The sequence below is a fragment of the Pseudomonas sp. USHLN015 genome, assembly GCF_037153275.1.
GTDB lineage: Bacteria > Pseudomonadota > Gammaproteobacteria > Pseudomonadales > Pseudomonadaceae > Metapseudomonas > Metapseudomonas tohonis.
On the sequence record NZ_JBBCKP010000011.1, the window covers coordinates 1 to 104,965 of the forward strand.

Genomic DNA, 104,965 nt, shown 5'->3' on the forward strand with positions numbered 1-104,965 from the left:
CTACCTGGATTCGTCGCTCATCTGCGTCAGCGGCGAGCCTTGCCCGCGTGCGGGTTACTGGGCAGCGATGGATGTGGACTTCTTCTGGATCACCGTGAAAGGCAAAGCCCGCCAGCGCTTCAAGGAGGGGGAAATCTTGCCCACGCTGACCCTGGAGCAACGCACGCCACGCATATGGCCGCTGCCGGAGAAGGTCACCGTAGGGCCGGAGCGGGTCAGGTGGAGGATGCTCGGTGAAGCCTAGGGCTCGGCTCCGTCTGGTGGATGAAAAGAGCGCCATCCGCCCTACACGGCGGTCATGTTCATCTGCTGGCCCGGCCGCTTTTTGTAGGGGCGACTTCAGTCGCCAAGCGGTGCGCAGCACCGCCGCTTTTGTACGAGCGAATGAATTCGCCCCTACAGGTCTGCGCCATCCGGGCTGAGAAGCCTGACCAGGCGCTCTTCCAGCTCACGGCCGGCGCTGCCCTGGCCTTGGCGGCTGTAGAGGGCCAGGCGCACGCCCTGGATGTCGGGCAGGCCGCTGTCGGCGTCGAGCACGCGGTGTTGGTCGGTGGCGACGCGCAGGGGCAGGAGGCTAATGCCGAGGCCGGCGGCGACGGCGGAGCAGACGCTGGCGAGGCTGGCGCTGGAGTAGGCGATGCGCCAGCGGCGGCCCTGCACGTCGAGGCCGTGGAGCATCTCGTTGCGGTACAGGCCGCCGGCAGGGAAGGCCACCAGGGGCAGGGGCTCGCGGCCCAGCGCCGGGTTGTGGTGGCTGTCGAACCAGGCCATGGGCTCCGGCCAGGAGGCGAGGCAGTCGTCGCTCTCGCCCATCTGCTTGACCAGCAGCAGGTCGAATTCGCCGTCCTGCCAGGCACGCCGCAGGTCCGGGCCCAGGCCGCAGGTGACTTCCAGGCGCGTGCCGGGGTGGTTGGCGGCGAAGGCGGCGAGCAACGGCATCAGGCGTTCGGCGGCGAAGTCCTCGGGCACGCCCAGGCGCAGCACGCCGGCGCTTTCCAGGTCGCCCATGGCGTCGCGCGCCTCTTCCTGCAGGGCGAGGATGCGTCGCGCGTAGCCCAGCAGGCGCTCGCCCTCGACCGTGGCCACCACGCGACGCTGGCTGCGGTCGAGCAGGCGGCAACCGGCGTCTTCCTCCAGGCGTCGCACCTGCTGGCTGACGGTGGACTGGGTGAGGTGAAGGCGTTCGGCGGCGCGGGTGAAGTTGCCGCAGTCGGCCACCGCCACGAAGCTGCGCAGGAGTTGCGGGTCGAACATGAGGCATGCCTCCTGCCACTGGTTTGCATGGTGATATTTAATTTCAGAATACCTGGCCGGCTGGACATAATCCGCAGGTTTTCCTGACTTTCGGAGATTCCCCATGGCGGATGACCAGGCGTTCCTGCAACGGGCCGTCGACCTGGCGCGTGGCAACGTCGAGCGCGGCGGGCGGCCCTTCGGTGCACTGCTGGTGAAGGACGGCGAGGTGCTGGCCGAGGCGGTGAACGAGATCCACCGGAGCGGCGACCCCACCGCCCACGCCGAGCTGCTGGCCATGCGCGCCGCCAGCCGCGCCCTGGGCCCGCGCCTGGATGGCTGCGTGATCTACGCAAGCGGCCAGCCCTGCCCGATGTGCCTGGCCGCCATGCACCTCAGTGGCGTGAGCCGTGCGGTGTTCGCCATCGCCAATGAGGAGGGCGAGCCCTTCGGCCTTTCCACGGCGGGGGTCTACCAGCAGATGGCGTTGCCCCTGGCGCAGCAGCGCCTGCCGGTGCTGCACCTGCCCCAGGCGGGCGCCACCGCGCTCTACCGGCGCTGGAAGGACCTGCATGCACCAGACTGAAACCCGCCCTCCGCGCGTCGCCTGGCTGCTGCTGGTGGCCCTGGGGCTGAACCTGCGGCCGATCCTCGGCTCGGTCAGCCCGTTGCTGGGGGAGATCCGCGCGGCCACCGGCCTGAGCTTCCAGGGCACGGCGCTGCTGACCACGCTGCCGGTGATCTGCATGGGCCTGGTGGCGCTGGCGGCGGTACGCCTGGAGGCGCGCCTGGGCGAGCGGCGCGGCGTGGCCATCGGGCTGGTGCTGATCTTCGGTGCCTGCCTGGCCCGCTGGCTGTGCGACCGGGGTGATGCGCTGCTGGGCACGGCGCTGCTGGGTGGCATCGGCGTGGCGCTGATCCAGGCGCTGGTGCCGGCGGTGATCAAGCGCCAGTTCGCCGGCCGCGTGGCGCTGGCCATGGGGCTGTATTCGGCCTCGCTGATGAGCGGTGGCGGGCTTTCGGCCCTGCTCAGCCCGGTGCTGGCCAGCCATTTCGGCCATTGGCAGGCGGGGTTGGGCTTCTGGCTGGTGCCGGCGGCGCTGGCGCTGCTGTTGTGGCTGCGCCTGCCGCTGGCGCGGGACGGTTCGCCGCGCGCAAGCGCTGGGCCAGGGCTTCTGGGGGATCGCCGAGCCTGGCTGCTGGCGCTGTACTTCGGGCTGATCAACTGCGGCTACATGAGCATGGTGGCCTGGCTGCCGGCCTTCTATCAGCAGTTGGGCTGGAGCCCGACCCGCAGCGGTTCCCTGCTGGCATTCATGACGCTGTTCCAGGTGCTGGCGGCGTTGACCATGCCGGCCCTGGCCCAGCGCGGCGTCGACCGCCGGCCGCTGCTGACGCTGTGCCTGGCCGCCCAGGCGGTGGGGTTCGCCGGCCTGGTGTGGGCGCCGCAGCAGGCGACCTTGCTGTGGGTGGCGCTGATCGGCTTCGGCCTGGGCGCCTGTTTCGCGCTGAGCCTGATCCTCACCCTCGACCACCGTCGCGACCCGCGCGAGGCGGGGCAGCTGGCGGCCTTCGTGCAGGGCGTCGGCTTCCTGATCAATGCGGTCTCGCCCTGGTTGACGGGCTGGCTGCGGGAAGTCACCGGGAGCTTCACCAGTGCCTGGGTGGTGCTGGTGGTGATGGTGCTGGCGATGCTGGCGCTGACCCGGGTGTTCAGCCCGGCCAGCTATGGGATGGCGCCGGGCGGCGAGGTGCCGGCCCGGGCCTGAGGCGGGTTACTGCGACTGCTTGCGGTTGACGATCTGCGCGGCCTTGACGATGTCGGCGCCGATGTCGGGGGTGAACTGCTCCCACACCGGCTGCATGGCGGTGCGCCAGGCCTGGCGTTCCTCGGGGCTGAGGGTCACCAGCTGGGTCTTGCCGCTGCTCTGGATGCGCTGGCGGTCGGCCTGGTTCTGCTGCTCGGCGGCGTGGTTCACCGCGAAGGTGACCTCGTCGATGATCGCTTCCAGCTCGGTGCGGGTCTTGTGCGGGATGGCGTACCAGGTGCGCGAGTTGCTCACCAGCATGTAGTCCAGCACACCGTGGTTGGTCTCGGTGATGAAGGGCTGCACGGTGTTGAGCTTCTGGCTGTAGAGGTTGGACCAGGTGTTCTCGGTGCCCTGGACCTTGCCGCTCTGCAGCGCCGCGAAGGCTTCGGCGAAGGGCATCGGCACGGCCTTGGCGCCGAGCTGGGCGAACTGCGCCTCGAGCACGCCGGAGGCCTGGATGCGGAAGGACAGGCCACGGGCGTCGGCCGGCGCGTGCAGGGCGCGGTTGGCCGACATCTGCTTCATGCCGTTGTGCCAATAGGCCAGGCCGACGATGCCCTTGTCTTCCATGGAGCGCAGCAGCTGGCGGCCCTTGGCGCGCTTCTGGAAGCGGTTGACGGCTTCGAGGTCGTCGAACAGGAAGGGCAGATCGAAAATCTGCAGCTGCTTGGTGTACTGGTCGAACTTGGCCAGCGACGGGGCCAGCAGGTCCACCTTGCCGTCCTGCAGGGCCTGCAGTTCGTCGGCGTCGCCGAACAGGGTGGAGTTGGGGTAGACCTCCACCTTCACCTGGCCGCCGAGGCGCTCCTGGACCAGTTTCTGGAACATGAGCGCACCCTGGCCCTTGGGCGTGTCGTCGGCGACCACGTGGGAGAAGCGCAGGGTGATGGGGGCTTCGTCCGCCACGGCGTGGCCGAGGGGCAGGCTGAGGACGCAGGCCAGGACGGCGATGTACTTCTTGATCATTGATGTCCCTTTCTTGTTATCGGGCAGATAAATGCGCCCCCGCGGGTGGGCGAGGGCGGCAGGCACAGCGGCTTCCATCGGGGGAGTCCGGCTGAGTCCTTGTCGTTATGGTAGTTCCCGCTCCGGTAGTTTGCCGGTGCGGTATCGGGCAGGGGCTGGCGGGTGGCCATCGACTGCGACCGACCGGCAATTATCTCCCAGAGCCGGCGCTCCAATGAGCGGAGCACTGCTCAGTTCTGGCAAATCGCCGCGTGCCGGGGTGACGTGTCGTCGGCGGGTCGCGTCGCCCGTGCCCCTGGCGGATGACCGGCAGGACGGTCGCGACCCGGCCAGCTATACCCAGTGGAGGTCCGGCCCGCCTGAAGTCGCCGTGGCCTTCCCGGAGGGCTCCATGTCGCACCCTGCCAGAACCGCGCTCGTCACGGGCGCCTCGAGAGGAATAGGCGCCGCCATCGCCCTGCGCCTCGCCCTCGATGGCTTCCAGGTCGTGGTCAACTACGCCGCCCGCCCCGAGGCCGCCGAGCAGGTGGTCAGGTCGATCACCCAGGCTGGCGGCAAGGCCTACGCCATCCTCGCCGACGTCAGCGACCCGGCGGCGGTGGCCGCGCTGTTCGACCACGCCGAGATGGAGTACGGCGGCCTCGACGTGCTGGTGAACAACGCCGGCGTCATCCAGCCCGGGCAGATCGATCTCGCCGACACCAGCGAGGCGCTGTTCGATCGCATCTTCGCGGTCAACGCCCGGGGCACCTTCAACACCATGAAACTCGCGGCCAGGCGCCTGCGCGACGGCGGGCGGATCATCAATTTCTCCACCAGCGTGGTGGGCCTGGCGCTGCCGGGGTACGCCGCCTATGCCGGCTCCAAGGCAGCGGTGGAGGCGATGAGCCGGGTGTTCGCCAAGGAGTTGCGCGGGCGCGGGGTGACGGTCAACTGCGTGGCGCCGGGGCCGACCGCCACGGAGCTGTTCCTCGATGGCAAGGACCCCGGCACGGTGGAACGCCTGGCCAACCAGGCGCCCTTGCAGCGCCTCGGACGCCCTGAGGACATAGCCGGTGTGGTGGCCTTTCTCGCCAGTGACGAGGGCGGCTGGATCAACGGCCAGACGCTGCGGGTCAACGGCGGCATCGTCTGAAGCGCTTCAACGCCATCGGAGCCGGGAAAAACACCTGCAAGCCCTGTACAGTCGCGGCGCGGAATCCCGCTCTGCGGTCGATCGATACAGGTGGAGTATTGGCATGGTGAAGGGAGGCAAGGCGCTGGGCCTGGCGATGACGCTGCTGATGGGCGGCGCGGGCGTGGCCGAGGCGGCATCGCAACTGCTGTGCGGGATGCGCTGGTCGAGCGAGAACGAGGCGGTCGACCAGCGCCTGGGTGGCGATTGCATGCTGGTGACGGCGGAGGGGGCGTTGCGCGTGCCGCAACTGTTCCAGCAGGTGGGCGGGGGGCTGCAGGCCGGCCGCTTCGCCTTCAAGCGTGACGACCTCTGGGGCTATGCCGAGGGTGACGGGCGGGTGCTGGTGGCGCCTTCGCTCAGCATCGCCCGGCCTTTCGTCGAGGGGCGGGCGATGGTCTGCCGCGAAGAGGCCGAACGACGCTTCTGCGGCTACCTGGGCCTGGATGGCGAGCCGGCCTTCCCGCTGGCCGAGGGCCTGTATTTCCTCCGTGACTACCGGGGCGGCCAGACCCTGGCGGCCCCCGATGGCGGCCGGGGCAACTTCTATATGGACGGCAGCGGCAACCGCCAGGAACCGGGCGCGAGCGCGGCCGGGCGCTGCAACGCCTGGGTGCTGGAAACCCGCTCCGCCCGCGCCCTGGGTCGCTTGCCGGCGGATGGGCGGTTGCCGCTGCCGGGGGCCGATGCCCAGCATCCGCTGGGGGACTGCGCCCAGGCGCTGGAGGCGGTGCCGCCCCTGGAGCTGGACCTGGCGGCGCTGTTCAGCGAGTGGCTGAACCTGCAGGTGACCCAGGTGCATGCCCTGAACGAAGGCGTGCGGGTGATGGCCACGGACGGGCCCTGGGGCTGGGGCCTGCTGGATGCGCAGGGCAAACCGCTGTTCGGCCCGGCGCCCCGGCTGTACAGCGAACCGCTGGAGCTGAGCGTGCGCGAAGGCCTGCTGCCGGTACGCCTGCCCACGGGCGAGAACCTGGGGCAGGTGCAATCGCCGAGCACGGTGCGCTTCATGGCGCCGGACGGCCGCTACCCGGTGCCGGGCGATTTCGAGGACGCCCACGGCTTCCACGAGGGCCTGGCGGCGGCGCGCTCGCCGCAGAGTCACCTGTGGGGCTTCATCAATCACCAGGGCGCCTGGGTGATCGCCCCGAGCTACGCCGCCGTGATCGAGGACTTCGACCAGGGGCGGGCGGTGGTGAGCCTGGGGCTCGCCAACGAGCGCGGGGTCGAGGCGCTGATCGACCGCAACGGGCAGGTGCTGGCCCGTTACGACGAACTGCTGGCGCGCCACTTCGCCGACCCGCAGCTGGAGCAGTTGCCGGAGCCCCTGCCTTTCCTGCCCTGCGCGCTGAGCGGCGCGAACTACCTCTCGCCCGAGGAGCGGCGGGTGGCGCTGGCCGGGCAGGGCGGTGACTGGGCGGGTTTGTGCGGTGACGATCGTTTGCGCGCGAAAGCGCAGCAGATGGCGTTGCGCCTGCACGGCAGCCTGACGCCGGAGCGCTCCATCCTCCAGTGGGCCGCTGCCGTCGAGGCCTGGCCGCAGCGCTTGCGTGACTGCAAGGCTGATGCTGCGTGCCAGCGGGCGCTGCTGGAGGAAGGGTTGAGCGACCCGCATTGGGCGCCGCCAGGGATAGGCGAAGTCAGCTCGGCACTGCCCGACCTCCCGGGCACGGTACCGCCGGCAACCCAGGAACTCCTGCGCCAGCAGGTGGCGCAGTCGGGCAGCTACACGGCCGAAGACGAGGACATGGGCGATGGCTGGGGTGACGCGAGCCTGGGCTTCGGCCTGGTCGACCTGGGCCAGGGCAGGCCGGGCATCCTGGTGTCGCAGAACGTGCAGCGCAGCAACGCCCAGTGGCTGTTCGAGATGGACGCCGCGGGGGCGCCGCGCCTGCTGCTGGAAGGGGCGGGCCTGCTCGGGAGGGTGGCCGGGCCGCTGAACGAAGGCCATGCGCCCGTGCGCCTCCATGCGGACCAGGGGCAGGGCGTTTCCGATTGGCGCTTCGATGGCAGGGCCTATGTGCTGGAGGCGTCGTGCTGGCAGGCCTGGGGCACGGATGTGCTGTTCGCCTACGACTGCAAGCCTGCCGGCCCCGACTCAGGGCGCTAGGGGGAACTCCAGCACGAAGCGCGTCCAGCCGCCGGCCGATTCGCAGCGGATGCTGCCGCCGTGGGCATGGACGATGGAGCGGGTGATGGCCAGGCCGAGGCCGGCGTGTTCCGCCTGGCCTTCGCGGCGCGCCGGGTCGGCGCGGAAGAAGCGGTCGAACAGCCGGGGCAGCAGTTCGGCGGCGATCGGCGCACCGTCGTTGGCCACTTCCAGGCGCACCCGCGCGGCCTCGTGCTGCACGCTCAGACGGATGTGGCCGCCCGGCGGGGTGAAGCGCAGGGCGTTGTCGATCAGGTTGGACAGGGCGCGGCGCAGCATGGCGCGGTCGGCGGGCAGCGGCGCGTCGCCCTGGCGCGTGAGGCTCACCTGGCCGTCCTCGGCCAGGGGCGCGAAGAACTCCGCGAGGGCATCCAGCTCCTCGCCCAGTTGCAGCGGCTCCAGGCGCGTGGCCAGCAGGCCGTGCTCGGCCTTGGCCAGGAACAGCATGTCGTTGACCATCTGCGCCAGGTGCTGCAGCTCCTCCAGGTTGGAGTGCAGGGCTTCGCGGTAGGTGTCGCCGTCGCGCGGCTGGGCGAGGGTCACCTGGGTCTGGGTGAGCAGGTTGGACAGCGGCGTGCGCAGCTCGTGGGCGATGTCGCTGGAGAAGGCCGAGAGACGCTGGAAGGCGTCGTCCAGGCGGCCGAGCATGGCATTGAAGGCGCGGGTCAGTTCGGCCAGCTCGGGCGGCACCGGGTCTTCGGCGAGGCGGATGGTGAGGGAGTCGGCGGAGACGCCGGCGGCCACTTCGGCCATGCGCCGCAGGGGGCGCAGGCCGCTGCGCACGGCCCAGGCGCCGAGCAGGGCGGTGGCCAGGGCGCTGAGGCCGACGGTGAGCCAGATCAGCCGTTGCATGCGTTCGAGGAAGTGCTGGTGGTGGGTGATGTCCAGGCGCAGCTCTAGCCGTGGCGAGTCCGCGCGCGCCGGCTCCAGCGGGGCTTCGAAGCGGCGCCAGGCGATGTCGCCGTGGCTGTCGTGACCGGCGCTGGCCACCGCCAGGCTGTCGAACCAGGGTTCGCCGTCGGCGCCGATGATGCGCAGGGCGAGGTCGGGGTGGCGCTCGAGTTCCGTGCGCAGCTGGTCTTCATGGGGCGCCAGGTCGCCGGGTTGGCGGGCGGGGCCGAGGATGCTGCGGAACACCTCGGCCTTGCCGTCCAGCAACTGGCGGTCGAGCTCGATGAAGTGGGCTTCGCTGGCGCGGTCGAAGAGCACGCCGGCGATCAGCGAGACGGCGGCGGTGCTGGCGGCGAACAGCAGGCTGAGGCGGGCGCCGAGGGACAGGCGGCGCATCAGGCGTCCCGCGCCTCGAGCACGTAGCCCATGCCACGCACGGTGTGGATCAGCTTGGTCGGCCAGGCGTCGTCGACCTTGGCGCGCAGGCGGCGGATGGCGACCTCGATGACGTTGGTGTCGCTGTCGAAGTTCATGTCCCAGACCTGGGAGGCGATCAGCGACTTGGGCAGCACCTCGCCGTGGCGGCGCAGCAGCAGTTCGAGCAGGGCGAATTCCTTGGCGGTGAGGTCGATGCGCTGGCCGTCGCGCTCGACCCGGCGGCGCAGCAGGTCGAGGCGCAGGTCGGCCAGTTGCAGGCTGGTATCCTGCTGGCCGGCGCTGCCCCGGCGCAGCAGGGTGCGCACGCGGGCCAGCAGCTCGGCGAAGGCGAAGGGCTTGACCAGGTAGTCGTCGGCGCCCAGCTCCAGGCCGTGCACGCGGTCTTCCACGGCGTCGCGGGCGGTGAGGAACAGCACCGGGGTCTCCAGGCCGGCGTCGCGCAGGGTACGCAGCACCTGCCAGCCGTCGCGGCCGGGGAGCATCACGTCGAGGATGATCAGGTCGTGGTCGCCGGTCAGGGCCAGGTGCTGGCCGGCGATGCCGTCGCTGGCGAGGTCGACGAGGAAGCCGGCTTCGCCCAGGCCCTGGCGCAGGTACTGGCCGGTCTTGGGCTGGTCTTCGACTATCAGCAGTTTCATGGGGCTCTCGGGGTGGGCGATGGCTGCTTTTATACCGCGCCGGCGGCTGCGGGTGGGGCTTGCTGACAAAGTTGTAATGTTCCGGTCAGCCAGGCGGCAGCCTGGGTTGCCTAAGGTGGTGGCATCCCACTCAAGGAGCCTTGCCATGAAAACCACCTTGCTCGCCCTGGCCATCGGCCTGTCGACCAGCCTGCCGGCGTTCGCCGATTCCTCCGCCGGGCGCTACGCCTTCGGTCATCCGGCCAAGGCCGCCGAGGCCGACCGCACGGTGGAGATCACCCTCGGCGACATGTACTACGAGCCGGCCGAACTGGACGTGAAGGCGGGCGAGACGGTGCGCTTCGTGCTGAAGAACACCGGCACCCTGTTGCATGAATTCAACCTGGGCGACGCCGCCATGCATGCGTCGCACCAGAAGGAAATGCTGCAGATGCAGCAGATGGGCATGCTCACTCCCACCGGCATGAACCACGACATGGGCCAGATGGACCACAGCAAGATGGGCCATGACATGGCCGGCATGGATCACGGCGCGATGATGAAGCACGACGACCCCAACAGCGTGCTGGTGGAGCCGGGCAAGACCGCCGAGCTGACCTGGACCTTCAGCGCCGCCACCGGCCTGGAGTTCGCCTGCAACATTCCCGGCCACTACCAGGCGGGGATGGTCGGCCGCCTCAAGGTCACGCCATGAAGCGCACGCTGATCGGCGCCGGGCTGCTGGCCCTGGCCGCCGACGCCCTGGGTGGCGGTTACGACCTGGTGATCGATGAAGGCCGGGTGGAGCTGAGCGACGGCAGCCGGCCGGCGCTGACCATCAACGGCCGGTCCCCCGCCCCGGAGCTGCGTTTCAAGGAGGGCGAGGAGGTGGAGATCCGTGTCACCAACCGCCTGGATCGCGACACCTCGCTGCACTGGCACGGGATCATCCTGCCCTATGACCAGGACGGCGTGCCGGGCATCAGCTTTCCCGGCATCAAGCCCGGGCAGACCTTCACCTACCGCTTCCGCCTGCAGCAGTCGGGCACCTACTGGTACCACGCCCACAGCGACTTCCAGGAGCAGGAGGGGTTGTACGGGCCGCTGGTCATCGAGCCGCGTGCCCGCGAGCCCTACCGCTACGACCGCGAGTACACGGTGATGCTGTTCGACTGGCAGGACGAGAAGCCCGAACGTACCCTGGCCAACCTGAAGAAGGACGCCGAGTACTACAACGACCAGAAGCTGACCGTGGGGGATTTCTTCCGCGATGCCGGGCGCGATGGCGTCTGGGCGACGCTGAAGGACCGCTGGGCCTGGGGCGGCATGCGCATGTCGCCGACCGATATCGCCGATGTCAGCGGCTTCCGCTTCCTGGTCAACGGCCGCGACACCGCGCAGAACTGGACGGCGCTGTTCAAGCCCGGCGAGCGGGTGCGACTGCGCATCATCAACGCCTCGGGCATGAGCTACTTCGACCTGCGCATCCCCGGCCTGCCGATGACCGTGGTGCAGGCCGACGGCAACGACGTGCTGCCGGTGACGGTGGACCGCCTGCGCATGGCGGTGGCGGAGACCTACGACGTGATCGTGCAGCCCACCGAGGACCGCGCCTATTCGCTGCTGGCCGAAGCCATGGACCGGCGCGGCCTGGTGCGCGCCACCCTGGCCCCGCGCGAGGGCATGGCCGGCGAGGTGCCGCCGCTGGGGGCGCCGCGTCGCCTGACCATGGCGGACATGGGCATGGCCCACGACATGGGCGACATGGATACGGGCGATATGGCGGGCATGGACCACGGCGCCATGGGCCACGGGATGCCGTCGGTGCCGGCGGGCAACCCCGACTACGCGCCGGGCAGCGGCGTGGCGCCGGAGGCCGAGGGCGGGCGGGTGCTGGTCTACGGCGACCTCAAGGCGATGCGCCCGGATGCCCGCTACCGCGCGCCGGACCGCACCATCGAGCTGAAGCTCACCGGCAACATGGAGCGCTACTTCTGGTCGTTCGACGGGGTGAAGTATTCCGAGGCCGAGCCCATCCGCCTGCGCTACGGGGAGCGTGTGCGCTTTCGCTTCGTCAACCAGACGATGATGAACCACCCCATGCACCTGCACGGCATGTGGATGCAGCTGGACAAGGGCAACGGCCGGCTCAACCCGCTCAAGCACGTGGTCAACGTCGCTCCGGGCAGCACCCTGGAGGTGGATGTGCCGGCCGACGCCATCGGCGAGTGGGCCTTCCACTGCCACCTGATCTACCACATGGCCAGCGGCATGTTCCGCAAGGTGGTGGTCGATGCGCCCGACGGCAGCAGCCGGTCCCTGGGCGATGCCATGGACATGAAGGAGGCCGCCCATGCGCAGCATTGAATGGGGGTTGCTGGCGGTTCTGACCAGCCCGGCGGCGCTGGCGATGGACATGGATGCCATGCCCGTCGGCTACTTCGGCTTCGATCGCCTGGAGAGCCGTTTCCACGGCGACGACGCCCAACTGGCCTGGGCGGCGGAGGGCTGGTACGGCACCGACCTGCACAAGCTGGTGCTGAAAAGCGAGGGGCTGCGCGACGCCGGCGGGCCGACCGTGGACAGCGAGACGCAGCTGCTTTACCGGCGCATGGCGAGTGAGTTCTTCGACTGGCAGGCGGGGTTGCGCCACGACGACCAGCCGGGGCCCTCGCGCAGCCATGGGGTGCTCGGCATCAAGGGCCTGGCGCCGCAGTGGTTCGAGGTGGAGGCGAACCTGTTCGTCAGCGAACGGGGCGATACCTCCCTGCGCCTGGAGGCGGAGTACGAGCTGCTGCTGACCCGGCGCCTGGTGCTGGAGCCGCGACTGGAATACGACCTGGCCCTGGCGGATGACCGCGACCTGGGGCGTGGTGCGGGTGGCAGCACCCTGGAGACCGGGCTGCGCCTGCACTGGCGGCTGGCGCCGGATTTCTCGCCCTATGTCGGCTACGAGTGGGAGCGCACCTATGGCCGCAGTGGCGATTGGTTGCGTGAGGCGGGCGAGGCGGACGAGGAGGGCGCCTGGGTGGTGGGGCTGCGGGCCTGGTTCTGAGCGGGCGCCGAGCGGGTTTTGCGGCGGGTGGCGGCCTGTATACAATTGCCGGGTTTTCCCGCTCAGGTCGCCTTCCTCATGCAGCATCCCGCCGAACACTCGCCGCTGGGCAAATCCAGCGAGTACATCAGCACCTACAGCCCGCAACTGCTGTTTCCCATCTCCCGCGTGGCGAAGTGGAACGAACTGGGGCTGACGGCGGAGACCTTGCCTTATAAAGGCGTGGATTTCTGGAACTGCTATGAGCTGTCCTGGCTGACCCCGTCCGGCAAGCCGGTGGTGGCCATCGGCGAGTTCGCCATCCCGGCGGATTCGCCGAACATCATCGAGTCGAAGTCCTTCAAGCTCTACCTCAACTCGCTGAACCAGAGCGCCTTCGCCGATGCCGCCGCGCTGGTGGCGGTGCTGGAGAAGGACCTGTCCGCCGCCGCCGGTGCACCGGTGCAGGTGCGGGTGCGCAGCCTGGCCGAGGTGGAGGCCGAAGGGGTGGCCCGTGCCGCCGGCGTCTGCATCGACGACCTGGATATCGCCATCGCCAACTACGAGCACCCGCAGCCGGAGCTGCTGCGCGCCAACGCTGGCGAGGTGGTGGAGGAGGCGCTGCACAGCCACCTGTTGAAGTCCAACTGCCCGGTCACCAGCCAGCCGGACTGGGGCACCCTGGTGGTGGAGTACAAGGGCGCGCGCCTGGATCACGCCAGCTTCCTGGCCTACATCGTCAGCTTCCGCCAGCACTGCGACTTCCACGAGCAGTGCGTCGAGCGCGTCTTCCTCGACCTCAAGCGCCTGCTGAACCCCGAGTACCTGACCGTGCATGCCCGCTACGTGCGCCGGGGCGGCCTGGACATCAACCCCTACCGCAGCACCCACGCGCTGGCACCGGACAACGGGCGGCTCGCCCGGCAGTAGGCGTCCCATTTCCCGGGCCAAAGCCCGGGCTAGCGCCCAGAACGCAAAACCCCGGCACAAGGCCGGGGTTTTTTGTTGCAGCTGCCGTCAGATGCCCATGTTCGCCAGGCTCTGGACGATGTTGCGCAAGGTGCCGGCCAGGGTCGGGTGCTTGATCTCGAAGCGCTCGACCGCGAGGTTGACGCCATCCACCAGGCTGTCGTCGGGCGGGGTGGCCGGCTCGGCGGCCAGTTGCAGTTCGATGTCCTGGATCAGCGTGTTCAGCTCGGCGCGCTCGTGCTCATCCATCGGGGCGTCGCTGGCCAACTGCTCGCGCAGTTCTTGCAGTTGCTGCTGCAGGCGTTCAGACATGGCGTTCTCCTTTCATGTGACTCAGGAGTGGACCTCGGGCGGCTGCCAAAAGGTCCCTCGTGTCGTTGAGATTAATCCAGGAGTGCCGCGCGCGCCTGATCCCGATCAAGGCTGTAACAATTGCCGGCTCAGGGCTTTTCCCCCTTCTGCCGGCGTGCCGCCAGGTCGTCCAGGCAGGCGGGCAGCTCGCCCAGGTGGTCGATCACCGAATGGGCGCCCAGGCGGTACAGCTCCAGGGTCGCGCGGGCGCGTAGCGGGTCGCGTTCGCTGCTGGGCAGGGCCTGCCAGTCGCCGAGGGCCTGGCCGCAAAGTCGCCCGCTGGCGGCCAGGCCCACGGTCCACAGCCCGGCGTTGAGCCCGGCCTGGATCAGGCGCGGCTCGCCGCTGACCAGCACGCAGCCTTCGAGGCGGTCGACGCCCAGGCTGGCGAGGGCGCTCCAGCAGGCGTCGGGCGCGGGCCAGGGGCGGCAGTCGGGGTCGTTGCCGGCAGCCAGGGTGCTGGCCAGGGGGGCGGAGAGGGCGTGGGCAGTGCCTTCGGGCAGTTCGTCCAGCCAGGCACCGGGGATCTGCCGGGTGGCCAGGAGGTCGAGGAGCTGGTCCAGGCCCGGGGCCGCTTCGGCGTGTTCGTCGGCGGCGCTGGCCAGGGCTTCGGCGAAGCGGGCGAGCTCGGCGGCCTTGGCCGGGCGCTGCAGGGCATGGCCGAGGGCCTGGGTCGGCGGCAGGTTGGCGGCTTCCTGCAGGCGCTCCGGGGCGCAGCGGGGCAGGGTGCGGGTCAGGGCCACGGGGAGGGTCCGGGCGCCGAAGTCCACGAGGCAGCCGGACAGGCCGAAGAGCAGGGCGTTGAACGCGGGCGGTGTGCGGGTGGGCATGGCGAGGTCATCCTGACGGGGTCAGGTCCAGCCTAGCTTCGGCGGATGACGCGGCGATGACGGAAAGATGACGCTCAGGCGCCGTCCATCAAGGCGCGCAGGGCGGCGGGCACGGGGACCGGCCGGTTGCTGGCGTGATCGACCCAGACCAGCTTGCAGTAGCCTTCGCCGTAGGTGGATTGCGGGTCTTCCTCGGTGCTCAGGCGATGCTCGACCACCAGGCTGGAGGTGCCGACCTGGCCGGCGAACAGTTCGACGACCACGGTGGCCGGGTGCACCACGGGGCGCAGGTAGGTGTGCAGGGTCTGCAGGACGACCGGGCCCTGCTCGACGTTGCTCATGGGGATGCCATGGCGCTCGAACCAGGCGACCCGGGCTTCTTCCAGGTACTGGATATAGAGGGTGTTGTTGACGTGGCCGTAGCTGTCCATGTCGCCCCAGCGCACTGGGATGCGGGCAATATGAAGCAATCGTTTTTCCTGCATCGGTGGCCTTCGCTATGCTGCCTATTGCGTTCCCGATGGCCGTATAATGCGCGCCTCACCGGGCTGCCCGCGGGGCTGCCACACTACTTTTCTCTAGGAGAGTCTGCAATGCGAATGATCGGCACCGGGTGGCTCGATCGTCTTGGTCGTGTGTGCGTCGTGGCTGGGCTGGCGCTGCTGCCGCTGGCGGCGGGTGCGGCGGAAAGCGATCCGTGGGAGGGCGTCAACCGGGTGATCTTCCGCTTCAACGACACCCTCGATACCTACGCGCTGAAACCGGTCGCGCAGGGCTACCAGGCGGTGACCCCCGACTTCGTCGAGGATGGCGTGCACAACGTGTTCAGCAACGTCGGCGATGTCGGCAACCTGGCCAACGACCTGCTGCAGGCGAAGTTCCACGACGCCGGTGTCGACACCGGTCGCCTGATCTTCAACACGACCTTCGGCCTGCTGGGCGTGTTCGACGTGGCCACCCGCATGGGGCTGCAGCGCAACGACGAGGACTTCGGCCAGACCCTGGGCGCCTGGGGCGTGGGCAGTGGCCCGTACGTGGTGTTGCCGTTGCTGGGCCCGAGCACCCTGCGCGACGCGCCGGCGAAGATCCCGGACAGCTACCTCGGCCCGTACCCGTACATCGACCATGTGCCGACCCGCAACGTGATCCGTGGCGTCAACGTCATCGACACCCGCGCCAACCTGCTGTCGGCGGAGAAGTTCATCCAGGGCGACAAGTACAACTTCATCCGCAACGCCTACCTGCAGAACCGTGAGTTCAAGGTGCGCGACGGTGAGGTCGAGGACGACTTCTAGGCCTTCGTGGGCATGAAAAAGGCGGCCATCGGGCCGCCTTTTTCGTTTCAGGTCATCGCTCAGCGCATCGAGATGATGGCGAGCCCGATGGACTTGCCACCGTTCTCCCCGTCGCTCACGCGCACCACCTCTGCCTCGGCTTCGAGGCCCTGCAGCTCGGCGTGATCGGATGGGATGTGGACCTTGACCTTGTCGCCGATCGCCAGCTCCACGTCTGCTTCCAGCTGCATGCCGGTGCTGGAGAGGTCGCGGCAAAGGGCGGGAATCTCGCGTCCGGCATGATGCAGGACGACATGGGCTTCGACTTGCATCCGGATGAAATCGCGTTTCTCGCTATAGGCTCGATCGCTTTGGCTCATTGCCACTGTCCTCTTGTATTTGATGGACTCTCCCCGAGCTTCTTATAACTCCCGTCGATTTCTTGTGTAAAGGCAGGTTTCGACAATCGGTGCACGCTTGAATCGCCCCGCGGATGGGAGTACCGTCTGCGCCTTGAAGCGAACCCCCATACGCGCACCAGGGCCTTGGGCCGGGTGTTCAACCAGCCCGTCCCCCGGCGCCGTTTGCCTGGATACTCCATGCACAATACCAGTGCCAAGCTGCTGATCATCGATGACGACGAGGTAGTGCGCGCAAGCCTTGCAGCCTATCTGGAAGACAGTGGTTTCAGCGTCCTGCAGGCTGCCAATGGCTTGCAGGGGCTGCAGGTTTTCGAGCAGGAACATCCCGATCTGGTGATCTGCGACCTGCGCATGCCCCAGGTCGACGGCCTCGAACTCATCCGCCGCATCAATCAACTGCAATCCGATACCCCGGTCATCGTCGTGTCCGGCGCGGGTGTCATGAGCGATGCCGTCGAGGCCTTGCGCCTGGGTGCCGCCGACTACCTGATCAAGCCCCTGGAAGACCTGGCGGTGCTCGAGCACTCCGTGCACCGGGCCCTGGATCGCTACGCCCTGCGCGTCGAGAACCAGCGCTACCGCGAGGAGCTGGAAGCGGCCAACCGCGAGCTCCAGGCCAGCCTGCACCTGCTGCAGGAAGATCAGAACGCCGGGCGCCAGGTGCAGATGAACATGCTGCCGGTGACGCCCTGGACGGTGGACGGACTGAAATTCGCCCACCAGATCATCCCGTCGCTCTACCTGTCGGGGGACTTCGTCGACTACTTCCGCGTGGACGAGCGCCGCGTCGCCTTCTACCTGGCCGATGTCTCGGGCCATGGCGCATCCTCGGCCTTCGTCACCGTGCTGCTGAAGTTCATGACCACCCGGCTGCTCTACGAGTCCCGACGTGGCGGCATGCTTCCCGAGTTCAAGCCTTCCGATGTGCTCGGCCACATCAACCGCGGCCTGATCAACTGCAAGCTGGGCAAGCACGTGACCATGCTCGGCGGGGTGATAGACGAAGAAAGCGGTCTGCTGACCTACAGCATCGGCGGGCACCTGCCGCTGCCGGTGCTGTTCAGCGAAGGCAAGGCACGCTACCTGAGCGGGCGTGGCCTGCCCGTCGGACTCTTCGATGAGGCGAGCTATGAGGACCAGGTCCTCGAGCTGCCGCCATCCTTCAGCCTGACCCTTTTATCCGACGGCATTCTGGACCTTTTGCCGGGAGATACGCTCAAAGAAAAAGAAGCCGCGCTACCGGAACTGGTGTGCACGGCAGGTGGCAGTCTGGATGGCTTGCGACAGGTGTTTGGACTGGCCAATCTGGGCGAGATGCCGGATGATATCGCCTTGCTGGTGTTGAGCAGGAACCTTGCATGAGTACCGGTAAAATCCAGTTTGCCGAGCAGGACGGAACCTTCGTCCTGAAGTTCGTCGGTGAAATTCGCCTTACCTTGTGTTCGGCTCTGGATGCGACCATTGAAAAGATCTTCTCCGCGCTGAATTTCTCTGCGATCGTCATTGATCTCACGGAAACTCGCAGCATCGACAGCACCACGCTCGGCCTCCTGGCCAAGTTGTCGATCCTTTCGCGGCAGAAGGTGGGACTGTTGCCGACCGTGGTGACCACCCATCCGGACATCACCCGACTCTTGCAGTCGATGGGGTTCGACCAGGTGTTCAACATCGTCGGCAAACCGCTGCCATGCCCGGAATGCCTGGAAGACCTGCCTCCGCAGGACCAGACCGAGGACGTGGTACGCACCAAGGTGCTGGAAGCACACCGCATCCTGATGGGGCTCAACGAGTCCAATCGAGAAGCCTTCCACGATCTGGTGAGCGCCCTCGAGCGCAGCTGATCGTCTTTCCCCTGATTGGTGAACCCGCGCGCGCAGCCTTGTGGCTGCGCGCGCGTTTTTATTTCAGGCGCGGGCCTTGAGCAGGGCTTCGAGCTTTTCCTGATCGCGGGCGAACAGGCGGATGCCTTCGGCGAGCTTCTCGGTGGCCATCGCATCTTCGTTGAACTGCCAGCGGAACTGGGCCTGGTCCAGTGCGACGCGTGCTTCGTTTTCGCTGCCGGCGCTGAGCCTGCGCTCCAGGCTGCCCTGGTCGTCCGCGAGCTGTTGCAGCAGGTCGGGGCTGATGGTCAGGCGGTCGCAACCGGCCAATTGCTCGATCTGGCCGAGGTTGCGGAAGCTCGCGCCCATCACCACGGTGTCGTAGCCGTGGGCCTTGTAGTAGCGGTAGATGCGCGAGACCGACTGCACACCCGGGTCTTCGGTGCCTGCGAAGTCGCGGCCCTCGGCCTTCTTGTACCAGTCGTAGATACGGCCGACGAAAGGCGAGATGAGGAAGACCCCGGCATCGGCGCAGGCGACCGCCTGGGCGAAGTTGAACAGCAGGGTCAGGTTGGTCTGGATGCCGTCGCGCTCCAGTTGCTCGGCGGCGCGGATGCCTTCCCAGGTGGAGGCGATCTTGATCAGCACGCGGTCGCGACCGATGCCGGCCTTGTTGTACAGGCCGATCAGGCGCTCGGCGCGGCGCAGCGTGGCCTGGGTATCGAAGGACAGGCGGGCGTCGACTTCCGTGGAGATACGGCCCGGGATCACCTTGAGGATCTCCTGGCCCACGGCGACGCCGAAGCGGTCGCAGGCCAGGCCCAGATCGCCCGCGCTGCCGGCCACGGCTGCATCGAGCAGTTCCGCGTAGCGGGGCAGGGCGGCGGCCTTGAGCAGCAGCGAGGGGTTGGTGGTGGCGTCGACCGGCTTGAGGCGGGCGATGGCGTCGAGGTCTCCGGTGTCGGCGACCACGGTGGTGAACTGCTTGAGTTGATCCAGCTTGGATGTCATGGACGAAGCCTTGTCGTTGCAGATTGCATGACCTTACCCGAGCTCCCTGGCGCGCTCAACGGGGCGGCGCGGGTAAATTCGCGGCCCTGTCCCGCGTCTTTCTCCCTGAAGGGATCGAGCGGAAGCGCCGCCCCTGTCTGACCGCCGGATTCGGTTTTTTTTCCGTTTTTCTTGCGGGTTTTTCGTTCTCGTCCGTCTTTATTGTTAGAGCCCCTGGTTTTCCAGGGGAAAAGAGGCCGGCAGGACCGCCAGCTTCCATGCAAGCCGAACAGGCAACAGATACATCAAGGAGTCATGCCATGCCGATGAGCGACCACCAGCACCTGCGCCACCTGCTGCAGGAGGCCGGCCTGAAAGCCAGCCTGCCTCGCCTGAAAGTACTGGAGGTGCTCTGCGACGCCAGCCAGGAAAGCGGCGGCATATCCACCCGGTTGCTGCACGAACGCCTGAATGCCGCCGGTGAACCCCTCTCGCTGATCAGCGTGCGCCAGGTGCTCGGCCGCATGCTGGAGAGCGGCCTGGTCGTGCCCGGAGGGCATAAGGGGTATTGCCTGGCACCGAGCCAGAACGCGGCTCAGTGGCCGCGCAGCAGCTCGGTGGCCTGATCCAGCAACCCCAGCGGGTCGGTGGTCTTGTGCACGTCCACCGAGAGCAACTGGCGGAAACGCCGTGCACCGGGGAAGCCCTGGCCCAGGCCCAGTACATGGCGGGTGATGTGATGCATCTGCCCGCCCTCGGCGATGTGCCTTTCTATATAGGGGCGCAATGCCGCCAGGGCCTCGGCGCGGGTTGGTTGCGGCCTGTCGTCGCCGAATAGCCGCGCATCCACGCCCGCCAGCAGGTAGGGGTTGTGATAGGCCTCGCGGCCGAGCATCACGCCGTCGAACACCTCCAGATGCGTCGCGCACTCGTCCAGCGTCTTGATGCCGCCGTTGAGGATCAGCTCCAGATCCGGGAAATCCTTCTTCAACTGCGCGGCGACGTCGTAGCGCAGCGGCGGGATTTCACGGTTTTCCTTCGGCGACAGCCCTTCGAGGATCGCGATGCGCGCGTGCACGGTGAAGCTGCGGCAGCCCGCTTCCCGCACCTGGCCGACGAAATCGCATAGTTCGGCATAGCTGTCGCGACCGTTGATGCCGATGCGGTGCTTGACCGTCACCGGAATCGCCACCGCATCCAGCATCGCCTTCACGCAGTCGGCCACCAGGGCCGGATGGCCCATCAGGCAGGCGCCGATCATGTTGTTCTGCACCCGGTCGCTGGGGCAGCCGACATTGAGGTTCACCTCGTCATAGCCCGCTTCCTCCGCAAAGCGTGCGCAAGCCGCCAGGTCCGCCGGTACGCTGCCACCCAACTGCAACGCCAGCGGGTGCTCCGCCTCGTCGTGGCGGAGGAAACGCGCCCGATCCCCTTGCAGAAGTGCCCCGGTGGTGACCATCTCCGTATACAGCAGCGCATGGCGCGAGAGCAGGCGCAGAAAGAACCGACAATTTCTATCCGTCCAATCCATCATCGGCGCAACGGAGAAGCGGCGGGACAGCGCAGGGCGCGTGGTTTCTGGCTTTGAGGCTGATTCTAGGGGCATCTGGTTACATCTGATTTGCTACCATTTCCTGCCGTTTCCGCTTGTTTTCCGACCCCTCTTGCTACAATGTAGCAAATCAAATTCCCCGTGTAGCAAATGGAAAATGGGTTCGATTACTTCGAGGAAACGGCGAGACGGCAGTGTTGGTTACACCGCTCAGATTCGTATCTGGCGCGAAGGGCGCACAGTTTATCAAGAATCCCAGACCTTCGAGCGCAAGCAGGCCGCGCAGGCTTGGCTGAAGAAGCGCGAGACCGAACTGGCGGTGCCAGGCGCGTTGGAGCGCGCGGGCCGGAAGGCGGTGCTGGTGCGAGAGATGATCGACCAGTACCTGGAAGAGCACGAGCGAATCCGACCGCTGGGCGAGACCAAGCGGACTGCGCTAAAGGCGATTGGCCGGACCTGGCTGGGTGATGTCGCTGATCGAGACCTCACCACGCAGCGTTTCGTGGAGTTCGCCCAGTGGCGTATGTCGCCCGAAGGTGGTGACGTCATGCCGTCGACCATAGGAAATGATCTGGCCCACCTCAGTTCCGTCCTGTCTGTAGCAAAGGCGGCCTGGAACTATGATATCGATCCCCACGCCATCGGCGATGCACGCAAGGTGCTCAAGCAGTTGGGGGCAAATCCCCGTAGCAAAGAGCGAAAGCGCCGGCCGACACTCGAAGAGCTCGACACACTCCTCCGCCACTTCTTCGATACGTTGAGATGGAAACCCACCGCTGTCCATATGCCTAAGGTCACGGCATTTGCCATCTTCTCAGCTCGGCGGCAGGAGGAGATCTGCAGCCTTCGCTGGGAAGACCTGGATGTGAAAGGTCGGCAGATCCTAGTCCGGGACATGAAGCACCCTGATCAGAAGGAAGGCAACGACGTCTGGGCTCACCTGACCGATGAGGCGCTCAGGATCATTGAGTCCATGCCAAGGGAGTGCCCAGAGATTTTTCCGTTTCATGCCCAGACCATCAGCCGCATCTGGACGGACACCTGTAAGTTCTACGAGATCGAGGACTTGCACTTTCACGACCTTCGCCACGATGGCGTCAGCCGCTTGTTCGAAATGGATTGGGATATTCCGAGGGTGGCCAGCGTATCGGGCCACAGGAATTGGAACTCGCTACGCCGGTATACGCACTTGCGAGGGAGGGGGGACCCCTACGAGGGGTGGGAGTGGCTGGAGAAGATCATAGCGGCGCCCGTGGTGTTGGGCGCGCGGGTGAGGAGGAAGAATGGAGGCTAGCGCCTCCGTTCAACTGACGCGCCGGACGTGCCGGCCATGGAGCTTGTCATTCTCTAGTTTGGCGCGGCTGTGTTGGTCCTCCAGGTACTTCGCCAGGTCGGTGAGCGCGACACCCTTGGCGGACTTCTGGCTGCCCTCCATGCGGACGATCGGAAGGTCGATGGCGCCAGCCAGCACTTTCTGCTGGAACTTTTCCGGGGTCAGGTGGCTGAAATAGTCTGCGCAGACGCGCTCCAGGGGAATGATGGCCATGCCGTTGTACTGGGCCATCAGCAGGAAAGTTTTGTTCAAAGTGAGTCCTCCCCGCCGGCAGCGCCGGCAGGTTGAAGTGGGAAACAGGGGTCAGTTGTGGGCGTTGATCGTGTAGCCGAGCAGACTCTGGAGCGGGTTGGGTCGCTGCCCTTGAGGGTGGATGCCTATGCGAGCCTCCAGCCCGTCCAGGCTTACCGTGGCGCCGTCGTAGTTCAGTCCGGGCTGCAGGCCCATGAAACTGCATGGGCACACCGCAATCTCGGCAGGTGATGCGGATCTCGGCCAGGAAGCGTCCCTTTTCTTCAATTCGCGCCACTCCGACCGATGCGTTGAAGCTCTCGTGTTTGCAGGCCATCACTCGTTCACCTCAGCATGGAGAAGGTCCTCGCCCTGCTGAGATATCTCCCAAAGCGCTGGGCTGCGCTGCACACGGTTCAGCAGTTCGAGTTGCGTCAGCAGATCCAGCCAGTGGCGCCCGATGTCCACGCCGCCCGACCCGGGATCCTCTGCGCAACTGTAGAAACGCCGCATTTTCGCCAACACCTTCTTCGCGAACGGTGGCCAATGCGTGCCGATCGCGCCGAGCTGCTGGGGTGGGAGCGCGTAGAGTTCCCTTGCTTCGTAGCCTCCGGGGAATGCTTCGGGCTCCCGCTTCACCCAGTCGAAGTGGCCGCGGCTACACTTGGCCCACTCCTCGTCGGTGAAGCGTGATTGCCACGCCACCGGCTCCTGCTCCCTGATCGCGGTGAGCTGGGCATTCATCAGCTTGCCGGCCTCAAGCGCTGTGTCCCAGGCTGCTTGCATCTCAGCCAGCAGTTTGTCCCGGTGCTGCAGCTCGCCGCGCAGGCGCTCGCACTCCTCGGCATACTGGCGGTACTCCTCACGCAACTGGGCCAGCCAGGCGCTGCTTACCTGTTCCGTGCCCGCCGGCGAGCAGCTGCAGCGGTCAGGATGGGCATTAGGTTGCTGGCAGCGGATCATGCGTCACCCCCTTGGCTGGGAAGTTCCGAATATCCGTCAACCTGTACCAGCGACGACCCGCAATCCGGGCATCCGCATTGCGACTTCGGCCGGTCCATGGTCTTGCACCAGTCTGCAGGCGCAGCCGGCTGCAGGTGCGGGTTCAGGCGCAGGAGTTCGGCGTTGTAGGCGTTCCACCCCTTGGCCTCGTGATACGTCGCCATCATCACGTCGGGCAGGCCTTTGATCGGCGGCATCACGACAGCCTGCTGCTGTTCGGATGCAGGCAGGGTGCCGTGCTGCTCGGCATTGTGTGCAACGTGAATTGAGCGGCTGCGGTTCCAAGCTGCCTCTTCATTGACGAACTCGTCGTGAATGCCTTGGCGGTACCCGTCCAAGAATGCAGTCCGGATCGCCGCAGGTACGGAGGAGAGCACTGTGGGAGGGGGGGAGAGCGCCGCTTCACCCACTCGCAACAACGCCTCTTTCCCATGACGAAGGATCGCGCCGAAATCCAAAGAACTTTGCTGGCTGCCAAGCTTCGCCTCCGCCTCCATTGGCTGGGCGGCAAGCGCTGCAGCGGCATTGCGCAGCAGATCCACGACACGGCCGCGCCGGTGCTCGGCCTCCGCCAGCAGGTCGCTGGCGAGTTGTTCGCGTTGTTCCTTGTTCATGGTCAGTGCTCCAGGACGGCGTCGGCCGGCTCTTGGTAGGGCTCGGTGATGCTCTTGGTGGCGATAACTTGGAAGCCGAACTGCACCGCATTGGCGCGCTCCAGCAGGGCGCCAGGGGAGTCGATCCAGCCGGGCAGAAGGGCGATGGTGTCGCAGCCCAGCAGCGCCTGAACGTCGACGCGCATGCATATATGGCGGGGCGTACCGGGCGGGTTCAGCTCGGCGGGGTTCTCGACCTGGTAGCCCAAGGCGCGCAGGCGAGCGGCCTCGGCGTTGAAGGCCGGGCGGTTCTCGTCGGGCAGTCCGGTCATGGGACCGGAGAGGTAGATGCGCTTCATCACGGCAGCACCTCCTCGGCGATCTTGCGGGCCTGCTCAAGCGAGTCGGCCTTGATGCGCGTCCAGTTCTTTCCCCACTCCTGCGTCAATCCGCCCTGGTCGCGGAAGAATTGGCCGCCCTTCACGAAAACCTTGTTGCCCGCGTTGCGGTGAGCGAAATAGGTCTGATCGTCGATCGGATCACCAACGCGGTCGTGCTCGATTGCCTTGTCGAGCGGGGCAGAGCGCCAGTCCGGCCAGGTGCGAGCCTCGTTCCTTGCCTGCTTGGCGACCAAGGCGTCGATGATCTGCGCGGGCGTGGCACCGGAGCGCCAGGCGCCGTCCAGGGCCAGGATGACGACATCGATCCATTCGGCCAGGTCGCCAGGGCTGGCCTCAATCTCCCTGAGCTCCTTGCGGATGTGATCGATCACGCCAGCGGCCCGCGGGCCAGGACCGAAGGTGCGCTCGCTAAATTCGCGCTGGCGCTGCAGGTGGGCGGCGAAATCGAAGGTATCCAGGCGGCCGCGTGCGCGACCCATCTCGTAGGCCTTGTCCTGGAACTCCATCAGCCGATCGTTGGCGCCGCCGAACAGCACGTCCATGTAGGTGTCGTGCAGCTTCTCGATTGCGGCCTGGTCTTCGGGGTGGTTTTGCTTGGGCACGGTTGTTCCCTCCGGCGCGGTGCGCAGAGTCGGTGAGTAGAAGGTGGGTTACTGCGGTGTGGCTGGTGCTGGCGGCCGGCAGCGAATGCAGGTGCACTGCCCGATGCGCAGGCCGGTGGAGCGGCAGAAGGTGGGGACGTTCACTGGTTCTGCCCGCCGCGCCGGACAACGCTGTGCAGCGAGTCGAAGTGGTTGGCCTGGCGGAAATCGGTGCAGATCACGATGGTGTCGGTGCCGTCCTGGCGGTAGATCGGCATCTTCTCGAAGGGCTTGGAGCTGCAGTCATTGTGGCAGTCCGCGCAGTTCTTGCAGCGGGCCTGGCGCGGGTAGTGCTTGATCGCTCGCTTAGTCACAGCTGCCGCCCTCGCTGTCGACTCCCTCAGCGCAGGCGGAAGCGGTCAGCCCCTTCGCTTGCATGTGGGCCAGGGCTTCCTCCGGGCTGGCGGGCTCGAACTGCGGGTAGCGTTTGCCGTCCTCCGTGACTACCTCCAACTCGTGCATCCGGAAGAGGCCGCCGAGTGTCCAGTTGCAGCCCTTGCCTTGGCCTTTCATCTCGGACGGGCTACCGGCGCCGGTGTAGCGACCGACGCAGTTGAAGGCCAGGTAGAGCTCAACGGCCTCGAACTTGTCACCAACGCCGGCGGCGATCAGGTCGGCAGCGGACTGGACCGTACTGCACATCGGGCAGCGCCAGGCCATGTGTTCGCGGGGTACACCCTGCGCCTTCAGGGCGCTGCGGTACTCGTCCAGGGTTACGGTTTTCATTCAGTAGGCTCCGTGAATAGGTCCGGCCCCGGGCGCTTCGCCCGGCGCAGCGGAAGGTCGTGGGTAGGGAAGAAACTGTGGCGCGCCGCCAGCCAGCCCTTGTAGGGCCAGCCGGAGCGCTTGCTCCACGGGTAGCTGTCGTCAATGGCCTTGGCGATCGCCTGGGCGTCCTGGCCGTCGGCTAGGGCCTGCTGGTGCACTTGGTGCATGTGCTGCCAGCTGCGGGTGTACCAGGTCATATGCGTCGCTCCTTAGGCTGGGCGCGCTTCGGCCGCACCTTGGTGGCGCTTGGGGAGGAAGTGGGTTAGGTTCAGATCGCCCGGCATGGGGCCGGTACAAGGAGGCTTAAATGGAACTTTCCGATGTAAAGCACACCATCAAATTGAGTTCTGATGAGAGTTTCGGCTGCGCTTTTTGCAGCCAGAGTCTGGGAACCTCGATTGATTGGGACATCAATCATTTGATCCAAATCCATGGCGGCAAGCTTCTTCACGTTGGCAGCGAATCACTTAGTTCGGCCGGTGAGGCGCCGTATCTAGCGACAGTTGCGCTAATTGGTTTCTCAGAAGTCCCGCCTCCGAAAGCCGCAACAGCACGCTTCACTACCCAGTTGCCCCCCGCATCCTGAGACATGTCTGCCTGCAGGCAATTTAGTGTTACCTGCAGGCAGACTCGGCTGCATATGTCTCTTTGGCTTATTTCTGAGGCATCTGTGCAACGCTCAGCCCCACTGCCACCGGACGCACCCAGACCGGCATGCTGCTCAGGATGAAGGTTTCGCCGAGCTCGGCCAGCAGCAGGGTGGTGCCCATCACGTGGGCGATCGCCTCGGCCGCTGCCGGCGGAACGGCGTTGCCGATGCGCTCGCGCCAGTCGCTGTCGCTGAGCCCGTCCAGCTCCAACTGCTCTTCCGGGTCCACCAGGCTCTGCAGGGCAGCCAGCTCCAGGGTGGTGAAGGGACGGTGCCAGGTGCCGTCGAGCGACTGGATGATGCAGGTGAGGCGTTCATCGGCCGCCGGCATGCGCGGGTCGGCGACGCTCCAGCGGCCGTTGTCGCAGCGCGCACTGGCGGAAACGGCGCCGGCCGGCTGATCGAAGGCCACCACGCCGTAGTGGCCGCCGGTGAGGTAGTTGTCACCCTTGCCGCGGTGCAGGGCGCGCGGATCGGCGATCGACAGCGCGCCGCTGGCCACCTGCTGGGAACCTGTGACGGTGCCGGCGGTGCCAGCCCAGGGCACCACATTCAGCTTCCGGCTCGACGCTCCGGGGTGCCAGTTGTGGTAGCGAGGATCTGCGACGGCCTGGCCGCCCGAGCTGGGCCCGTGGCCGCTGGTCACCGTGCCGGCGTGCTGGTCCATGCCGATGACGCGGAACACGTTGTTATGGCGCACGCCGCTCGGGCGCGGATCTGCCACGGCGAAGGCGCCCTGCCCGGTGGTGCTGGCCGCGATTACAGTGCCGGCGTGGTCGTCCCAGTCGGTGACCGGGTATTTGCCGAAGCTCTGGCCACGCGGGTCGGCTACTGCGAATTTCCCTTGCCCGGGCGACTTCTGCCCGGTGATGGTCCCGGCGGTCTCGCGCCAGTTCAGCACCCCGAACTGCTGCCCGTAGTTCCAGCGGGCGGAAGCCTCATAGCGCGGATCGGCAACCGAGAACGCGCCGTTGGTGGGACTGCTGCGGCCGGCGACGGTGCCCATGGTCTCGTCCCAGCCGTGAACGCCCATGTAGCCGCTCCGGTAGGCCGGGACGATCACCAGGTCGCGCAGGTAGCCGTCTTCGATCGCCAGCTTGTTCAGGCTGCGCCAGTCGCCGCCGGCTTCGACCAGGGCGAGACGCACCCAGGTCTTCCACTGCAGGGACGGAACGCGGTGCATCGGGCCGGCGGCAGCGATATCGCCTGCCAGCGGCATGCGGCCCAGGATGTCGCCCACGGCGCGCAGGCTCTTCTTCTCCGGCTCGTACAGGAAGGGCGGGACTTTCTCGACGTGGCGCGCCACCAACAGGAAGCGCTTCCGGCTCTGGGCCAAGCCGCCCAGCTCGCCGCAGTCGTGGGTGGTCTCGGCCACCGCGTAGCCGTAGAAGCTGAGCAGGCTGTTGATCTGGTCCAGCAGGTGGCGGGCCCGGGTGGCCAGGCGCGGAACGTTCTCGAACACGATCAGCGGGACCGGGTCGTCCTTCCAGGCCTCGCCCATCAGCCAGATGCAGCGCAGGGTCAGCTCGTTGAGGGCCTGGTACTTCGGCGTCAGGCTCATCTTCTCCGACAGCAGGCCGCTGGCGCCCTTGCAGGGGCTGGAGATGAAGACGGCGTCGGGGCGGATGCCGCGCGCTGCGCGCCTGATGTCTTCCGGGGTCGCTTCGCGCCAGCCGGCCGGCGGCTCCTTGCCGTGGAACCGGATGTACTGGTCACGGGTGAAGAGGTCCAGCAGGGTGCCGGGCACGCCGGCCAAGCGCTCGAAGTCGCGCAGTCCAGCGGGGTCGACGTCGATGCCGCCCAGGCATTCCCATTCCGCCTGCAGGTTGCCGACGACAGGCTTGGCGCGGTTGAACCCTTTGGCGCCGCCGCCCAGGCCGCAGCAGAAGTGGAAGTGGTAGAGGGTGCGTTTCTGCATCATGCGGCGGATTCCTTATGCTGGGCACGGCAAAGCCGCACCGTAGTGGCGCTATGAGATGGAGTGGACTAGGTTCGTGAGGCCCGGCATGGGGCCGGCCTAGGAGAAGCGAGATGACGTTTGTGGCTGTAGATGCAGAGGCAGGGCGCTATGAATATCGAGGTCACCAAGTGCACTTTGAGCTCCACATCGAGGATGACGGCAAAGTGAGCAAACTGGTGATTCACTATCCCCTGGAGCTCATGGGAGGTAGGGACGACCCTGACTTCCTCCACAATGGATGGGCTGACCGCACTTCAGCAATGCAAGCTGCGATGGAACGTGCAGCGCAGGTCATAGATCGCAAGCTCAACCGCTGAGGCGGCTGATTGTGTCGGGCTCCTTGGTGTCGTTGAAGATGTCGAGCTGGGCAAGGCCGCGCCGGGCGGCATCGTTGAGCCAGAGGCATTCGATGCGCTCCCGCGCGCCGTCGGCGAAGGCGTGGCGCTCCACGCGGTGCCAGCCGGCGAACAGCTCGTCGTAGAGGGGGCAGCGGTAGCCGGAGAGCAGCACCTTCCCCTGCAGGCCGAGCAGGAACTCGGCGAGGTGCTGGTGCTGGTCGTCCGTCAGCTCGTGGCGGTAGGACTTGCGGTGGTCGTTGTGGCGGACCTTCAGGCTGCGCGTGGAGTGCACGTAGGGTGGGTCCACGTAGTGCAGGACCTCCGGCCTATCGTGGTGCGCCATGACGGCCAGGGCGTCGCGGTTCTCCACCACCACGCCCTGCAGGCGGTCGGTTATCGCGGCCAGAGCGTCCGGGTAGTTCCTCCAGTCCAGTGCCGGCGCCGTTCCCGACCGAGTCGAGGAAGACCGGAACCCGGTGCGCTCACCACATGCCGATGCGCTGCCGAAGCCCTGGAAGCTACGCACCACCATCCGGCGGGCGCGCTCCAGCGGATCCGGCGCCGGCCCGTAACTGGCCTCGAATTCCTCGCGGGCGAAGGGCGTGAGCTGTAGCAGGCGGCGCAGTTCCTCGCCGTGGTCCCGCGCCATGCGGAACAGGTTCACCACGTCCCCGTCCAGGTCGTTGTAAATCTCGGCGTAGGAGCGTTCTTTGCGCAGCAGCACCGAGCCGCCGCCGCCGAAGGGCTCGACGTAGGTGTGGTGTGTGGAGAAGTGATCGATGATCCAGGGGGCGAGCAGCCACTTTCCGCCGTGGTAGCGGATGATCGGGCGAGAGACGGCCATGCTGGTTCCTTCTGCCAGGCACGGCAAAGCCGCACCGTAGTGGCGTTTTGGTATGAACTGGTTTAGTGTCGACTCAGGATTCAGCGAAACTGCTAAGGAGGAGGCTCTTGCACCAACAAAACTATTGGGTTGAACTTCAGTCGCTCAAAGCCCATGTTATTTATTTAGAGCTATACCAGTTGCGTTCTGAGTCTTATGAAAGATGGATCAGCATATTTCTTGCTGTTACTTCTTCCGCAAGTATTGGTGGGTGGGCTTTATGGAAAGAATACTCGATGGTCTGGGGGGCAATCATTGTTGCCTCTCAGGTTTTGTCGGTTGTATATAAATTTCTTCCATTTAAGTCGCGTATTAAGCCCCTAAGCAAGACCGCGCTGGAGCTTTCTGAGCTTTCGGATGAGGCGGAGAAAGCCTGGTTTGATGTTGCTAGTGGTGAGTTGACCGATAAGGAAATTAACGAAAAGCGGTTTGAAATTCGAGCGTCGAAGGCAAAGATTCTTCGAATTAGCCTTGAGGGGATGGTTCTGCCCGAGATACCGAAAATGATGCGCAAAGCTGAGCAGCAAATGTGTCTGTACTTCAATAGCTATCTAGTGGAGGAAACTAATGAGTGATAAGAAGCCAGTAGTTGTTCGAAATCCAAATAACGGCTCTATACAGACTAACGATAGAGGTTTGCCGCCGGTTCAAACTACAGTGCCAATGCCGAAAGTGAACCCCCCTAAAAAGGGGTAAGTTGGGCGCTCCACTGTAAGGTTGAAACGGCAAATCTTCCTGAATCTGGCCGCCATAGAGGCGGCCTTATTTATTCATCTGCCCGTAATGACTTGGTGCGGATTCCGTTGCGTGCCACGAACTGCTCGAAGGCCACCGGCCCAAGGCGCAGGCGCCGGCGGATCTCCTCCGGCGCTAGGCGGGCGTTGAACAGCGCCTGGGCGCGCTCTGCCTGCTGACGCTCCTGCTGCTCGGCAGCGCGCCGGGGGTGCTTGATTGGGTCCGGCTTCACCGGCGCCGGCGGGCGACGACGGTTATCCATGGAGCAGCACCTCACGGGAACCGTCGGTTCTCATGGGGCCGACCACATTCAGACGCTCCATCTCCTCGATGAGCCGTGCCGCGCGGTTGTAGCCGATCTTCAACTTGCGTTGCACGGCGGATATGGAGGCGCGACGGGTCTCACGGACGAAGTCGATCGCCTCATTCAGCAGCAGGTCGTCACCTCCGTCTTCAGAAACCGCTTCATCGCCCTGCCACGCCGATTGAGCGTCCGGCGCCGCTTTGCGCAGCTGGGTTTTCAGCTGGGTAGGAAGGTTGCGGATCACCAACACGTCGCGGCCCTGGTCGAACTGCACCGACGAACCCAGCAGGCGCGCCTCGAAGCTGATCGACAGCCCTTCGGCGCGGCCGGTGAAGCGCTTGAACTGGTTCAGGGTGCGCTTGTCCGGCGGAATCTCCGGCGATAGGCCGTAGTCCTTGTTCCGGATGAAGTCATAGAAGGCTCGGGGCTGGTCCTCGCCGATCAGCCCGGACAGCTCCTCCAGGGTGATCGGCTCGCCCAGCTTGGCCTGGCTGCTGGCGTAGTCGACCAGGGTACGGGTCTTCTCCTTGGCTGCATCCTCGGACAGGTCTTCCTGCTCCACGAAGTCGCTGAAGGCCTTGAGCAGGGTGCGGGTCTCGCCCGGGGCGTCTACACCCTCCTGGCAGCCGATGAAGTCGCGGAAGTAGTCTGTGGCCTTGCGACCGGTCTTCGCCTTGATGAAGGAGATGTACTGGCGCGAGTTCGGGTTGTTGCGCCATTCCGACAGGTTGATACGGGCCGCCATGTGGATCTGGCTCAGGTCCAGGTAGCGCACGGGCACGGCCTGGAGCGAGTCGTTGACGGATACAGCTTCGGTGTGCCGGAACACAGCCACCTGCAGGTAGTCGGTCATGCCCATCTGGTAGTGAGCGATGAAGAGATGGCCGCCGGTGGCCAGGTTCGCCTCTTCCAGCAGGCGCTGGAGGTGTTCAGCCGCCTCGCAGCTGAAGTCGGTGAAGTCGCGGCCGCCGACCAGGTATTCCTTCAGCCAGCCGCTCAGCGGGTAGGCGCCGGACTCCTCGTGGAACAGCCCCCAGGCCTTGCCGGCCTTGGCGTTGTAGGCCTCGTTCAGGTCAGCCAGCAGGTTATTGGCGGCGTCGGTGTGACCCAGCGTGGTGTCGGCCAGGTGCAGCACGGAGGGGCTGCCGTCGGGCTTCTTGTCGATGTGGTGGATGATGCCGTTGATGATGGCCATCGATTGCTCCTGGCTCAAATGCCGGTGGGCACTTCCTCGCCGCCCATGGCGTCGAGGAGGGTGGGGATGAATTCGCGGAGGGTCAGCATCATCAGGGTGAAGCTGGCCATGAACTGGGCAGCACCATCGGCATCCTTGCCCGCGTCATCGATCGCCTTCTCCTGCAGGAGGTCGTCGAAGCGGAGCTTGCGGATGACCAGGCCCTCGTCGAGGACGAAGGACAGCTTGTCCTGCCAGGCCAGCGAGAGGCGGGTCACCGTCTTGCCGGCGTCCAGGTGCTGGTGGATCTCGTCGCTGGTCAGGTCCTGGTGCTTGGCGTTGATGCTGCCCACCTCGTCGGTGTCGCGCAGGAGGGCGTCATCGCTGAGCCAGAACTCGTTGTCGGCCTGGCGGTTGCGCACCCAGTCGGTGAGGGTGGCGGTGGCCGCTGTCTTCAGCGTGACCGGGCGCACCGGCAGGCTGCCGATGGCTTCGCGCAGGGTGGACAACAGATCTTCGGCGCGCTTCGCGCTGGTGTGGTCCACCAGCAGCAGTCGCTCGGCCGGCGCGATCGCTGCGAAGATCCGCGAACTGCGGGTGAAAGCCCGCGGCAACAGCGTCTGGATGATCTCGTCCTTCAGCTGGTCGCGTTCCTTCTTGTAGACCTTGCGCTGCTGGCTCTCCTCGATGGCGTCGACCTTCTTGCGGAGCTCGTCGTTGATCACGGAGGTGGGCAGGATGCGCTCGTCCTTGCGGGCGGAGATGAGCAGGAAGCCGTTGCTGGCTTGCACCAGAGCGTCGGTGCCCTTGCCCAGCGGCGGCGCGAAGCCGTAGGTCGACCACTCTTGGCTCTCACAGGGGCGTGCCGGCTTGGTGGCCAGCGCGGTCTCCAGCGCCTGGGCGTCGAGGTCGATGTCTTGGGCGAGGCGGTACATCAGCAGGTTGCGAAACCACATGAGATGGGTCTCCAGGGAGTTCGTCAGAAGGGGATGTCTTCGTCGAAGCTGTCGTAGTCCGGCGCCGGGGGTTGCTGCTGGTGGTGGGTGGTGGGGCGGGTCTGCTCCCGCTGCGGCCGCCTGGTGCCGCCGCCTTCGGGCTTGGCGCCCAGCAGCTGCATGCGGCCGTTGATGTCGACGATGATCTCGGTGGTGTACCGCTTCACACCGTCCTTTTCCCATTCGCGGGTGCGCAGGGTGCCTTCGACGTAGACCTGCGAGCCCTTGCGCAGGTACTCACCGGCGACTTCGGCTACGCGGCCGAAGAACACCACTCGGTGCCACTCGGTGCGCTCCTGCTGCTGGCCGGTCTGCTTGTCCTTCCAGCTCTCGCTGGTGGCCAGGTTCACTGAGGTGATTGCCTTCGATTGTGGGGTGTAGCGGACATCCGGGTCCCCGCCGATGTGGCCGACGAGGATCACTTTGTTGACACCGCGGGCCACGGCTCAGGACTCCTGGGCCGGGACCAGAGCGTCCGCCGGAGCGGCATCGGCCGGCGGCGTGACGCCCTGGATCGCGAAGTAGATGCGAGCGCAGGCCTTGGTGTCGGTCATGGCCCGGTGGGCTCCCACCAGCTCCTCTTTGAAGAAGTGCTGATAGGTCTCGCCCAAGGTGGGGCTCTTGAAGTGGAAGCGCTTGGCGGCGCGCATGGCTGCGGTGGGAGGAAGGCGCACGATATCGGTGCTCTTGCGCATGGTGCAGTAGCTGTTTCCGCCCTTAAACGCCTCCGCCACCTCATCGCCATGGAAGCGCTTCAGGGCAATCCGCAGGATGCGGTCGTCGAAGCTGAGGTTGTGCGCAACGCGCATCTCGGCGCGACGGTGGAACGCCAGGAACTGCTCCAGGGCCTCAGCTTCGGGAATGCCCTCGTCCATAGCGCGCTCGGTGGTGATGCCGTGAATCGCCGCGACCTCGTCCGGGATGGTCCAGCCGTCGGGCCTGATGAGGGCCTCGAAGGAATCCAGCAGCTGGCCTTCCGGGGTGTACAGGCAGGCAGCGATGTCGACTATGTGCGGCTGATGCGGCGCTTCGCTCGGGGCTTTCCAGTCCGGCAGGCCGTTGGTTTCGGTGTCGAAGGTGTACAGGGTCATTGGGTTCTTCTCGGCAAAGGGAGGTTATCCGCGCCGGGGCTGCCGGCGCGTTGGTCTTGGTGGCGGGTGGGGAGGGGTTACGCGGCGGAAGCCGGTACCGGTTCGGCAATGACGCCGGGCAGTTGCATGGCCTGGCGCTCGTCGTCGGCAAGGCTGTCGAGAGCGGCCTGGTCGATGATCAGCAGGTCTTCGGTGCCGTAGCCGGCGGCGATCGCGGCGATCAGCGCGGACTTGTTGGTGACGCGGGCGCGCCAGCGGGAGGCGGCGACGCCCTTGCAGGGGGCGGATTCCTGCAGCATCTCGATCTTCTCGGCGTCCTCGGCCGGCGCCGCGGCTTCCCGCGCAGCCGCCAGCTCCCGGCGTTGCTGTTCCAGTTCCTGCCGCTGGCGCTCCAGCTCGGCGCGCTGCTCGTCCATCTTGCGCTGCAGCTCTGCCTGCTGGGCTTCCAGCTCCCGCCGCTGTTTCTCCGAGGCCTCGAAGGCGAGGCGGTCGGTCAGCATCTGGGTCAGCTCGTCCAGAGCGACCTGCTGAGCAGCCGTCGCCTCCTTGGTCAGGTCGAAGAAGTCGTGGCTGGTGTCGATCTCGCCGCAGCGGTCAATCATCTCGGTGATCTCGGCGCTGGACTTGCCACGGACCAGGCCGGGCATGGCCTTGATGGCGTCGACCTTCACCTGCAGGCGGGCGACACGCTCCTGGCGCTCACGCTCCACGCGGTCGTCCACCTCCTTCTTGGCCGCCTTCATCGGGTCTTCGAGCTGCACCAGTTCGGCGGTGATGCGCTTCGCCTCTGCGTCGATGATCTGGCCGGCTTGCAGGTAGGGCGCCTTCTCGCGCTTACGTGCGTCCTCCAGCTTGGTGCGCAGGCCGGTCAGCTCCTTGATGCCTGCCTTGATGAAGTCGTAACCCTCGTCGGTGTTGGCATCCGGCAGGACGAAGTACTTCTCGCGCAGGGCGGCCAGCGCGGCGGCGGTGGCGCTGTACTCGGCAACCTCGACGGTGCCTTTCTTCAGGTCAACATTTTTCAGGATGGTCATGGCGGTGCTACCTATTGGGCCGGGGGGTTAGGTTCGAAGGAGCGCTGGTGATCGTCGGCAACTTCGTCGATGCGGGCTTCGATGTAGGCGGGATCGAACTTGACCACCACCGCCTTGGCGCGTGCCTTCTCGGCGATCTGCTTGCGCATCAGGTTGAGCGCGCGGACGTTCGGTGCTGTTTTCAGCGCCTCAAGCTGGGAGCGGAGCCAGGCTTTGAAGTCCTCCTTGGCCTCGTCCATCGCCGACTCGGGATCACCGGCGTCCTCCAGGCGCTTCTTCAGTTCCAGGCCTTCGAGATAGGTCTGGTCATCGAACATGCCCAGGTGCACGTCCGCGCTGAAGCCAATCAGCGACAGGCATTTCTTCATGGCGTCGGTGAGGCTCTTCTTCGGCGCATCGAAATCGGTGTAGGCCCCGTACTGGCTCTTGCGAACGAACGGCGTGTGCCCGTAGTGGGTGACCGAGTTGCGCTTGCCGGCGCGCACATACCAGAGCTTCAGCTGGATGGTGTGCATCAGCTCATGCGCAATGACTGCGCCGTCCTTGCCGAGGATTGGGGCGCCTTGGTCCAGACGGTCGACCAGGATGTCGAAGCCCCAGCCTTTGCCGATCGGCCCGAACTCCTCGGTAGCGCGCTTGGCCATGTAGGTGCCGTTGATGCTGGTGACCGTGCGGCCATCCAGCTGGGCTTCCTTGGTGAATTTCTTGTCGGTCGTCTGGACCGATTCCCAGAGCGCCAGGTTGGCGTTCTGCTTGTTCTGTGCCATGGGGTGCTCCTATCGGCTGGACTGCGCCGCCGGCGCGCGGGTGGGGGCGATGCGATCGGCCAGGCCGTTGAGGAACAGCCAGCCGACAATCACGAGGATGGTGAGAAAGGAGCCGCGCCAGACGGCGTAGCGGCGTTCGCGCTGGTGCTGGGTCATTTGAGGTGCCTCCTGCAGATGTCCCCGGCCCGTTTGCAGGCCTCAAGGTCGAACCAGCCGAAGTGGCACTCCTCCCTGTCGATGCCCATGCTCCGGGCCAGCCACAGGTAGGCGCTTGAGCGCGTGAATCCCATCTTCGCCATGAAGTTGTGAAAGTGACGCTTATTCGTGACCCGCGCTGCGCGGAGTTCTTGGTTGGCCATCGTCCCCAGCGGGATGTCGGTGTCAGGATGGAGGCCCACCAGCGCGTCGCAGGGAGCGCAGTGATATGCGTAGGGCCAATCGCCGCATTCGCGCCCGTAGATGTGCCGGTTGTTCACCAGAGCCACGGGGCCCTGGCAGTAGGGGCAGGCCGTCGGCGGCAGCAGCGCGTTGCGCACTCGTTGGAGCGCGCGGCGGCTGATGTGGGGGAGCGGAGCGGGCGGCTTCAGCTTCTCCTTGCTCTTGGCGCGAGGGTCAATTCCCATGGCGCACCTCGCAGTACCAGACCCCGCCGATGCGGACGGGGAAGCGGATGAAGTCGGCCGGGGAGCGAGCGCCCCGGCGTTTGGCGGTGGCCATCAGCAGGGCCAGGCTGCTGTGCTGAAGGCTCATCCCGCATACCTCATCACGATCAGCTCTTCCTCAGCGTCGCGCTGCAGTTGCTCGGCTGCCTGGTCCGCAACCTCGCTGGCAAGCTCGCTGGCCATGTGCTGGAACACGCCACGCGGGCCGCGTTGATCGTGAAATAGCGACTTCAGGCACGCGGAAGCGGTGCTCATATCGAAGTTGTCCACGGCGACCAGCAGTTGGCCCAGCATCCCCTCGGGGTCTTCGTTGTTCCCCAGGCGGCGTACCGCTTCCGCCGCGACGGCATCGCTCAGGGCGGAGGCCTTCACGGCGACAGCCTTGCCGATGATGATGTCGCGTCCTGCTACCAGGTCTTCGGCGGCGCCGGCCAGCCAATTCGCGCCGGCGGCGGTGTCCAAGAAGGCCAGGGCCTCATCAGGGGTGGCGCTGTCCCGGCGGCTCTGGCCGGAGCTGAAAGCCGCAATAGTGCGACGCTGAACGGCGGTCATCATCGTGATCTCCTTCGTTTCACCTGCAGTGGGCAGCACTCGTCCGTCCCGCTATCTGCCTGTGGGCGCGGGGGCGAGTGCTCTCGACTGGGGGCGGATGTGAAAAGCCCCGCAGGTGCGGGGCTCTGGTTGGCTCGATGCCGGCCGATCAGCTGGCCAGCCTCACCTTCTCGTTGCTGATGCGCTTCGCGATCTCTTCGCGGTGGACCGGGATGTGGCGCGGCGCCTCGATCGCCACCTTCACCTGGTGGCCGTGCATTCCAGTGATGGTGATGCGGATTTCTTCGTTGTCGCCGATGACCAGGGTTTCGCCTACGCGACGGGTGAGAATGAGCATGGTGAGTTCCTTTTCCGTGGGGAGGTGTGGAGCGGGCGACGGGGCTCGAACCCGTGACAGCCGGCTTGGAAGGCCGGTGCTCTACCAACTGAGCTACGCCCGCAAAAAGGCCCCGTGTGAGTGGGGCAAGGCTGTTCTAGGAGCAGGTGCGTCACGCGCACCGGACAGTGATCTGGCGTCGTAGCTCGTCCCGGCCGGCGCCGGTGCGCTCTTCCTGATCACTCTCCGGTGAGGGTGTTGGCCGGATGCCCCGGTGGCCAGCCGGTCGTTGCCGCGCGCGGCGTCATGCGTTGCGCGGTGGCGCCCCGTGTCGGTTCGGGGAAGGGGGAGTCAGCCGACCACGATCGGATCAGCGAAGGCGCGTTCCATGTTTCGCAGCTTCTCTTCATCGGAGTCGAGGAAGCGGATGCACTGCGGCGTGCAGGTGCCGACGGTACCGTCCTCCATCTCGAATATGGCGACGGTGAAGTTGCCAGGCCCACTCTCGAACTCGTCGTACTGGATGCCCCAGCCGTGGAACTTGGCTTCGCAGCGGTCAGTTACCTGGATGAGCTTTCCGCTCTTGTCGAATTCGGGGTTCAGCAGCATTACTGGTCGCATCTGGTTTCTCCTGGGTGGTAGGGCTGCATGGGTTGGGTGATCTTGCCGGGCGCTACTCCGGCTATCCTCGTGAGGCCGACAAAGCCTTCCTCTCCGGTCCCGGCTCTAGCCCCTGCAGGCATACCAGGCGTCGCTCAAATGGCAGGTATTGCAGGTGGTTACTCAGGTGTGCGCCTATCCGTTGCACTGCGTGTCTGCTTTCCACGCCGAAGATCACCCACCAATGCAGCCCGGAGCCGAAGCCCCGGGTATATTGCTGGCCGGTGTTACACGCCACCTCCGGCTGGGCGCTGACTTGTTCGGGGCGCCTGAGGCGCCGACAGATCACCGCGCTCGCTTGCCGTGATCACTCTTTTCTGCGGTGCTCGAAGCTGCGCACCCGGGGTGAGGCTTCCCCTGTACCCGTTCTGCCATCCGATCCGGCAAGGCCTTGGCTCGCTGCGGCCTACAAATCTGCGTTGTGCGCAGAATGTGGTTTGCATTATGCGCAGATTGAAATCTGCGTCAAGCGCAGATTTTCACAAAATAAAAAGCCCGCGCTCGGCGGGCTTATGACGGGTAGGGTGTCAGCGGTGAGAGACGAACCAGGCGATATGGATGCTGCCGTCAGCGCGGCGGGTGAGGGTGACGCCCTCGGTCTCCCGGATTTCCTCGAGGAGTTGATCCCAGGCCGACTGGAGGTCGCCGGGTTCGCGGGCCAGGACGACCTGGTGCTCTATCTGTGCTCGGGGTGTGCTTACCAGGGCCTGCACGCGCTGGGCGATCGCGCGGTAGGACAGGTAGGTGGCTTGCTGAAGGGACTGCGCATCCATGGGTTACCTCCTTTACTGTATGGATATACAGTATTTCGGCAGCTGATGGCGTTTCAATAGCGAACAGATTCCTACCTTGGTCGGTATGTAAACTTTTGCGACAGGTGAAATGAAAAAGCCCCGCACTGCGGGGCTCAGACGTGGCTTGTTGTCAGACCAACTTGCGCTTCGTCTCCACCACGACGCCAATGAAGCGGCAGTTGCCATTGATGTCGATGAGGGGGTAGGCGGGGTTCAACGGCTTCAGGAACAACCGGCCGCCATCCTGGACCAGGCGCTTGAAAGTGGCCTTGTCCTCGGCCTCTAACTTGGCGATGACAAGGTGCCCTGGGCGGGCCTCCATGCCGGTATCCACCAGGATAAGGTGGCCGTCAGGGATGCTGTCGCCGATCGGTGCCGTCATCGAATCGCCGCTCACGCGCAGCCAGAAACAGCGGCCCTTGCCCTTGTGGTCGCTGAGCTCGCTGTCCTCGGCGCCTGGCTCGTAGGGTTGCAGGGCGTCACCCCACAGTCCGGCCGACACCCAGTTCAGCACCGGATACCTGTAGTAGCGCTCGGGCTGGGCTGCTAGCGAAACGTTGCTTGCCTCGCTGACGGTAGCCTCGGCCCCAATGGCGATCTCAAGCTCCTTGAGGATCTTCTGCAGCAGATCCTGGCGAGCGCCCTGTTGGCCGCGCTCAAGTCGAGAGAGGTTGCCAGTGTCGGTGCCGACCCGGTGCGCTAGTTCTTCGAGCGTCCAGCCTTTGGCCTTCCGCGCTTTTCTGATTGCTTGTCCTATTTCCATGCCCTGATTTTCTGACCTCATCTGCGCGCGACGCAAAGCGTGTGACGCAGATTGGCTTGCAAATAAATCTGCGCTATGCGCAGAATTGTTCGGCAATCACATAGGGCGTAGCCATGCAACCGACCATGACCCCTCTCAAAAAAGCCCGCATCGATCGGAAGTGGCGCTTGGCCGATGTCGTCCAGCGCCTCCGTGACATGGGGGAGCACATCGACACGGGCAACCTCTCCAGGATCGAACGCTGCGAGCAGCGGGCATCGCCATTCATGGCGGAGAAGTTGGTACGCGTGTTCGAAGGCGTGCTCACCGAAATTCACGTGCTGTACCCCGAGCGCTTCGTGGAGCTGCAGCAAAAAGACCAGGCCCAGAACAGCCGGGCCGCATAAGGAGCGACGCGATGTACCAGAACCGGAAGCACCTCAACGACGTTGAAATAAAGATCCGCGTCAACGAGGAGACCGCCGAGCGGCTGAAGTCCTGGGCCAGTTTCCGTAAGACCCAGCGCGCAGCGTTCTGCCGTGACCTGATCGAAAGCCAGCTGGACCAGCTCGAAGCCGAGCTTACCGACGAGCAGAGCCAGGGCTGAAGGCCCGATGGAGGCCCTATGTCTAAGGAGGCCCTATGCCTGATCTTGATCTCCTGCTGGACCAGATGACGCTCGCACGCCTGGAGCGCGAAGCACAGCGTCGGGGCACCACCGCCGAGGCGCTGGCAGGCCAGCTGCTCGATACCGAGGTCGCCGCGCGATCGCGGGTCCGTTCCGGCGGAGTAGGGGCGACCCCCTTCTACCGCCGTAAGCACCAGGACTGATCCGGGAGCCGCAGACGTGGCCACCCAATCCAGGGAGCAAACCGACATGCAGACACATGCTGGCCCATCGCGGCCGGGCAGTCCGTTGCACGTCCTCGATATCGAGCTGTGGGGGCTCGCTGACATGCAATTCACCATAACGATCAACCAGGTCAAGGCGCTGGAGTGGGGACTCAACGCCCAGCAGGCCTTGATGTTCGCCTTCGTCTACGAGTGCCCGAGTTGGGCAACTCCGGTAGAGCAGGGCGGAGAGACCTTCTACTCGCTCAGCAAGGCGAAGGTGCTCGAGGAGTTGCCGCTGCTCACCGACAAACCGGACACCGCTTACCGGCTGTTGAAGCAACTGCAGGCGGCCGGCGTCCTCGTCCTTTCCAGCACGCCGAGCATCACGCTGTTTCGCCTGACGCCGAAGGGCCAGGAGTGGAACCGCAAGCTAGACGGCTCGGAGAAGTACACACCCCCCGGAAAAAAATCCGACCTCGGAAAATCGTCCGAGCCCGGAAAATCTTCCGACCTCGGAAAAAAATCCGAGCAGAAAGAGGCGGCAGGGTCGGAAAAAAATCCGAGCAAGGTCGGAAAAAAATCCGAAGGGGGTCGGAAAAAAATCCGTAGAGGGTCGGAAAAATCTCCGACAAATCAGGAAACCAGTAATCAGGGTACCAAGGATCAGGGCACCAATCAGGGTTCTACCGGAGGGCCTATTCAGCCCCCGGAGCCGGAATTCATTCCTGCTGGGGAGCAGCCGGCGCCACGCTGCGAAATCCCCGCCGACATGCCTGGGCCGAAGGACACCACCTGCAAGACCTTCAGGACCTGGGCCAACTACGCCATCGCCTACCGCAACCGCCACAAGACCTGGCCGGTGTGGAACGCCACCGTCGGGGGAATGCTCGGCAAGCTGGTGGATCGCCTCGGCCAGGCTGACGCACCCAAGGTCGCCGCGTTCTTCGTCCTGCGGGTCAACGATGCCAGCGTGATCCGTGGGTGCCACTCGCTGAAGGCCCTTCTGGCCAACGCCGAGGGCTACCACACCCAGTGGAAGACCGAGAACCCCATCACCCATACCCAGGCTCGCCAGGCTGAGCGCAGCGACTCGAACATGTCCGCAGCAGAGCAGGCCCTGGAAATCCTACGTGCATCGAGGGCTGGCAATGCTTAGCGAACTGCAGCAGGAGCAGCTGCTGGCGTCCCTGTACGCCACGGCCGAGATTCTGGACCAGCAGCTGCAGCCGCGTGCGGCAGCACTGATGGTCGCGGACTTGAGAATCTATGAGGAGCAGGCGCTGGCTGAGGCGCTGGCGGCCCTGCGCCGTGCCGGCCATCGCCTCACTCCGGAGAACGTGATCCGCCACCTGGTGACGCAGGACGGGCGACCCGAGGCGAACGAGGCCTGGGCGATCGCCATGACCAGCTACGACGAGGCGGAGACGGTGCTGGTGACGCCGGAGATCCAGCAGGCTGCGGCCTCGGCCGAGAGTGTTTTCCGCGCCGGCGACAAGATCGGCGCCCGCATGGCGTTTATCGCCACCTACGAGCGGCTGGTCACTACCGCACGGCAGGTGGGCACGGTGCTGAAGTGGACGCTGTCCCTGGGGCACGACGCCGACCGGCGCGTCACCGCGATCGAGAGCGCCGAGCGGCTCGGCCGGCTGCCGGCGCCCCAGGCGCAAGCGTTGATCACCCAGCACGCCGTCGGGCAGATCACCGCCGAAGGCCGCGCCATCGTTGGGCTGCTGGCGGGACCGGCCGACAGCGGCCTGCTGGCGCTGACCACTGACGAGAAGACTCGCGAGGCGCTGGCCGCTGAGGCCCGAGCCGGGGAAGGCAAGTTCTCCCTGGACGTCCGGAAACAGCTGGACAGCATCCGCCAGGGCCTGGCTACCAGCCGCGGGCAGAAGGACGAGGAGCGCAGGGCCGAGAGGCTCAAGGAGCGCCGCGACCTGGCCAAGAAGCGCCGGGCCGCCCTCAAGACCATCCAGGAACTACAGGAGCATCGCCATGCGCAATGAAGCTGCTGCGACCTCTGCCGCCCCGAAGAAAGCGGCACCGAAGAAACGCACCGGTCGTCCGGTGTATCTCGAATTCAAGCGCATGGCGGACCCGGAAACTGGCGAGATCCGCCTGGCACTGGTCGCCGGCAGCGACGTCGACCGCTTCCTGCTGAAGGAGCGCAGCTATCGCGCCGGCGACCGTGTGCGCGCCGAGCTGAAACAGCCGCGGGACGAGCGTCGCCACCGCCGGGTGCACCGTCTGGGCCAGCTGGTGGCGCAGAGCATCGACAAGTTCGCCGGCATGGATGCGCACTCGGTGATCAAGAAGCTCCAGGGCGATGCCGGCGTCTGCTGCGCCGACGAGGTGTTTGACCTGGGCACGCTCGGCCGGGTGACCCGCAGCGTGCCGGAGTCCCTCGCGTTCGACGAGATGCCCGAGGAGCGCTTCGGCGAGTTCTGGCGCGGCATCAGCCGCTACCTGATCGACACCTACTGGCAGCACCTGGACGAGGACCAGATCAACGACTTGGTGCAGATGATGCCCTCGGAGGTGGCCTGATGAGGGCCTCAAAAGCCCCCCGGCCGAAGAAGTGCCGAGTCTGCTTGGAGCTGTTCGTGCCCATGAAGCCCCTGCAGGTGGCCTGTGGCATCTCCTGTGCGCTCATCCATGCGAAAGCCAAGCAGGCAAAAGCGCGAGTTGCCCTGGAGAAGGTGGAGCGACGCGAGCTGCGCGCTGCCCGGCAACGGCTCAAGCGTCTGCGGGAGTACATGCAGGAGGCGCAGGCCGCCTTCAACAAGTTCATCCGCCTGCGCGATCGCAACGATCCCTGTATCTGCTGCGGTAGTTACGGCGCGGATGAGGACTGGCTCACCGGAGGCAAGTGGGACGCTGGCCACTTCCTGTCACGCGGCTCGCATCCGGAGCTGCGATTCGACGAGGACAACTGCCACAAGCAACTGAAGAGCTGCAATGGCGGATCCAGCAAGTACGCCCAGAAGGGCCGCACCGTCGCAGAGGGCTATCGCGCTCGCCTGATCGAGAAGATCGGCCTGGAGCGCGTCGAGGCCTTGGAAGGGCCTCATCAGGCCCGCCGCTATTCGATCGAAGAGTTGAAGGCGATCAAGGCCCAGTACCAGGGCCGGGCGCGCGAGATGGAAAAGGCGATTGCTATCGAGTGAGGGGAGGGGTGGAGATGCGTCAGGAAGCGATGACGTGTGCCGCGGACATGAAGGTGCGGCTGGACGACAAGGAGATGACCGCGTTGGCCTGGGCGATGGAGCGGGGGCTGAAGTGGTGCACGGTGCGGCAGCGCCGGTACCGCGGCAGCAACTGGAGGGAAGCACTGGAACCGGGGCTCAGGCGTTCGTCGTTCAACGACTGAGCCCCGGGCGATCAGCCCTCAGCCTCGGGGATGAGGTAGAGCACGACCGCTTCCCCGGCCGGCACCTCCACAGCTTGCTCGCGCAGCTGGGCCAGCAGGGCCTCGAGGCGATCCAGTGCCTCCGGAGAAACCACGCCGCCCAGCGCCGCGACCTCGCTGCCGTCGTCGGCCAGGCTGACGCCGAACCAGGTGCGGCTGCCGTAGAGCTCCTGCTGCTCGCCGAAGACCGCCATTGCTTCGGTCACCGCGAAGTACTCGTCGTCGTCCACCTTGTCGATGTTCTGCCCCATCGTCGTTTCCTCGTGTTGTTGGGCCGTTGCCCGGGATGTGAAAGGGCGACGGTCTGTAACCGGAAAGCGCACTGCAAGGGTTGCGGTGCCCGGCCAGTGACATAGCGTCCGGCCATCCGAACTTCGCAAGGACGCCCAGCGTGGACGACCCGAACATGCAGACAGAGCTCGCGTTGCTCAACCAGGAGGTGGCAGGCCTCCACCGCGTGGTCTCCGAGATCGGCGGGAAGATGGACGTGGTGATCCAGATGCAGCTGCAGATGCAGCGTCTGCAGGACCGCAGCGACCGCCTGGACACCGAGGTCCGCCGCTCCCAGGAGAGCAACGAGCGGGCGATCGCCAGCATTCGCGCCGACCTCGATTCGGCCTTTCAGGTGGCCCATGGCGCCCGGGACCTGGCCGCGCGCTGGCTCAACCGCTGTATGGGTGGCGTCGCCGTCGGCGCGGTGCTGTTCGGCGCCCTGCAGTGGTTCGTGCTGCGCGAGATCACCGACTACAAGGCCGCCGCCGGCCGCACCTACGAGCTGGAGCGCCAGGTACAGCGCCTGGAGTGCACCGTCACGGGGAAGTGCAAATGAAGCTGATCCCGCAATGGCGCCGCTTCTGGCGCATGTACAGCGTGTGGTGGATCGTCGCCCTGACGCTGCTGGCCGCCACCAGCCCCTTCATCGACGAGATCCGCGCCGTCCTCAACCTGGGCCTGTTGCCCAGCATCCTCCTCACCGCCCTGGCCATGCTGGCCGGGGTGCTCCTCCGCCTCGTGGCCCAGCCGAAGGTGCGCAACGATGACGAGCAGTAGGAAGCGCACGGCGCTGAGCGCGGCCGTGCTGGCCCTGGTGGCCGCTGGCGCGTCGGCGCCGCAGATCATGGATCAGTTCATCCGGGAGAAGGAGAGCGGCGAGCGGTACGAGCTGAAGGCCTACCAGGACGGCGCCAGGGTCTGGACCGTGTGCGACGGCAAGACGGCCGGCGTCACCCGCGACACTGTCATGACCAAGGCCCAGTGCGACGCCTGGCGCCAGACCGAGATCGGCCAGCGCCTGGCCTACGTGCACAGCATCATCCGGGTGCCCATGAGCGAACCCGCCTGGGCCGGCGTGGGCAGCTGGTGCTTCAACGTCGGTAACGCCGCCTGCGGCAAGTCCACCGCGGTGCGCCTGCTCAACCAAGGCAACCAGGCCGCCGGCTGCCGTGCGCTGCTGCAGTGGCGCTTCATCACCCGAGACGGCCGCCGCATCGACTGCTCCACCGATCAACCGTACTGCGGCGGGCTCTGGCTGCGCCGGCAGGGGGAGGTCGAGCTATGCACGATGTGACTGCGCTGGGCTGGGCGGAGCTGGTTGGCGGGCTGACCTATGCCGTGTTGCTCGTGCTGGCGCGCTGGGGCGGCAGGTGGTGGCCATGACGATCGATCGCATACGGCTCGCCGCTTACGTGTTGATCGCCTGCCTGGCGGCCGCGGCCGGCTGGAGTGTGCGCGGCTGGAAGGAAGGGAGCGAGGAGGCGATCCGCCTGCAGGCGCAGCTCGACCAGCAGGCCCTGGCGCGCAGCGTCGTTGCCCAGGTGGCCGCGTCCACCAACCAGGCCATCGCCGAGATCCGCGTCACCAACACCACGATCTACCAGAAGACCCGCCAGGAGGTCATCCGTGAGCCGATGGACCCTGCTTGCCGCCTGCCTGCTGGCTGGATGCGCAACATCAACGCCGCCCGTGCTGGTGGACCAGTCCCTGCTGCAACCGTGCCCGGATCTTCGACCGGTGCCGATCGCTGAGGACGGAACGGGCGACCCCGCAGAACTCACCTTGGCCGACGTGGAGATGTCGGGCCAGTACCTGGAGTGCCAGAGGCGCCACCAGGGTCTCGCAGAGGCCGTGAAGGCCACCAACAACCAGTAACGACAAGGGGGCAGACCATGTCGAACCGCCGCACCTACCTGGCACGCGAGCTGCGCGCCGGGCACACCGTCTTCATCGTCACCAGGTCTTTCGTGGACCACGCCACAGGGGAGGGCCGCTACGAGGTGGCCGAGTACCTGGTGGCGAGCATGCATGAGCCGCAGCCGGAGCCCGGTGACCACCCATACCGGATGCACCCGAATATGGCCCGCTGGGCAGCCAGCCAGACCGACCTGTGGCGCTCCCGCCGCGACGCCAAGCGGGAAGCCGCCCGCCGGCAAGCCCTGGAAGACGCCTACTTCGCCGCCAAGAGGAAAGCCTGATGGACCGCACCGCACTGCTGCAGGCCGCCGAGAAGGTGGCCGCCGAGATCCAGGGCCAGCCCGTGGGTCTGGTGTTCCCGGATGGCGCACGCCGGCTGTTCCTCGAGCACGTTGAGCCGAAGATCGGCACCTACCGCCTGTATATCGCTCGCCCGTTCGGCGTGGTGCGCCCGGGCGGCATGAAGTGGCGCATCCAGCTCAACGTCCAGTTCGAGGGCAAGGAGGACCTGGTGACCGTGAACGACGGCCGGGTGCAGGCGCCGCTGGAGCAGCTGGGTGACCTGATCATCGAAGCCGCCGGCCGCATGGCCGAGCACATCGTCGCGAACAACCGCCTGCTGAAGGAGGCGCGCCGCCAGACCATCCAGGCCGTGGCCACGCAGCCCGAGGCGCTGGTAGTGCGAGAAGGGGAGTCATGAGCAAGGTGCTGGAGTTCCCGCCGAGGTGTGCGCCACACGCCACTGGAGATGCCTTCTGCACGCGCTGCCGGCACGAGTGGGTGGCTGTGGCGCCTGTGGGGCAGCTGCAGCTGGAATGCCCGGAGTGCAGTACCCACTGTGGGCTGTTCAGGTATCCGTTTGGCCCGAGCGTTGGCGACGCCTTGTTCACCTGCGATTGCGGTTCGTCGTTGTTCTACATCGTCCGTGCCAAGGACAAGGTGGTGGCGGTGGTTCGGTGCAGGGGCTGTGGCCAGGAAGCCAGCGGCTGGTTCGATTGAGGAGTGAAGGACCGTGAGCAGTAAGAAGACCATCGACTGGGAAGCGATCGAGCGCGACTACCGTGTGGGCCAGCTGTCGCTGCGAGCGCTGGCGACAAAGCACGGCACCACGGCTGGGGCCATCTCCAAGAAGGCGAGCGCTGGCAGCTGGGTGAAGGATGCCAGCCAGGAGGTGCGGGAGCGCACACGTGCGGCCCTGCTGGTCCAGAAGCCTCAGGAAGAGGCGGCGGAAACGTCGAATGGAAACACTGTTTCCGCCGCAGGAAACGCCCCTACGCACGTAGACATCGAAGTGGCCGTGCAGACCAACGTGCAGGTGGTCAACCGTCACCGGCGCGACATCGCCAAAGGCCAGGGCCTGGTCAGCGTGCTGTTCGGCCAGCTGGAGGAGGCTGCCACCAACCGCGCCGAGCTGGAGGACGCCATCGAGGAGGAAACCAAGAACGACGAGACCACTCGCAGGCGCACTCAACTGATGCGCTTGGTGAGCCTCGCCTCTCATGCCGGCGTACTGCGCGACCTGTCGGCCGCCATGAAGAACCTCATCCCGCTGGAGCGGCAGGCGTACAACCTCGACGAGCAAGAGCACGAGGAACCCTACGAGGAGCGGTTGAAGCGCCTGCTGGGTGAGGCTGGTTAGAGCAACCCCGATTCTTTCTTAATAGATGCGATAAGAAGTCGTTTTGCATGGCGGAGATGACTAGTTTCCTCTGGCTTCAAGTTGTTCACGACGCCATGCACGATTTTTGACCGCAACCGATAGATTTCCTTGAACTCGGCTTTTATTTTTGCGCGCTCCGCATGCGTTGTCGCCAATGAATAGGCGCAGCGATCCGCTAGCGTTTCTGTAAGGCCCCCGTTTGAACTATCGTCTCCATACAATGACTCTAGAGCTATGCAGGATTGGATTAATGCCATTGTGTCGCTGTGGTTCGCAAGGGCGTCGATATGCCATTCAGCAGCAGCTTTTACTCGTTTTGAATGTGGATTTGTAGTTGATAGGAAACGGGATAAGCGCAATAAAGAAGGTTCTAATCTTTCTTTAAACTGATCCGTCTTTCTGGTCTGTTCGAAAAAGTTCTTAGGCGAGCGACGTAGAAAATATGCGAACTCATTAATTGTTTGAGGAAGCTCCGTTTTGGTGGACACAGGCCTGCCTAGGACCGTGTATTCAACGAGTGCGTCCATTTGAGAAGCGGGTTCCTCGAAAACGATTCCAGCAACGCTGTGCCTTGTGGGCATAACAACGTCATCGCTGAAGAGGAACTGAATGGAAATTTTTAGGCGAGCTAGTGACTCCCGTGGAGTCGGAGAGTCAAAACTGTCGCCCCAATAGCCCTCGACAATAGTCGTGAAGTAAACGCAGTCCTCCATTATGTTGCTGGTCTTGTTCTTGAGTTTCTTTATTTCAAACCACTCTGTTTCGGATACTCGTGCTCCGTTAAAAAGGCCAACCGCCAAGCGCGGGAGTGGAAAGGAAACTTTTATCTTGAAAGGGATCTCATTGATAAGCTGAATGAAGTTTTCGGTAACTTCTTCCTTTGAGAGTATTAGGTCCGTTAGCGGAGCGCTTATTTGGTTTTCTGGTGGAATAAGAGAATATACGTAATCGTAAATTAAGCTTACAGCGTCGGAGGATGTGATAAATTCTGACTTGAGCTTGGCTAACTGTTCAGCCAGCGGGTTGAGCTCTGTCCAGTCCAAGGTTTTTGCCAAATTGCCAGCGGATATGTCTGCTTTCTCGATAACCTTCTTGAATCTCGCACGAAGTGCGTTTTCAGCGTTCGGATGCATTGCCATTTACAGACTCCATGTCAGGTCGTTGAAGCGTACTACCTGGCAATTCGCCATCCAAGCCAGATGCTTGCATTGACTCTTCAGTGACATAGCGTCGCCCCTGTCACCCACCCACGACAGGGGCCGCTCCCATGCCCATCCCTTCCGATCCGCGCGACGCCCGTACCATGGTCGAGGCGTGTCTCAACCCTGACGGCAAGACCTACAACGGCATCCGTCTTCTCTCCTGGCTCTCCGAAGTGCTGCACCCGGGCAAGGGCCTGAGTGAGGCCGAAGTGCGCGAGATCGACGCCGAGGTGCGAGCGAAGCGCAAGGGGGCCGGCAATGGCGCTTGAAGCCCCTGAGATCCCGCTCAAGATCACCCGCGGCAAGACCGCCGAGTTCGCCTTCCTCTACGCCGACGAAGACCTGGTGTTCCTGCCGATCGAGGCCATGCCGGTCAAAGCGCCTGTGCGGCTGACCATCACCGGGCACCAGATCCCGGATGGCTGGCCGGTGCAGGTGCAGTGCGTCAAGCAGCCGGACGAGTTGAACAACGACCCCAACGACGACCAGCCCTACTACCAGACCAAGGTGGTGGACGCCGACACCATCGAATTCAACCGTGTCAACGCCCACTGCTGGAAGGACTACACAGGCAACGGCCTGGTGGTGTTCAACCGGCCGGTGGACCTGACGGGCTGGCGGTGCCGGGCCCAGGCTCGCGCCAAGGCAGGCGCTGCCGGTGCTCCGCTCTTCAGTTGGGACAGCGACCCGAGCCAGAACCCCGACGGCGAAGCTGTGGTGGACGTGGCCCGGGCGTGCTTCCTGCTGCGCGTGGACGCTGCGAAAGCTGCTGCGCTGACCTGGTCGAGTGCCGTCTATGACCTGGAGGCGATCGCCCCGGACGGCAGCGTCTACGCCGTGACCGCTATCAGCCCGATCACCGTCGAGGGCGAGGTCACCGTATGAAGGCCCACCTGGTGGTGCGCGCTCGCCCTGGCGCCGTACTGGTGGCGCGTAGCAGCTCCATCGCCGTCGCGGTCGCCAGCGCAGTGCCACAGGTTATGTCCTGGGATTCCGGGCGCCGCTTCGTGGTGCTGGCCGGCCTGCAGGGGCCGAAGGGCAACGACGGTACCGATGGCGTCGCCATCAGTCCTGATGCAGACAACCAACTCGAAACCCGCCCGAACGGGCTCTATGCCGCGCCCGCCAGCTGGGCCGCGCTCAACTGGTAACGGAGGCCTACATGGCACAGATCAAATTCCACAAGGTGACCAGCCTGCCCGGCAGCCTTGAGCCCGACTCGCTGTATTTCGTGCAGAACGCCAACTACGCGGAGAGCTACCTCACCAACAGCGCTGGCGAGGCCAAGGCGATCGGTAACAGCGTGATGATCAACGCGCTGATCACGGCGGCACTGTCCAGCCTGCCCAGCTCGGGGGCGCCGCTGCTGTTCGTCCCGGACATCGCAGCACGCGACGCACTGGAAAGCAGCCTTACGGGGCCGGTGTTCGCCCTGGTACAGGATGCTACGGCAGACCCGACCGTGACGGCCGGGGCCGCGCTGTATGCCTGGAACCCAGTGACCACCAGCTGGATCAAGGTGGCCGAGTACGAGTCGATGGATGTGACCCTGACCTGGGCGGCCATCCAGGGCAAGCCCACCAGCACCCCATCGCAGATCGACAGCGCGGTGGCTGCAACCCACAGCCACGCCAACAAGGCCACGCTGGACAAGCTGAGCGAGGCTGGCGGGCTGTTGCGCTTCGACGGTTCGCCGATCCCGGCGGAATGGAACGGCACGAACTGGTGACCCCATGGCCAAGATCAGCCAGATCAAGGTAGTCGCGGCGCTGCCGGCGGAACTGGTAGCCGATGCGATCTACTACGTTCGCGTCGACACCGGCTTCGACATCTACGTCACCAACAGTTCCGGCACGGTGGTGGCCTATCCGTCCAACTACCAGCGCAAGGCCGACAGTCTGGGCGCGCTGGCGGCGCTGACCGGCGCGGCCAACAAGCTGGCCTATTTCACGTCATCAACAGCGGCGGCGCTCACCGACCTGACCGTTTTCGGCCGGATGCTGATCGCGGCAGCGGACGCCGCCGCCGCCCGGCTGGTTCTGGGGCTGGGGACCGCGGCGGTGCGAGAGGCAACCACCTCGGCCACGGACACCACCAGCGAGCGGCTCTGGCGCACCAACGACCTGGTGAAACAGACGTCGCCGTTGGATGCCACAGCCGGTTCCATGGTCGGCATCGGGGGCTTCGGCATTGGCGTTCAACTGGTCATGACCGACCCAGAGCTGAACAACTACCGAGCTGGCGGGAAGTACATCACCCCGGCGTCGGGACTCCTAAACCTGCCGCCTGGCTGGGCCCAGGGCCGTCAGGTGATGGAGGTGGCCGGCAGCAACTACTCGGCGCAGATGATCTACGGCGGGTCCAGCAACTTCAGCCGCATCGCCAACAGGGTGTTTGCGCCGACGACTGGAGCATTCACCCCCTGGTATGAGGTCCTGACAAATAACAGCCTGGTGCAGGGGACCGGGATCGCGCTCACCTTCAACTCGTCTACTGGCCAGGTCACGGTTACCAACTCCACCGGCTGGGGTGGCAACCTTCCCCTGGACAACACCAACGTGAACGCCTCGACGCCGACGCATGCCCGGGTAGTGCAGGCCTCCAACCGTGGCAAGCCGGCTGGCACCACCCAGGACGGGTACTACATCCGGTATTCCTACATTCAGGGGGCCGGCGCATATGCGGTGGAGCAGTATGCCGAGCTGAGTTCTATCACCCCTCGGTGGTTCACCAGGGGCACGGTCAACGGCGTCCTCCCGGCTGACTGGTTGGAGTACCTCACCAGCCAGAGCGTCATCGCCGGCAGTGGGGTCACCGTCGACTACAACGTCACGACCGGCAAGGTCACCATTGCGGCGACTTCCTCGGGCGGTGGCATGGCAACCAAGGCAGCGTTTCGCGGCAAGGTGCTGGCCGGCGTGCTGGGCTATGCGTTCAACTTCAACGACCCTGACCTCGGGCAGGCGGCAGGCTTCATCAACCCGCGTGTCTTGAGCATGCGCCTGGGTTACACCGCCAGCACCTGGAACGACTACGCGGACATCGCTGACCACGTCCTGGACGTGACGGGAACCAGCGCGCTGGTGTCGGCTACCACCAGCGGCACCATCTTGCAGTTGGATACCGGTACGACAACCACCGGCTATGCGGGGATCAAGGGGCAGGGCACGAACTTCGGCACGTTCACGGCACCGGTGCAGGTTGGGTCGATGCAGGAGATTCACTGGTCGGCGGCGTTGGCCGTGCCGAACCTGAGCGACGGCACCAACCGCTATCTTGTACAGGCAGGCCTGGACTACCCGAACGGCAGCCCGGCCGAGATGGCGTATTTCTCCTACACCGACAACGTGAACAGTGGGCGTTGGCAGTTCAACTACATCAACGCGGCCGGCAGCATCGTCAGCGTCGACACTGGCATTACCCCATCAGCGGGCGTCTCCGTTGACGCAGAAATCACCTACACCTGGAACGCCAGCACCTCGCAATTCGACCTGGTCGCGAAGCTGAGCACCTGGACCAGCTCGGTGTTCACCAGCAACCGCATCAACCTGTTCCTCGCCATCGGCGGCAACCCTGCGTCATTCCGGCAGCGGGCGCGCATCACCAAGGCGCTCGGCGCCACGTCGCGATCGCTTCGCCTGACGCGACTGGTGGCCATCGCAACTGTCCGCTGACCAACAGGCTAGACAGCTGTAACCCAGTGACATCCGGTAGCCCCATCGCACCTGGGGCACCTGATGACATCAGCCGATTCCATGCTGGCGCGCCTGCTAGAGGACGACGAACTCTACTGCGCCAAGAACCTGAAGATCCGCACGAAGGCCGGGACCATCGTCCCGTTCGTGTGGAACGCTGCTCAGCGGATGCTGCACGCTCGAGTCGAAGAGCAGCTGCAGCACTCCGGCTGGGTGCGCGCCCTGGTGCTGAAGGGGCGACAGCAGGGCGTCAGCACTTACACCGGCGCCCGCTTCTTCAAGCGGACCAGCATGCGCTTCGGCAAGCGCACCATGATCCTGACGCACCTCGACTCGGCGACGAAGAACCTTTTCCGCATGGTGAAAACCTTCTTCGAGCTGAGCGACGACACCCTGCGACCGATGACGAAGAACAACTCGGGTACCGAGCTCAACTTCGCCAAGCTGCGCAGCGGCTATGCCGTGGCCACCGCCGGCTCGCGCAACGCTGGTCGTTCGGACACCGTCCAGTACCTGCACGGGTCCGAGGTGGCGTTCTGGCCCAACGCGCAAGACATCATGGCCGGCCTGGGCCAGACCGTGCCGCTGCTGCCCGGCAGCGAGATGATTCTGGAGTCGACGGCCGACGGCCTGGGCAACCTGTTCCACAAGATGTGGGTGATGGCCATGGCGAAGAAGGGCGACTTCATCGCCATCTTCATCCCGTGGTTCGTGCAGGAGGAATACCGCCGGGCCGTGCCGGCCGACTTCGAGATGGACGCCGATGATGAAGAGTACATGGAGACCTTCGGCCTCGACCTTGAGCAGATGGCCTGGCGCCGCGCCAAGATCGATTCGGAGTTCGCCGGCGACATCGACCGCTTCAATGCCGAGTATCCCGCCACGCCGGACCTGGCATTCACCAAGGTAGGCCACAAGGCGCTGATCCAGACCCTGCGCGTCCAGAAGGCGCGGAAGGTCAACCCGAAGCTCCTGCAGGCGATCGGCGCCCACGTGGTAGGCGTCGACCCGGCCCGCTTCGGCGACGACGATACGGCCATCATCCACCGGCAGGGGCGCAAGGCCTGGGGCCTGGAGAAGGTCAACGGCCTCGACACCATGGCGGTGGTCGGCAAGATCGTCCGCCTTCTCGAGGACGATCACACCATCCGCATGGTGTTCATCGACATCGGCGGCCTCGGCGCCGGGATCTATGACCGCCTAGTGGAGCTGGGCTACGGCGACCGCGTCACGGCCGTGAACTTCGGCGGCAAGCCTATCGACGAGCGCAAGTACTTCAACAAGCGCTCCGAGATGTGGGGGCTGCTGGCCGACTGGCTGCACGACCTCATCACACCATCCATTCCGGACGACGACAGCCTGCACAGCGACCTGACAGCGCCCAGCTACCGCTTCAGCTCCAACGGCCAGATCAAGCTGGACCCCAAGGAGAAGATCAAGGAGGAGACCGGGAAGTCGCCGGATGCCGGTGATGCTCTTGCCCTCACATTTGCCTTGCCAATCGCTGCCAGTGACATAGAGGTGCCCGCGTGGAAGCGGAAGTACCTGGCTTCCCGAGGCCGCAAAACTGCCATGAGTGGATGAGATGACGACCGCGACCAAGCCCTCAACGATCGACCGTAACGAAGCCGCGCGCCAGAACTGGCAGCGCTATGAGTACGGCCGCAACCGTGGCCACCGCCATTACTGCCGTCAGGCGAAGATCAACGAAGGCATGTACCTGGGTGGTGGTCTGCAGTGGGACCCGGAGGACGTGGAGAAGCTGAAGGAGAGCGGTCGGCCGGCGTTCGAGTTCAACCAGATCCTAGGCAAGATCAACACCGCGATGGGCTACCAGATCCACAACCGGATGGACATCGCTTTCCGTCCGCGCGGCGGCGATGCCGACCAGGAGCGCGCCACCACCCTGTCGAAGCTGATCATGCAGGTGGCGGACAACAACAAGCTGCACTGGACCGAGACGCAGGTTTTCGCCGATGGCCTGATCCAGCAGCGCGGCTTCTACGACATCCGCATCGTCTACAAGGACAGCATCCTCGGCGAGATCCAGATCACGGACCTGGACCCGCTGGATGTCATACCGGACCCGGACGCCAAGACCTACGACCCAGACGGCTGGTCCGATGTGACCATCGCCAAGTGGCTCACCTACGACGAGATCGAGGAGAACTACGGCACCAACGCACGGGCCGAGGTTGAGCAGGAGAAGCCCGACGACAGCGACTTCGGGGAGGACGCTGACGACGAGGAGCGCAACAAGTTCGGCAACGACGATACCGGTTTCGCCGACCGGATGGGCACTACCCAGCTGTCCGACGGCAGCCGCCGGGTGCGCCTGATCGAGCGCCAGTTCTGGAAGATGGTCAGGCGCAAGGTGGCCATCACGCTCACTGGCGACATCCGGCCTGTTGATCACCTGTCCCCGGAGCAGATCAGCAACCTGAAAGGGGTTGTGCCGGCAGATCGCCGGATGCGCCGCGTCCGCTGGGTGGTCAGCACCCAGTGCACCACGCTTCACGATGACTGGTCCCCCTACAACCACTTCACCGTGGTGCCGTACTTCCCCTTCTTCCGCCGTGGCAAGACGCGAGGCCTGGTCGACAACGCGATCGGTCCGCAGCAGATGCTCAACAAGTCGCTGAGCCAGTTCCTGCACATCATCAACACCACGGCGAACAGCGGTTGGATCAGCTGGGCCAACACCCTCGCCAACATGCGCGAGGAAGACATCGCGGAGAAGGGTGCCGAAACCGGGCTCCACGTGGTGGTGAAGCAAGACACGCCGGCTGAAAAAATCCCCCGGAAGATCCAGCCGAACCAGGTGCCCACTGGCGTCGATCGCGTGATCGACAGGGCTTCTGGGCTGGTGGACGAGACCACCGGTATCAACGACGCAATGGGCGGTGGCCAAGGGCGCGAGATCAGCGGTATCGCCATCCAGACCAAGCAGTTCGCTGCCCAGCAGGGCCTGGCTGTGCCGCTGGACAACCTCGGCCGTACCCGGGCGCTGCTGGCCAACCGAGCGCTGGAACTGATCCAGGGCTTCTACGACGAGCCACGCATCGTCCGTATCACCGAGCATGACCCCAACGGCAAGGAGCGGACGGAGGAGCTCTACCTCAACTACCCGGCGAACGACGGCTCGGTGCTGAACGACCTGACCCTGGGCGAGTACGACGTGGTCATCACCGAGGTGCCGCTGCAGGTGACCTTCGAGAACAGCCAGTTCCTGCAGCTGATCGAGATGCTCGACAAGGGTATCCGCATTCCGCCGCAGTTCGTGGTGCGCCACAGCAACCTGGCCGACAAGACCGAGATCCTCGAGGCGATGGAGCAGCAGGGCCAGCCGCCGGTGGACCCGCTCACCGAGGCCAAGGTCAAGCTCACCGAGGCCCAGACCCGGAAGACGGTCAACGAGGCCGTCAACACGTCGGTGGAATCGCAGTACAGCGCGATCCAGACCGCCGGGACCATCGCCATCAATCCCGCAACCTCTGGGCTGGCCGACGCCCTGCTGCGCTCGGCCGGCTACGTCGACCAGGACATGGCGCCGATCGTGCCCACCTACAACGGACCGGGCATCGGCGGCGGTCTGCCCACCAACACGAACCCAATCACCCCGGCCAACCCCGCTGTAGGGCTGAACGCCGGCATCGAAACCCCGCGCATTGAAGGAGCCGCAGCATGAGTAAAGGAGCCGGCAAAGCACCGCAGGTCGACGAGAGCGACAAGTGGCGCATCGAGGATGACCTCAGAACCCTGACCAGGGCTGAAGAAATCAAGAAGGACCCCAAGCGCATGGCGGCTGTGCGGCGCTTGGCCAATGAAAAACTCGCCGAGCTGCAAAAGCTCAGCAAGCGTTAACCACCCAAGGGGGCACCCATGAAACCGATGAGCATCAAGCACGCCAGCGAAGACCTGGCCCTGGCCATTCTCGCTGGCCGCGTTGTTTCCGAGTACGACGAGCCGGACCCCGAACTGCTGGGCTCCGACGTCGAGGAGGAAGAGGAGGAAGAGGAGGAGGAGGAAGATCGCGGTGACGAGGTTGACCCCAGCCTGCCACCTGACCAGGACGAAGACCTTGAACTGGAAGAGGGCGAGGATGGCGACGACTCCGGCGATGACGACGATCACGATGAAGACCAGGGCGACGAGGATCAGGGCGACGACTTCGACGAAGATGCCCTGACCAAGATCGCCGGTGCCGGCAAGTCCGCATCGGTACCGCACTCGCGCTTCAACGAAGTGAACGAGAGCCTCAAGGAAGAGCGCCGGCGTCGCCTGGAGCTGGAGGAGGAGCTGGCTCGTGCCAAGGGCTCCGCGCCGGCGAAGAAGGACGAGGACTCCAAGCCCAAGGCCTTCGACTTCGACGATGCGGAGGACCGCTACAACGCGGCGATCCTCGAAGGTGATGCGGCCGCGGCCAAGGCAATCCGTCGCGAGATCCGTGCTGAAGAGCGCAAGGAGATCGAGGAGGCGACTCAGAAACGTGCTGAAGAGCTGTATCAGCAGCGCACCCAAGAGGAGACACAGCGACAGCAGCAAGCCGCTGTGCCTGCTGTCTTGAAGGAGTCCTACGAGAAGTTCCCCTTCCTCGATATCGAAGGCGATGCCCCCAACATGGAAGCGATCGAGGACGTCGTGGCGTTTCGGGACTACTACATGGCCAAGGGTGAAACCCCCGCCAGAGCAATAGCGATGGCCGTGGCCAAGGTGGGTCCGCGCTTCGCTGAGCCCGTCAAGGTCGGCAAGGAGCCGAAGAAGGGCGTGGGGCTTACCCCCGAGCAGATCGAGCGCAACCTGAAGCGTGATGAGAAAACTCCGCCGCTGACACCCGGCGTGGGTGAGCGTGGTACCACCCTCGACATAGCCAACATGTCGGAGGAGGACTACGCCAAGCTCTCTGCCGAGGACAAGAAACGTGCGCGCGGGGACTACATCAGCCGTTGACGGCGCTTCCCCAGTTACATACGCATTGCACCGAGGGCCAGCGGAAGGCCCCGTGGAGGTGAGGGGAAGCCCCGGGCTGGTGTAGCCGGGGCTGTTCCTCAACCAGCGCAGCAACCTCCAGCTGCTCGCTCGCCGAGACACGGCGTTATCGCCTGCAGAGCGTTACCTGCACCGAGTTCCCGGGCACTTCCCAACAGCCCGTCTTCGCCAGGGTGGCGACACAACCCAGACCCGACGACAGCAATTCGACGATAGGAGACGGCCATGTCCGTTACCAACTTTGCGCGGCTGAACGCCAAGCAGAAAATCGTCTGGTCGCGCGATGTGTGGGAAGCCGCCCGCGACCAGATGTTCATCAAGAAATTCCTGGGTACTGGCAATGGCGCCATGATCCAGCGCATCACCGAGCTGACCCAGACCGAGAAGGGTGAGCGGGTGATCATGCAGCTCGTTGCCGACCTGGTCGAAGACGGCGTGATCGGTGACGACCAGCGCGAAGGCAACGAGGAGGAGATCCAGAACTTCGAGGTCGAGCTGAGCATCGACCTGATCTCCCACCAGGTGCGCAACAAGGGCAAGCTCGCCGACCAGAAGACGGTCATCAACTTCCGCGAGCAGGCCAAGAGCCGCCTGGCCTACTGGCTCTCGAACCGTATCGACCAGCTGGCTTTCCTGACCCTGTCGGGCATCTCGTATGCCTTCAACACCGACGGCAGCCCGCGGCAGAAATCGCCGTTCCCTCAGTTGAGCTTCGCCGCCGACGTGACTGCCCCCTCGTCCAAGCGCCACCTGATGTGGAACGGCACCAACCTCGTGGTCAGCAGCACCGCGGCCATCACCAGCGCCTTCACCGCCAGCTACAAGATGATCGTGGACGCCGTCGCCTATGCGAAGGACCACTACATCAAGCCGCTGATGGCCGGTGGCAAGGAGTACTACGTGCTCCTGGTGAAGCCCGGCACCCTGGCCCAGCTGAAGAAGGATGCGGACTACCTGCGCGCGGTGGTGGCGATCGCTACCAAGGATGGCGCCAACAGTCCGTTCTTCACCGGCGGCACCGTGACCGTGGACGGCGCGATCCTCCACGAACACCGCATGGTGTACAGCACCACCGGCGCCGCAGCCGGCAGCAAGTGGGGCGCCGACGGCAACGTCAACGGCACCCGCACCCTGCTGTGCGGTGCGCAGGCGCTGGGTATGGCTGACCTGAGCGTGCCGGAGTGGGTCGAGAAGAAGTTCGACTACGACTCCAAGGTCGGCATCTCCGTGGACAAGATGTTCGGGCTGCTGAAGCCGAAGTTCTACTCGATCTACGACAAGTCGGTCGAGGACTTCGGCGTGCTCGCCATCGACCACTTCCTGGGCTGAGGGCGAAGACCATGAGCATCTCCCGTAACTACAACCGCCAAGTCATCGCGTTCGCCCTTCAGTCGATCGCCCTGGCGAACTTCTCCGATGGCGCAGTGCAGCAGGCTGTGCAGCTGCCGGCCGGCGCCATCGTCACCCGCGCCTTCCTGGTCGTGGACGAGGTGTTCAACGCCGCGACCACTGCGACCGCGAAGGTGGGCGATTCGGCCGATGACGACCGCTACTCCGCCACCCCGGTGGACCTGAAGACCATGGGCAAGAAGGACCTGGATATCACCGGCTACGAAATGCCGGCCCAGGGCTTCCTGACCGTGACCTACGCCAGCACCGGCGCTGTGGCCACCACCGGCAAGGCCCGCCTGTTCGTCGAGTACATCGACACCGGCAAGGCCGACTGGACGCAGGGCTGACCTGGCCAGGGGCCGGTCCGCCGGCCCCTGTTTCCTTCTCCCAACACAGGGGCATCACCATGAGTCAAGACAACCTCCGCTTCCTGCCGCCCTTGGGCCAGGAGCTGTACCACATCAGCCGCACCGACGGCCACTCCATCGTCATCTACCTCGTCGATCCCAGCGATGACAAGGAAGGCACCAGTGTTCCCTTGCGCTTCCGTAAGGACGCGATTGCCGATGGCTGCCGCATCGTCGGCGTGGACCTGGGCGAGGACGGCGGACCGCCGGAAGGCCAGAAAACCACCATCATCGTGGAGGCCATCCAGGCCATCCTCGATCGCAAGGATGAGGGCGAGCTGAACGGCGACGGCCGACCGAACCTGAACGCCCTGAAGAAACAGGCAGGCTTCGGCGTGACTCGTGACGAGTTCGAGGCCGCCTGGGTGATCTTCGAGGAAAGCCTCGACGACAAACAGGACGACTGATCGTGGCCCTGAGCGCTGTCAGCGACCTGATCAAGGCCTTCCGCGAAGACGAGAAGGATGCCGTTGCTCCGTACCTGTGGAGTGACGACAAGCTCGTGCGGGCCGTGAACGGGGCGCTGGCGGCGTTCTGCGAGCAAACCAAGATCGTATACGACGAGATCGAGGCCGACTTCGCTGCGGGCGAGCGCGATCTGCCGCTTTCCGAGTCGGTCCTCGACATCGTCGAGGCTTCCATCGTCACCCCGCGCGATCGCGACCTGAAGGTCGTGGCGCCCGGCGTAATTCCTCGTTCTCGTCTTCCGCGCAGCGGGTACCCCCAGTACCTGATCGCGGATGTGGTGAGGGGGCAGATGCGCATCGTGCCGGCTCCGGCCGAGGCGGGCACCCTGGTGCTGTCCGTCGTGCGCAAACCACTGCGCGAGGTGAACAAGGGCTCGACGATCCCCGACGTACCGCTCGACTACCGCCTGCACCTACTGCACTACATGCGTTACATCGCCTACATGGACAAGGACGGAGAGCTGTACGACCCGGATAAGGCGCTGGCTGCCCGGGCCATCTTCGATAGCGAGTGCCAGAGCGTCTACGAGGCTGGCCTGCTGCGCCGCTCGGCAGCTTCTGGCCCCATCCGATTCAGGTGGTAGCCATGCCTGAACTGGTTCGCATCGACGACTGGTCCGAGGGCATGAACAATTTGGCCCAGGTAGACCGAATTCCGCCCAAGCAGGTGCGTGACCTGCTCAACCTCGACCCGGTGGGCGGCGGCGGCCTGCAGCAGCGCGCTGGTCAACGGAAGGTCGCCGACCTCAGCGGAGCCCATGGCGCCGTCCCGTACCGCGACGGGCTGCTGGTGGCCGCTGGCGGGCAACTGCTGCAGTACTCCGCCACCACCAACGAACTCCGGGCCATCGGTACGGCACCCGCCACCGGTGGCCTATGCGGCGCCGAGCTGAACGGCGACGCTTTCCTGTGCTCCGCCATCGACATGATCCGAGTGCGCGGCGACCAGGTTGGACCCTGGGGCCTGCCCGAGATCATGCCCCGGGTCGTACTGAACGGCGGCAACCTGCCGGCGGGTATCTACCGGGTAGCGGTGACTGCTCTGGATCGCTTCGGCGCAGAGTCGGGGGCCGCCCCGATGCTGGTCACGTTGGATGCGCCGGGCTCCATCGATCTGCTGTGGACGGCGCCGGCCGGTGCTGTCCTGTGTCGGGTCTATGCCAGCGCCACCAATGGCGAGACGCTCTACTTGCAGTCGGACCTGCACACCGATGGTTTCAGCCTGACCAGCGTCACCGACTCGAGCGCCAGGCTGACCACTGCCAACCTCGTCCAGCCGCCGGTGGCCATGCAGGTCGCCACCTATAAGGGTCGCCTGGTGCTTGTGGTCGGTTCCACGCTCTGGATCACCGAGCCATTCGCGCCGCACCTGGTCAACCCCGCGTTCGGCTTTATCCAGTACGGCGCCGCCATCGACATGGTGGCCGCCAATGACGCTGGCATTTTCGTCGCCGCCGGTCAGCGCACCTACTTGCTGATGGCCCCTGGTACCGAGGACTCGTCGCAGCGCGACGTCTTCGGCTTCGGCGCTGTGCGCGGGAGCGGCGTGACGTTGCCAGGTGGCCAGGCCGCCTGGATGACGCAGTACGGCACCGCCATCGCTCAGGTCGATGGCTCCGTCAGCCTGCCCCAACAAATGCGCTACGCGCCCAGCCTGGCCGCCTACGCCACCACCGGCGTTGTGGACAACAACGGCCTGCAGATGCTGGTCACCACCATGAGGGGGGCGGTGGCCCCCAACACCCTCGGCGTCGAGGACTCCTTCGACATGGAGATTGAATGATGCAAGCCCGAAACTCTGACGCCGTGCGATTCGGCTTCGTTTTCCACTTCGAGCTGCTGGAGGAGGGCCGCCTGGTCAACGAGTGGTACGAGCACAACCTCGTGCCGCTGGCCGGCCTGAACTACATGGCCCAGGCCATGTTCGGCGACACCTCGCCGATCGGCACCTTCTACGTCGGCCTTTTCGAGAACAACTATCTGCCGGTAGCCGGCGCCCTGGCTTCCGACCTGCCCAGCAGCATCGGCGAGTTCGTCGGCTACAGCGAGACGGCCCGCCCTCTGTGGAACCGCGTAAACACCAACGGCCTGATCACCAACGCCGCCAGCCGCGCCCTGTTCACGTCCACCCAGAACAAACGGATCTACGGTGGCTTCCTGGTCTCCAGCGCGGAGAAGGGTGGCAACACCGGGATGCTGCTGTCGGTTGCGCGCTTCAGCTCCCCCAAGGACGTGGAGGCCGGCCAGGTGCTGCGCGTCCGCGCAGAACTGTCCCTGATTCCCACGAACGTGGTGTGAGGCCCTCATGTCGACTCCGACTTATACCAGCGAACAGATCATCGACCTGCTGTTCACCAACTCGACCAAGTACGTTTCGGCGCATACCGGTGACCCGGGCGCGACCGGCGCGAACGAGGTGGGCAGCGGCGTCGATTCCAACTACGGCCGCAAGTCCACCACCCTGGTCAAGAGCCTGTCCGGGACCATTTACCGTGCGCGCAACAGCGCTGACGTTGTATTCAGCGCCGCCGGCGCCGGTGCGAGCTACTCGGTGACGCACCTCGGCATCTGGGACGCCGCTACTGGTGGCAATTTCCTCGCGGCCTTGGCGCTGCCTGTGGCGTTGCCGGTGGTGGCTGGAACCATCAACACCTTCGCCCTCAACGACATCGTCATCCGCGGAGACTGACATGAGCCTGAAATTCAGCACCGGCCTGCGCCGTGCACTGCTTGCCGTAGCGCCGTTGCGCACTGCTCTCAACGGTTGCGAGCTGCGGATCTACTCCGGCCCCGAACCGGCTAGCGTCGATTCTGCGATCGCTTCCTCCAACCAGTTGCTGCTGACGATCAAGACCGACACCGGTGCGGGCCTCACCTGGGAGGCGGACGCTCCGGGTGGTGTGATCACCAAGAACCTGGTCGAGGACTGGCGCGGGACTATCAACGTTGCTGGAACCGCAGCGTTCTTTCGCTTCGTGCTGCCTGCCGATACTGGTGAGGCCTCTACCTCGGCAGTGCGCATCCAGGGCAACGTAGCGATCGCCGGAGCGGATCTGAACTTCAGCAGCACCGCCTTTGTGGTCGGCGCCGTGCAGCGCCTTGAGGCGTACGCGATCGCGCTTCCCGAGTTCTAAGGAGCGGCCATGGCCAACCGGCTGAGTAAGGTCCCGGCGGTTCGGAGCATCCCCGGGACTCCGGGGGCGCCGGCGATTCCTGCTTACTGCGTGGACGTCCCGGTCTATTCGGACTACGGCGCTTACGCCGACAACTTGCAGCTGATGGCCAGCCTGACGCAGATGCTCACCCAGCAGAAGCTGGGGGCCAGCTACTACGGCCAGGTGGGAGTCGACGCGTCCGGCCGCCCGGTGTACGGGCCGAAGATGGTCGGGGTGCCGCCGGAAATCAGCGAAATGTTCACGGGCCCGGGCGGGACCGGTGGCCCGCTGATCTGGTATTACGAGCGTCGCTGTTTCCTGGCGACGCCTGCTGTCCCCGCAGTTCCGGCCCAGGTCATTTACAACTCATTGCCCGGCTGGAACAGCGGCGGGCAGTCCATCGGCGGGCTGCTCGGCGACGGCTATGCCGAGTTCGTCATCGGGGCGAGCTCCATCGGCGCGGTGGTGGGGCTGAACAGCCGTTCCGATACCGTGAGTCCGGCCGATTGCAGCCACGCGTTCTACGGCCACCAGGGTGCGCTGGACATATACGAGGGCGGTGCAGTGGTGCAATCGGTGGCCACGCCGCTTTCGGATCGCCCCGTGCTGCGTGTTGCCCGGTCCAAGGGCATCGTGCAGTACCTGGTCGATGGCGTGGTGGTGCGCACCAGCCCGACCCCAAGCACCGGCTATGCGCGCCTGGACGTCTCCCTGTACTCCGCCGGCGACTTCGTCGAAGACCCGCTGCTGGCGAACTACAACTTCGGCTCGGCGTCTGGCCGGGTGGGCATCACCGCCAGCTTCGACAGGCGTGCCCGGGCGGAAGGGCGCGTTGGCGTCAGCGGCTATGCCATTGGCCGCGCCGGCGATCGGCAGTACAGCTCGGCGTCTGGGCGCGTCGGTATCCAGGCCAGCGCCACTGGCAGCACGACCAGCCACGCCAGCGCCACTGTCGACATCGGCATCGAGGGTGAGGCAAGGCCGGCCGCCAATGGCGGAGTCGGCACCTTCCGTGGCGGATTCCTGGGCATCGGCGGCGATCGCGCATACGGGCAGGGTGTTGGCGTGTATCGAGGCGGTTACCGAGGGGAGGGGAGCGCCGGTTTCCCCGAGATCTCCTTCTCCTACGGCGTGGGGTATGGACCGAAGCCGCTGAGCACAGGTCGCGGGTTGACCGGCGGTGTCGGCAGTGGTTCTGGCGTTGCTGCTGCAGCCGAGGGCGTTGGCGGTGAAAGCGGCTACGCACAGGGCGTCGGCGTATACCGCGGCGGCTACATTGGCATCGGCTACGCGCCATGGCTGGACAGTGGCTCTGCGCAGTTCGGGGAACCGGTGCTGGTTCGCGACTCCTTCTCGCTGGGCGCCGACCTGCTGGCCAGCTTCATCTCGACGATCGAGGTCGGCGACGAGGTGCTGCTTGAGATCGAGATCACCGAAGGGCTGGAGTGGTTCGAGACCATCTTCGCCGGCAGCCTCATGGCTGAAGAGGGCGACGTCGATCTGGCCTTCGCCGACCAGGTGCTGGTGAGCACGCAGACCAACATCCCCCAGTTGGAAGGCATCCAGTACGCCTCCAACGTACTGACCGGGGCTATCACCCGCTACAGCAACTTCGACTTCCTGGCCATCACCCGCACGCCCTACGGCGCGTTCGGGGTGCGCGAGGATGGCATCTACCGCATCGCGCCAGGCGATGACGACGGCGACACCGTAGACATGCTGGTGGACTTCGGTGCCACGGACTACGGCACCAACCAGCTGAAGCGGGTGGACTCCGTGTATTTCGGGCTCTGCACGGACGGCCAGGTGCTGGCCGTGCTCAAGGGAGACGATGGCACCGAGTACTCCTACAAGGTCATCGCGCGCGAGCCGACCATGCGCGCCGTCACGGCCAAGGGTGTGACCGGGCGTTCCTGGCGACTGAAGCTGAAAATCTACGCGGCCACCCAGGCGGAGCTGGCTACCGTGGAAACCTCGGTGGCGGCGTCCAGCCGGAGGCTTACCTGATGGGTACCGTGAGCGCCAAGTCGCTATGCGTGTCCGGTACCTACCTGCTGGATCGTGCGAAGAGCCTCGCCCTGCGTCTGGTGCGGTTCAATCGACAGTCGAAGATGGAAGTCATCGACGCCTACCTGATCCGCGCCACTCGCAACGGCGCGTCAGCGACGGCGGTGATCATCGACCCGCCCGGGCAACTGCTGCTGTTCGACGCAACGCTGGACCCGCGAGGCAACGCCTACCCGGTTGGCACGCGCGACATGTTCGACAGCAGGGTCGGCGCGCTCAACGGTCCCTTCGATTATGAAGACATCGAGCCGAAGGCCGTCCCGGCGAAGTTCGTCGCACTGGGGTTCGACCCCAACCAGCAGGGCCCGCTAGCGCCCTGGCCCCAGACCTTCCAGTGGCGCACCTACAGCACCGTGCACCGAGACGTCATCCGTGGCCACTCGCTGCGTGTCTATCCGGCGCCGGGAAGCAGCTATCCCTACAACTCCGCCGACCAGGTGCCCGAGGGCTCGCTGGTGTACTCCGGCGTCCAGGCCTACCCGCGATCGGAGGTGCAGCCTGGCTACTGGCTGGCGGAGTCCTTCATCCAGCACTACGCGCCTGGGTACCAGCTGCTCGCCAGGACGAACCTGGGCTACATGTCGTTCGAGTACCAGGGCATGCAGGGCGCTTCGGCGTCTACAGGGCCGTGGACGCTCCTCGTCCTCCCGGTGGTGACGAACGTCGATCCGGACGCCGCGCACAGCTGGGGCAACAGCGCGCTGCTGTTCCTGCTGCTGAACTACCAGGGCGCGGCTGCCGGAGAGCTGCCAGCGACTGTTGCCTGGAGCAAGCTCTGGTCACCGGATGAGCACAGCGTGGACTTCTTCCACAACGGTCCCTGGCTGGCCAGGCCAAGGACATCCATCCGCTCCCCGTTCGAGGCGCCCCAGGAAGCCTGGGATTCCTTCTGGGGAGACTGGGAGGCAGGACACGCGGTACCCGCCGGCGGCAGCCGCCCCAACTGGATCGACGCCCTGGGCGTGGCGTGGTTCAACGGTCGCTTCGTCATCAATGCCAGGCTCTGCGCGCTCAATGCGACGCTCTCCGATCTGGGTGTGGGCTGGGACTACGAGTATGTGGACGCCGGCGGCGCCGCTGCGGTGCGGTTTGAGGTCGGCCTCGGCGGTGAATTCGGCATGACCGAACTCGAGTACGAGGTATGGGACAGCGCCGATACCGCCAACCCAGGCCGGCGGCGCCCCTACGATGTCTGGATCGCCGGGCATCTCGACGAGCGCGTGGTCCACGCGGTCAATCCGGTGGCCACCGTACCTTTCCCGGGCGGCCTGGCCGAGGTGACCTGGCGCATGGAGGGCGACCGCGCCGGCATCTTCAGCCTGGGGGAGGGGCCATATATGCCTGCCGATCTGGCGTCCGGCCGGCTGGAGTTCTCCATCACCGCACTGGATACGGCAGGGCAGGAGCTTCCCCCCGTGAAGTACCAGGTGCGCTTCGAGGATCTGGGGGCCGGGATTCAGGGGCCGACGATTCCCGTCTTCTCCTCTGGTACCGACCCGGTGCTGATGCCCCCGACGGGCAGCTACAAGCTCTGGCCGCTGGCGCCGATGTTCGTGCCGATCAGCAAGTTCGAGATCGCCTTCGTCTGCTACGAGGCTTGGCAGGATTTCGGTACCGGCGTCGCCAGCCCCGTGCACCTGGCCGTCTTCGATCTACGCAATGGCCAGGCCAGTCTGCGCTCTGCCATCGGCTTCAACCACCAGCCGGCGGTGCAACACCAATTCCCGGTGCACATCAGCTGCTTGCAGCGGACGGTCTTCGATGCTGCTGGTGACGCCGTCCTCGAGGCCGTGCTCTTCGCCTCCGTCGAGACGGAGAACGCCGTGCGCATCAGCCGGGACAGTGGCAGGACCTGGGCCGACTACCTCACCTTCCCCCGGCCGCGCGCCGGGGCCTACTACCTCGGTAGCCCGCTGCTGGCCTCGACCAGGGGCGGCTCCGCCATTTTGGAGGACTGATCATGGCTTCTGTCGAAGATGCCGTTACCCGCCTGCAGGGGACGGTGGAAAGCACCCTGCGGTCTGCACGTGAAACCGCGTCGCGCATTACCGGATCGGTGGTGCCGGACCTGCTGGCCCATGCCTTCGACTTTCAGGTCGATAAGCCAAACCTGGCACCGCCGCCCACCATGAGCGACCTTTTTCCGGGCGTCGACCAGACGAACTCCGAACTGATCCGGCTCGACGCCGAAACCGAGAAGTGGCTGGGCAAGTACTTCCCGGAGCTGACCGCCTGCCTGCGCGACAAGCCGGAGCAGTGGCTCTGCAAGATCATCAGCGGCAGCGACCCCTTCGGCGACAGCACTGCCGTGGTCGACGCCCTGTGGCACGAGGCGCGCGATCGCGCCTATCGCGCGGCCAGCACCGAGACCAAGAGCATTCTCGCGACGTTCTCCGAACGCGGCTTCTCCATGCCGCCGGGCGTGGCTGTCCGGTTGGTCGCCGAGGCGGAGCAGCGTGCGGGCCAAGCCATTGCTGACGTCAACCGCTCCGAGACGGCCCGGATGGCAGAGCTGAAGCTGGACCTGCTGAAATTCGCCGAGGAGCAGGCCATTCGCCTCAAGCTGGGTGTCATGGACACGCTCCGCGCGTTCTACGTCTCCTGGTTGTCGATCCCCGACAAGGACATCGAGCGCGCCCGGATCCGCGCCCAGGCGCAGGCCTCCCTCTACCAGGCCCTGAGCAGCTACTACAACGTCGAGCTGGGCTTCGAGCAGCTGCGCCTGCGCGCGGCTGAGACGGGGATCGACGCGGCCATGGGCATCGACCGCAACAAAATCGCGGCCTTCTCCAGCAACCGTCCGGCCGAGGCCCTGGCACAGGCGGTTCGCGGGTTCACCGATGTGGCCAGCTCCGCATCCAACGCTGGCTCGGCGCTGGTCGCTGAGATCACCACGGGGTAAAGGCTGATGATCTTTCCGATGTTCGCCGTGTACGGCATAGGGCAGTCAGTTGACGGCCACGTGGTACTGGTCCGCCAGCCCTCGGCGCCTGCGGTCGAGGTGAAATTTCCGGCCGCGCTGTCGCCTCTGCAGTTGGGCTTGCATGGTCGTCCTGACCTGTTCGTGTTCGGAGATCCCGTCCAGGTGGTACCCAATGCGACGGCTCTGTTGGCCGCTGACACTGACCCGCCGGACCAGGGCGAAATGCTCGCCTTCGGTGTTGCGCCCGACAACGGCGCCTCGCTGGTGATGCCCCTGGACGATGGTCGCTTCGTGGTTGCCGCGGGCATCTTCATCTACATCAATGCGCCGGAGGCCGAGGAGGGCGGCCAGCGGATTCAGGTCGCGGGGCTGTCCGCCGGCGGCGTGCACAACGTCGTGGCGATTTCCAGGGGAGGCAGCACGATCCGAGTGCTGTACGCCACCCGGGGCAACGGCGCGAAGCACGCCTACCTACTGTCGTTCGACCTGGGCTCGCCGCCCTTCAGCACGCCTGTCGACCTGACGGCCGGGCCGCAGTACACCGCCACCGTCGACTGGCCCTATGTCCAGGCCGACAAGTACAACTGGTACACCGGCTTGCTCCCCCACGTCATGGGTGCCTTCGACTACTGCGTGTTCCGCAATGCCGACCGCAGTTCCGACGGGACCAGCTTCCTGTTCGTGGGCGTGGCAATCGGCGCCCCATTCGCGGACGGCGGCCAGATGAAGATGGCGGGCTACCAGGTGGCGCGAGGTTCTGGGGAAGCGAGCTTTGACACCTTCACGGCCGGCGGCACCCTGGCGGGAACGGTGCTCACCGCCCAGGAGTTCCTGTCGTCGCCGATCTGCACATCCTCCGACATGGTTGGCGCCGCCACCTCAATCAACCCGGACGACTATTACTTCGACGAGTTGGTCAGCACGCTCCTGCTGTCCTTCGAGACCCCGCCGGTTCCGGTTTTCTGGACGAATATGAGGCAGGCGGTCGAGACCGTTTAGGGCTTGCCCTTCGGCTTCGGTGACATAGCGTCGGGTGCATCCACCTCATGGAGCACCCACCATGGCTGTCCAGAACCCGTACAAGTCCGGCTCGATCGCCGGAAACCTCCCCCTTGCCACCCAGAAGGCCAAGGGCATTTCTCCCCTGCCGGGCATCATGCCGATCGCGCCACCGACCACGGCGACGCCGGCACCGCTGCGAATCGACGCTGGTATCGGCGCAACTGGCGACCCAGTCCGGGCCCAGGCCATGCAATCCCAGTACAACCAGCCTGTCACCAATGGTCTTCCCCAGAATGGGATCGGCGGCGGCATTGACGCTGCACCTGCTCAGTCTCAGCCGCAGGGCAAGACCTTTCTCCGTGGGCTGGCCGACTTCGGCAACGGCATCGTCAACACCACGGTGGGCGGCGCCGAGGCGCTGATCGCCGGGCCATTGGACTGGGGCCGTAACGGCATCACCACTCTGTCCGGCGGCGACCCCCAGTCACTGCCCGGTGGCCCCACCGCTTTCCGCGATACCGCCAACCGCAGGCTCAGCACTGGCCTCGGGCAGTTGGGCGGCACTGCATCAGCTGTCGGTGATACGGCTCTGGCTGGTCTCGGCGCGAATCGTCGTGATGGCTCGGACCCTTCCGCGCCGAACCCTGCAGGCATTGGAGGGACGACGACTGCGGTGCAGCGGCAGGCGCAGACTCCGTCCGGCGGGGAGGCTGCGCTACCTGGGCTGGAGCCTGTGAAGGTCGCCCCCAATGGTATCGGGGGCTTCGGCGAGACCGGCATTGCTGGCGTTGTCGGCCGGCGCGGTGCCAACGGCGTGATGGAGTTTTCCAACGACCCCGGCGCAGTAGCAGGTGCCACCGGAAAGGTCGGAGGCGGAATCGGCGATGGCATTGGCACGCTGAGCATCATGAGCGGCGGCAGGGAGGGCATGGAGCGCAACCTGGCAGCGGCGGAGATCATTCGCCAGACCCGGCGCGATAACGCGGGCGGTGGCCTTTCCATCGTCGGCGACTCTACCCGCGGGCGCGGGCTGGACCAGCAGCAGGCCGAGCGCATCGCGAGCGCGGACTGGGACCGGCAGCAGCAGGCGAAGCTCTCTGCGCGCCAGGAGCGCGGCATTGGCGGTGGGCTACAGGACTTCCAGAACAACCAACTGCAGCGACAGGTGACCGAGCAACAGATCGCCTCCCGCGGGCTGGAAATCCAGAAGCAACAGAAGCTGAACGGCCTGCTGGCGGGATTGGACAATCCGAACCTGGCGCCGGAAGTGAGGGCGCAATTGCAGGACACCTACCTGACCTTGACCACGCCGCTCAAGGATCAGCGGGTAGTCAGTAACGTGGAAGAGACCGACAGCATGGGCGTCAGGTCGAAGCGGCCTGTTGTAACCAACGTCATCTCCGGTGGCCAGGTCGGTAACGGTCAGACCGTGGCGAGCATCAGTCAGGCCGATTCAGCGGTGTTCGACGAGGAGAGCCGGGCAGAGGCGAAGTCGGTAGGTAGCGATCCGCGCAAGCTTCAGCAAATCAACGCAGAGAGGGCGATTTACGGATTGCCCGAGCTGAAGGCAGGAGCCTGATATGGCTGACGACTACAACGCACGATCTTCTATCCAGGCTCGCATCGACAAGCGTAACGCTACAGCGGGGGGTGAGTTCGGCAAAGGCATCGCTTCCGGAATAGATGCGCTTCAGGGCTCCTTGTACGGGCTAGCCGGCCTGGCTGGTGATGTTGTCGCCGAGCCCGGGCTGCGTGACTGGGGCATCGCTGGCTTCCAGCGGAACCAGGAAGAGGCGCAGCAGAACCCCGCCCTGGTGCAGCGCGTCGAGGATATCGGCAGCGTCAGGGATGCTGGGCTGTACGCGGCGCAGGGGCTCGGCCAGTTGGTGCCCTTCGCGGCCGGCTCTATCGCCGGCGGCGGTGTTGGCGGCGCTGTGGCCAGGGTTGCTGGGCGCTCTGCAGCTGAAGGCCTGGTGCAGCGCGGAATTGCCCAGGGCCTCGATCGTGCAGTAGCCGAGCGCGCGGGCCAGATCGCCGCGCGCGAGGCGACCGAACGGGGTATCCAGGCAGGGCTTACGGCCAACTCCATCGGCACCGAGCAGGGCAGTATCTACGGCGACATCTACGACAAGACCGGGCAGCACGCCCCGGGCACGGCGTTGGCGTATGGCGCGGCCGCCGGTGCGCTGGATGTGGTGCCCGAACTGGGGCTGCTCTCCAAGATCGCCAGGCCGAGCCAGGGGCTGCTGCGTACCGTCGGGCGACAGGCCGCTACAGAAGCCGCCACCGAGGCCGGGCAGACAGCGGTGGAGCGGCTGGCAGTGCAGAGCGTCGACCCGACCCAGGAGGCATTCAATGAGGACGGCCGCAGCGAGCTGCTCAACGCCGCCATCCTGGGCGGAATCGGTGGCGGCATCCTGGGCGGCGGTGTCGACGCCGCCGGCCGGGTGGCTGCCCGAGGACAGCAGCCTGCAGCACCTGCACCTGCCGCTCAACCAGCCGGACCTATCAGTCGGTCTGCGGGCTTGCTGCCAGCACCGGATCGCCTCGCGCTGCCCGCGCCGGATCCGGTGCTGTATGCCGACGGTCAGGGCAACGTGAGTCCGGACGGGCCGGCGCGCAACGTCGACCGCGAACAGCGGCCCGTGCCGGGGCGCGAAACTCAACCCCCGTTCAGTGGGGCTGGGCTGGATCAGCAGGTGCCGCGCGGTGTTATCCCGCTTTCGGGCGAACTGATCCAGGCCCAGCCGCTGACGGTACAACCCACGCCGCCGGTACCGGTGCGCACCTTCGACGCGCGGCCGGAATTTCCAGGCCTTCCAGATCTTCGCCCGGAGGCTGTTGTGGTTGACCCAAGCGGCCAGGCGTCGCTGGGCCGAATCCCCACCCCGCAACCAGTTGAGCCAGCAGACTCTAGTTTCGGCGCGGGGATGGATGCCCAGGTCAAACCCGCGAAGCGGCCGACCTTTGGGCAAGTGCTCGAGCAGGCCAGGCAAGCGCAAGGGGCGCTGGATGCCCAGGCGCTGGCAGATCGCACAGGCGCCAGCCGGGCGGTGGCTGCTCGTGCCCTGTCCGGGGTGCAGGTCGAGCAGCAGGTGGTAGCGGCGGAATACAAGAGTGTGCCAGGGGCCAACAAGGCGCTGCGGTCGCTGCCGCAACCTGATGATTTCCATGTGGTGAAGACCGGGCCCCGGCAGTGGGCAGTTCAGCGGCGTCCGTTGCAGGAGGTGGTAGATGCTGATAGTCGGTCAGGGCCTGTTGATGAGCGAGCAGCAGGCGGTCAGGGTGCTACGCCGGTGCAGCCGGCTGACCAGGCAGGAGTACCGAATGCTGAAGCGGCGCCGGCCACTTCCGAAGTCCAGCCAATGGAAGGCGGAGCTGGTGTTCCTTCTGCAGCTGAAGGGACCGACGGACAGCGTGCACTGAATGAAGCGCCGGAGGCTGCAGCCTCAGCGCAGCGAGGCGACGCCAGCGTAGCGGGTGAATATCAGCATGGCCGGCATGGAGCCGTCCGCGCCACCGTTACGCCTACTGCCAAGGGTTTCCAGGTTGAGTGGGGCCCTGACGATTTGCAGCAGTTCAAGGGCAAGGCAGCAGGCGAAAAGGTCAGGGCGGCGCTGGAGCGCGAGGGCTTCAGTCGCGTAGAACAGGAGGGGGCGAGCCCCAATTATTCCCGTGGCGCCTATCGCATGGCTGCACCAAGGGCGAAGAAAGTCCGGGCCGAAACGTTGGCCAGGTCGATTGGTGGGCTCGTTGCTGGATGGAGAAACGCGCCACAGGTCAATGTCGTCCAGTCGATTGATGACCTGCCACCTCGGCTCCGGCAGCAGGTGAAGCGCGATGGGGCCCACGATGCCGAAGGCCTCTACGATCCGAAGGGCGTCTACCTCATCGCCGACAACCTCACCAGCCTGCAGCACGCTGCATTCGTCCTGCAGCACGAGGTCATCGGCCATGCCGGCCTGCAGGGCGCCTTCGGTAAGCGGCTCAATCCGCTGTTGCTCAGCATCTACAAGGAGCACCCGGCCCTACGTTCGTCGGCTGATCGCCTGCGCGATCGGTTCGGCTACGACAAGGCGCTGGCCATGGAGGAGGTCCTGGCGGATCTCGCGGCCGCTGGCCGCCTGACTGAGCAGCGCTTTTGGCCGAGGCTGGTTGCCGCTGTCCGCAATGCGCTGCGCGACATCGGCTTCAAGGTGCGTTGGACCGACCAGGACATCGCGGCACTGTTGGGGACCGCACGACGCTTCATCGAAAAGGGCGACGCCAAGGGAACCGGCGGTCTGGTGCAGACCTACTCCCGGGAGCCCGGAACGGGGCTGCCCGCTGCGCTGGAGAAGGAAATCGACGAAGTTTTCAGGGGCAAGACACTCAGCAAGCCCCTGTCCCTCGGTGGAACTCCTGACGTGCTGAAGGCGCTGGGGGCTGCCGATGCGCCGATCAACATCACCGAGGACACGCTGTGGAAGGCCGTGGACAAGCACAGCATGACGCCCAGGGATGTGAAGGCCGCCCTGGCTGCACTCGGCGAGCCGGTGATGGTGTTCGATTCCGCCACTGCGCCGGACGGCCTGGTGGCGCTGGTGGAAACGGCGAGCCGTGGGCGCTCTGTGGTGGTGGCGGTGCACATGAACCGCAAGGAGAACATCACCGTGAACCGGATCGCCAGTATCCATGCCAAGGACAGCGCTGGCTTCGTCCAACAGTGGATGGAGAACGGCTTGCTGCGGTACGTGGACAACAAAAAAGCCGATGCTTGGTCCAGCGCTAGAGGGCTCCAATTGCCCAAAGCGGCACCAAAACATCGGCTCGGGAAAAAGGTACTGCGTCCGGAGGACATTGGCAAGGCGGCGGGTGACGTGCGGTATAGCCGCGCAAGCCAACGGGCGGCTGACTTTTTCGACCAGGTGACCAACCGCGGCGAGGTTCGTTTCCCGGAGCACGCCACCTCAGCCCAACGAGATGCGCTCGGCAAGATAGGTGCCTTCATCCGACAGGAACCGCTGGCCAAGACCGCGCGAGCGCTGTCCGAGCGCTGGAAGGAGAAGGTTATCCAGGGCGTGTTCGACCAGTTCGCGCCGATCGCCAAGCTGGACCAGGCCGCCTACATGCAGGCGCGACTCTCGAAGGGAACCGATGGCGCGCTTGAGGCGACGTTCTTCCATGGCCGGCCGAAGATCTCCGACGGCGCCCTGGATGTCGAGGCCGATGGGCAGGGGCTGCGCGGTGTACTGGCTGACCTGAAGGGGGAGCACGATCTCTTCTTCGCCTGGATCGCGGGCAACCGTGCCGAGAAGCTGGCACAGGATGGGCGCGAGAACCTCTTCACCCCGGACGACATCGTGGCGCTGCGCTCCCTCAACCAGGGAGCCATGGCCGACGGCCGAGCCCGGGCGGTGGTCTACCGCGACGTGCTCAAGCAGTTCAACGCCTACCAGAAGTCGGTGATGGATGTCGCCGAGCAGGCCGGCCTGATCGACGGCAGCAGCCGTAAGCTCTGGGAAAGCGAGTTCTATGTCCCGTTCTACCGTGTGATGGAGGAGGGGGACGGGACGGCAGGCCCTGGCCAGATCGGCGGGTTGACCGGGCAGAAGGCCTTCAAGAAGCTCAAGGGGGGCAAGGAGCCGTTGGGCGACCTGATGGCCAACACCCTGGCCAACTGGTCGCACCTGCTATCGGCTTCGATGAAGAACATGGCAGCGAACAAGGCGCTGGAGGCGGCCGAGAAGATGAACATCGCCACGCGTTTGCGCGAGGCGGAGAAGGGCAGCCTTCGGGTAATGGTCAACGGCAAGGAGCGGCACTATCTGGTGGACGACCCCCTGGTGCTGGACGCGCTGACGATGCTGAATCACCAGGACTGGAACAACCCGGCCATGAAGGCCATGCGTTCCTTCAAGCACGCGCTGACCGTGGGGGTCACCAGCAACCCCGCATTTCGCGCCCGCAACTTGCTACGTGACAGCATCTCCTCGATCGCCGCCAACGACCTGGGCTACAACCCGCTGAAGAACATGGCGTCGGGCTGGAAAGCCACCGGCAAGGACAACCCAACGCTGCACCGACTGCTGGCCGGCGGCGGCGCTGTACGCTTCGGCTCGCTGAATGACGGCGACCAGGCGGCCTATGCCAAGCGCTTGATCCGGAGCGGCGTCGACTCCAGCCAGATCCTCAACACCCCGGCCAAGGCAGCCAAGGCTCTACGCAGCGCCTGGGACAAGTACCAGGAAGTCGGCGACCGGCTGGAGACGGTGAACCGTGCCGCTCTGTACGAGAAGCTGCGCGCCGAGGGCAAGAGCCACCTCGAAGCCAGCTACGCCGCGCGGGACATGATGGACTTCACCTCGGCCGGCAAGTGGGCCAGCGTGCGCTTCCTGACGCAGATCGTGCCCTTCATGAACGCTCGCCTGCAGGGGATGTACAAGCTGGGGCGCGGTGCTTCGGCAGATCCGCGCCGCTTCGTGGCCGTCGCCGGCGCGGTGGCCATGGCCTCGACCCTGCTGTTCCTGCTCAACAAGGACGACGAGGAATTCAAGCAACTGCCTGACTGGGTCCGCGACACCTACTGGTGGGTGCGTATCCCTGGTACCGAAAAGTCGCTGTACCTGCCCAAGCCCTTCGAGGTCGGTGTCATGGGGTCGGTGGCCGAGCGGTTAATGGAACTAGCACTCTCTGGCGACGACTACCAGGCCGGCGACTTCGCCAGCACGGCTGGCTCGCTGTTGTGGAACCAGCTTTCCATGAGCCCGGTGCCGCAGGCCTTCAAGCCGCTGATGGAGGCGGCGTTCAACTACGACAGCTTCCGCGAACGCCCGATCGACAGCATGGGCCAGGAGCGGCTGCCGGCGGAGGAGCGCTACACCGCCAGGACCAGCGCCTCGGCGGTTGCCGCCGGGCAGTTGACTGGGATCTCGCCGCAGCGGATCGAGCACCTGGTGCGCGGCTACTTTGGTTGGCTGGGCACCCAGGCGCTGAACACCGCCGACTACCTGACGCGTGGCATCACCGATCTGCCGTCGAACCCGAAAAGCGACCTGGCCAACCCGGACAACTGGACGCTTTACGGGGACTTTGTGAAGTCGGCCGACCCGGGCAGCGGCAGCAAGTACCTCACGCGCTTCTACGAAATGCAGCACCAGATCGACCAGCTCTACGCCTCGGCCAGCGAGGCACGGAAGGTTGGTGACCTGGAGCGGATGCAGCAGCTGGCCGGCAACGACGTGCTGAAGCTGCGCCCGATCTATAAGGCAGCCAACCGGCAGATCACCGCCATCAACCAGCGGATCAAGGCTGTGACGAACGATCGGTCGATGGGGGCAGCGGAGAAAGCGGACCTTCTGAAGCAATTGAACGCGACCCGGAACCAGGCCGCGCAGTTGGCGGACGAGCGGGGGCGGGCAGCGGGCTGACGGGGTGTTGCATGGGGCTGCCAGTTACATAGCGTCGGGTGGGCCTGGGCGACCAGGCCGGCCTCTCTGCAGGCCGTAGCAGGCTAGGCCCGTACAGCCGAAGAGGGAAGGTTCATGCGCCGCCCACGCCCCTGCCTGCTTACCCTCCCTGGGCGGTTGAGGCGCATGCCATGAACAATGTGATTCCGTTCCACTATGAAGGAACTCCGGTCAAGTTCAGCCTGGATGGCTGGATCAATGCGACGGAGGTTTCCAAGCATTTTGGTCGCCGTCCTTCCCACTGGCTTGAGTTGCCCAGTACGCACAGCTACATGACTGCGCTCGCGAAGCATCTTGGGCCAGGCGTTGATGCCGGAAAATCCGGCATCAAACTTGTGGAGACCTCCAAGGTGAGAGGGAGGTCAGGAACTTGGCTCCACCCGAAGCTTGCGGTTGCCTTTGCACGTTGGCTGGACGACGACTTTGCCGTCTGGTGTGACCTTCGGATCGACGCGCTACTGCGCGGTGAGGCCGGGCCGCTTCAAGAATACGAGCGAGCCAGCGCCACTCTGGAGGAGTGCAAGGCCCAGGCCAGCCGCCATGGCAAAGGCTTGGCGGCCTGGCGCCGGCAGAAGCCGCCGCTGATGCGAGAGGTGGAGTACTGGCGAGAGCAGATGCAGCTCGTGCTTGGGCTGGAGGAGCCTACTTCGCGTATTTCGGGCCGACCTGGTTGACGGCGGCCCGTATCGCCTCGGCCGCGCCGTAGCCTTGCGCCATCAGCGCGTTGCGGACCTGGATCACCTCGTCGATTGCTGCCTGGTTCGCGTCGGGCCGCTCGTAATCGAGGAACGGGTAGAGTTTGTACGCAACCTGCAGGGCGATTTTCAGGTCGAGTTCTTCGCTATTTGGTTGCGGCGCTTGGGCTGAGTACTTCGGGCCCACCTGTTTTACGGCATCACGGATTGCGTCCGCTGGACGATATCCCTGTGCGATAAGGGTATCCCGAACGCTGACCACTTCATCAATAGCAGTTCTATTCGCGTCGGGCCTCGTGTGATCAAGGAATGGGTATAGCCGATATGCGATTCGAAGCTGAATTGCTAGGCCTGCATCGTAACCATCGTCTGGCTGGGGTTGTGTAACAGCGCCGGCCGCTTCTGTGCTCATCACAGCTTCGTAGCAGTCCCCGTACTTCAGGGCCAGAGTCTCGCTCTCCAAGTACTTGTCGCACTGAGTTGTCGCCAGAGCTTTGCGGCGCAGGTATTCGCTTTTGCTGAGGCCGTATAGACCGGCGCCGCCGGCATCGAGGAATTCCTGCTCCACTGGATCGTTCTTGTCGAGCCCGAAGCGGGCGAGCTCCTCCTTGCTCAGCACATGGATCTGTTCGGAGGGAATGCGCACCATCGCTTCGTAGAGGTCATCGGAGAGGTTCATGTCTTGCAAGTACGCCCTGGCTTTGGCCTGGGTGTCCCGGTAATCCACCTGGGCCTGGGCGATGTCGATGTTCCCGACCTGCTCGGTATACGGCCTGTGGATGCCTACCGCGCCATAGGTTGCTCGGCGCGACGCGCCAGCCAGGATGAACACGCAGGCGCTCGCGCACTGGCTGTTGAGAGTGACCATGGCGAGGGCGCGCATCTGGCGCAGTGACTTACCGATTTCGATACCGGCGAACAGGCTGCCGCCACCAGAGTTCAGCAGAAACTTTGGGCCTACCACGCCCTGGTCCTTCAGCGACGCTGCTATCCGGGCCACGGCCGCGGCATCTTCGTTGGTGATCGTGCCGGCGATGGTGTAGCAGCCAGCAGCGGTTTGGCAGCTGGCGTCCTTGGTGACATCAGCAAGGGCAGTCGACGAAGCGAAGGCCAGGGCGGCGAAGAGGGGGGCCAGGCGGCGAGGGTGCATTGTGAGACTCCGTCCTACACCCCGAGAAGGTTATCATTTTGTAGGATCTGGTCTACGCTTCGGGTGTTTCTCCTGATACTCCGTGAATACAGGAACTCAACGCCGCTGGAAACAGTGGCGTTTTTTTTGCCTAATCGAGCTCCCACGGAAGACGGATACCACCGCGTGCCTGGACGAGATAAGTCTCGGCGAGGATTTTCGGATCGCACCTGGCAGCTTCAGCCCTTCCCAGAATTTGAGCCAGCACCCTGTCAGGTGGAAGGGCCGGCCGCCATTGAGCAATCTTTCGGGCTAGTAGCTTCAGCTCATCGGAGGCGTATGGATCGCCTCCGGAGGTCATGCACGAATACCCTTGCGAGCGATCGCTATCGCGAACTCTTCGTTCAAAGACTTGCTCAATTTTTTGATCGCGGGAGCTGAACCAAGTTGGGTAGTGGGAAGACCAGGAATCGTGACGATGTCCCGATTGGCCTTGCTGCAGAACTGAAGCGTTACGCTGCCGTCCGCCATCCGTGACGCTTCGCAGCTGTAGGCTGGCATGTAGATTCCGAAGAGCTTACTGATGTCGCCAGTAGAGAGATTCATCGTTGCTCCGTCCATGATTTGAGCCAAGAAGATGGCGTCAGGATAGCGAGGGTAATCAGCGAAGCGTAGACCGTTCGGTCAATTTCGGATCGACGGCACGGAACGTTTGCAAGCAGCGGCAATCAGTAGACGCTTCGCCGAAATGTAGTGATTCCGGGTGCCTGACTGATGATGTTGCCTTGGATAGATTTCTGATTGAGGGGCGTAATGATCAAGCGACGAGCGGTTACTTGGCGCTTCGAGTGAAGCTCGAACGTCGCGTTGCCCATATCAAGGAGTGAGATCTGGATTAACTCGACTGGCGACTGCTCAGAGAGGGTTTCAAAAGTTACGTACGCGAGGCCTTGATACTGCATGGCTCCGTTCATTCCACGCACCTTTTACGCGGCTGTTGGATTAGCGTCGGAGCATAGACCATGAGATGGTCCGTGTTAAAGGCAAGCTCCTCACCAAGACGGGGGAGGTGGTGATGCCGGCACCAGCCCTTGCCCCGCGCAAGCCTCGCAATCCTCGACCAGGGCGAAATGCTCATTGCAATCGGGGCACCGCATCCAGGCCGCCCAGTGTAGGCGCTCCTGCAGGAGGTCGGCGCGGGTCTGGTTGCCGGCGGCAATCGCCTCCCGGGCCAGATCGCGTACCAGGCGGTAATGGTCCGGATCGACGATCCTGGGAGTGCGACGGCCGAGCTGCAGGTGGCCCACCAGGTGGAAGCGGTAGCCAGTGCCGCTCTTGCTGTCGGCCCAGGTGAGGCCGTCAATCGCCCCGCGATCGATGATTCGATCTTCGATCATCCGTAGCTGCCCGGTGGCGTCATGCCCAGCCCGCAGGGCGTCGATTTGCGGGTGCTGCTTCGCACTGAGGTGGCGCCGTTCCATCACCCCAACCACTGCACCGTTCCCCTCCTCGATGACGTGGTAGACCCCCAGGGTGTGGACCCTGTCGGCGGCTACACGCTCCCTCGCATGCGCGGCGACGGCGATCACCAGGTCCCGCATCTCGAAATACTCCATCTCATCCACTAGCCCCTTATCCAGAGCCTCCCTGGCGAGGCCGAACTGGCCCTTTGCCCAGAGATCGGTCATCCCGTAGATGTGGGAGTAGTAGTCCAGGGCGGACCTGAACCGGTCGCGGGCGGTGGGAACGCGGAACATGGATGGCTCATAAATACTGTATGTGCGTACAGTATTTATGGTGCGGCGCGCTCTGCCAACTCCAGCGGACGAGCTGTCAGGCGACGCGCTCGATCAGGTGTTCGCCCTGGTTGCGCACGTTGCCCACGGCGCGGTCTACCCGATACCACACGAACACATCAGGCCCCTCGCCGGCGGCCAGCATCTCCTCGGCGCGCTCGCGCGGCGTGGCCGGGTCCAACCATTCCCGGGCGAGAGCAGGGGAGAACGCCACCGGCCGGCGGTCGTGCACGTCGACCATGCCGCCCAGGGCGTCGGCGGTGATGATGACGAAGCCATCGTCATCCCGGGGCTCGTCGTGCACTTGGCCGATGGAGGCGCAGAAGGTCGGGGCGCCATCCCGGCGGCGGATGTAGTAGGGCTGTTTCCGCTTCTCGCCCTCGTCGACCCATTCGAACCACCCCGACACCGGGCAGAGCATCCGGTTGGGCCAGATGCTGCGGAAGTACGACGAGCGAGCCACCCTCTCGGACCGTGCGTTGATTGGCGCGGCACGATCCTGAGCCCAGAAAGGCCTCCATCCCCAGCGCACCGGTGCAACCCGGGCGTCATCATCGAGGGGCAGCACCATCTGCACTGGAGTGGTGGGTGCGATGTTGAAACGTGGTTCCAGCGGCGTGCCCGGCGGCAGGCTGTGGATGTTCAGCAGGTAGTAGATGTCTGCCCAGGACATACCCTGAACGATTCGGCCGCACATCAGGTGCCGCTACCTAGATGCGCCATTCGGCTAGCCGACTGGATGATCTTCCCAGCTCTGTCCGACTGGTCGCTATCCAGTTTCTGGACAATAGCCAGAGCAGTACGCCTCAGGTGCTCGGGATCGGTCCCGGTCACTATGGCGGCTTCGAACACCGCCTCCAGGGCGATCCAGAAACCTACCTCGTTATCCATGACTTACCCCTTGAATGCGCTGGAACCAGAGCTTGCTCTTGGTTGCGATCGTCGCCTTCCTACCATCCGTGGATACGACTTTCCCCTCGTATACCTGACCCGTCGGGACGGTGACAACCAAGTCTTCGATAGGGCCCAGGGTGGCGCTGAAGGTAATGTCGTAGTACCCAGGCTGCGTTTGCTCAAGAACGATGCGCGTGAAGCGCTGGAATATGCCTGTAAGGTCCCCATGCTTCCCGGGGTATTCGAGCGTGGCCTGCCCTTCGTAGATGATCATGCCGGTGCCCTCCATGCGTTCATGAAGGGTAGACCAGTGGAGGTCCGGGAACGTGCCAGCGGAGTTCCGGTCTACCGGAACATCACGACAACTGGAGGTCACCATGAACGAGACGAGCAGAGCGAGCCATATGCGCCTGGCGCTGGCTGCCGCAGCGGCCTGGAAGGAAGTGCACGATTTCCTGGCGAAGGGCCCGGACATGGGCCGGGTGCAGAACGTAGATCTGCTCTTCAGGCTGCAGTCAGCTGCGGAACAGGCCTGCATGGCCTACTGGGACAACATCGACGACGAGGATGCGAATGCGGAGCCGGATGCGGTCTGACGTCGATCAGTCCAATCCCGAGCGGGACGGAACCGTTTGCTACGAATTTGCTACACGCTACAAAAACATATTCGTAACTTATTGATATCAAATGTAATTTTAAAAGTGATTTACCGATCCATCATCGGCGCAACGGAAAAGCGGCGGGACAGCGCAGGGCGCGTGGTTGCTGGGCTTGAGGCTATTTCTTTAAGCATTTTCGTACAGCTGATAGAGGGCGGTTTGGGGCCGTTTCCGATTGTTTTGAGAGGGTCGTTGCAACAATGTACCAACTCAAATCACTCATGTACCAAATGGCATGGCAACGATCAGGAAACGAAAGCGCAAGGACGGAACGGTGGCCTATTTGGCCCAGATCCGGATCATGCGGGAAGGGGTGCAAGTCTATCAGGAAAGCCTCACCTTCGATCGGCTACAGAGCGCCAAAGCGTGGGCTGGACGACGTGAGGCGGAGCTATCGGAGCCAGGTGCGATCGAGAGGGCTAACCGAAAAGGTGTCCTGCTAAAGGACATCATCGGCCAGTACCTTGAGGAGTATGAGCGCATCCGGCCCCTGGGGAAGACGAAACGGGCGACGCTCGAAGCGATTGGCAAATCCTGGCTGGGTGATGTGACCGACCGAGAACTTGATAGCAAGCGCCTCGTTGAGTACGCGCAATGGCGCCTAAGTCCAGCAGGGGGAGGGATTAAACCTCAGACCGCTGGTAACGACCTGTCGCACTTAGGGGCTGTGATGTCTGTAGCAAAGCCAGCGTGGGGTTACGAGATTGATCACCATGCAATGAGCGAAGCACGGCGGGTGCTACGCAAGTTGGGCCTGGTGATGAAAAGCAGTGAGCGTACCGTTCGGCCTACGAAGGAGCAGCTGGATAGCCTGCTTCGGCACTTTTTCGAGATACAGCAACGCCGGCCGAGCTCTATCAACATGCTTAAGGTGGTGGGCTTCGCGATTTTCAGCACTCGGCGGCAGGAAGAGATTTGCCGCATTCGCTGGGAGGACCTGGATGATCACCAGCAAGCGGTGAAAGTGCGGGACATGAAAAACCCGGGGCAGAAAATCGGTAACGACATTTGGTGTCATCTGCCGGACGAGGCCTGGCAGATCGTGCAGTCGATGCCGAGAGAGTGCGCAGAGATCTTCCCTTACAACGGCGAATCAATTTCCGCCTCTTGGGCGCGCGCGTGCAAGTTTCTGGAAATCGAGGGCCTGACCTTTCACGACTTGCGTCATGACGGCGTAAGCCGCTTGTTCGAAATGGGATGGGATATTCCGCGAGTGGCCAGTGTGTCTGGGCACCGGGATTGGAACTCGATGCGGCGTTATACGCACATGAGAGGGAGAGGGGACCCCTACGCGGGGTGGGAGTGGTTGGAGCGAATCCTGGCGGCGCCCGTGGACTTGGGCGCGCGGAGAGAGATGAAAAGGCGCCGAGCTCGTTAGGCTCGGCGCTGGTAGCGGCCCATAAGCTTGTCGTGCTCAATGGTCGCCTTCTCGTGCTGGGTATCGAGGTAGGCGGCCAGATCCCTTACATGCACGCCTCGTGCAGTTTTCTGGCTCCTCTCCAAGCGAACCAGGGGTAGGTCAATTTCGCCAGCAAGCACCTTACGCTGGAACTTGTCCGGAGTGAGGTGGCTGAAGTAGTCCGTGCAGACTCTGTCGATCGGGATGATGGCTTGGCCCTTGTACTGGGCCATCAGCAGAAACATCGTATTCATTGCTTCACTCTCCTTTGCCTGGCGTGCGTCAGCCGAAGGGCTTGAGTCACCTTTTGATCGCTGCGGCGATTCTCATCATTGGTTCGGCATGGCCGGCCAGGCCTTCCTCGTCAGCATCGAGCACTGCGTTGTAGATCGCTCGCAGGTCGTCGCTGCGCACGTGAATGATGCGGGGCTCCCTGTCTGCCTGCCAACTGGCGATCAACTCGCAGGCGTTGTTCCATTCCTCGCCCTCAAGGACCTCCAACCAGTCGCAGACTGGGCAGTGCAGATCAATAGGATCACTAGGCATGGTTAGCTTCTCCAGCGCATATGGCGCAAAGTCTTTAGGTTCGATATGGGGAATTGGAGTTGAGTTAGCGGCATCAGCGTTTGCTAGTAAATAGCTCAACTCTTGGTCGAGAGCTGCAGCGTTCGTTACTGTCATAGCCAGCGATGGAGGCATTTGATTGAAGTCGTAGTTCTGAGATAGCGCAGCGCATACCGTGATAGCATCGATGCCGTCTTGGCGAGAGTTGATGCCGTTAGTAGTGGGCGCTGGAGTAGTAGCGTGTTTCCACGGGCTGGGATAGGTTATGTGTCATCTGTAAGCGAGGGATTGCAACGATGAGAAAGGTGAAACCGCAGGATGTTAGGGATGCATTTTGTGAGCAAGTGGATTCTTCCCTTGATCACTATCAACGTGTATTGACTGCCTTGCGCGGTACTGGCAGCGAAAAATTGGATATCAGTTTGCAGTCAAGGACTCTAATTCACTCTGTTTTTGTGGATTTCGAGTGTTTCATCTCTGATCTGTTCATCTCCTATCTAAATAGGAGTTTTCATACCTACCAAAATGCGTTTGAAACTAGCGTTAGGTCTTCAGCTGCTCAGAAGCACTCGCTTTGGATGAGTGGAAGAATTACGTTCAATAGGCCACCGCATATGTCATTGACCGATCTTGAGCAGGCAATTGATCCGGATGGATGGAACCTTACATTTAAATCTTGTGCTGTGATGAAGGAAAAAGCTGCTGCATGGTTGGATCCACAGCACGCAAATCGCATTGTGCACATGCAGGGGGAGGATGAGCGGCTAGTCGACACGATGCGAGGTGTCAGAAATTGGATAGCCCATCAAAGCATTGGAGCGGGGAAAAGAATGAACGATTTGCTCGCGAATATTGAACAGGGGCCTGGTACCCCTAATCATGAGCTTGGTCGCGGCGTCCGAAAAGTGACAAATATCGGAGCCTTCCTCAAGTCAAAAATTGGTGCGGAGCGGAGAGTGGAGGTCTACTGCAGGCGGCTTAAGGACGTTGCAGCAAACATAACTCTTCCGCTTTGAAATCCGTAAAATTACATCGCTGTGAGTATGGAAATACTCCTAGAGTACCCGATTCGAAGGAGAAGCTGTGAGTAAGTATTTGGCCAGATTAGGTATTTTATTGACGGTTTTATATTTGGGCTTTGCTCTATGGTTGGTCGGTGGTCGGCTATATATGCTTCCAGCTATGGATCTAAACGCCGTAGGTGATTTTTTTGCTGGGATTTTTGGCCCACTTGCAATTCTCTGGCTTGTTCTAGGATTTTTTCAGCAGGGAGTTGAGCTGAGGCAAAATAATGAGGCTTTGAAGCTGCAAGCAGAGGAGCTCCGGAACTCTGTTGAACAGCAGAGAGAGCTTGTCGGGGTTACTGCTAAGCAAGTGGGTATTGAGTTGGAAAAGTGGCAGCACGAGCGGTATGTAATTTCTGAATCTGCAAAGCCTGTTTTTAATTTAGCTCTAGATAGTGCTGTCCCGTTGCAGGGCAGTGAATACTGGTATCAGTTGATACTTACCAATATCGGAAATTTCTGTCAGCAAGTAGAGGTCTACTTGCGGATGGAGGAAGATGAGGATCTGATCCGGAAAAAGGTCACAATAAAGACTGGAGAGGAGGTTAGTCTGGAATTGATTGTGCGTGGTTCGGGAATGCTTTCAAGAGGGCACCAGGTCCATATTGAGTCAGTTGATTCGCATGGTAGAGTTAATGCTCAGGTCTTTGATGTGGAAAGCTATATTCCTGTTGGGGAGGAGCATCCAAAGTTACTAATAAACAAAGTCTACTCTCAGTCAAGTCAGGATGTGTAGTTGGTATAATGCTCAGCGGCCACTAAAGCCCTCTCGTTGGCCGGTCAGTGAGACTGGTTATGTAATGGCTCTGCCATCACGGGCCGCCTTGGCGGGGCGGCCGGTGGATGTTCAAGACTATCCTGCAAATGTCTTCACCGGGTGCCGTTGCTGCTCAGCGCGGCGAATCCGCTCCGCGACTTCTTCACGATGCACTGCAACATCCCTTGGCGCATTGATTGCCAGCTTCACTTGATTGCCTTGGACGCTCATCACGGTAACTGTGATGTTGTCGCCGATGAGGATGGATTCGCCGAGACGGCGGGTAAGAATCAGCATGTCGATTTCCTTTCGTTGAAGTGAGGTGGGAGGGCTCGGCACTCAGCCAGAACCCGAGCCCTCCCAACAGCCGAGGCCCTTTTCGGACGCCACTCATTTGCCTGTGGCGATTTACTGCAGCGCTTCGTCCGTTTGGCGTACCAGTTCGGTGAAGCGATCTATCTGTTCGGCCTTGAGCGTGATGGTGATGTACTCAGCGCCATCGGCTATGGCGGCCTGCACTTGCTCGGGGAAGCTGTCTGCAATTGATTTGCAAACCGAGTACAGGTCCCTGCGCAAGGCCCGCGGAACGTCGGGTTTGGCGATGGCCTTGGGGGTTACCTTGTTGCCGCCGGCAGCCTTGATCTGATCCAGCTTCTCTTTCAGTACTTTACCGGCCGCTTCGCCGTGCCTACGCACGAGGGTGGTGGCTGTGCTGGCGGCTACCTCGCCCGAGGCAACCATCTGCTGTACGTCTGTGTTGGCATTGCCCAGGACGAGTACCTGGTCTACGTGTTGCCGCGTTCTGCCCATTTTCTGGGCGATCTGTTCCGGGCTCCATCCGAACGCCGCCAAGCGCTTGTAGCCCTCCGCCAGTTCGAGCGGTGAGAGCTTGCGGCCTTCTTGGCTGGTGATTACTCGCAGTACCCGCTCGGCATCGTTGCCGGTGAAGGCGGTGATGGCGATCCAGGCTTCGTTGTCCTTCGGGTCGCGGGGGAGGCGGCCTTCTGCGTCGAGTTTCAGGTAGGCGCGACGACGACGGTGGCCATCGACAACCCATAGACCGCCTTCGGCGCGCGGCCGGACTTCGAGCGGTGGGAGCTGGCCGCCTTGGTAGATGTACTCGGCCAGCTCGGCAATGCTTTGTTCGAGGTCTTCACCCTCGCTGCGGAGGTTGAAGCCGGGTTCTTCGTGGAGGTCTTCCAGGCGGGCCTTCATGGCGTCTGCGCGCCTCAGGTCACCGTCCTTGATCATCTGTTTGAAGGATTTCGCAGACATGCGCCATTCCTCATGAATGTGGAGCGGGCGGCGGGAGTTGAACCCGCGTCCTTCTGCTTGGAAGGCAGAAGCTCTACCGCTGAGCTACGCCCGCAAAAAGCCCCGGTGTGAACGGGGAAGGGGAAGGCTTCAGAAGCCTGAAGTCGATTCATCGATCCGCTGTTATTGGCGCCACCGGCGGTTGGGCGCTTTGCTGTTCCCTCTCGGGCAGGTCGATCCCTGTTCGGGGCCTGGAACAGGCTTCCCCCTGTCCGTGGTATCCGGCGAGCCTCCGGATTATCTGTTGCGTGCCTAGATAGTTCCGCAGGACATTATTGTTATCAATTCAAAAAGCCGTATCTATGGGGAAACAGATTATTCCCTAGGCTTGCGAGGCAATGTCTGTCAGATATACTGTATAAAAAAACAGTATTCGAGGATTTGCCATGGCTAAAGCTCAGGTTTCACAGCCCTCTACCTTTGAACTGCTTGCTTGGCGGGTACAGAGATTGGTGACTTCTCCTCCTGCGCAGCTGGCCCGTTGCGTGAAGATCCGGCTAGAGGAAGGAGAGGGGATGGAGGACTGGTTGCGCTTGATCGAGGATCTACGCGACTCCGATGGGCTTGTTATTAAGCAGGATGAAGACGGTGCAGTAGTTCTCTCATGGGACGCAGCTGAAGCTGAATGGGGTCAGTGAGGCATCCAAGAGTGTCATTGATAAGAGGGCGTCTACGGATTGAGCATGACTTACTTTCAATCGTGCTTGTTGAAGTGCTGGGGCGGGAGGTTGGGGCACCTGTGGTGCCCCATGGTGGAGTTACAGGGAGTTAGTGCGGTTATTTTTTTGTTCTGACTCGCACTGAGAGATATTTGAGAAATCGTACTGAAGCATATAAAAACCTTCCTCCGAATGTTTGGCGCGTGCTTGGAGGTAGATGCCTTCAAGGTCGTTTTTAAGTGGGGAGTCTGGATCGTTCTGCCAGTGAGCTGTCAGCGCTCTATCTTGCTTCAGAAGAGCCATCATCCATTCTTGAGGTTTGTTCCATATGCTGCCAGGGATTAACCGGTCAGTTAGCTGGGGTTGGCCGTATACGCTGCTCAATGCATCTTTCATTTCTTGAAAAGCGATTTGTAATTGGAAGCCGTGTCCGTTGGTTTGAATCTCTTTGCTCAGTGCTCGAATTTGGCAAAGGCCGACGGTTGGGGAGACGACCAGGGCGATGGTCTCCAGCGCCGCGTTCGCTTTTGGTGCTCGCCGCGCTCCATAGAGGTTTTCTTCAGGATTGATGGCGGTGAGTTCGCTACCGACCATCGCTTCAATTTCTGCCTTTGAAAGCCCTTTTTTGAAGCCAAGTGGACCATTTGCTGGTTCGATCTTAGGCCCTATATCCGCTGTGTCACCCTGCGCAATAGCCGGGTCGGGTTGAGTAGCACTGCTTTTCATGGCAGGGGTACTGGTAATCGCAAGACCATATTTTGCGCTGAGATAGCGCTGCTCCAACAATGCGAGCGTCTGTTCCTGGGTAGCGATGGCAGAAAGTTTCAGTGCAACGATCAATCCCCCAGTGTACTTCGCGGCATCGGCTCTCGCTGATGCTAGCTTTTCATTGGCTAGTGAAATTTCATTTGCTAGTGCCGTTGCTGCAACGGGGTCGGGAGTTGAGATTTGAGTCTGAACAGTTACGGGGGCATCAGATTCAATTGCGTGAATTCGCTGCTGAAGCAGAGCTTCGTTCGTCTGCAGAACCTCTAGTCTCGTTTCGATGAGTATTTTTATGAGGCCACCAGAGTATTTGGCTAAACTTGTCCTAGCTTCAGCTACTTCATTCTTGGTTTTTTGAAGCTCTTGTTGAAGTTCGCTCACCAGTGCCTTCTGCTCTGCGGTGAGTTCCTTTTTCCAGCAACCAGTTAGGGCCATAGCCATGATAAAGGCTGCGATGAGTCCTTTCATTTCATCCTCCTTGAGAGGTGATGCTTTTTGAGTTGTAAGCCGTATTTAGAGGTTGATGGATTTGGCGTCTATCACGCGACCAATAATTACCCAGTCGTCACCCATTTCGATGGGTCTGAAGCTTGGGTTTAGAGAAGCAAGATACTTGACGCCAGCTTCGACTATGTACTGCTTGAAGGTCGCTTCCATCCCTGGTGCATAGGCTATGTAGTATTTGCCATCTTCCATTTCGAAGCCTTCAGGTTGCACCAGAATTGGTAAGCCCTCTGGAAAAGACGGCGAAGTGTCAGAGACCATGGATTTCCCTTTGCAGGGAAGCCAGTACCCGTTTCTCCCTGGATTTACAAGGGTCTCATACCACTCTTTTCCATCATCGGGCGCCATGTAGTCAGGTGTATCAATTCGTTTCACCGCGCTAGTCCAGCTGATAAGGGGGTACCTGCCAACCTCTCTTACCGGCATCGAGTGCAAGCCTTCTCCGATGCTATCTACTATCGCCGACATTCGAGCAATCTGTTTCGCAAGGCGAGGGCTGAAGCGCTCTACAGGTACTCCTATGAGTTGTGAGATACCGATTGCGAACTCGATATTCAGAAGGGTTCTGCCGTTCAGAAAGTTACTGACTGAGCCCTGATACATGCCCAGCGCCACTCCCACAGCTTCCTGCGTGATGCGTTGCCCACGTGGTTTTGAGGCGTTGTAGGCTGCGATTTCAGCCTTTAGTGCAGCGCACTCAGCCTTTTCCCAGTCTTCGAGCTGTCGTTTTCCAATCATTGCAGCAGTTTATTTCCGCAGGCAATCGCCAGCAACTTTCATAACGATTGTTTTTGGTAATTTCCAAGGGCAATACTTCTGGTCGCCCCTAGCGACTGGAGAGCGGTATGAAACAGATCCCCATCAAGGAATTTGCGAAGGAGAAAGGGCAGCGCAATGCCGCCACGCTCCTCGGTTTGACCCAAGGCGCCCTTAGCAAGGCCCTGAGGCTCGAGCGTCAGATCCACGTCCGGCTTAACGACGACGGCACCTACTCGGCAGAGGAGGTCAAGCCGTTCCCGTCTCCCTCTCTTCGCAGGTCTTCGCCGTGAGTGAGCACAAAGCTATGAACAGGAGGCCGGAATGACAGCGTCATCCCGCAGACGACTTTGCAGCCGTGAGCAGGTGCTGCTCGATCACGCGCAGCAGATGGTGACCCGTGCGATTCCCGAAACCACTTTCGCGACCCGATTGAACAAGGTGATCCATGAGCAGATGGGTAGCCGGGCGGTGCTGAAGAAGGTGCCGGATCTGAACGCCATTTCCGGTGACGACGGCCGGGAGTACCTGAAGCAGACCGCCACCTGGTGGAAGCGGGTGCGGCGCTGGATTACGGCGGAGATCGAGTTCCCGAGCTGGCTGGAGGAGCCCTGGGTGGCTGCGCTGGAGCCGGAGTATCGAGAGCGTTGCCTCAACGAGCTCAACAGCCGTTATGGGCTGCTCACCGTGCGTGAAGACGTGAAGGGTGAGTGCCCGATGACGGCCTTCGGCGAGCTGGTTTCGCGGATGGGAGGTGCCGTCGAAGCATGTGCGCTGGTGTTGTCGGACGGCGTTGTGGATGACGCCGATCTGGAGCACCTGCCAGTGATGGTCGATCGCCTCTTGGCGATGGAGAGCCGGGCCTGCGAGTTGCGCGTTGCAGCTCAGCGGGTACTGGCCAATCAGAAGAACCACATGGATGTCTCACCACGAGGTGGGGGTAATGATTCTTAGCGATCTGCTGGATCGCCCGATTGCATTTCAGCGGGCGTTCGTCTCGCTTGGAGCAGGTATCACGGGGGCGCTGATGCTGTCCCAGGCGGTGTACTGGTCCAGGCGTACAGACGGCACGGATGGCTGGTTTTTCAAGACCATGGAAGAGTGGCAGGGAGAGACGGGGATGACCCGTTGCGAGCAGGAGGGGGCGCGCAAGAAGCTGGTGCGTGCCGGCGTTCTGGAGGAGCAGAAAAAGGGTGTGCCGTGCAGGCTCTATTACCGCGTGAACCTGGAGGCGATTGCTGCAGCCCTGGGGTTGGAAAGCGCGCAGACAAGGATGCGGAAACCCCGCAAGCCAGTATGCGGAAAACCAGCAGGCAAGGCAGCGGGAAACCCTCGTGCAAGCGTGTTGAAAACCAGCACGCATGGCTGCGGGAAACCAGCATTCCTTAGTAAGACTACAACAGAGACTACAGAAGAGATTACAGCAGAGAGTATTACCGACCCCCGTCCGGCAGAGCCGGCCAAAGGCGGTGAAACGAGTGCTCCGGTGGTTGAGCCACGATGCAAGATCCCGGATGACATGCCAGGGCCGAGGGACCCCACCTGCAAGACCTACCGAGCCTGGGCGAACTACGCGATGGCCTATCGCAAGCGCTACAAGGCATGGCCGATCTGGAACGCCAGAGTGGCAGGACAGGTTGGCCAACTGATCGACCGCCTGGGCAGCGACGTGGCCCACCATGTGGCGGCGTACTTCCTGAGCGTCAACGACGCGAGGCTGATCAACGGCTTTCATGGCATTGGTGACCTGTTGAGCCGGGCCGAGGCGTACCACACGCAGTGGGCGACCAATACGCAGATGAACCACCGCACCGCCCAGGAGCTGGAGGGCCGGCAGGCGAACCTGACCGCTGCGCAGCGGGCGCTGGAGACGCTGAGGGCGCGGAGGAACGGCGATGCTGACGGGTGAGCAGGAGGAGGCGTTGTTGCTGGCGCTGTTCGCCACTGCCGAGGCGATGGGGCATCAACTGACCGAGAGCGCCGGGCTGATGATGATCGAGGACCTGCGTAACTACGACGAGCCAGTGATCGTTGCCGCGCTGCAGGCGTGCCGGCGAGAGGTGTCCGGGAGGTTGACCAGCGCGGCCATCCTGCAGCGGGTGCTGGTGGCGGATGGTCGTCCGGGGCGGGATGAGGCCTGGTCCATTGCGCTGAAGGCCGCTGACGAATTCGATTCGGTGATGTTGACCGAGGAGGTGTTGGCGGCCCTGCAGGTGGCCCAACCGAGCCTGGAGTCGCGCGACAAGGTTGGCGCGCGGATGGCATTCCTCAGCGCCTACGACCGGTTGCTGGAGGCTGCCCGACTGGCTGGCAAGCCGGTGCGGTGGTCGTTGTCCATTGGCTTCGACTCGGGCCGCCGTGCTGTGGCGGTGGAGCAGGCGGTGCAGCTGCAGCGCCTGACCGCACAGGAAGGGCGGGCATTGCTGGCGGACATGCGCGAGAACCACGTCACCCAGGATGGCAGCGCGATTGCCGGCCTGATCACCGGGCAGGTTGCCGCCGCGTCGCCTGGTATTCACGAACGGTTGCAGGCGATCCGCAACGAGCTGGTGGCTTCCAGGGAGCGGAAGGCCAGAGCCCGGCGCGAACAACTCAAACGCTACGACCGAGCTCTACGGGATCGCTTCGACGCGATGCTCGCCGAGGCGAAGGGAGGACACCATGGCTGACTTGGCCAAGGAGCTGAAGTGGCGCACGAAGCGCGACCAACACCGCAACCCGATCCCGGGCTGCTGGGAAACCCGTTGCGGCTACACGGTGGCGCTGTGCCGGTTGCCGGAGCACCGCTACACGGTGACGGCGCCCGATGGGCGATTGCCGTTCGCCTACACCGGGGCAGCGGAGGATGTGCCGCGCCTGATCGAAGCGCACAAGGCTTCGCTGGAGGTGGAGCCATGAGGACGCAGGTAGTGACCTTCAGCGACGCGGAGCTGCGGCGCCAGGGAGAGGGGCGGGCGGTGGAGCTGCGTGACCCTCGCTACCCCGGGGTGCGCTTTCGCTTCACGGGCAACCGCGAGGCCGGTAGCTGGTTTCTGATCCACCGCCGGCAATGGCGTCGGGTGGGTGGCTATCCGGAGCTGGGAACCCGTGCGGCGCTGGAGGCGATCCGCGCCACACGTGTCCGCCTGGCCGTCGACCCGGATGCGGTGATCAGCAAGGGGAACTGGCACACGCTGGGTGAGCTGCTGACCTGGTACCACGACCGCATCAAGACGAACCGGAACATCTCGGCCAAGCGACGGGATTCGGTGTTGTCGATCCTGACGTTGCACTTGATCCCCAGGTTGGGCGATCTGCTGCTGGCTGAGGTCGATGTGGAGCAGGTGGACGCTTTGCTCATGTGGCCGCTGCAGCAGCGCTACTCGGTGGGGCACTTGCGGCATATCTTCCGGGTGCTGGTGATGGCGCTGGAGCAGGCTCTGGAACTGGAGATGATCGAGGCGAACCCGTTGGCGGGCATGCGCTTCCGGCGCTTCGTGAAGGCTCGCAGTAAGCCCCGGCCGGCGCGGCTGCACAGCATGGGTGTTGAGTCACTGCTCAAGCTTCTGGGGGAGTACTTCGAGCGTGCCCCGGGTGAGGCGATGCTGGCGCTGATGATGCTTGCGCATGGCAGCCGCATCGGCGAGACACGCTTGGCCCACAAGCGCCATGTCAGTCTGCGGGAGCGGCTCTGGTTGCTGCCAGCGGAGAACACGAAGACCGGTACCGAGCATGTGCTGCCACTGACGGACCAGGTGGTGGCGTTGCTGGAGCGCTACTTCGAGCGCATAGGTGGGCAGGGCGATGGCTTCTTGGTGGTGGACCGCGACGGCTTGCCCTTCAGCGCCCGGCAGGCGAGTGAGGTGTTCTCCACACTGGGCGGTGGGGAGTGGACCAGCCATGACCTGCGCAAGCTCGCGCGCACCGGCTGGGCCGACCTGGGCGTGGACTACCTGATCGGCGAAATGCTGCTGAACCACGCGATGGGTTTCTCGGCGGAAACCTACATCAACACCTCGGCGGACGACCTGAAGCTGGACGCGCTACAGCGTTGGCACGCCTGGCTAGATGAGCGTGGCTTCGACGCCATCCACGGTGCGACAGATGCAAGACGCGCCGTTTCGACAGGGCCGCAAAAGCCCAGCAATCACGCGCCTTACAGCGCCAATCCGGATTCTTCACGGTAGAGGAGGCGAATCAGGTGCCGCAGGCCGCTGCGGCACCGCATCAGTGACGAACAGGAGCCACAAAGGCCGCATGAAGGGCATCAGGAACCAACTGGAGACCGACCATGGCAACAACGAAAGACACCGAGCGCCTGCTGGAGCAGTGGGGCATCTGGGCGAGGCAGGGCGCCAACGTACGTGGGCTGAACGTCCGGGGCTACCAGGCTGCCGCGATGATCACGGACGACGATGCACTGCTGATCGACCGCTTGGTGGCCCGCCTGGGGCAGCGCTACGAGGAGTGCGCGGAGGTGATCGTTCGGTATTACACGAGCGGCGCGACCTTCAGGATCGTAGGCAAGCGGATGGGGTTCGGGGAGGAGAAGACGCGGCAGCTATGGAAGGCTGGCGTGGCGTGGGTGGATGGGGCGCTGGAGGCAAGGCGGGTGGCCTGAGGGGCGTCCTAGGAGCTGGCCGTGGGGTGCTTAGGGTGGAGCTTTGCATCATGGAGGAGTGGGCATGGCTTCACGGGCGCGGAATAGGCGAAGGGCGGAGGCGCGGGCGGTTAGGAAGGATCGGTCGCCGCCTGCAATGGATCTGGTGGGTAATTTGATGATTGCGGTTGGAGTAGCGATAGCAGCGTTTGCCATGGCTGCACTGGTAACTTTGGGATGAGAAGTGGATTTAAGCCATGCCGTTGTCGAAACTCAGCGTGGCTTAATTCGGTAGATCGATTTAATTATGGATCGTCACTGTTCGGCCGGGGTGCCGGGTGTATTGGGTTGTTTGACTGCAATGCATTTTTCGTACTCATTGAATGCATTGATTATTTGCCTTGCTTGATGGAGGGTCGCATTATCAGAGGCATCTAGGAGAACAAAATTTGCGTCCTCGGTGTCACCCGGAGCTTTATCTCCGCTTCTGGGTTTTGTGATTATCTTGATTGTTTCTTCGGTCTTGAAAGATCTGTCGGCTATCTGTTGTTCAACCTTCTTTTGAAGGTTGCCTACATCCAAAAGTACCCTTTGACGAAGAGAGTTCGAGATATCCTCTGCTCTTGAGATATCTGAAATGGCATCGTCTGTGGCAATCTCCGCTCGTGCCAGCCACATTGGAGAAACGTCTCTCGTGCGAGAGGTATCACTTGCAATCGTTGCGGCGAAGGTATGAGTACCGGCAGGTGCACTTGCAAAGCCTGCTTCAATGGCAGCGATGTTTTTTGACCGATTGGTTTGTATTGTGAGCAGTTTTCCCTGTACCGAGCTCTTTTGCTGCTCAATAAATTCGACGTGTGGTATTGCGCAGTCCAGTTGAGTTCGGGCATCGCTATAAATCTGGCGCTGCTCGGCAAAATTGCCCCAGAAGTCAAAGCCCAGCGCGGTGGCAATTATCGCGGCGGAAGATTTATAAACTCGGGAGTGGGACTTTGCTGCTGCGCCTATCACGGATACTCCGGCCCCTGCAATGGCAAGCTGACCTAGCACGGAGTGATTTTTGGCAGCGCCTATTTGATAAGCGCTGTAGTGCTCGGATAACAGTTTAAGTGGTTCTACTGGACCGCTGGTTTTCCAAGGGGAGATGGGATCAGGTTCACGTAGATTTTTATATGAGCATCCTTGGACTAGTACAACGAAAAATAGAAATAGAAATTTGGACTTCATGATTACATCCCTGTATTGATATCGTTGTGACATCGTAGCAGAGCATTCCGTGTCCGCAATTCCATCACGATGGGCTCTAGAGAAAGGTTGGGGTGATTGACAGCCCGGGGGATAAACCTTAGATTCCAGGCATCTTGCGGTTAACCCCGCACAAAAAGCCCCAGCCATTGCGCCGGGGCTTTTTCGTTTCTGGCTTGGTCATGCGCTTTGCGGCCACTCTCCAACTTCAACAGTTACCGCCAGCCGCTTACCCAGCTTTGCTAGCGCAGCTTCAACGGCCTCCATCTTCGAGGTGTGGAGGAAGTCCACCAGGCGATCCACCTGCATGGGCGCGACGCTCAGCAGGCGGCACAGGTCTGCCTTGCGCAGACCCTGCTCCATCATGGCGTTCCAGAGGTAGATCTTGGCGACGGTCACAGCGGGAAGCCGCACGACATGCTCGCCACCCTCAGCAGGGCTCGCTGCTGGAATAGCGCGACGCTGGTCCACGTAGAGGGAGAGGGTTGACTCGATGGCGTCCACGGCTTCGGCCAGCGCATGCGCGACGTCATCGCCGTAGCTGTTCAGCTCTGGAAGATCCCGGCAGAAGACTGCCAGCCCTGGAGTGTCATCGGCTTCAAGCCGGATTGCGTAGTCGTACATGGGCGCTCCTTAAGATGAATCACTCAGCCTTCAGTGTCGGTGGTGGGGCTCACTCGGTGAGCCCCAGTTGCTTGATGATTGCCTTGCGGGTCGGCTCTTTCATTTCCTTGGAGCCGTGATCCGCGAAGATCGTCGTCTTGCCGTTGGGAGCGGTGATCTTGAAGTGGCTTCCTTTCGCCGCTTCGAAGGTGACCCCCTGGGCCCGTAACCATCGCCTGAATTCGCTGTGTTTCATCACCTCGTCTCTGTCATTCGGATGGCTCAACGATACAACAAATATGTTGCAATGCAACATTAATGTTGTGTAGGCCGTTTCCTCTCATACGCCTGTTGAAGCCTCCGTTCCGGGAGGTTCTGAGACATGAAGATGCCTGATAGACCTGATACCTGGGGCGCGCTGCTCGACTGGCTACGCGAGCAGTCGCTGCCGCTTTATGCGGCGGCACTGGCATTCGCGATGGCGGTGCTGCGCATCCTGTACGGAGGCGGCACACGCCAGCAGATGCTGGTGGAGGGCGCGCTCTGCGGTGGCCTCACGCTGACGCTGTGCAGCGCGCTGGAGTGGCTGAACATACCCATCTCCATGTCCACCTTCGTAGGTGGTTGGGTGGGGTTCCTGGGCGTGGAGAAGATCCGCGAGATCGCGGGCCGCTTCTTCGATATCAAGCTGCCGAGGAAGTGACGTGGCGAGAATCAGGACGCTGCGCCCACGGGTCTCCATGCAGCGAGGCGGGCGCGTGCCCACCGTGCAGCCAGGCTCATGGCGCCAGGGCAAGACGTCTTCACAGCGCGGTTACAACTACGCCTGGCAGCAGGCGCGCGAGCAGTACCTGCGGGCCAACCCACTGTGCGTGTACTGCAAGCGCAAGGGTCTGCTGATGGCGGCCACCGTGGTTGACCACATTGTGGCGCATCGCGGGGACCCGGAGCTGTTCTGGGACCGCGAGAACTGGCAGTCGCTCTGCACGCCATGCCACTCGGGTGACAAGCAGCTCGAGGAGGCGAACCGCGAGGGGTAGGGGGGTGAAAAATTTCCAGACCTTTCGCCTTGCTAGACCGCCCCCTGACTCACGCACAGATTTTTTCGGCTGTGGAGGAAATGTTAATGGCTTTAACACCCAGGAAGCGGCGCTTCGTCGACGCTCTTGGGCGCGGTGCGAGCAACAAGGAGGCGGCCATCGAAGCCGGCTACAGCCCAGCAACGGCGGGGCCTGCGGGCTCCCGGCTGGCGAAGGATGCGGACGTGCTCGCCGAGCTCGCCCGACGTGCAAAACCCAAGGACGCCGGTGTTAACACCGAGGCGCCAGATGTTAAACCCCCGGTGCCTCCGGTCGAGGACGATCCCCAGGCCTATCTGCTTGACGTGATGAACGACGGCGAGGTCGATACCAAGCTGCGCCTCGACGCGGCCAAGGCGCTGATGCCGTACATGCACGTTCGCAAAGGGGAGGCCGGCAAGAAGGCAGGCCGAGCCGATGCCGCGAAGAGTGCCGCCACCGGCCGCTTCGGCCAGGGCGCCGCACCCAAGGTGGTGCCGATCAAGAGGTGATGAATGCAGTGGACGACGGCTTGCCCGGACTGGGAAGCGCGGATCGTCAACCGCCAGAGCCTCGTCCCGATCCCGCCACTGTTCCCGCAGGTCGCCGAACAGGCGCTCGATGTGTTCCGCGAGCTGCGCATCGTCGACATGGCCGGCAGCCCGACCTTGGGCGAGGTCAGCCTGTCCTGGGTGATGGACTTCGTCGGCGCCGTCTTCGGTGCCTATGACGAGGAGACCGGCCGGCGACTGATCAACGAGTTCTTCCTGCTCATCAGCAAGAAGAACTCCAAGTCGACCACCGCCGCCGGGATCATGCTCACCGCACTGATCGTCAACTGGCGGCACTCGGCCGAGTTCCTGATCCTCGCGCCGACCATCGAGGTGGCCAACAACAGCTTTCACCCCGCCCGGGACATGATCAAGGCGGACGACGAACTGGCCGACCTGCTCCACGTGCAGGAGCACATCCGCACCATCACCCACCGTGTCACCGGTGCGACGCTCAAGGTCATCGCTGCCGACAGCGAGACGGTGGGCGGCAAGAAGGCGACCGGCGTGCTGATCGACGAGCTCTGGCTCTTCGGCAAGCAGCCCAACGCCGAGAACATGCTGCGCGAAGCCTGCGGCGGGCTGGCCTCAAGGCCCGAGGGGTTCGTCATCTTCCTCTCCACGCAGTCGGACCAACCGCCCGCCGGCGTCTTCCGGCAGAAGCTGCAATACGCGCGTGGCGTGCGGGACGGTCGCATCGACGACCCCAACCTGCTGCCGGTGATCTACGAATTCCCCGAGCGCATGCTCAAGGCCAACGAGCACCGCAACCCGGCGAACTTCCACATCACCAACCCCAACCTCGGGGCGTCGGTGGACGAGGCCTTCCTGCGGCGTGAATTCCGCAAGGCCGAGGAGGGCGGCGAGGAGTCGTTGCGCGGCTTCTTCGCCAAACACCTCAACGTCGAGATCGGCCTCGCGCTGCGCTCCGACCGCTGGGCCGGCGCCAAGTACTGGGAAGAGCAGGGCGTCGAAACCGGCCTGACCCTGGAAGACCTGATAGCGCGCTGCGAGGTCATCGACTTCGGCATCGACGGTGGCGGCCTGGATGACCTGCTCGGCCTCGCCGCCCTGGGCCGCGAACTGCACACCCGCAAATGGCTGCTCTGGACGCACGCCTGGGCACACCCCTCGGTGCTGGAACGGCGCAAGAGCGAGGCACCGCGTTTCCGCGACTTCGAGCGCGACGGCCACCTGACCATCGTCGAGCACATCGGCGAGGACGTCAGCCAGGTCGCCGGGCTGGTCGCCCAGGTGTACCACGCCGGTCTCCTCGACCAGGTGGGCGTCGACCCGGCCGGCATCGGCGCCGTGCTCGACGCCCTGGTCGAAGCCGAGGTGCCCGAGGAGCAGGTCATCGGCATCTCCCAGGGCTGGCGGTTGGGCGGCGCCATCAAGACCACCGAGCGCAAGCTCGCGGAAGGAACGCTGCTCCACGGCGGCCAACCGCTGATGGCCTGGTGCTGCGGCAACGCGCGGGTCGAACCGCGCGGCAACGCCATCCTCATCACCAAGCAGGCCAGCGGCACCGGCAAGATCGACCCGCTCATGGCCACCTTCAACGCCGTCACGCTCATGTCGCTGAACCCGGAGGCACGCCACGGCACCTCCATCTACGACCAAGGGGTCGGAATATGAAATTGCAGATTCTTTCCTGGCTCACCGGGCTGGCCGGCTTCGGCCTGCTGGTGGCCGGCGTCGAACAGGTGCACAGGCCCAGCGCCCTGATCGTCGCCGGGCTCGGCCTGCTCGCCTGGGCCTGGCTGGCCGACCGCGCCGGCGCTATCCAACAGTTCCGCAAGCGAGGCTGAGCATGTTCTTCGCCAACCTGCTCGGCAGTGGCAACCTGACCGACAGCGGCAGCGACTTCTGGCGCAGGTTCCTCGGCAGCTCGCGCAACAGCACCGGCATCGCCGTCACGCCAGACAGCGCGCTCGCACTGCCCGTGCTGCAGAACTGCGTCAGCCTGCTGGCCGAAAGCATCGGCCAGTTGCCCCTGGAGGTCTTCCAGCGCTACGGCGAGGGCCAGCGCAAGCCGGCCATCAACCACCCGCTGTACGACGTGCTGCGCTACCAGCCCAACGGCTTCCAGACGCCCTACGAACTGCGCGAAGCCGAGCAGCTCGCCCTGGGCATGCACGGCAACAGCTTCGGGCTGGTGGAGCGGCGCGGCGACGGCAATGTCACCGCCATCTGGCCGCTGAACCCGGAGCGGGTCGGCGTCTTCAAGGGCAGTGACCTACTGCCGTACTACCAGGTCGGCGCCCACCCCGAGCGCCTGCCCATGCGCCAGATCCACCACGTGCGCTGGCACAGCCGCAACTACTACCGCGGCCTCTCGCCCATCGAGCTGCATGCCGACGCCATCGGCCTTGCCCAGGCCGTGCGCCAGTACACCGGCAAGAGCTTCGCCAACGGCGTCGCCATCTCCGGCGTCATCGAGCGCCCGCGTGAAGCGCCGCCGATCAAGGACCAGGACAGCATCAACAACATCACGGACCAGTGGGCGCAGAAGTACGGCGGCATGGACAACGCCAAGAAGGTCGCCCTGCTGCAAGAGGGCATGACCTTCAAACCCATGTCCATGAGCAACGTCGACGCCGAGGTCCTGGGCATCCTCAAGGTCAGCGGTACCGACGTCGCGCGGATCTACAAGATCCCGCTGCCCATGGTGAACGACCTCGAGAAGTCCAACTACAACACTCTGGAGCAGCTGCTCATCCACTACGTGGTCTTCGCCCTGCTGCCCTGGGTGAAGCGCCACGAGCAGGCCAAGATGCGCGACCTGCTGCTACCCCAGGACAGGCGCGACCACTTCATCGAATTCAACATCTCCGGCCTGCTGCGGGGCGACCAGAAGAGCCGCTACGAGGCCTACGCCATCGGCCGCCAATGGGGGTGGCTATCGGTGAACGACATCCGCCTTCTGGAGAACCTCCCGCCCATCCAGGCCGGCGACATCTACCTGCAACCGCTGAACATGATCGACTCCACCAAGGGCATGCCCGACCTCAACAACCCCGGTGTGCGTGCGCAGCTGGAAATGCAGCAACGCCAGATCGAAAGGATGCTTGCACAGTGAAACGCTACCTGCGGGCCTCCAGCCTGCTGTTCAACCAGCCGCTGCTGGTCACCCCCGACGTTCTCGACCTGGGCGTGCGCTGGGCCAACCAGACCATGAACCTCAACATCGTCAACGTCGGCCCACCCGGCGCGCTCGGCCTCTGGAAGGATGACGACGACCCCGGCGCCCAGCTCGAACGCATCGAAAAACGCCGCCGCGCCCGCGTCGCCCAGACCGGCATCGAGGTCATCCCCGTGCACGGCATCCTCGTCAGCCGGGGCGGGCACATGAACCCCTGCGAGACCATGACCAGCTACGAAGGCCTGCGAACATCCATCCAGCAGGCTGTGGCCGACCCGATGGTCGAACGCATCGTGCTCGATATCGACACCCCGGGCGGTTCTGCGACGGGGGCCTTCGAACTGGCCGCCAGCATCCGCGCCATGGCCCAACAGAAGCCCATCACCGGCATCGTCAACTTCATGGCCTTCAGCGGCGGCTACCTCATCGGCAGTGCTTGCAGCGAGCTGGTGGTCAGCCAGACTTCCGGCGTCGGCTCCATCGGCGTCATCGCCAGCCACCTCGATCGGTCGCGGATGGAGGACCGCCTCGGCGTCACCGTCACCACCGTCTACGCCGGCGCCCACAAGAACGACCTCACCCCGCACGAGCCTATCAGCGAGCAGTCCCTGCAACTGCTCAACGAGCTGGTGCAGGAGAGCTACGGGCACTTCGTCGACGCCGTGGCCGAGTACCGCGGCCTTAGCGCCGCCCAGGTTCGGGGGACCGAAGCCCGTACCTACAGCGGCCAGGCCGGTATCGATGCCGGGCTTGCCGACCGCCTGCAGGCACCGCAGGACGCACTCGATGGCATCGCCCGCGCAGTGGCCACCAGCCGCGCCGAGCGGCAGAACCGCAAGCTCGCCGTGCGCGCCGCCGCCCTCAACATCCAGACGCTGATCTGACCGCGTTCGCGGCAGTCACCCAAGCCCGCCCCGTGCGGGCTTTTTCATGCCCAGGAGGCACCATGTCCCAAGTACTCAAACTGCGCAGCGAACGCGGCCAGCTCAATGACGAGCTGCAGGCCCTGGCCAAGCTGGATGCGACCGAGACGCTGAGCGCGGAGCAGCTCGCCCGCTTCACCGAACTGGAGGGCCAGATCACCGCGCTGACCGACCGCATCGCCCGCGCCGAGTCGGCCGAACGCGCCGCCGCAGCCTCCGCCGTACCGGTGGAAGAGGGCGCCCAGGGCATCCAGGGCCCGCCCGGTACCATTGAGGGGCCGCACTCGCCCAAGCCGGTCGCAGGCGCCAAGGTCGCGCAGATGGTGCGCCTGCTCGCGGCCACCCAAGGCAACCAGCAGATGGCCGCGCAAATGGCCAGGGAGGGCGGCTTCGGGGCCGACGTCGCCATGGCGCTCAACACCGTCACCCCGGGTGCGGGTGGCGTGCTGGTGCCGGAGAACTTCAGCACCGAGCTGATCGAGCTGCTCAAGCCCAAGTCCGTCGTCCGCGCCATGGGTTGCCGCACGCTGCCGCTGAACAACGGCAACCTCACGCTGCCGCGCATCCGCAAGGGCACCACCGTGCACTACATCGGCGCCGACACCGACATCCCCGTGACCGGTATGCAGTTCGCGGACCTCAAGCTGTCCGCCAAGACCCTGGCCGCCATCGTCCCCATCGCCAACGACCTGATCGCCTATGCGGGGGTCAGCCCGCGAGTGGACGAGCACGTGGTACTGGACGTGACCGAGAGCATCAGCCTGGCTGAAGACCTCCACTTCCTGCGCAGCCCGGGTGGCGACATCCTGCCCAAGGGCACCCGATTCTGGGCGCACGCCAGCAACCTGGTGCCCGCTCCGGTGAAGGACGACCTGCAGAGCGTCGAGCTGTTCCTCTCCGCCATCCTGCTGCGCCTGGAGGGCGCCAACGCCCACATGGCCAGCCCCGGCTGGGTCATGGCGCCGCGTACCCGCCGCTGGCTCGCGTCCCTGCGCGACGGCAACGGCAACAAGGTCTACCCCGAGCTCGACCAGAAGATGCTCAAGGGTTACCAGGTGGGCATCACCACCCAGATCCCCATCAACCTCGGCGACAAGGGCGACGAGTCGGAGATCCACTTCGTCGACTTCGGCGACTGCTACATCGGCGAAGGCGACGGCATGGTCATCAACTTCTCCAGCGAGGCGACCTACAAGGACGCCGACGGCGAAGTCGTCAGCGCCTTCCAGCGCAACCAGACCCTCATCCGCGTCATCGCCAAGCACGACTTCGGCCCGCGCCACATCGAATCCGTCGCCATCGGTACCGGCGTGCGCTGGGGCGTTGAACTCTGACGCAGGGACTCGAACTCTCACACCGAGGAAGCACCGTGGAAAAGAAAGAGATCGTCCAGTTCGTAAAACCCTGGCGCGGCTACGCGCCGAAAGAGAAGGCCGGCTTCGATGCCGACACCGCCAAGGCCCTGGAGAAGGCCGGCATCGCCTTCCCGCCCGGCAAGGCGCCCAAGGCCAGCGCCGAGCAAGGCTGATGGCCCGCCGCATCGCCTACCTCGGCGAGCCGGTGCTCACCCTGGCCCAGGTGGCGCAGCAGTGCCGCCTGGAGCCGGATGACGCGCAGGTCGAACTGATCGAGCAGGTGATCATCCCCGGCGTCACCGCCCAGTGCGAAGCGATCACCGGCGCCGCCATTCGTGAGGCGCGCTATGAAGAGGACTGGCCCGAGCACTATCACGCGGGCCGCGCCCTGGATATCGGCCAGGCCCACACAATCGAGCGCATCGAACGTGTGCAGGCGGACGGCCAATTGCAGGCGCTTCAGGACGTGCACCTGCTCCACCAGGGCCTGCGCGAAAGCCGCCTCGAGTTCCCAGGTGGGCGCCCGTCGGGCCGGCTGCGCGTTCGCTACCGCGCCGGGGTGGATCTGGACGCCCACCCCGGCGTACGCAACTGGCTGCTGATGCACGCCGCCACCGCCTTCGAATACCGCGAGACCCTGGTCAGCGGCACCCAGTTGCTGCCGCTGCCCAGTCACTTCCTCGACAGCCTGCTGGCCGACATCACCCTGCCGCCCAGGTTCTGAACGGAGACCGCATGAACAGCTACCTGTACGAACTGATGCAGAACCTCACCGAAACCCTGCAGGCCCAGGCCGACGCCATCGACCGGCTGGTGGCCAGCAACAACCAACTGCTGGAAGTCCTGCTGGACGAGGAGGGCGCCGAAGCCCCACCGAGTACCTACATGGACGGCTCGCCCATCCACGAGCCCTCCTGATGCGCGCCGGCAGCCTGCGCCACCAGGTGGTGATCGAGGCGCCGCAGCAGGAGCAAGACCCGGATAGCGGCGCCATGGTCACCACCTGGGTGGAGTGGGCGCGGGTCTGGGCCGGCATCGAGCCGCTGTCCGCCCGCGACTTCATCGCCGCCCAGGCGGTGCAGAGCGAAGTCACCGCGCGCATCGTCATCCGTTATCGAGCGGGCCTCACCGCCGCCATGCGCATCAACCACGCCGGCCGCCTCTACACCATCCACGGCGTGCTGCCGGATGCCAGGAGCGGCCGCGAGTACCTCACCCTGCCCGTATCGGAGGGCGTGAACGATGGCTGATATCGAATTCACCCTGGAAGGCATCGACACCCTGCTGGGCAAGCTGGATGCCGTCAGCGACGACCTCAAGCAACGCAGCGGTCGCTACGCGTTGCGCCGTGCCGCCCGCCTGGTGGCCGAAGCCGCGCGCGACAACGCCCGCAAGCTGGACGACCCACAAACCCGACAGAACATCGTCGCCAACATCGCGGTGCGATGGGACAGACGCCGCAGCCGCAACGGTGACCTGGCTTTCCGGGTCGGTGTGCTCGGTGGCGCCAAGCAGACCCACAACTACCACACCCGGCGCGGGCGGCCCTCGCGGGAGTACTGGGTTGGCGGTGACAGCGGCAACCCGGGTGGCGACACCTTCTACTGGCGCTTTCTCGAATTCGGCACCCGGCATATCCGTGCTGAAGGCTTCATGCGGCGAGCGCTGGCCGAGAACATCGAAGCCGCAACCGGCGCCTTCATCAACGAGTACGAGAAGTCCATCGACCGCGCCATCAAGCGCGCGGCCAAACGCGCCGCCAGGAGCAACTGATGCACCCGCCCATCTTTCGCACCTGCGTGCGCAGCGCCGCGGTGGTGGCGCTGCTCGGCAGCAAGCCCACGCGGCTCTACCCATTCGGCGAGGCGCCGGAGAACGTCCAGCTTCCTTACGCCGTGTGGCAAATCATCGGGGGAGCACCGGAGCAGTTTCTCGCTGGCTCGCCGGACATCGACAGCTACGCCCTGCAGGTGGACGTGTACGCCACCAGCGCCGCCATCGCCCGCGCGGTGGGCCGTGCCCTGCGCGATGCCATCGAAACCGAAGCCTGCATCACCCGCTGGGGCGGGGAGATGCGCGAGCCAAACACCCGTGACTACCGCCTGAGCTTCGATCTCGACTGGTGGACACCCCGCAAGCCCTGACACCCGCAACAACGAGGAAAACCCATGTCCGTATTGTCCCAGGGCACCCAGCTCTACGTGCTGGTGCCCAGCCCCGCGGCGCCCGACAAACTCGAAGTGATGGAGTTGCAAGGCGTCACCGCCTTCAGCCCTGGCGGCAACCCAGCCGACCAGATCGAAACCACCACGCTGGACAAAAGCGTGCGCAGTTACATGCGCGGACTGCGAGCACCAGGGCAGGCCACGCTGACCATTTACGCCGACCCTCGCTGCGCGTCCCACGTGCGCCTGCATGCGCTGTCCGAGGACGACAGCATCGAGAGTCTCGCCTGGGCGGTGGGCTGGTCGGACGGCAAGGACATTGCCCCCAAGCTCAACGCCAAGGGCGACGACTTCGAGCTGCCCGACACCCGCACCTGGTTCGTGTTCGACGGGTACGTGA

Annotated in this window: 135 protein-coding genes, 2 tRNA genes and 2 pseudogenes (1 of these 139 cut by a window edge); 84 read left to right on the plus strand and 55 right to left on the minus strand. The window is 64.1% G+C overall.

Annotated features, from left to right (window positions below; all coding sequences use genetic code 11):
- A partial coding sequence (locus WFQ67_RS21945; protein WP_337058161.1) for a hypothetical protein occupies positions 1 to 244 on the plus strand: 244 nt, incomplete at its 5' end.
- Between the two features lie 152 nt (positions 245 to 396).
- Here the strand turns inward: WFQ67_RS21945 and WFQ67_RS21950 are convergent.
- Positions 397 to 1,254 carry a LysR family transcriptional regulator gene (locus WFQ67_RS21950; protein ID WP_337058162.1) on the minus strand — a complete coding sequence of 286 codons (858 nt, stop codon included), beginning with the start codon at positions 1,252 to 1,254 and terminating at the stop codon, positions 397 to 399.
- Between the two features lie 103 nt (positions 1,255 to 1,357).
- Between WFQ67_RS21950 and WFQ67_RS21955 the strand changes: the two genes are divergently transcribed.
- Positions 1,358 to 1,819, plus strand: a complete 462-nt coding sequence (locus tag WFQ67_RS21955; protein WP_285961906.1) for a nucleoside deaminase — start codon at positions 1,358 to 1,360, stop codon at positions 1,817 to 1,819.
- The gene (locus tag WFQ67_RS21960) at positions 1,806 to 3,002 is read left to right on the plus strand and encodes a CynX/NimT family MFS transporter (protein WP_337058163.1); all 1,197 of its coding nucleotides are present in this window, start codon (positions 1,806 to 1,808) and stop codon (positions 3,000 to 3,002) included. Before WFQ67_RS21955 ends, WFQ67_RS21960 begins: the two co-directional genes overlap by 14 nt.
- Positions 3,003 to 3,008: 6 nt before the next feature.
- Here the strand turns inward: WFQ67_RS21960 and WFQ67_RS21965 are convergent, their stop codons facing one another.
- On the minus strand, positions 3,009 to 4,010 hold the full coding sequence (locus WFQ67_RS21965) for a TRAP transporter substrate-binding protein (RefSeq protein ID WP_337058164.1): 1,002 nt from the start codon (positions 4,008 to 4,010) through the stop codon (positions 3,009 to 3,011).
- 391 nt (positions 4,011 to 4,401) lie between these two features.
- Between WFQ67_RS21965 and WFQ67_RS21970 the strand changes: the two genes are divergently transcribed.
- A complete protein-coding gene (locus WFQ67_RS21970; RefSeq protein WP_173174388.1) occupies positions 4,402 to 5,145 on the plus strand; it encodes an SDR family oxidoreductase in 744 nt (247 codons plus the stop codon).
- A gap of 103 nt (positions 5,146 to 5,248) precedes the next feature.
- Positions 5,249 to 7,294, plus strand: a complete 2,046-nt coding sequence (locus WFQ67_RS21975; protein WP_337058165.1) for a WG repeat-containing protein — start codon at positions 5,249 to 5,251, stop codon at positions 7,292 to 7,294.
- On the opposite strand, the gene WFQ67_RS21980 is transcribed toward WFQ67_RS21975, so the two are convergent.
- Both WFQ67_RS21980 and WFQ67_RS21985 read right to left on the minus strand, forming a co-directional pair.
- Positions 7,283 to 8,620: a heavy metal sensor histidine kinase gene (locus WFQ67_RS21980; RefSeq protein WP_337058166.1), complete on the minus strand. Its 1,338-nt coding sequence runs from the start codon at positions 8,618 to 8,620 to the stop codon at positions 7,283 to 7,285. The genes WFQ67_RS21975 and WFQ67_RS21980 overlap by 12 nt on opposite strands.
- Complete coding sequence (locus WFQ67_RS21985; protein ID WP_173174380.1) at positions 8,620 to 9,300, minus strand: heavy metal response regulator transcription factor; 681 nt, start codon at positions 9,298 to 9,300, stop codon at positions 8,620 to 8,622. The genes WFQ67_RS21980 and WFQ67_RS21985 overlap by 1 nt, the downstream gene beginning before the upstream one ends.
- 145 nt (positions 9,301 to 9,445) lie before the next feature.
- Between WFQ67_RS21985 and copI the strand changes: the two genes are divergently transcribed.
- The 4 genes from copI to queF all read left to right on the plus strand — a co-directional run bounded on the left by copI (position 9,446) and on the right by queF (position 13,243).
- Positions 9,446 to 9,994, plus strand: coding sequence for a copper-resistant cuproprotein CopI (gene copI, locus WFQ67_RS21990; RefSeq protein ID WP_263153964.1), 549 nt, complete (start codon positions 9,446 to 9,448; stop codon positions 9,992 to 9,994).
- Positions 9,991 to 11,646, plus strand: coding sequence for a copper resistance system multicopper oxidase (locus tag WFQ67_RS21995; protein WP_337058167.1), 1,656 nt, complete (start codon positions 9,991 to 9,993; stop codon positions 11,644 to 11,646). Before copI ends, WFQ67_RS21995 begins: the two co-directional genes overlap by 4 nt.
- Positions 11,633 to 12,334, plus strand: a complete 702-nt coding sequence (locus WFQ67_RS22000; RefSeq protein WP_337058168.1) for a copper resistance protein B — start codon at positions 11,633 to 11,635, stop codon at positions 12,332 to 12,334. Before WFQ67_RS21995 ends, WFQ67_RS22000 begins: the two co-directional genes overlap by 14 nt.
- Before the next feature lie 78 nt (positions 12,335 to 12,412).
- Complete coding sequence (gene queF / locus WFQ67_RS22005; RefSeq protein WP_337058169.1) at positions 12,413 to 13,243, plus strand: NADPH-dependent 7-cyano-7-deazaguanine reductase QueF; 831 nt, start codon at positions 12,413 to 12,415, stop codon at positions 13,241 to 13,243.
- Positions 13,244 to 13,330: 87 nt separating this feature from the next.
- On the opposite strand, the gene WFQ67_RS22010 is transcribed toward queF, so the two are convergent.
- The 3 genes from WFQ67_RS22010 to WFQ67_RS22020 form a co-directional block, all read right to left on the minus strand.
- The gene (locus tag WFQ67_RS22010; RefSeq protein WP_173174370.1) at positions 13,331 to 13,594 is read right to left on the minus strand and encodes a DUF4404 family protein; all 264 of its coding nucleotides are present in this window, start codon (positions 13,592 to 13,594) and stop codon (positions 13,331 to 13,333) included.
- A 128-nt stretch (positions 13,595 to 13,722) separates the two neighbouring features.
- Positions 13,723 to 14,463, minus strand: coding sequence for an HAD family phosphatase (locus tag WFQ67_RS22015; protein ID WP_337058170.1), 741 nt, complete (start codon positions 14,461 to 14,463; stop codon positions 13,723 to 13,725).
- A gap of 74 nt (positions 14,464 to 14,537) precedes the next feature.
- On the minus strand, positions 14,538 to 14,948 hold the full coding sequence (locus WFQ67_RS22020; RefSeq protein WP_236209578.1) for an acyl-CoA thioesterase: 411 nt from the start codon (positions 14,946 to 14,948) through the stop codon (positions 14,538 to 14,540).
- Between the two features lie 108 nt (positions 14,949 to 15,056).
- On the opposite strand from WFQ67_RS22020, the gene WFQ67_RS22025 reads away from it, so the two are divergent.
- Positions 15,057 to 15,758: an MlaA family lipoprotein gene (locus WFQ67_RS22025; RefSeq protein ID WP_271105820.1), complete on the plus strand. Its 702-nt coding sequence runs from the start codon at positions 15,057 to 15,059 to the stop codon at positions 15,756 to 15,758.
- Positions 15,759 to 15,817: 59 nt separating this feature from the next.
- Here WFQ67_RS22025 and WFQ67_RS22030 read toward each other — a convergent pair whose 3' ends face one another.
- Positions 15,818 to 16,117: a PilZ domain-containing protein gene (locus WFQ67_RS22030; protein ID WP_111264162.1), complete on the minus strand. Its 300-nt coding sequence runs from the start codon at positions 16,115 to 16,117 to the stop codon at positions 15,818 to 15,820.
- Positions 16,118 to 16,336: 219 nt separating this feature from the next.
- Between WFQ67_RS22030 and rssB the strand changes: the two genes are divergently transcribed.
- Positions 16,337 to 17,521 carry a two-component system response regulator RssB gene (rssB, locus tag WFQ67_RS22035; RefSeq protein WP_337058171.1) on the plus strand — a complete coding sequence of 395 codons (1,185 nt, stop codon included), beginning with the start codon at positions 16,337 to 16,339 and terminating at the stop codon, positions 17,519 to 17,521.
- Complete coding sequence (rssC, locus tag WFQ67_RS22040) at positions 17,518 to 18,000, plus strand: anti-sigma factor antagonist RssC (protein WP_021219130.1); 483 nt, start codon at positions 17,518 to 17,520, stop codon at positions 17,998 to 18,000. The genes rssB and rssC overlap by 4 nt, the downstream gene beginning before the upstream one ends.
- A gap of 63 nt (positions 18,001 to 18,063) precedes the next feature.
- On the opposite strand, the gene tal is transcribed toward rssC, so the two are convergent.
- Positions 18,064 to 18,990, minus strand: coding sequence for a transaldolase (gene tal / locus WFQ67_RS22045; protein ID WP_213629579.1), 927 nt, complete (start codon positions 18,988 to 18,990; stop codon positions 18,064 to 18,066).
- A 299-nt stretch (positions 18,991 to 19,289) separates the two neighbouring features.
- Between tal and WFQ67_RS22050 the strand changes: the two genes are divergently transcribed.
- The gene (locus tag WFQ67_RS22050; protein WP_173174357.1) at positions 19,290 to 19,595 is read left to right on the plus strand and encodes a hypothetical protein; all 306 of its coding nucleotides are present in this window, start codon (positions 19,290 to 19,292) and stop codon (positions 19,593 to 19,595) included.
- Here WFQ67_RS22050 and dusA read toward each other — a convergent pair.
- Entirely contained in the window at positions 19,565 to 20,575 is a 1,011-nt protein-coding gene (dusA, locus tag WFQ67_RS22055) for a tRNA dihydrouridine(20/20a) synthase DusA (protein ID WP_337058172.1), read from the minus strand. The two genes, WFQ67_RS22050 and dusA, sit on opposite strands and share 31 nt — an antisense overlap.
- Positions 20,576 to 20,678: 103 nt before the next feature.
- Here dusA and WFQ67_RS22060 point away from each other — a divergent pair, with 103 nt between their 5' ends.
- Positions 20,679 to 21,815 (plus strand): site-specific integrase, encoded by a 1,137-nt coding sequence (locus WFQ67_RS22060; protein ID WP_337058173.1) that lies wholly within the window; start codon positions 20,679 to 20,681, stop codon positions 21,813 to 21,815.
- Positions 21,816 to 21,824: 9 nt separating this feature from the next.
- On the opposite strand, the gene WFQ67_RS22065 is transcribed toward WFQ67_RS22060, so the two are convergent.
- From WFQ67_RS22065 to WFQ67_RS22100, 8 genes are all read right to left on the minus strand, one after another.
- A complete protein-coding gene (locus tag WFQ67_RS22065) occupies positions 21,825 to 22,106 on the minus strand; it encodes a pyocin activator PrtN family protein (RefSeq protein WP_337058174.1) in 282 nt (93 codons plus the stop codon).
- Between the two features lie 315 nt (positions 22,107 to 22,421).
- Positions 22,422 to 23,048 carry a hypothetical protein gene (locus tag WFQ67_RS22070; RefSeq protein ID WP_337058175.1) on the minus strand — a complete coding sequence of 209 codons (627 nt, stop codon included), beginning with the start codon at positions 23,046 to 23,048 and terminating at the stop codon, positions 22,422 to 22,424.
- Positions 23,045 to 23,701, minus strand: coding sequence for a hypothetical protein (locus WFQ67_RS22075; protein WP_337058176.1), 657 nt, complete (start codon positions 23,699 to 23,701; stop codon positions 23,045 to 23,047). The genes WFQ67_RS22070 and WFQ67_RS22075 overlap by 4 nt, the downstream gene beginning before the upstream one ends.
- A gap of 2 nt (positions 23,702 to 23,703) precedes the next feature.
- The gene (locus WFQ67_RS22080; protein ID WP_337058177.1) at positions 23,704 to 24,039 is read right to left on the minus strand and encodes a DUF4406 domain-containing protein; all 336 of its coding nucleotides are present in this window, start codon (positions 24,037 to 24,039) and stop codon (positions 23,704 to 23,706) included.
- A complete protein-coding gene (locus WFQ67_RS22085; protein WP_337058178.1) occupies positions 24,039 to 24,683 on the minus strand; it encodes a dATP/dGTP pyrophosphohydrolase domain-containing protein in 645 nt (214 codons plus the stop codon). The genes WFQ67_RS22080 and WFQ67_RS22085 overlap by 1 nt, the downstream gene beginning before the upstream one ends.
- Positions 24,684 to 24,823: 140 nt before the next feature.
- The gene (locus WFQ67_RS22090; RefSeq protein WP_337058179.1) at positions 24,824 to 25,036 is read right to left on the minus strand and encodes a hypothetical protein; all 213 of its coding nucleotides are present in this window, start codon (positions 25,034 to 25,036) and stop codon (positions 24,824 to 24,826) included.
- Positions 25,029 to 25,448 carry a VVA0879 family protein gene (locus tag WFQ67_RS22095; RefSeq protein WP_337058180.1) on the minus strand — a complete coding sequence of 140 codons (420 nt, stop codon included), beginning with the start codon at positions 25,446 to 25,448 and terminating at the stop codon, positions 25,029 to 25,031. The genes WFQ67_RS22090 and WFQ67_RS22095 overlap by 8 nt, the downstream gene beginning before the upstream one ends.
- Positions 25,445 to 25,687: a hypothetical protein gene (locus WFQ67_RS22100; RefSeq protein WP_337058181.1), complete on the minus strand. Its 243-nt coding sequence runs from the start codon at positions 25,685 to 25,687 to the stop codon at positions 25,445 to 25,447. The genes WFQ67_RS22095 and WFQ67_RS22100 overlap by 4 nt, the downstream gene beginning before the upstream one ends.
- Before the next feature lie 110 nt (positions 25,688 to 25,797).
- On the opposite strand from WFQ67_RS22100, the gene WFQ67_RS22105 reads away from it, so the two are divergent.
- Positions 25,798 to 26,076: a hypothetical protein gene (locus WFQ67_RS22105; RefSeq protein WP_337058182.1), complete on the plus strand. Its 279-nt coding sequence runs from the start codon at positions 25,798 to 25,800 to the stop codon at positions 26,074 to 26,076.
- Positions 26,077 to 26,143: 67 nt separating this feature from the next.
- On the opposite strand, the gene WFQ67_RS22110 is transcribed toward WFQ67_RS22105, so the two are convergent.
- Positions 26,144 to 28,057: a DNA cytosine methyltransferase gene (locus WFQ67_RS22110; protein WP_337058381.1), complete on the minus strand. Its 1,914-nt coding sequence runs from the start codon at positions 28,055 to 28,057 to the stop codon at positions 26,144 to 26,146.
- Positions 28,058 to 28,170: 113 nt separating this feature from the next.
- Here WFQ67_RS22110 and WFQ67_RS22115 point away from each other — a divergent pair, with 113 nt between their 5' ends.
- A complete protein-coding gene (locus WFQ67_RS22115) occupies positions 28,171 to 28,416 on the plus strand; it encodes a hypothetical protein (protein ID WP_337058183.1) in 246 nt (81 codons plus the stop codon).
- Here the strand turns inward: WFQ67_RS22115 and WFQ67_RS22120 are convergent.
- Positions 28,406 to 29,281 (minus strand): DNA adenine methylase, encoded by an 876-nt coding sequence (locus WFQ67_RS22120; RefSeq protein ID WP_337058184.1) that lies wholly within the window; start codon positions 29,279 to 29,281, stop codon positions 28,406 to 28,408. The genes WFQ67_RS22115 and WFQ67_RS22120 overlap by 11 nt on opposite strands.
- A gap of 107 nt (positions 29,282 to 29,388) precedes the next feature.
- Between WFQ67_RS22120 and WFQ67_RS22125 the strand changes: the two genes are divergently transcribed.
- Positions 29,389 to 29,895 (plus strand): hypothetical protein, encoded by a 507-nt coding sequence (locus WFQ67_RS22125; protein WP_337058185.1) that lies wholly within the window; start codon positions 29,389 to 29,391, stop codon positions 29,893 to 29,895.
- A gap of 191 nt (positions 29,896 to 30,086) precedes the next feature.
- Here the strand turns inward: WFQ67_RS22125 and WFQ67_RS22130 are convergent, their stop codons facing one another.
- The 17 genes and pseudogenes from WFQ67_RS22130 to WFQ67_RS22210 all read right to left on the minus strand — a co-directional run bounded on the left by WFQ67_RS22130 (position 30,087) and on the right by WFQ67_RS22210 (position 39,167).
- Positions 30,087 to 30,317, minus strand: coding sequence for a hypothetical protein (locus tag WFQ67_RS22130; protein WP_337058186.1), 231 nt, complete (start codon positions 30,315 to 30,317; stop codon positions 30,087 to 30,089).
- Positions 30,310 to 30,504 (minus strand): annotated as a pseudogene (locus tag WFQ67_RS22135) (DNA translocase FtsK); the annotation flags it as partial. The gene WFQ67_RS22130 and the pseudogene WFQ67_RS22135, both read right to left, overlap by 8 nt.
- A gap of 54 nt (positions 30,505 to 30,558) precedes the next feature.
- Positions 30,559 to 31,554 (minus strand): annotated as a pseudogene (gene yejK, locus WFQ67_RS22140) (nucleoid-associated protein YejK); the annotation flags it as partial.
- Between the two features lie 14 nt (positions 31,555 to 31,568).
- The gene (gene rdgC / locus WFQ67_RS22145; protein ID WP_337058187.1) at positions 31,569 to 32,489 is read right to left on the minus strand and encodes a recombination-associated protein RdgC; all 921 of its coding nucleotides are present in this window, start codon (positions 32,487 to 32,489) and stop codon (positions 31,569 to 31,571) included.
- A 23-nt stretch (positions 32,490 to 32,512) separates the two neighbouring features.
- On the minus strand, positions 32,513 to 32,971 hold the full coding sequence (ssb, locus tag WFQ67_RS22150; protein WP_337058188.1) for a single-stranded DNA-binding protein: 459 nt from the start codon (positions 32,969 to 32,971) through the stop codon (positions 32,513 to 32,515).
- Positions 32,972 to 32,974: 3 nt separating this feature from the next.
- A complete protein-coding gene (locus tag WFQ67_RS22155; RefSeq protein WP_337058189.1) occupies positions 32,975 to 33,619 on the minus strand; it encodes a 3'-5' exonuclease in 645 nt (214 codons plus the stop codon).
- 77 nt (positions 33,620 to 33,696) lie between these two features.
- Entirely contained in the window at positions 33,697 to 34,653 is a 957-nt protein-coding gene (locus tag WFQ67_RS22160; protein WP_337058190.1) for a hypothetical protein, read from the minus strand.
- Positions 34,654 to 34,664: 11 nt separating this feature from the next.
- On the minus strand, positions 34,665 to 35,420 hold the full coding sequence (locus WFQ67_RS22165; RefSeq protein ID WP_337058191.1) for a hypothetical protein: 756 nt from the start codon (positions 35,418 to 35,420) through the stop codon (positions 34,665 to 34,667).
- A gap of 9 nt (positions 35,421 to 35,429) precedes the next feature.
- Positions 35,430 to 35,576, minus strand: coding sequence for a hypothetical protein (locus WFQ67_RS22170; RefSeq protein ID WP_337058192.1), 147 nt, complete (start codon positions 35,574 to 35,576; stop codon positions 35,430 to 35,432).
- The gene (locus tag WFQ67_RS22175) at positions 35,573 to 36,043 is read right to left on the minus strand and encodes a zinc-finger-containing protein (RefSeq protein WP_337058193.1); all 471 of its coding nucleotides are present in this window, start codon (positions 36,041 to 36,043) and stop codon (positions 35,573 to 35,575) included. Before WFQ67_RS22175 ends, WFQ67_RS22170 begins: the two co-directional genes overlap by 4 nt.
- Positions 36,033 to 36,170, minus strand: coding sequence for a hypothetical protein (locus tag WFQ67_RS22180; protein WP_337058194.1), 138 nt, complete (start codon positions 36,168 to 36,170; stop codon positions 36,033 to 36,035). Before WFQ67_RS22180 ends, WFQ67_RS22175 begins: the two co-directional genes overlap by 11 nt.
- A complete protein-coding gene (locus WFQ67_RS22185) occupies positions 36,167 to 36,637 on the minus strand; it encodes a hypothetical protein (protein WP_337058195.1) in 471 nt (156 codons plus the stop codon). The genes WFQ67_RS22180 and WFQ67_RS22185 overlap by 4 nt, the downstream gene beginning before the upstream one ends.
- Positions 36,638 to 36,782: 145 nt before the next feature.
- On the minus strand, positions 36,783 to 36,971 hold the full coding sequence (gene csrA / locus WFQ67_RS22190) for a carbon storage regulator CsrA (protein WP_337058196.1): 189 nt from the start codon (positions 36,969 to 36,971) through the stop codon (positions 36,783 to 36,785).
- A gap of 27 nt (positions 36,972 to 36,998) precedes the next feature.
- A tRNA-Gly gene (locus tag WFQ67_RS22195) sits at positions 36,999 to 37,074 on the minus strand.
- Positions 37,075 to 37,301: 227 nt separating this feature from the next.
- On the minus strand, positions 37,302 to 37,571 hold the full coding sequence (locus WFQ67_RS22200) for a hypothetical protein (protein WP_337058197.1): 270 nt from the start codon (positions 37,569 to 37,571) through the stop codon (positions 37,302 to 37,304).
- Between the two features lie 566 nt (positions 37,572 to 38,137).
- Positions 38,138 to 38,383 carry a DUF1654 domain-containing protein gene (locus tag WFQ67_RS22205; RefSeq protein ID WP_337058198.1) on the minus strand — a complete coding sequence of 82 codons (246 nt, stop codon included), beginning with the start codon at positions 38,381 to 38,383 and terminating at the stop codon, positions 38,138 to 38,140.
- A gap of 151 nt (positions 38,384 to 38,534) precedes the next feature.
- Positions 38,535 to 39,167 (minus strand): LexA family protein, encoded by a 633-nt coding sequence (locus WFQ67_RS22210; RefSeq protein ID WP_337058199.1) that lies wholly within the window; start codon positions 39,165 to 39,167, stop codon positions 38,535 to 38,537.
- 125 nt (positions 39,168 to 39,292) lie between these two features.
- Between WFQ67_RS22210 and WFQ67_RS22215 the strand changes: the two genes are divergently transcribed.
- The 8 genes from WFQ67_RS22215 (at position 39,293) to WFQ67_RS22250 (ending at position 43,350) form a co-directional block, all read left to right on the plus strand.
- Positions 39,293 to 39,553 (plus strand): XRE family transcriptional regulator, encoded by a 261-nt coding sequence (locus WFQ67_RS22215; protein WP_337058200.1) that lies wholly within the window; start codon positions 39,293 to 39,295, stop codon positions 39,551 to 39,553.
- Positions 39,554 to 39,564: 11 nt separating this feature from the next.
- Positions 39,565 to 39,753, plus strand: coding sequence for a hypothetical protein (locus WFQ67_RS22220; protein ID WP_337058201.1), 189 nt, complete (start codon positions 39,565 to 39,567; stop codon positions 39,751 to 39,753).
- A 35-nt stretch (positions 39,754 to 39,788) separates the two neighbouring features.
- A complete protein-coding gene (locus tag WFQ67_RS22225) occupies positions 39,789 to 39,977 on the plus strand; it encodes a hypothetical protein (RefSeq protein WP_337058202.1) in 189 nt (62 codons plus the stop codon).
- 124 nt (positions 39,978 to 40,101) lie between these two features.
- A complete protein-coding gene (locus WFQ67_RS22230) occupies positions 40,102 to 41,136 on the plus strand; it encodes a phage replication protein (protein ID WP_337058382.1) in 1,035 nt (344 codons plus the stop codon).
- On the plus strand, positions 41,129 to 41,986 hold the full coding sequence (locus WFQ67_RS22235; protein WP_337058203.1) for a hypothetical protein: 858 nt from the start codon (positions 41,129 to 41,131) through the stop codon (positions 41,984 to 41,986). The genes WFQ67_RS22230 and WFQ67_RS22235 overlap by 8 nt, the downstream gene beginning before the upstream one ends.
- A complete protein-coding gene (locus WFQ67_RS22240; RefSeq protein WP_337058204.1) occupies positions 41,976 to 42,527 on the plus strand; it encodes a hypothetical protein in 552 nt (183 codons plus the stop codon). Before WFQ67_RS22235 ends, WFQ67_RS22240 begins: the two co-directional genes overlap by 11 nt.
- A complete protein-coding gene (locus WFQ67_RS22245; RefSeq protein ID WP_337058205.1) occupies positions 42,527 to 43,147 on the plus strand; it encodes a recombination protein NinG in 621 nt (206 codons plus the stop codon). Before WFQ67_RS22240 ends, WFQ67_RS22245 begins: the two co-directional genes overlap by 1 nt.
- Before the next feature lie 14 nt (positions 43,148 to 43,161).
- Positions 43,162 to 43,350, plus strand: a complete 189-nt coding sequence (locus tag WFQ67_RS22250) for a hypothetical protein (protein ID WP_337058206.1) — start codon at positions 43,162 to 43,164, stop codon at positions 43,348 to 43,350.
- An 11-nt stretch (positions 43,351 to 43,361) separates the two neighbouring features.
- Here the strand turns inward: WFQ67_RS22250 and WFQ67_RS22255 are convergent, their stop codons facing one another.
- A complete protein-coding gene (locus tag WFQ67_RS22255) occupies positions 43,362 to 43,640 on the minus strand; it encodes a hypothetical protein (RefSeq protein ID WP_337058207.1) in 279 nt (92 codons plus the stop codon).
- Positions 43,641 to 43,795: 155 nt separating this feature from the next.
- On the opposite strand from WFQ67_RS22255, the gene WFQ67_RS22260 reads away from it, so the two are divergent.
- The 8 genes from WFQ67_RS22260 to WFQ67_RS22295 all read left to right on the plus strand — a co-directional run bounded on the left by WFQ67_RS22260 (position 43,796) and on the right by WFQ67_RS22295 (position 47,218).
- Positions 43,796 to 44,218 carry a hypothetical protein gene (locus WFQ67_RS22260; protein ID WP_337058208.1) on the plus strand — a complete coding sequence of 141 codons (423 nt, stop codon included), beginning with the start codon at positions 43,796 to 43,798 and terminating at the stop codon, positions 44,216 to 44,218.
- Entirely contained in the window at positions 44,215 to 44,439 is a 225-nt protein-coding gene (locus WFQ67_RS22265) for a DUF7940 domain-containing protein (RefSeq protein ID WP_337058209.1), read from the plus strand. The genes WFQ67_RS22260 and WFQ67_RS22265 overlap by 4 nt, the downstream gene beginning before the upstream one ends.
- Positions 44,426 to 44,956 (plus strand): lysozyme, encoded by a 531-nt coding sequence (locus tag WFQ67_RS22270; RefSeq protein ID WP_337058210.1) that lies wholly within the window; start codon positions 44,426 to 44,428, stop codon positions 44,954 to 44,956. The genes WFQ67_RS22265 and WFQ67_RS22270 overlap by 14 nt, the downstream gene beginning before the upstream one ends.
- Before the next feature lie 85 nt (positions 44,957 to 45,041).
- Positions 45,042 to 45,413, plus strand: a complete 372-nt coding sequence (locus WFQ67_RS22275; RefSeq protein ID WP_337058211.1) for a hypothetical protein — start codon at positions 45,042 to 45,044, stop codon at positions 45,411 to 45,413.
- A gap of 141 nt (positions 45,414 to 45,554) precedes the next feature.
- Positions 45,555 to 45,860 (plus strand): hypothetical protein, encoded by a 306-nt coding sequence (locus tag WFQ67_RS22280; protein WP_337058212.1) that lies wholly within the window; start codon positions 45,555 to 45,557, stop codon positions 45,858 to 45,860.
- Positions 45,860 to 46,279: a hypothetical protein gene (locus WFQ67_RS22285; protein ID WP_337058213.1), complete on the plus strand. Its 420-nt coding sequence runs from the start codon at positions 45,860 to 45,862 to the stop codon at positions 46,277 to 46,279. Before WFQ67_RS22280 ends, WFQ67_RS22285 begins: the two co-directional genes overlap by 1 nt.
- Positions 46,276 to 46,578, plus strand: a complete 303-nt coding sequence (locus WFQ67_RS22290; RefSeq protein WP_337058214.1) for a hypothetical protein — start codon at positions 46,276 to 46,278, stop codon at positions 46,576 to 46,578. Before WFQ67_RS22285 ends, WFQ67_RS22290 begins: the two co-directional genes overlap by 4 nt.
- A 13-nt stretch (positions 46,579 to 46,591) precedes the next feature.
- Positions 46,592 to 47,218 (plus strand): hypothetical protein, encoded by a 627-nt coding sequence (locus tag WFQ67_RS22295; protein WP_337058215.1) that lies wholly within the window; start codon positions 46,592 to 46,594, stop codon positions 47,216 to 47,218.
- On the opposite strand, the gene WFQ67_RS22300 is transcribed toward WFQ67_RS22295, so the two are convergent.
- Positions 47,215 to 48,378 carry a hypothetical protein gene (locus WFQ67_RS22300; RefSeq protein WP_337058216.1) on the minus strand — a complete coding sequence of 388 codons (1,164 nt, stop codon included), beginning with the start codon at positions 48,376 to 48,378 and terminating at the stop codon, positions 47,215 to 47,217. The genes WFQ67_RS22295 and WFQ67_RS22300 overlap by 4 nt on opposite strands.
- Before the next feature lie 128 nt (positions 48,379 to 48,506).
- Between WFQ67_RS22300 and WFQ67_RS22305 the strand changes: the two genes are divergently transcribed.
- From WFQ67_RS22305 to WFQ67_RS22420, 24 genes are all read left to right on the plus strand, one after another.
- Entirely contained in the window at positions 48,507 to 48,710 is a 204-nt protein-coding gene (locus WFQ67_RS22305; RefSeq protein ID WP_337058217.1) for a hypothetical protein, read from the plus strand.
- Positions 48,700 to 49,326 (plus strand): hypothetical protein, encoded by a 627-nt coding sequence (locus WFQ67_RS22310; RefSeq protein ID WP_337058218.1) that lies wholly within the window; start codon positions 48,700 to 48,702, stop codon positions 49,324 to 49,326. The genes WFQ67_RS22305 and WFQ67_RS22310 overlap by 11 nt, the downstream gene beginning before the upstream one ends.
- Positions 49,323 to 49,592 (plus strand): hypothetical protein, encoded by a 270-nt coding sequence (locus WFQ67_RS22315; RefSeq protein ID WP_337058219.1) that lies wholly within the window; start codon positions 49,323 to 49,325, stop codon positions 49,590 to 49,592. Before WFQ67_RS22310 ends, WFQ67_RS22315 begins: the two co-directional genes overlap by 4 nt.
- An 11-nt stretch (positions 49,593 to 49,603) precedes the next feature.
- Entirely contained in the window at positions 49,604 to 50,170 is a 567-nt protein-coding gene (locus WFQ67_RS22320; protein ID WP_337058220.1) for a hypothetical protein, read from the plus strand.
- A 4-nt stretch (positions 50,171 to 50,174) separates the two neighbouring features.
- Entirely contained in the window at positions 50,175 to 52,115 is a 1,941-nt protein-coding gene (locus WFQ67_RS22325) for a hypothetical protein (protein WP_337058221.1), read from the plus strand.
- Positions 52,116 to 52,196: 81 nt separating this feature from the next.
- Complete coding sequence (locus WFQ67_RS22330; RefSeq protein ID WP_337058222.1) at positions 52,197 to 53,720, plus strand: hypothetical protein; 1,524 nt, start codon at positions 52,197 to 52,199, stop codon at positions 53,718 to 53,720.
- Position 53,721: 1 nt separating this feature from the next.
- Entirely contained in the window at positions 53,722 to 55,824 is a 2,103-nt protein-coding gene (locus WFQ67_RS22335) for a portal protein (protein WP_337058223.1), read from the plus strand.
- The gene (locus tag WFQ67_RS22340; protein WP_337058224.1) at positions 55,821 to 56,000 is read left to right on the plus strand and encodes a hypothetical protein; all 180 of its coding nucleotides are present in this window, start codon (positions 55,821 to 55,823) and stop codon (positions 55,998 to 56,000) included. Before WFQ67_RS22335 ends, WFQ67_RS22340 begins: the two co-directional genes overlap by 4 nt.
- Before the next feature lie 18 nt (positions 56,001 to 56,018).
- Positions 56,019 to 57,086, plus strand: a complete 1,068-nt coding sequence (locus WFQ67_RS22345) for a hypothetical protein (RefSeq protein WP_337058225.1) — start codon at positions 56,019 to 56,021, stop codon at positions 57,084 to 57,086.
- 264 nt (positions 57,087 to 57,350) lie between these two features.
- Entirely contained in the window at positions 57,351 to 58,454 is a 1,104-nt protein-coding gene (locus WFQ67_RS22350; protein ID WP_337058226.1) for a N4-gp56 family major capsid protein, read from the plus strand.
- A gap of 11 nt (positions 58,455 to 58,465) precedes the next feature.
- A complete protein-coding gene (locus tag WFQ67_RS22355; RefSeq protein WP_337058227.1) occupies positions 58,466 to 58,864 on the plus strand; it encodes a hypothetical protein in 399 nt (132 codons plus the stop codon).
- A 59-nt stretch (positions 58,865 to 58,923) separates the two neighbouring features.
- Positions 58,924 to 59,331 (plus strand): hypothetical protein, encoded by a 408-nt coding sequence (locus WFQ67_RS22360; protein ID WP_337058228.1) that lies wholly within the window; start codon positions 58,924 to 58,926, stop codon positions 59,329 to 59,331.
- A 2-nt stretch (positions 59,332 to 59,333) separates the two neighbouring features.
- A complete protein-coding gene (locus WFQ67_RS22365; RefSeq protein WP_337058229.1) occupies positions 59,334 to 59,975 on the plus strand; it encodes a phage adaptor protein in 642 nt (213 codons plus the stop codon).
- Between the two features lie 2 nt (positions 59,976 to 59,977).
- Positions 59,978 to 61,174 carry a hypothetical protein gene (locus WFQ67_RS22370; protein WP_337058230.1) on the plus strand — a complete coding sequence of 399 codons (1,197 nt, stop codon included), beginning with the start codon at positions 59,978 to 59,980 and terminating at the stop codon, positions 61,172 to 61,174.
- A complete protein-coding gene (locus WFQ67_RS22375) occupies positions 61,171 to 61,689 on the plus strand; it encodes a hypothetical protein (protein WP_337058231.1) in 519 nt (172 codons plus the stop codon). Before WFQ67_RS22370 ends, WFQ67_RS22375 begins: the two co-directional genes overlap by 4 nt.
- A 7-nt stretch (positions 61,690 to 61,696) precedes the next feature.
- On the plus strand, positions 61,697 to 62,080 hold the full coding sequence (locus WFQ67_RS22380; protein ID WP_337058232.1) for a phage tail fiber protein: 384 nt from the start codon (positions 61,697 to 61,699) through the stop codon (positions 62,078 to 62,080).
- 1 nt (position 62,081) lies between these two features.
- Positions 62,082 to 62,525, plus strand: coding sequence for a hypothetical protein (locus WFQ67_RS22385; RefSeq protein ID WP_337058233.1), 444 nt, complete (start codon positions 62,082 to 62,084; stop codon positions 62,523 to 62,525).
- Between the two features lie 9 nt (positions 62,526 to 62,534).
- A complete protein-coding gene (locus WFQ67_RS22390) occupies positions 62,535 to 64,553 on the plus strand; it encodes a hypothetical protein (protein WP_337058234.1) in 2,019 nt (672 codons plus the stop codon).
- Entirely contained in the window at positions 64,553 to 66,571 is a 2,019-nt protein-coding gene (locus WFQ67_RS22395) for a hypothetical protein (RefSeq protein ID WP_337058235.1), read from the plus strand. Before WFQ67_RS22390 ends, WFQ67_RS22395 begins: the two co-directional genes overlap by 1 nt.
- 2 nt (positions 66,572 to 66,573) lie before the next feature.
- A complete protein-coding gene (locus tag WFQ67_RS22400; protein ID WP_337058236.1) occupies positions 66,574 to 67,515 on the plus strand; it encodes a hypothetical protein in 942 nt (313 codons plus the stop codon).
- 6 nt (positions 67,516 to 67,521) lie between these two features.
- Positions 67,522 to 68,535, plus strand: a complete 1,014-nt coding sequence (locus WFQ67_RS22405; RefSeq protein ID WP_337058237.1) for a hypothetical protein — start codon at positions 67,522 to 67,524, stop codon at positions 68,533 to 68,535.
- 61 nt (positions 68,536 to 68,596) lie between these two features.
- Complete coding sequence (locus WFQ67_RS22410; RefSeq protein WP_337058238.1) at positions 68,597 to 70,117, plus strand: hypothetical protein; 1,521 nt, start codon at positions 68,597 to 68,599, stop codon at positions 70,115 to 70,117.
- A 1-nt stretch (position 70,118) separates the two neighbouring features.
- A complete protein-coding gene (locus tag WFQ67_RS22415; RefSeq protein WP_337058239.1) occupies positions 70,119 to 75,947 on the plus strand; it encodes an LPD38 domain-containing protein in 5,829 nt (1,942 codons plus the stop codon).
- 170 nt (positions 75,948 to 76,117) lie between these two features.
- The gene (locus tag WFQ67_RS22420; protein WP_337058240.1) at positions 76,118 to 76,660 is read left to right on the plus strand and encodes a KilA-N domain-containing protein; all 543 of its coding nucleotides are present in this window, start codon (positions 76,118 to 76,120) and stop codon (positions 76,658 to 76,660) included.
- On the opposite strand, the gene WFQ67_RS22425 is transcribed toward WFQ67_RS22420, so the two are convergent.
- The 6 genes from WFQ67_RS22425 to WFQ67_RS22450 form a co-directional block, all read right to left on the minus strand.
- Entirely contained in the window at positions 76,629 to 77,831 is a 1,203-nt protein-coding gene (locus tag WFQ67_RS22425; RefSeq protein WP_337058241.1) for a hypothetical protein, read from the minus strand. The two genes, WFQ67_RS22420 and WFQ67_RS22425, sit on opposite strands and share 32 nt — an antisense overlap.
- Positions 77,832 to 78,167: 336 nt before the next feature.
- Positions 78,168 to 78,416, minus strand: coding sequence for a hypothetical protein (locus WFQ67_RS22430; RefSeq protein ID WP_337058242.1), 249 nt, complete (start codon positions 78,414 to 78,416; stop codon positions 78,168 to 78,170).
- Between the two features lie 446 nt (positions 78,417 to 78,862).
- Positions 78,863 to 79,567 carry a hypothetical protein gene (locus WFQ67_RS22435; RefSeq protein ID WP_337058243.1) on the minus strand — a complete coding sequence of 235 codons (705 nt, stop codon included), beginning with the start codon at positions 79,565 to 79,567 and terminating at the stop codon, positions 78,863 to 78,865.
- A gap of 76 nt (positions 79,568 to 79,643) precedes the next feature.
- A complete protein-coding gene (locus WFQ67_RS22440) occupies positions 79,644 to 80,303 on the minus strand; it encodes an SOS response-associated peptidase (protein WP_337058244.1) in 660 nt (219 codons plus the stop codon).
- On the minus strand, positions 80,303 to 80,497 hold the full coding sequence (locus tag WFQ67_RS22445) for a hypothetical protein (protein WP_337058245.1): 195 nt from the start codon (positions 80,495 to 80,497) through the stop codon (positions 80,303 to 80,305). The genes WFQ67_RS22440 and WFQ67_RS22445 overlap by 1 nt, the downstream gene beginning before the upstream one ends.
- The gene (locus WFQ67_RS22450; protein WP_337058246.1) at positions 80,490 to 80,774 is read right to left on the minus strand and encodes a hypothetical protein; all 285 of its coding nucleotides are present in this window, start codon (positions 80,772 to 80,774) and stop codon (positions 80,490 to 80,492) included. Before WFQ67_RS22450 ends, WFQ67_RS22445 begins: the two co-directional genes overlap by 8 nt.
- Before the next feature lie 103 nt (positions 80,775 to 80,877).
- On the opposite strand from WFQ67_RS22450, the gene WFQ67_RS22455 reads away from it, so the two are divergent.
- Positions 80,878 to 81,096 (plus strand): hypothetical protein, encoded by a 219-nt coding sequence (locus WFQ67_RS22455; protein ID WP_337058247.1) that lies wholly within the window; start codon positions 80,878 to 80,880, stop codon positions 81,094 to 81,096.
- A 298-nt stretch (positions 81,097 to 81,394) separates the two neighbouring features.
- Entirely contained in the window at positions 81,395 to 82,537 is a 1,143-nt protein-coding gene (locus WFQ67_RS22460) for a tyrosine-type recombinase/integrase (protein ID WP_337058248.1), read from the plus strand.
- Here the strand turns inward: WFQ67_RS22460 and WFQ67_RS22465 are convergent.
- Positions 82,534 to 82,812, minus strand: a complete 279-nt coding sequence (locus tag WFQ67_RS22465) for a pyocin activator PrtN family protein (RefSeq protein ID WP_337058249.1) — start codon at positions 82,810 to 82,812, stop codon at positions 82,534 to 82,536. The two genes, WFQ67_RS22460 and WFQ67_RS22465, sit on opposite strands and share 4 nt — an antisense overlap.
- 46 nt (positions 82,813 to 82,858) lie before the next feature.
- Positions 82,859 to 83,257, minus strand: a complete 399-nt coding sequence (locus WFQ67_RS22470) for a hypothetical protein (protein ID WP_337058250.1) — start codon at positions 83,255 to 83,257, stop codon at positions 82,859 to 82,861.
- A gap of 161 nt (positions 83,258 to 83,418) precedes the next feature.
- Here WFQ67_RS22470 and WFQ67_RS22475 point away from each other — a divergent pair, with 161 nt between their 5' ends.
- Together WFQ67_RS22475 and WFQ67_RS22480 are read left to right on the plus strand one after the other, a co-directional pair.
- A complete protein-coding gene (locus WFQ67_RS22475) occupies positions 83,419 to 84,138 on the plus strand; it encodes a hypothetical protein (protein WP_337058251.1) in 720 nt (239 codons plus the stop codon).
- A 67-nt stretch (positions 84,139 to 84,205) separates the two neighbouring features.
- The gene (locus WFQ67_RS22480; RefSeq protein ID WP_337058252.1) at positions 84,206 to 84,922 is read left to right on the plus strand and encodes a hypothetical protein; all 717 of its coding nucleotides are present in this window, start codon (positions 84,206 to 84,208) and stop codon (positions 84,920 to 84,922) included.
- 117 nt (positions 84,923 to 85,039) lie between these two features.
- Here the strand turns inward: WFQ67_RS22480 and csrA (WFQ67_RS22485) are convergent, their stop codons facing one another.
- From csrA (WFQ67_RS22485) to WFQ67_RS22495, 3 genes are all read right to left on the minus strand, one after another.
- Positions 85,040 to 85,240: a carbon storage regulator CsrA gene (gene csrA / locus WFQ67_RS22485; protein ID WP_337058253.1), complete on the minus strand. Its 201-nt coding sequence runs from the start codon at positions 85,238 to 85,240 to the stop codon at positions 85,040 to 85,042.
- A gap of 111 nt (positions 85,241 to 85,351) precedes the next feature.
- A complete protein-coding gene (locus tag WFQ67_RS22490; RefSeq protein ID WP_337058254.1) occupies positions 85,352 to 86,218 on the minus strand; it encodes a ParB/RepB/Spo0J family partition protein in 867 nt (288 codons plus the stop codon).
- A 19-nt stretch (positions 86,219 to 86,237) separates the two neighbouring features.
- A tRNA-Gly gene (locus WFQ67_RS22495) sits at positions 86,238 to 86,312 on the minus strand.
- Between the two features lie 331 nt (positions 86,313 to 86,643).
- On the opposite strand from WFQ67_RS22495, the gene WFQ67_RS22500 reads away from it, so the two are divergent.
- Positions 86,644 to 86,895, plus strand: a complete 252-nt coding sequence (locus WFQ67_RS22500; protein ID WP_337058255.1) for a DUF1654 domain-containing protein — start codon at positions 86,644 to 86,646, stop codon at positions 86,893 to 86,895.
- A 120-nt stretch (positions 86,896 to 87,015) separates the two neighbouring features.
- On the opposite strand, the gene WFQ67_RS22505 is transcribed toward WFQ67_RS22500, so the two are convergent.
- On the minus strand, positions 87,016 to 88,149 hold the full coding sequence (locus WFQ67_RS22505) for a hypothetical protein (protein ID WP_337058256.1): 1,134 nt from the start codon (positions 88,147 to 88,149) through the stop codon (positions 87,016 to 87,018).
- 45 nt (positions 88,150 to 88,194) lie between these two features.
- Complete coding sequence (locus WFQ67_RS22510; protein ID WP_337058257.1) at positions 88,195 to 88,923, minus strand: LexA family transcriptional regulator; 729 nt, start codon at positions 88,921 to 88,923, stop codon at positions 88,195 to 88,197.
- Positions 88,924 to 89,030: 107 nt separating this feature from the next.
- Here WFQ67_RS22510 and WFQ67_RS22515 point away from each other — a divergent pair, with 107 nt between their 5' ends.
- The 7 genes from WFQ67_RS22515 (at position 89,031) to WFQ67_RS22545 (ending at position 93,541) form a co-directional block, all read left to right on the plus strand.
- A complete protein-coding gene (locus tag WFQ67_RS22515) occupies positions 89,031 to 89,234 on the plus strand; it encodes a Cro/CI family transcriptional regulator (RefSeq protein WP_337058258.1) in 204 nt (67 codons plus the stop codon).
- Between the two features lie 31 nt (positions 89,235 to 89,265).
- The gene (locus WFQ67_RS22520; RefSeq protein WP_337058259.1) at positions 89,266 to 89,895 is read left to right on the plus strand and encodes a hypothetical protein; all 630 of its coding nucleotides are present in this window, start codon (positions 89,266 to 89,268) and stop codon (positions 89,893 to 89,895) included.
- The gene (locus WFQ67_RS22525) at positions 89,885 to 90,850 is read left to right on the plus strand and encodes a helix-turn-helix domain-containing protein (protein ID WP_337058260.1); all 966 of its coding nucleotides are present in this window, start codon (positions 89,885 to 89,887) and stop codon (positions 90,848 to 90,850) included. The genes WFQ67_RS22520 and WFQ67_RS22525 overlap by 11 nt, the downstream gene beginning before the upstream one ends.
- Positions 90,837 to 91,610, plus strand: a complete 774-nt coding sequence (locus tag WFQ67_RS22530) for a hypothetical protein (RefSeq protein WP_337058261.1) — start codon at positions 90,837 to 90,839, stop codon at positions 91,608 to 91,610. The genes WFQ67_RS22525 and WFQ67_RS22530 overlap by 14 nt, the downstream gene beginning before the upstream one ends.
- Positions 91,603 to 91,839: a hypothetical protein gene (locus WFQ67_RS22535; RefSeq protein WP_271105837.1), complete on the plus strand. Its 237-nt coding sequence runs from the start codon at positions 91,603 to 91,605 to the stop codon at positions 91,837 to 91,839. Before WFQ67_RS22530 ends, WFQ67_RS22535 begins: the two co-directional genes overlap by 8 nt.
- Positions 91,840 to 91,850: 11 nt before the next feature.
- Positions 91,851 to 93,107 (plus strand): tyrosine-type recombinase/integrase, encoded by a 1,257-nt coding sequence (locus WFQ67_RS22540; protein ID WP_337058262.1) that lies wholly within the window; start codon positions 91,851 to 91,853, stop codon positions 93,105 to 93,107.
- Positions 93,108 to 93,211: 104 nt separating this feature from the next.
- Entirely contained in the window at positions 93,212 to 93,541 is a 330-nt protein-coding gene (locus WFQ67_RS22545; RefSeq protein ID WP_213629612.1) for an antiterminator Q family protein, read from the plus strand.
- A 294-nt stretch (positions 93,542 to 93,835) separates the two neighbouring features.
- Here the strand turns inward: WFQ67_RS22545 and WFQ67_RS22550 are convergent, their stop codons facing one another.
- From WFQ67_RS22550 to WFQ67_RS22560, 3 genes are all read right to left on the minus strand, one after another.
- The gene (locus WFQ67_RS22550; protein WP_337058263.1) at positions 93,836 to 94,747 is read right to left on the minus strand and encodes a hypothetical protein; all 912 of its coding nucleotides are present in this window, start codon (positions 94,745 to 94,747) and stop codon (positions 93,836 to 93,838) included.
- Positions 94,748 to 94,945: 198 nt separating this feature from the next.
- Complete coding sequence (locus WFQ67_RS22555; protein WP_337058264.1) at positions 94,946 to 95,389, minus strand: type II toxin-antitoxin system HicB family antitoxin; 444 nt, start codon at positions 95,387 to 95,389, stop codon at positions 94,946 to 94,948.
- Between the two features lie 49 nt (positions 95,390 to 95,438).
- Positions 95,439 to 95,624, minus strand: a complete 186-nt coding sequence (locus WFQ67_RS22560; RefSeq protein WP_031286782.1) for a type II toxin-antitoxin system HicA family toxin — start codon at positions 95,622 to 95,624, stop codon at positions 95,439 to 95,441.
- 126 nt (positions 95,625 to 95,750) lie between these two features.
- Between WFQ67_RS22560 and WFQ67_RS22565 the strand changes: the two genes are divergently transcribed.
- From WFQ67_RS22565 to WFQ67_RS22635, 15 genes are all read left to right on the plus strand, one after another.
- Complete coding sequence (locus WFQ67_RS22565) at positions 95,751 to 96,071, plus strand: phage holin, lambda family (protein WP_184490333.1); 321 nt, start codon at positions 95,751 to 95,753, stop codon at positions 96,069 to 96,071.
- Between the two features lies 1 nt (position 96,072).
- A complete protein-coding gene (locus WFQ67_RS22570; RefSeq protein WP_337058265.1) occupies positions 96,073 to 96,408 on the plus strand; it encodes an HNH endonuclease in 336 nt (111 codons plus the stop codon).
- Positions 96,409 to 96,494: 86 nt separating this feature from the next.
- Entirely contained in the window at positions 96,495 to 96,938 is a 444-nt protein-coding gene (locus WFQ67_RS22575) for a terminase small subunit (RefSeq protein ID WP_337058266.1), read from the plus strand.
- Between the two features lie 3 nt (positions 96,939 to 96,941).
- Positions 96,942 to 98,615 carry a terminase large subunit gene (locus WFQ67_RS22580; RefSeq protein WP_337058267.1) on the plus strand — a complete coding sequence of 558 codons (1,674 nt, stop codon included), beginning with the start codon at positions 96,942 to 96,944 and terminating at the stop codon, positions 98,613 to 98,615.
- Positions 98,612 to 98,788: a hypothetical protein gene (locus WFQ67_RS22585; RefSeq protein WP_213629624.1), complete on the plus strand. Its 177-nt coding sequence runs from the start codon at positions 98,612 to 98,614 to the stop codon at positions 98,786 to 98,788. Before WFQ67_RS22580 ends, WFQ67_RS22585 begins: the two co-directional genes overlap by 4 nt.
- Positions 98,789 to 98,790: 2 nt before the next feature.
- On the plus strand, positions 98,791 to 100,059 hold the full coding sequence (locus WFQ67_RS22590; protein ID WP_337058268.1) for a phage portal protein: 1,269 nt from the start codon (positions 98,791 to 98,793) through the stop codon (positions 100,057 to 100,059).
- Positions 100,056 to 101,006, plus strand: coding sequence for a S49 family peptidase (locus WFQ67_RS22595; protein WP_337058269.1), 951 nt, complete (start codon positions 100,056 to 100,058; stop codon positions 101,004 to 101,006). The genes WFQ67_RS22590 and WFQ67_RS22595 overlap by 4 nt, the downstream gene beginning before the upstream one ends.
- A gap of 62 nt (positions 101,007 to 101,068) precedes the next feature.
- On the plus strand, positions 101,069 to 102,379 hold the full coding sequence (locus WFQ67_RS22600) for a phage major capsid protein (protein WP_271105849.1): 1,311 nt from the start codon (positions 101,069 to 101,071) through the stop codon (positions 102,377 to 102,379).
- A gap of 35 nt (positions 102,380 to 102,414) precedes the next feature.
- A complete protein-coding gene (locus WFQ67_RS22605) occupies positions 102,415 to 102,573 on the plus strand; it encodes a hypothetical protein (RefSeq protein ID WP_184490325.1) in 159 nt (52 codons plus the stop codon).
- Positions 102,573 to 103,124, plus strand: coding sequence for a hypothetical protein (locus WFQ67_RS22610; RefSeq protein ID WP_337058270.1), 552 nt, complete (start codon positions 102,573 to 102,575; stop codon positions 103,122 to 103,124). The genes WFQ67_RS22605 and WFQ67_RS22610 overlap by 1 nt, the downstream gene beginning before the upstream one ends.
- An 11-nt stretch (positions 103,125 to 103,135) precedes the next feature.
- Entirely contained in the window at positions 103,136 to 103,318 is a 183-nt protein-coding gene (locus tag WFQ67_RS22615) for a hypothetical protein (protein ID WP_213629636.1), read from the plus strand.
- Positions 103,318 to 103,650, plus strand: coding sequence for a phage head closure protein (locus WFQ67_RS22620; RefSeq protein WP_337058271.1), 333 nt, complete (start codon positions 103,318 to 103,320; stop codon positions 103,648 to 103,650). Before WFQ67_RS22615 ends, WFQ67_RS22620 begins: the two co-directional genes overlap by 1 nt.
- On the plus strand, positions 103,643 to 104,173 hold the full coding sequence (locus WFQ67_RS22625) for an HK97-gp10 family putative phage morphogenesis protein (RefSeq protein ID WP_213629640.1): 531 nt from the start codon (positions 103,643 to 103,645) through the stop codon (positions 104,171 to 104,173). Before WFQ67_RS22620 ends, WFQ67_RS22625 begins: the two co-directional genes overlap by 8 nt.
- Positions 104,173 to 104,544, plus strand: coding sequence for a tail completion protein gp17 (gene gp17, locus WFQ67_RS22630; RefSeq protein ID WP_184490320.1), 372 nt, complete (start codon positions 104,173 to 104,175; stop codon positions 104,542 to 104,544). Before WFQ67_RS22625 ends, gp17 begins: the two co-directional genes overlap by 1 nt.
- 24 nt (positions 104,545 to 104,568) lie before the next feature.
- On the plus strand, positions 104,569 to 104,965 hold the 5' portion of the coding sequence (locus WFQ67_RS22635) for a phage tail tube protein (protein WP_213629642.1). 98 nt of this gene lie beyond the right edge of the window; 397 of the gene's 495 nt are visible here — the first part of the coding sequence; it begins with the start codon at positions 104,569 to 104,571; its stop codon lies off the right edge, out of view.

Coding starts and splice junctions, on each gene's coding strand:
- WFQ67_RS22095 (WP_337058180.1), bottom strand. CDS start 25,448: ATGAAAACCGTAACCCTGGACGAGTACCGCAGCGCCCTGAAGGCGCAG.
- WFQ67_RS22225 (WP_337058202.1), top strand. CDS start 39,789: ATGCCTGATCTTGATCTCCTGCTGGACCAGATGACGCTCGCACGCCTG.
- WFQ67_RS22580 (WP_337058267.1), top strand. CDS start 96,942: ATGCAGTGGACGACGGCTTGCCCGGACTGGGAAGCGCGGATCGTCAAC.
- WFQ67_RS22300 (WP_337058216.1), bottom strand. CDS start 48,378: ATGGCAATGCATCCGAACGCTGAAAACGCACTTCGTGCGAGATTCAAG.
- WFQ67_RS22450 (WP_337058246.1), bottom strand. CDS start 80,774: ATGATCATCTACGAAGGGCAGGCCACGCTCGAATACCCCGGGAAGCAT.
- WFQ67_RS21950 (WP_337058162.1), bottom strand. CDS start 1,254: ATGTTCGACCCGCAACTCCTGCGCAGCTTCGTGGCGGTGGCCGACTGC.
- WFQ67_RS22465 (WP_337058249.1), bottom strand. CDS start 82,812: ATGAATACGATGTTTCTGCTGATGGCCCAGTACAAGGGCCAAGCCATC.
- WFQ67_RS22210 (WP_337058199.1), bottom strand. CDS start 39,167: ATGGAAATAGGACAAGCAATCAGAAAAGCGCGGAAGGCCAAAGGCTGG.
- WFQ67_RS22360 (WP_337058228.1), top strand. CDS start 58,924: ATGAGTCAAGACAACCTCCGCTTCCTGCCGCCCTTGGGCCAGGAGCTG.
- WFQ67_RS22425 (WP_337058241.1), bottom strand. CDS start 77,831: ATGCACCCTCGCCGCCTGGCCCCCCTCTTCGCCGCCCTGGCCTTCGCT.
- WFQ67_RS22275 (WP_337058211.1), top strand. CDS start 45,042: ATGACGATCGATCGCATACGGCTCGCCGCTTACGTGTTGATCGCCTGC.
- WFQ67_RS22420 (WP_337058240.1), top strand. CDS start 76,118: ATGAACAATGTGATTCCGTTCCACTATGAAGGAACTCCGGTCAAGTTC.
- WFQ67_RS22070 (WP_337058175.1), bottom strand. CDS start 23,048: ATGATCCGCTGCCAGCAACCTAATGCCCATCCTGACCGCTGCAGCTGC.
- WFQ67_RS22440 (WP_337058244.1), bottom strand. CDS start 80,303: ATGTGCGGCCGAATCGTTCAGGGTATGTCCTGGGCAGACATCTACTAC.
- WFQ67_RS22200 (WP_337058197.1), bottom strand. CDS start 37,571: ATGCGACCAGTAATGCTGCTGAACCCCGAATTCGACAAGAGCGGAAAG.
- WFQ67_RS21960 (WP_337058163.1), top strand. CDS start 1,806: ATGCACCAGACTGAAACCCGCCCTCCGCGCGTCGCCTGGCTGCTGCTG.
- WFQ67_RS22530 (WP_337058261.1), top strand. CDS start 90,837: ATGCTGACGGGTGAGCAGGAGGAGGCGTTGTTGCTGGCGCTGTTCGCC.
- WFQ67_RS22075 (WP_337058176.1), bottom strand. CDS start 23,701: ATGAACAAGGAACAACGCGAACAACTCGCCAGCGACCTGCTGGCGGAG.
- WFQ67_RS22000 (WP_337058168.1), top strand. CDS start 11,633: ATGCGCAGCATTGAATGGGGGTTGCTGGCGGTTCTGACCAGCCCGGCG.
- WFQ67_RS22475 (WP_337058251.1), top strand. CDS start 83,419: ATGAGAAAGGTGAAACCGCAGGATGTTAGGGATGCATTTTGTGAGCAA.
- WFQ67_RS22105 (WP_337058182.1), top strand. CDS start 25,798: ATGGAACTTTCCGATGTAAAGCACACCATCAAATTGAGTTCTGATGAG.
- WFQ67_RS22625 (WP_213629640.1), top strand. CDS start 103,643: ATGGCTGATATCGAATTCACCCTGGAAGGCATCGACACCCTGCTGGGC.
- WFQ67_RS22080 (WP_337058177.1), bottom strand. CDS start 24,039: ATGAAGCGCATCTACCTCTCCGGTCCCATGACCGGACTGCCCGACGAG.
- WFQ67_RS22500 (WP_337058255.1), top strand. CDS start 86,644: ATGGCTAAAGCTCAGGTTTCACAGCCCTCTACCTTTGAACTGCTTGCT.
- WFQ67_RS22505 (WP_337058256.1), bottom strand. CDS start 88,149: ATGAAAGGACTCATCGCAGCCTTTATCATGGCTATGGCCCTAACTGGT.
- WFQ67_RS22375 (WP_337058231.1), top strand. CDS start 61,171: ATGATGCAAGCCCGAAACTCTGACGCCGTGCGATTCGGCTTCGTTTTC.
- WFQ67_RS22185 (WP_337058195.1), bottom strand. CDS start 36,637: ATGATGACCGCCGTTCAGCGTCGCACTATTGCGGCTTTCAGCTCCGGC.
- WFQ67_RS22280 (WP_337058212.1), top strand. CDS start 45,555: ATGTCGAACCGCCGCACCTACCTGGCACGCGAGCTGCGCGCCGGGCAC.
- WFQ67_RS21985 (WP_173174380.1), bottom strand. CDS start 9,300: ATGAAACTGCTGATAGTCGAAGACCAGCCCAAGACCGGCCAGTACCTG.
- dusA (WP_337058172.1), bottom strand. CDS start 20,575: ATGCCCCTAGAATCAGCCTCAAAGCCAGAAACCACGCGCCCTGCGCTG.
- WFQ67_RS22575 (WP_337058266.1), top strand. CDS start 96,495: ATGGCTTTAACACCCAGGAAGCGGCGCTTCGTCGACGCTCTTGGGCGC.
- WFQ67_RS22615 (WP_213629636.1), top strand. CDS start 103,136: ATGAACAGCTACCTGTACGAACTGATGCAGAACCTCACCGAAACCCTG.
- WFQ67_RS22255 (WP_337058207.1), bottom strand. CDS start 43,640: ATGGGGCAGAACATCGACAAGGTGGACGACGACGAGTACTTCGCGGTG.
- rssC (WP_021219130.1), top strand. CDS start 17,518: ATGAGTACCGGTAAAATCCAGTTTGCCGAGCAGGACGGAACCTTCGTC.
- WFQ67_RS22235 (WP_337058203.1), top strand. CDS start 41,129: ATGCTTAGCGAACTGCAGCAGGAGCAGCTGCTGGCGTCCCTGTACGCC.
- WFQ67_RS22515 (WP_337058258.1), top strand. CDS start 89,031: ATGAAACAGATCCCCATCAAGGAATTTGCGAAGGAGAAAGGGCAGCGC.
- WFQ67_RS22130 (WP_337058186.1), bottom strand. CDS start 30,317: ATGGATAACCGTCGTCGCCCGCCGGCGCCGGTGAAGCCGGACCCAATC.
- WFQ67_RS22270 (WP_337058210.1), top strand. CDS start 44,426: ATGACGAGCAGTAGGAAGCGCACGGCGCTGAGCGCGGCCGTGCTGGCC.
- WFQ67_RS22555 (WP_337058264.1), bottom strand. CDS start 95,389: ATGTACGACTACGCAATCCGGCTTGAAGCCGATGACACTCCAGGGCTG.
- WFQ67_RS22460 (WP_337058248.1), top strand. CDS start 81,395: ATGGCAACGATCAGGAAACGAAAGCGCAAGGACGGAACGGTGGCCTAT.
- WFQ67_RS22560 (WP_031286782.1), bottom strand. CDS start 95,624: ATGAAACACAGCGAATTCAGGCGATGGTTACGGGCCCAGGGGGTCACC.
- WFQ67_RS22345 (WP_337058225.1), top strand. CDS start 56,019: ATGAAACCGATGAGCATCAAGCACGCCAGCGAAGACCTGGCCCTGGCC.
- WFQ67_RS22445 (WP_337058245.1), bottom strand. CDS start 80,497: ATGGATAACGAGGTAGGTTTCTGGATCGCCCTGGAGGCGGTGTTCGAA.
- WFQ67_RS22620 (WP_337058271.1), top strand. CDS start 103,318: ATGCGCGCCGGCAGCCTGCGCCACCAGGTGGTGATCGAGGCGCCGCAG.
- WFQ67_RS21995 (WP_337058167.1), top strand. CDS start 9,991: ATGAAGCGCACGCTGATCGGCGCCGGGCTGCTGGCCCTGGCCGCCGAC.
- WFQ67_RS22315 (WP_337058219.1), top strand. CDS start 49,323: ATGAAGGCCCACCTGGTGGTGCGCGCTCGCCCTGGCGCCGTACTGGTG.
- WFQ67_RS22385 (WP_337058233.1), top strand. CDS start 62,082: ATGAGCCTGAAATTCAGCACCGGCCTGCGCCGTGCACTGCTTGCCGTA.
- WFQ67_RS22230 (WP_337058382.1), top strand. CDS start 40,102: ATGCAATTCACCATAACGATCAACCAGGTCAAGGCGCTGGAGTGGGGA.
- WFQ67_RS22170 (WP_337058192.1), bottom strand. CDS start 35,576: ATGACCCAGCACCAGCGCGAACGCCGCTACGCCGTCTGGCGCGGCTCC.
- WFQ67_RS22250 (WP_337058206.1), top strand. CDS start 43,162: ATGCGTCAGGAAGCGATGACGTGTGCCGCGGACATGAAGGTGCGGCTG.
- WFQ67_RS22220 (WP_337058201.1), top strand. CDS start 39,565: ATGTACCAGAACCGGAAGCACCTCAACGACGTTGAAATAAAGATCCGC.
- WFQ67_RS22535 (WP_271105837.1), top strand. CDS start 91,603: ATGGCTGACTTGGCCAAGGAGCTGAAGTGGCGCACGAAGCGCGACCAA.
- WFQ67_RS22355 (WP_337058227.1), top strand. CDS start 58,466: ATGAGCATCTCCCGTAACTACAACCGCCAAGTCATCGCGTTCGCCCTT.
- WFQ67_RS22260 (WP_337058208.1), top strand. CDS start 43,796: ATGCAGACAGAGCTCGCGTTGCTCAACCAGGAGGTGGCAGGCCTCCAC.
- csrA (WP_337058196.1), bottom strand. CDS start 36,971: ATGCTCATTCTCACCCGTCGCGTAGGCGAAACCCTGGTCATCGGCGAC.
- gp17 (WP_184490320.1), top strand. CDS start 104,173: ATGCACCCGCCCATCTTTCGCACCTGCGTGCGCAGCGCCGCGGTGGTG.
- WFQ67_RS22600 (WP_271105849.1), top strand. CDS start 101,069: ATGTCCCAAGTACTCAAACTGCGCAGCGAACGCGGCCAGCTCAATGAC.
- WFQ67_RS22410 (WP_337058238.1), top strand. CDS start 68,597: ATGGCTGTCCAGAACCCGTACAAGTCCGGCTCGATCGCCGGAAACCTC.
- WFQ67_RS22470 (WP_337058250.1), bottom strand. CDS start 83,257: ATGCCTCCATCGCTGGCTATGACAGTAACGAACGCTGCAGCTCTCGAC.
- WFQ67_RS22215 (WP_337058200.1), top strand. CDS start 39,293: ATGACCCCTCTCAAAAAAGCCCGCATCGATCGGAAGTGGCGCTTGGCC.
- WFQ67_RS22545 (WP_213629612.1), top strand. CDS start 93,212: ATGGCAACAACGAAAGACACCGAGCGCCTGCTGGAGCAGTGGGGCATC.
- WFQ67_RS22370 (WP_337058230.1), top strand. CDS start 59,978: ATGCCTGAACTGGTTCGCATCGACGACTGGTCCGAGGGCATGAACAAT.
- WFQ67_RS22350 (WP_337058226.1), top strand. CDS start 57,351: ATGTCCGTTACCAACTTTGCGCGGCTGAACGCCAAGCAGAAAATCGTC.
- WFQ67_RS22175 (WP_337058193.1), bottom strand. CDS start 36,043: ATGGGAATTGACCCTCGCGCCAAGAGCAAGGAGAAGCTGAAGCCGCCC.
- WFQ67_RS22115 (WP_337058183.1), top strand. CDS start 28,171: ATGACGTTTGTGGCTGTAGATGCAGAGGCAGGGCGCTATGAATATCGA.
- WFQ67_RS22590 (WP_337058268.1), top strand. CDS start 98,791: ATGTTCTTCGCCAACCTGCTCGGCAGTGGCAACCTGACCGACAGCGGC.
- rdgC (WP_337058187.1), bottom strand. CDS start 32,489: ATGTGGTTTCGCAACCTGCTGATGTACCGCCTCGCCCAAGACATCGAC.
- WFQ67_RS22585 (WP_213629624.1), top strand. CDS start 98,612: ATGAAATTGCAGATTCTTTCCTGGCTCACCGGGCTGGCCGGCTTCGGC.
- WFQ67_RS21980 (WP_337058166.1), bottom strand. CDS start 8,620: ATGCGCCGCCTGTCCCTCGGCGCCCGCCTCAGCCTGCTGTTCGCCGCC.
- WFQ67_RS22405 (WP_337058237.1), top strand. CDS start 67,522: ATGATCTTTCCGATGTTCGCCGTGTACGGCATAGGGCAGTCAGTTGAC.
- WFQ67_RS22490 (WP_337058254.1), bottom strand. CDS start 86,218: ATGTCTGCGAAATCCTTCAAACAGATGATCAAGGACGGTGACCTGAGG.
- WFQ67_RS22455 (WP_337058247.1), top strand. CDS start 80,878: ATGAACGAGACGAGCAGAGCGAGCCATATGCGCCTGGCGCTGGCTGCC.
- copI (WP_263153964.1), top strand. CDS start 9,446: ATGAAAACCACCTTGCTCGCCCTGGCCATCGGCCTGTCGACCAGCCTG.
- WFQ67_RS22165 (WP_337058191.1), bottom strand. CDS start 35,420: ATGGCACAGAACAAGCAGAACGCCAACCTGGCGCTCTGGGAATCGGTC.
- WFQ67_RS22015 (WP_337058170.1), bottom strand. CDS start 14,463: ATGCCCACCCGCACACCGCCCGCGTTCAACGCCCTGCTCTTCGGCCTG.
- WFQ67_RS22060 (WP_337058173.1), top strand. CDS start 20,679: ATGGGTTCGATTACTTCGAGGAAACGGCGAGACGGCAGTGTTGGTTAC.
- WFQ67_RS22395 (WP_337058235.1), top strand. CDS start 64,553: ATGGGTACCGTGAGCGCCAAGTCGCTATGCGTGTCCGGTACCTACCTG.
- queF (WP_337058169.1), top strand. CDS start 12,413: ATGCAGCATCCCGCCGAACACTCGCCGCTGGGCAAATCCAGCGAGTAC.
- WFQ67_RS22520 (WP_337058259.1), top strand. CDS start 89,266: ATGACAGCGTCATCCCGCAGACGACTTTGCAGCCGTGAGCAGGTGCTG.
- WFQ67_RS22325 (WP_337058221.1), top strand. CDS start 50,175: ATGGCCAAGATCAGCCAGATCAAGGTAGTCGCGGCGCTGCCGGCGGAA.
- WFQ67_RS22565 (WP_184490333.1), top strand. CDS start 95,751: ATGAAGATGCCTGATAGACCTGATACCTGGGGCGCGCTGCTCGACTGG.
- WFQ67_RS22310 (WP_337058218.1), top strand. CDS start 48,700: ATGGCGCTTGAAGCCCCTGAGATCCCGCTCAAGATCACCCGCGGCAAG.
- rssB (WP_337058171.1), top strand. CDS start 16,337: ATGCACAATACCAGTGCCAAGCTGCTGATCATCGATGACGACGAGGTA.
- WFQ67_RS22010 (WP_173174370.1), bottom strand. CDS start 13,594: ATGTCTGAACGCCTGCAGCAGCAACTGCAAGAACTGCGCGAGCAGTTG.
- WFQ67_RS22290 (WP_337058214.1), top strand. CDS start 46,276: ATGAGCAAGGTGCTGGAGTTCCCGCCGAGGTGTGCGCCACACGCCACT.
- WFQ67_RS22340 (WP_337058224.1), top strand. CDS start 55,821: ATGAGTAAAGGAGCCGGCAAAGCACCGCAGGTCGACGAGAGCGACAAG.
- WFQ67_RS22265 (WP_337058209.1), top strand. CDS start 44,215: ATGAAGCTGATCCCGCAATGGCGCCGCTTCTGGCGCATGTACAGCGTG.
- WFQ67_RS21970 (WP_173174388.1), top strand. CDS start 4,402: ATGTCGCACCCTGCCAGAACCGCGCTCGTCACGGGCGCCTCGAGAGGA.
- WFQ67_RS22025 (WP_271105820.1), top strand. CDS start 15,057: ATGCGAATGATCGGCACCGGGTGGCTCGATCGTCTTGGTCGTGTGTGC.
- WFQ67_RS22110 (WP_337058381.1), bottom strand. CDS start 28,057: ATGCAGAAACGCACCCTCTACCACTTCCACTTCTGCTGCGGCCTGGGC.
- WFQ67_RS22285 (WP_337058213.1), top strand. CDS start 45,860: ATGGACCGCACCGCACTGCTGCAGGCCGCCGAGAAGGTGGCCGCCGAG.
- WFQ67_RS22240 (WP_337058204.1), top strand. CDS start 41,976: ATGCGCAATGAAGCTGCTGCGACCTCTGCCGCCCCGAAGAAAGCGGCA.
- WFQ67_RS22380 (WP_337058232.1), top strand. CDS start 61,697: ATGTCGACTCCGACTTATACCAGCGAACAGATCATCGACCTGCTGTTC.
- WFQ67_RS22305 (WP_337058217.1), top strand. CDS start 48,507: ATGCCCATCCCTTCCGATCCGCGCGACGCCCGTACCATGGTCGAGGCG.
- WFQ67_RS22180 (WP_337058194.1), bottom strand. CDS start 36,170: ATGAGCCTTCAGCACAGCAGCCTGGCCCTGCTGATGGCCACCGCCAAA.
- WFQ67_RS22400 (WP_337058236.1), top strand. CDS start 66,574: ATGGCTTCTGTCGAAGATGCCGTTACCCGCCTGCAGGGGACGGTGGAA.
- WFQ67_RS22030 (WP_111264162.1), bottom strand. CDS start 16,117: ATGAGCCAAAGCGATCGAGCCTATAGCGAGAAACGCGATTTCATCCGG.
- WFQ67_RS22320 (WP_337058220.1), top strand. CDS start 49,604: ATGGCACAGATCAAATTCCACAAGGTGACCAGCCTGCCCGGCAGCCTT.
- WFQ67_RS22330 (WP_337058222.1), top strand. CDS start 52,197: ATGCTGGCGCGCCTGCTAGAGGACGACGAACTCTACTGCGCCAAGAAC.
- WFQ67_RS22430 (WP_337058242.1), bottom strand. CDS start 78,416: ATGAATCTCTCTACTGGCGACATCAGTAAGCTCTTCGGAATCTACATG.
- WFQ67_RS22120 (WP_337058184.1), bottom strand. CDS start 29,281: ATGGCCGTCTCTCGCCCGATCATCCGCTACCACGGCGGAAAGTGGCTG.
- WFQ67_RS21955 (WP_285961906.1), top strand. CDS start 1,358: ATGGCGGATGACCAGGCGTTCCTGCAACGGGCCGTCGACCTGGCGCGT.
- WFQ67_RS22435 (WP_337058243.1), bottom strand. CDS start 79,567: ATGTTCCGCGTTCCCACCGCCCGCGACCGGTTCAGGTCCGCCCTGGAC.
- WFQ67_RS22525 (WP_337058260.1), top strand. CDS start 89,885: ATGATTCTTAGCGATCTGCTGGATCGCCCGATTGCATTTCAGCGGGCG.
- WFQ67_RS22050 (WP_173174357.1), top strand. CDS start 19,290: ATGCCGATGAGCGACCACCAGCACCTGCGCCACCTGCTGCAGGAGGCC.
- csrA (WP_337058253.1), bottom strand. CDS start 85,240: ATGCTGATTCTTACCCGCCGTCTCGGCGAATCCATCCTCATCGGCGAC.
- WFQ67_RS22390 (WP_337058234.1), top strand. CDS start 62,535: ATGGCCAACCGGCTGAGTAAGGTCCCGGCGGTTCGGAGCATCCCCGGG.
- WFQ67_RS22205 (WP_337058198.1), bottom strand. CDS start 38,383: ATGGATGCGCAGTCCCTTCAGCAAGCCACCTACCTGTCCTACCGCGCG.
- WFQ67_RS22510 (WP_337058257.1), bottom strand. CDS start 88,923: ATGATTGGAAAACGACAGCTCGAAGACTGGGAAAAGGCTGAGTGCGCT.
- WFQ67_RS22550 (WP_337058263.1), bottom strand. CDS start 94,747: ATGAAGTCCAAATTTCTATTTCTATTTTTCGTTGTACTAGTCCAAGGA.
- WFQ67_RS22100 (WP_337058181.1), bottom strand. CDS start 25,687: ATGACCTGGTACACCCGCAGCTGGCAGCACATGCACCAAGTGCACCAG.
- WFQ67_RS21975 (WP_337058165.1), top strand. CDS start 5,249: ATGGTGAAGGGAGGCAAGGCGCTGGGCCTGGCGATGACGCTGCTGATG.
- tal (WP_213629579.1), bottom strand. CDS start 18,990: ATGACATCCAAGCTGGATCAACTCAAGCAGTTCACCACCGTGGTCGCC.
- WFQ67_RS22020 (WP_236209578.1), bottom strand. CDS start 14,948: ATGCAGGAAAAACGATTGCTTCATATTGCCCGCATCCCAGTGCGCTGG.
- WFQ67_RS21965 (WP_337058164.1), bottom strand. CDS start 4,010: ATGATCAAGAAGTACATCGCCGTCCTGGCCTGCGTCCTCAGCCTGCCC.
- WFQ67_RS22155 (WP_337058189.1), bottom strand. CDS start 33,619: ATGACCCTGTACACCTTCGACACCGAAACCAACGGCCTGCCGGACTGG.
- WFQ67_RS22415 (WP_337058239.1), top strand. CDS start 70,119: ATGGCTGACGACTACAACGCACGATCTTCTATCCAGGCTCGCATCGAC.
- WFQ67_RS22160 (WP_337058190.1), bottom strand. CDS start 34,653: ATGACCATCCTGAAAAATGTTGACCTGAAGAAAGGCACCGTCGAGGTT.
- WFQ67_RS22610 (WP_337058270.1), top strand. CDS start 102,573: ATGGCCCGCCGCATCGCCTACCTCGGCGAGCCGGTGCTCACCCTGGCC.
- WFQ67_RS22335 (WP_337058223.1), top strand. CDS start 53,722: ATGACGACCGCGACCAAGCCCTCAACGATCGACCGTAACGAAGCCGCG.
- WFQ67_RS22245 (WP_337058205.1), top strand. CDS start 42,527: ATGAGGGCCTCAAAAGCCCCCCGGCCGAAGAAGTGCCGAGTCTGCTTG.